Source organism: Marinomonas fungiae, assembly GCF_001418205.1.
In the GTDB taxonomy this organism is placed as follows: Bacteria; Pseudomonadota; Gammaproteobacteria; order Pseudomonadales; family Marinomonadaceae; genus Marinomonas; species Marinomonas fungiae.
Map to the genome: position 1 here is coordinate 1 of NZ_LIQF01000005.1, position 115,343 is coordinate 115,343.

Below are 115,343 nucleotides of genomic sequence, written 5' to 3' on the forward strand. Positions count from 1 at the left end.
ATAGCGGTAACACGTTTCGCTAATCGAAAAAGCCGAGCAAACCAAACGAATACTCACTTTTTTATTTGCCGCTGCATGCTGAGCCATGGTTCGCCGTTGAGACGGCTTCACCACTTTTTTGCCATGGCTTCCTGTATGATCTCGGCTTTCAAGCGTTCTTCAGCGTACATCTTTTTAAGGCGACGGTTTTCCTCTTCAAGTTCTTTCATCCGCGCCATTAAAGAAGCATCCATATCGCCATATTTGGCTCGCCATTTATAAAATGATGCCGCGCTCATGCCATGTTCACGGCACAGCTCTGGAACGGGTGTTCCGGCTTCAGCTTGTTTCAAAATCGCCATAATCTGGCTGTCGGTATAACGTGACTTTTTCATGCAGAACCTCCTGCGTTTAGATTACGAGAAAATTCTACTTTTGGCTGCTGTTAATTTTCGGGGGGATTACCACCAGACTCGACCAGCTCTTGATAACGATAAAATGTGTCTCTTGAAACGCCCATCACTTTGCAGGCTTTTGATACATTACCGAGTTCTTCTGCCAGATTGAGAAGACCAGCTTTGTGTTTAATGATTGGATTGCTAGTATGAAGCATGAGAGTTACCTCTTGTTGTCTTTGATTACGGTTTCGTCACCTTTAATCAAAGTGGGTAACTCTCTTCTTTTCAAATTGAAGTGTCAGATCTAGTCTGAACTAATACAACTAATTCTGCTCTATTGCCGAGTAGATGAGTACCGTTGAACATCCTTTTGAGCAATCCACTCATCCACTTCACTTTCAATCCAACCGACCGCTCTCGCACCCAATGAGATAGGTTTTGGAAATTCATTTTTTGAAATGAACGAATAGATTGTACTTCTTGAACAACCTGTTTTCTGACTTAATTCTCGCATTCGAATAATCTTAACTGACATCTTTTCCATTCTCCTTACAAGAAAAAACTTAGTATCAGATATATTCCGTTCTGAGGCAGTTCAATAATTCAAAGAATTATTCACCTTACTAACCGTTAAGTGTATTCAAAACAGAGAAAGATCCTAAAGAGTACCTTGTTAAATAGCTGCTCCATCGTTGCATCATTTCTCGACGCCGTTCAAGGTAATCTGTTCGGTTGTAGGCATTGCGTATTTTGTCTTTACCAATATGAGCAAGCGCTACTTCAATCAAATCAGGGTCCTCTCCCCACTCATTGAGGGTTGTGCTGGCAAGCGAACGCAATCCATGAGCAGTCGTGCGATTTTTCAATCCTATCCGTTTTAATGCCTTGTTTATTGACTCAGGGTCAACATGACGACTATTACTTCTGGTAGAAGGGAATACATAAGGACTATTAGATGTAAATGCTTTAACACCCTCAAGTATAGAAAGGGTTTCCTCAGTCAACGGTACACGATGTTCGCGTTTCATTTTCATTCTTGAATCTGGGATAACCCAAACTTTATTTTCAAAGTCGATCTCATCCCATTTTGTACCTGCAGCTTCAGCAGGGCGTGTCATCGTATGGAGCTGCCATTCAATCAAATAACGAGTCACAATATATAAATTGGCATGACCTAAAGCTCGCATAAGATCAGACACCTCATGTGGGCTTAAAGCTTTCATGTGCTCAACTACAGGCTTCTTGAACACATCTCTTATGCCTGAAAGAGGGTTGTGATCAATGAATCCACTGTTTACTGCAAAATTCATGATCTCATTAAGGAGCTGAGCTGTTCGCTTCACAGTTTCCAACTTACCAATGCTCTCGGGCTCACGAAGCACTTCTATTACAATTGGAGCACTTAAAGACTTAACAGGGATGTCACCAAGTTTATGAAACGCGTACTTTTCAAGCTTACGCCAGTTATCAAGCATCGTTTTATCTTTTACTTGGCTCACTTTTAATTCTCGCCATTGATCAGCAACGTACTTCAAAGTATACGTTTGTAACAGTTTAAGCTTGGCCTTCCTTTCAATGCGATCTATTTGCGGGTCAATTCCGTCGTGCAATAGCTTACGCATTTCAAGTGCCTTATCCCGAGCTTCTGAAAGTGACACATCAGGGAATGGACCAATGCCTATAAACGTTTTTTTTCCAGTTACTGGTCTTGTATACCTGAACTCCCAAAATTTTGAACCATTTGGTTTAACGTATATGTAAAGACCACCGCCATCTGATTTGCGAATGGATTTACCGTCAACAGACTTCAGGTTTTGGATTTGTTTGACGGTTAGTTTATTTAAACCTGCCATGATGCCTCCTGAATCAGCTAGTGTATGACTGATTTATCGAGGAAAATCACGAAAAATACCGTCATACACAAAACCAATTTTTCTATTAAATTACAATAACTTAGAAGTTATTCAACATTAAAAAGACTGATTTTAAGCTTTGAGATAGGCATGTTACGTTTAATCGAAAAGTGTATGACTCTAATTAGATGAAAGATTAGTCATACTATTTACACTACACTTTTTTCTTGGACGTAATCGTTCAATATGGACACTATTGAACATAAATTATTGATTTTATTGAATTTTAGACACAAAAAAAGACGTCCTTGGACGTCTTTTCTGAGATTATGGCGGTGAGCAAGAGATTCGAACTCTTGATGCCTTTCGACATACACGCTTTCCAGGCGTGCTCCTTCGGCCACTCGGACAGCTCACCAAAACTTTTTGTTTGCAGATATGCAAAACGTGGCGCGTATATTAATTTTGAAGTTATTGAATTGCAAGCTTTTATTTAACTAACAAACGTTAATCGCTCATCTATTCCGGTATTCTCTACTGGTGTCACTTCTGCAGACGCTGTGCCGACATAAATAAGGCCTACAACCTGCTGATTTTCAGTCAAACCAAGCTGATTTTTCGCTGCATCAGTAAACACAGCGGGCCCTGTACGCCAAATACCAGCGTAGCCTAATGCATTCAAACCAAGTAAAGCTTGCTGCGCAGAGGCTGCAACCGCCATCAATTGCTCCATCTCAGGGACTTTCGGATGCTCAATAAGATCTGCATAAACAAGTAGTATCGCTGGAGCACGGTAAGCCTTTTTAATAAACACATCGGCTTTATCGTCACTCAGCTGCTCTACTTCCGATTTTGCATGCTGCCAATAGACCTCTCCTACTTGGCTACGTGCATCGCCTTCGTAGACCTTGAAGCGCCATGGCTTTAAATTACCGTGATCCGCGGCGCGGCTTGCCGCATCGAGAATTTCTCTCCACTCAGAGTGCGTTGGCGCTGGCTCTGCTAACTGATTATTGGATACACGATCACGCATGAACTGCAAAAAATCTTTACTCATAGCACTAAAAATTCCGTTAATATCATAGATATACCTAACATAACCAATGTGTTTAGCCTTGTAAATCTAAACGACTCTCATTAATGGAGTAGGCATTATGGAAAAATGGATACTTTGGCTGTTACTTGAAGCAACTACCGTTATGGTAGTTGCTTCGCTTTGGCTTATCTGGCGCGGAGTCGTTTTGCGCAAAAAAACAGATACGCCCGAGGAAAATAACGTCCATGAAGCAGAGCAAACCGAGCGCCCCTCCTCCTCTGAGCTTTCAGATCAATCCAACGAACAATCTTATAAAGCTTTTGCTCAAGAACTGGAGACACAAGCCAATCATGCCGCAGATCATCTAGTCGCGCTACGAGAATCTAATAATCTGGATCACGTAACTCGAGTCAAGATCTGGGGCACTCTGGTTAAGGCTGAACGAGCTATTGTACTGAATGAAGAAAACCATCAGCCTCAATCCATACTAAATCGTTTTATGGCCAGCATCATTCACACCCTAGAGGCCATTAAGTCAAAGCAGCTCAATACCCATACACTCACCAAGGCCCTAAAGGACATTGATGATGAATTTATCCAAGCCAGTGAACTGCTTATTTCTAAAGAGGAGCTGATTCACAATCAGCGCGACTTGCATCTCGAGCTACATAAGAGCATTGACTATAGCGAACAGAAACTGAAAAAACTCAGTGATAAGTTCAAAGAACTTGAACGACTAAAGCTCGAACTCAAACGCCAGCAGCAACAAATCGACAAACTCGAGAAACATACGGGTAGCGACGACAAATATGTCACCTCTCAGCCACCCAAAGAGCATGAAACGCAGCCACACCATTCAACTCGCCATTTACACCAATTAGAGCGCCTATCAAAACGCCAACAAGCCATTATCGAGCACTTACAAGCGCAACTGAAAGACTCCGATCACAGTAAAAATGACCAACAGGAACAAGAAAGCCAACATATGGCACTCAACAGGATTGAACGCTTATCAGAAGAGTCGAAATCCTTAATCAGTCAGCTACAAATGGAATTGGACGATGCTAATTTGAGCATCAATTCTCTTAAGCAAGATATCTCAGTGAAAGACAAACAGCTCGAAGCAATGGATGCCCAAATAAAAGCCGCTGAAGGTGGGGTACTTGAAGAATTTCAGGCGCTCTCTAGTAATAAACGGCAAACCATTGAAGCACTGCTGGATGATTTCGAGTCCATCAAGTCCGATGCTCAAGCTGCTACCCAACCCTTTTCACAACAAGAAAAAGAAGTTCGTAATCTAGAACAAATCCTTAAGGAATCTGAAACATGCGTACAGCTTCTGGCACAAGAGTTAGAAAACGCCGAGGCCGAAAATTCAACATTACGCGAACAAATTGAGAGCAGCTTAACATTAAATCCTGTCTCTCAAACTAGTGAGAAAGCAGAACTAAACGCTTTACGGGAGGAAAACCATGAATTGGTCAAACAAGTTCATGAGATGAAGGAACAGTTGATTAATCAGGTCTCAGATTCCAGCGAGAAAGCACTGCGTAATCAATACAATAAGAAAAGTCTTGAGCTAGACCGGTTACAGTTGGCCTACTCTGATTTAGAGCGAAAGTATTTAGGAACGCTCCGCTAAACGTTAGCGGAGCGTTTGCCTGATCATTGGCGTGCGAGACGATCATTACCTAACACAATCGGTGAAGTCGAGCGATAAGGGTTTATATCCAAACCACCACGACGTACATAACGAGCGTATACCACCAAGCTTTGCGGCTTACAGCGCGTCATAATATCGATAAAAATGCGCTCCACACATTGCTCATGGAAATCCGTGTGCTCACGGAATGAGGCAATGTATTTCAATAATCCAGCATGATCAATTTGACCACCTTGATAATCAATAAAGACTGACCCCCAATCAGGCTGGTTAGTCACAGGACAATTAGATTTCAGCAAGTGACTGACCAAACGTTCTTCTACTTGCTCCGTCTCTTTTACTGTCAGCAGATCCGCATTGGGATGGTATTCATTAATCTCAACATCAAGGTCATCTATACAGTAGTCTGGCGTAAGGACCACCAATGACTCCATCGCATCCACATCTCGGATAATGACAGTGACAGGAGCTCCAGCAGCAGCAGATAAGTCTGCCTCCAAAATACCTTGCACTTCAAATTGATCTTCGTAGCGCATTTGATTCAATGAGTTTAGGTACAACTTAAACGACTTAGACTCAATAATGTTTGGCGACGAACATGGCAAGCGAAACTCCGCTGTAGCCACGATCGGCTTTCCTTTTTTGTTAAGCCAAGACAGCTCGTATGCGTTCCAAATATCCTCTCCATGGAAGGGTAAACGCTCAGATTCGATGCCCATGTCACGCCATTTATCAACCCGTGCGATAGGGAACAACAAACCAGAATCATATTCAGAAACGTAATCCGTTTTCTGTCCTAAGGGTAAAAACCCCATGCTCAACACCTCAACTTCTAATGCCTCTGCCACGATTTAGCAGAGTTAAGCCAATATAAAATAAACAAATAATGAACGCGCAGATGATAACTAATGCCCACGTCACGTCAATGTCTGATACACCTAAAATGCCATAACGGAACGCATTCACCATGTATAACACTGGGTTTAGCATGGAAATGCCCTGCCAAACGTCAGGTAATAGGCTGATTGAGTAGAAAACCCCACCCAAATACGTTAGTGGCGTCAGGATAAATGTTGGCACAATCGACACGTCATCAAAGTTACGCGCAAACAAAGCATTCACAAAACCACCTAAGGCAAACATCACCGATGTCAACAATACGATCAGAATGGTTAAAAATAGATTATGCAGATGCAAATGAGTGAAGAACAATGACAATACTGTCACCGTGGCACCAACACATAAACCACGTGCCACGCCACCCAAGACATAGCCCGTTAACACCACCCAGTTTGGCGTAGGTGAGACTAACAACTCTTGTACACTGTGTTGAAATTTCGCCGAAAAGAACGATGATGCAACGTTTGAATAGGAGTTGGTGATTACCGACATCATAATCAAACCTGGCACGATGAACTGCATGTAACTAAAGCCATCCATTTCACCAATACGACTACCGATTAAGTTACCAAAAATTGCAAAATACAGTGTCATTGTAATCGCAGGCGGCAACAAGGTTTGCGGCCAAATACGCATAAATCGTCGAATTTCTCGACGTAGGATGGTGTAAAACGCAATCCAGATTTCACTTGAGGACATGCTACTTACTTCCTTTGATTAATTTAACGAATAGCTCTTCAAGGCGGTTCGACTTATTTCGCATACTAACAACTTTGGCGTTCTGATCATTTAGATAAGCAAAAACATCATTGAGGTTTTGCCCCTTCATGACAGAAACTTCAATTGATGAACCATCCCCTACCAATCTGATCTCATAGCCATCTAACTTGACCTCACCGATGGTTTCGTCCAAGTCTAAGACAAAGGTTTCACTACTTAGTGTTTTGAGGAGCGCCTTCACACTGGTGTTTTCAACAATTTCACCACTATTAATGATGGCAATATTGCGGCACAGCTGCTCAGCTTCTTCCAAATAGTGAGTCGTCAGAATAATCGTCGTACCCTGTTCATTTAACTCTTTGATGAACTCCCACATGGAACGGCGCAGCTCAATATCCACGCCCGCTGTCGGCTCATCCAGAATTAATACTTTCGGCTCATGAATCAACGCACGCGCAATCATCAAACGGCGTTTCATACCACCAGACAACATACGTGATTGAGTGTCTTTCTTATCCCATAGATCAAGTTTCTTCAGGTATTTTTCAGCACGCTCTTCTGCGACATGAGTTGGAATACCGTAAAAACCGGCTTGAGTTACCACAACATTGAAGACCGTTTCAAACACATTGAAGTTGAACTCTTGTGGCACAACACCTAGATAGCGTTTCGCACCAGGGAAGTCCTTATCAATATCGACGCCAAAGATACTGACGCTGCCAGAGGATTTATTCACTAAAGAGCATAAAATACCAATTGTGGTCGACTTCCCAGCACCGTTTGGCCCCAACAAGGCAAAGAAGTCACCCTGCTCTACATTCAGGTTAATCCCCTTTAGCGCCTCAAAGCCATTGCCGTAACGCTTTTTTAGGTCCTTTATTTCAATAGCATATGCCATAATAACCTTCTTAATTAATACACCTTAAACCCACCAAGATAGGTTTCGTTTCTCGTGAGTTCTAGAATCCAATTTATTATTAGCCGCCTACAAGTTCTTCAGCAACGTATTCAGGAACACGACCCATTTGATCGATCTGAACTGGCAGAAGAAGAGCAAGATTTCATTAATAAGTGGGGAGAACTAATTATTGCTGGCAACCAAGCACAGCCTGAGTTTCTATTTGACGCTCAGGAGCTTTTAAGTCGCTTTATCCGCTGCTATCCAAACTTAGTACCATTGATGCATCGTGAGCTATTGTATTTTGTTGGCGGTGAATGCCTACACTTCTTGGGTGATGAAGAACTGGCTTTTTACCAACAAATTGACGAGCAATTATACGATGCGGAACAAGCAGGGAAGAGCGTAGATATCGATACGATCATAGAAGCTAACCGCCCTACTGCTCAAGGGGAAACCTTGCAATAAAATTTAAGTTTATAAAAAAAGCGGCTAATGCCGCTTTTTTTTATACTTTTCGGAACACTAAGGTACCGTTTGTGCCACCAAAGCCAAATGAGTTATTTAACACCAACTCTATTTTGCGCTTTTGTGCAGTCATTGACACATAGTTCAAATCACAACCTTCACTTGGCTCATCCAAGTTAATGGTAGGCGGCGCAAGCTGATCGCGAATCGCTAAAACCGAGAAGATCGACTCCACCGCACCGGCAGCACCCAACAAATGCCCAGTCATGGACTTAGTTGAGCTGATCGCCACATCAGATGCGTCGGCTCCCATTAGGGATTTCACCGCTTCGGTTTCCGCTAGGTCACCGATTGGTGTAGACGTACCATGAGCATTGATATAATCGATTTCATGGGCTTCTGCGCCAGCATCTTTCAAAGCAGCAGACATGGCAGACAACGCACCTTCACCATTTTCTGGTGGTGCAGTCATATGGTACGCATCATCACTCATACCAAAACCGGCAAGTTCTGCGTAAATTGTCGCGCCACGAGCAACCGCATGCTCGTATTCTTCTAAAACCAAGATACCAGCACCATCCCCCATTACAAAACCATCACGACCTTTATCCCAAGGGCGGCTAGCCGTCTTAGGATCATCGTTTCGGGTAGATAGCGCGCGCGCTGCACCAAATCCGCCTATCCCCAAAGGGGTAATGGCCATTTCAGCGCCACCAGCCACCATCACATCCGCATCACCATAGGAGATCATACGACCTGCCATACCAATATTATGCGTACCTGTTGTACAGGCGGTGACAATCGAAATATTTGGGCCTTGGAAACCAAAACGAATTGCAACATGGCCAGAAATCATGTTGATAATCGCACCAGGAACAAAGAACGGCGAAATGCGTTTTGGTCCCGATGCGTTAAGTAATTCTACGTTCTTTTCAATCATTGGCAGACCGCCAATGCCTGATCCAATAGCACACCCAATGCGTTTATAATCAACGCTATCAGGAGTTAATCCAGCATCTTCTATCGCTTGGACGGCAGCAGCAATGCCATATTGAATAAACACGTCCATTTTACGAGCTTCTTTAATGCTCATATATTGCGATGCATCGAAGTCTTTTACTTGCGCAGCAAAACGAGTTGAGAACTGAGAGGCATCAAAGTGTTCAATCGCAGATACACCACTTTTGCCTTCAATGATATTGTCCCAAGTGTCTTTTACGTTATTGCCAAGGGGGCTCACCATTCCCATACCGGTGACTACGACCCGACGACGAGACATATGATTCCTCCGAAAACTCCCTTTTACTACAGGGGTAAGAATAAGAAAAGCCGCTGTATATACAATACAAGCGGCTTTTCGGAAACTCAGTGCACCAGAGTATTACAAGTTAGCGTTGATGTAATCAATTGCAGCTTGAACAGTGGTGATTTTTTCAGCTTCTTCGTCAGGAATCTCAGTGTCGAATTCCTCTTCAAGAGCCATAACAAGCTCAACTGTGTCTAGGGAATCAGCACCTAGATCGTCTACGAAAGACGCTGCTGGTACAACTTCTTCCTCTTTAACACCTAGTTGTTCGCAAACGATTTTTTTAACGCGTTCTTCAATGCTACTCATTAGAAGTTCCTACTCTACTCGTTAATAGCTCACTTTGAGCATATTATAAAAATTAGTGACACCCACACTGGGCGTGATTCTCATCATGAACCGGAGACGTATTTTCGTTGAATTCATTACGAATTTCAACTCAAATTACGCCATGTACATGCCGCCATTGACATGCAATGTTTCACCAGTGATGTAACCTGCTGCATCTGAGGTCAAGAAAGCAACAGCTGCGGCAATTTCTTCTGGCTCACCTAGGCGCGCTGCAGGCACTTTAGAAACCAAATTCGCCTTGTGCTCTTCAGGCAGATCTTTGGTCATGTCGGTCGCGATAAAACCAGGCGCCACACAGTTTACTGTGATACCGCGCGAACCAATCTCCGCTGCCAACGAACGGCTAAAGCCTTCAAGGCCCGCTTTCGCAGCTGAATAGTTAGCTTGACCAGCATTACCCATAGAACCAACAACAGAGCTGATCGTTACGATACGACCAAACTTCGCTTTTGTCATGCCACGAAGACACGCTTTAGTCACGCGGAACACAGAAGTCAGGTTAGTGTTGATCACTGTATCCCACTCATCCATCTTCATGCGCATCATCAGGTTATCACGGGTAATCCCCGCATTGTTAACCAAAATCGTTGGCGCACCAAATTCTTCATTGATTTGCTTGATAACAGCATCTACTGACTCGTCATTAGAAACGTCCAGCACCACACCCTTACCATTATCGCCTAAGTATTCGCTAATGCTTGCAGCACCCGCCTCACTTGTTGCGGTACCCACTACAGTCATACCATTAGCGACTAGCGCTTGCGCGATGGCTTTACCAATCCCTCGCGTCGCACCAGTTACTAGCGCAATCTTGCTCATCAAGTTATCTCCAGTCTTTTTTAATTTGCTGTCGCAGCGTCAAAGCTTGCCACATCTCCAATTGCTACGGCGTCTAAACCTTTCACAATTCGCTTGTTTAGACCCGTCAAAACTTTACCCGGACCACATTCAACTGTCTTTTCTACACCAAGCTCATTCAACAAAGCAATAGATTGCGTCCATAAAACTGGCTCACTCAGTTGAGAAACAAGATTTGCCTTGATCTGAGCAGCGTCTGAAACGGCTTGAGCAGACACGTTTTGCACCAATTTAATAGCAGGCTCTTTGAACTCAATGGCATTCAAACGCTCTGCTAGTTTTTCACCGGCTGGTACCATCAATTTACAATGAGAAGGCACACTGACAGGAAGAGGAAGCGCTCGTTTAGCCCCTGCTTCTTTGGCATTCGCCATCGCAATCTCAACTGCAGCCGTTTCACCAGCAATAACGACTTGACCAGGCGAGTTAAAGTTTACTGCACTGACTACACCCTCGGTCACAGATTCACAAGCTGCAATCACTTGATCATCGTCTAGACCAATAATTGCTGCCATAGCCCCCGTACCTGCTGGCACAGATTGCTGCATATATTCGCCGCGTAGCTTTACTAGCTCAACCGCATCCGTGAATTCAATCACGCCAGCACAAACTAATGCAGAATATTCACCCAAGCTGTGGCCTGCTACATAAGCTGGCATGTCACCACCTTGTTGCTCCCATAGACGCCACAACGCCACACTACTTGTTAGTAATGCTGGTTGAGTTTTATCTGTCTGATTTAGCGATTCTGCATCATTCTGAACTAAATCCCACAGGTCATACCCTAGGACTTGAGAAGCTTCGTCAAACGTTGCTTTAATAATGTCGTATTTTTCAGCCAAGTCAGACAACATACCCAGTTGCTGCGAGCCCTGACCAGGAAATACGAATGCTAATGAAGAATTCATAACACCCCCTGTTGAGTTAATTTTGATTCAATTCGTTTGTATAAATTCGTGCGAGCAATATCAATACCGTACTCAATCGCACCGATCATCGCCTTTAAATCTGAGCGACCATGACCTTTCACTAAATTACCTTTGATCCCCACTAAACAGGCACCATGTCGACTTTCCGCCTGAATTAGCTTCTCAATCGCCGACGTATCAACCGAATGTTTAGGCAATTGGGAAAGCAGGAACACAAACAAGCCCTCCGAAGCTTTTAAGACAGCATTGCCGACCATACCATCACAGACGATCACATTCTTTTCACCGGCAAAAAGCTCAAAACCTTCTGCAAAACCGGAAAACTTCGGCCAAGATTGCTCTGATAACATCTGGTAGCACTCTTTAATCACGGAACTACCTTTACTGGTTTCAACACCTACATTAAGCAAGGCAACATTCGCCTCGCTATCACTACGGGCTTCCACATACGAAGCACCTAGCAATGCAAAGCCGTTCAACATTTCCGCCGGACAATGAACATTTGCACCCAAGTCCACCAAACAACGAAGTGGATTAGGCCGCATCTCTCGAATTAAAGCTGGATACAGTTTGGGACGAAGCAACCCCACAATATGCCGTGCAAGCGCCACCATAGCAGCCGTATTACCGAAGGTGACCACTACATCTGCTTTTGCCTCAGCCATATCCGTCAATGCACGATAAATGGTCGAATCTACTCGTTTAAATAATGAACGATCGACAGCTTCCATACTGGCAATGGAATCATGGCAAGCAACAGGAATAATTCGAGAAGAAGGCGAGTCTGCAGGAACTTCGAACTCCTGCGCATCAAAATAGAAATACGCCTCAACATCGGTAAAGGCGGCAACAATTTTTTCTGTTGCTTGGAATGCAATGCGGGGACCTAAGTCCCCGCCCATAGCGTCAATAGCTACCCTAATCATTTGGGGTATCTAATTACTCACCTTTTGGGGTGATTACTTGACGGCCACGGTAAAAACCGTCTGCAGATACGTGGTGACGACGGTGTAGTTCACCAGTAGTTTGTTCTACAGATAGAGTTGGGTTAGTTAGTGCATCGTGTGAACGGCGCTGGCCGCGACGTGAACGAGTCACTTTACTTTTTTGTACTGCCATTTTTGGAGCTCCTAATTTTTCTTAGCCTTTAATTCGGCCAATATACTAAATGGATTCGGTTTAATTTCGTCATCCGGTGCGTCATCGGTAGACGAGGCATACTTTAGAGCTACTGGGTTGCAACCACTTTCGTCGTGATAGGCAACAATAGGTAAAGCGAGAATTAATTCTTGCTCGACCATATCAGCGAGAACGACCTCACCATCGGTCATGACAACGGGATCATAGTCGCCTGGTATATTCTTGGCATGGTCTTCGTCATAAACGAAGCACACACAAAGATCAACCTCTAGCTCAACCGGAGCCGCTTCCAAGCATCGTTGACACTCAACTTGAACAGTAGCTTTAATCGAACCAGTCGCAATGTAGCGCCTATCTTCATCCACTCTAAAGTCTAGATGAACAAACGCATTCCCTTCATTTGACGCTAAAGCAGCGCTCAACTCAGGAAATTGACTAAGTGGTAAACGCCCCTCTAATGTAACTTCATGAGCTGCATGTTTACGAGGGTCAAAATATTTAGGTAATGTGTCATTCAACATGGCGGGGAATAATATTGCCAAGTCCCATTCTTGTCAAAGAATACTGAGGCTTAATTGGCATTTTTTACGTATTATTTCGAGTCTTAGGTAGAATTAGTTAATTTTTCGACAAATCAAAACGCTAGAACGCCCTTATGACACAAAAATTGATCTTAGGCTCATCCTCAAAATACCGTCAACAGTTACTCAAACGACTGGGGATACCCTTTACCACTCTATCCCCAGACATTGACGAAAGCCGATTGACTGCAGAATTGCCAGAACAATACATTGAGCGCGTAACGAAAGCAAAAGCAAACGCCCTATTAGCGCAGCTGAGCAACGACTGTATTTTAATCACTTCTGATCAGTGCGCCACTTTTGAAGACGACATCATCGGAAAACCTCATACGTCAGAAAAAGCCATCGCCCAACTCAAACGCTTTAGCGGTCAGACAGTCAACTTTTTAACCGGTTTATACCTCTATAACAGCCGCACTCAACAAAACCGTTATACGCTTTCAGAGTACAAGGTGACCTTTAGAAACCTAACCGACTATGAGATTGAGCGCTATGTGGCCATTGAGGCGCCGTTAGATTGCGCTGGTAGCTTTAAGTGCGAAGGCCTTGGAGTCGCCTTGTTTGCAAAAATGGAAGGCAGCGATCCAACCTCTCTAGAAGGCCTACCTTTAATAGAAACCTGTGAAAGTTTGCGCCTAGTGGGCTTAGACCCTCTGGCTTAGCAAGCAAACTCTGGCACAGCAACAAAAAACGGAGGCATCACAGCCTCCGTTTTAAATTAAACCTCACGAACAAGCGCTATTTAGCGCACATCAAACAGTAGCGATTTCACCCCAGCACTTAACTCAACGCCAAGCTGTTTTGCCACTTTTTCCCATGGCTCTTGATAAGGTGAGTAGTAAGCAGGAGTCAAACCAGCAAATTCAGTATTTAATAACTGTTGTGCATAACCAAACTCATCAGCCAAGCCATTACGCACCGCCTGCGCACCAGTAAATACCATACCCGTGAACATTTGCGGATCATCCTGCAAACGATCACCACGCCCTTCTTTTACCGCATTGATAAATTGCTGATGGGTCTCATCCAGCACCGCCTGCCAGCTTTGCTGGGCTTGTTCTGTCATCGGCGAGAATGGATCCAAGAAGGCTTTATTTTCACCAGCGGTAAACAATCGACGTTTTACGCCAATCTTTTCAATCAGCTCACTGGCTTCAAAGCCACCAGAAATCACACCAATGGAGCCGACCAAGCTTGCCTTATCAACTACAATCTTATCTGCAGCCGAAGCAATATAATAACCACCCGACGCTGCCATATCCTCAACCGCTACCACTACCGGAATATCAGGATATTGGGCACGGTACTGCATAATCACATCATGCAAGATACCTGAGTGCACAGGACTTCCACCTGGACTGTTCATTTCAATCAACACGGCTCTAGTGGATTGATCGGCGTAGATCTCATCAAAAAGTGGCACATACTCATTGGCATCGATTTCACTTTCAGCGCCTATCGTGCCCTGCATACGAATAATCGCAACACTATCATCCAACGATACCTCATCCACATCTGCCTTCATAAAGGCCGCCACTAAAATACCGATAAAGACAAACAAGTACACAAATCGGAAAAAGATTTTCCAGCGGCGAGCCCGACGCTTTTCAACAATTTGCGAGTTCAAGACTTCTTTTAAAGCGTCAATCACATTGTCATCCGTATTTGCGTTAGATTGTTTGGAAACCTCATTGTCTGCATGCTGCTCAATCTTAGTATTGTTCTTATCGTCTTCTTCATTCCAAGCCATGAACCACTCCATTTGGTCTAATCAGAACCATATCAAATAGACCGTAAATCAAAAATACGACGCCTTAACGCGTCAAAGCCTTAAGTAAACACCGATTGAAGTGTAACATAGCGATATTTATAGGAATAAGGACTTAATAGTGAGCTATTCATTTGAAGATTTAACCGAAGGCCTAACTGCAAGCATCGAAAAAACAGTGACAGAACAAGATGTTCAAGCATTTGCCCAGCTAACTGGCGATACCAACCCAGTTCATCTAGATGCCGAATACGCAGCAACTACCAGTTTCGAAAAGCCGATAGCGCACGGCATGCTAACCGCTGGCTTTATCTCAGCAGCGATTGGCACAAAACTACCAGGACCGGGCTGCATCTACCTAGAGCAAACACTTAAGTTTCGTGCGCCAGTTTTCATTGGCACCACTGTTACAACAACGGTAACAGTCAAAGAACTCAATGAACGCCGTCGTCGTGCTGTCATCGAAACGGTTTGCACCGTGGAAGGCAAAAAAGTAGTGACAGGTGAAGCAACCATAATGATCCCATAACTGGATTAAGGTTTCAGAATGCAAAATGCCGCGCCACTGACTAGGTGGTGCGGCATCTTTTTATCTCTCGTTGGCCCGTCGCAATTTAGTACTTACTTGGTAAAGCCTGCATCGCCTCTTTCCAAGCATCATCAATTGGCGCCTCTAAAACCAGCTTTTCACCGCCGTAGTCAATTTCCAGCATGGCCGCGTGCAAACACAAACGCTTAAAACCAAGTTGCTTAGCCTCAGCGTTCGCTTCATTCGGCGCGTACTTATCATCACCTACGATTGGATAACCTGCAAATTGAGCATGCACACGAATTTGATGTGTACGCCCAGTTACAGGCTCACACTCTATTAATGTGTAACCGTCGAAAGCTCGCAAAACTTTAAAGCGCGTTAAAGACTCCTTGCCATCTGGATGAACCCTCACCACACGCTCGCCAGATTTTAATTCGTTTTTTAATAGTGGCGCATTCACTTGCAACTTGCGCTTTGGCCAAGAACCGATCACCAAAGCATTATAGGTCTTTTGCACACCCTCTTTTTCACGCAGCGCCTCATGCAACATTTTTAACACACTGCGTTTTTTTGCAACCATAATCAGACCAGAGGTATCTCGATCCAATCGATGAACAAGCTCAATGAATTTCTCCTGTGGACGCATTTGACGCACCACCTCCACCAAGCCAAAACTCAAACCACTGCCACCATGCACTGCCAGACCAGATGGTTTGTTAATAACAATCAGTCCTTTATCCTCGTACACAATGCGACTTTCAATCTCTTGTTTAAGACCATCCGCAACCGTTGGCTTATCACTTGGCTCTGCCACTACAATCGGTGCAATACGAATTACATCTTCGCTGCTCAGACGAAAATCTGGCTTAATTCGCTTCTTATTGACACGGATCTCACCTTTTCGTAGCAAATTGTAGATTTTTCCTTTCGGCACTCCTTTTAGAAAGGTTACCAAAAAATTGTCGATACGTTGGCCATGATTGTTTTCATCAATCGTCACAAATCGCACCTGTGGGCGCTCTACTGCGCCATTATTTTCACTTGCTGCCAAAAGATTGGTTTCCTATGTAATTGAAGCACTTAGATTTTACTGTTATATTCAAAACCGCAGAGGGTAAGAGGCAACAGAAAGCCTCGAAGAATCAATTGTAACGAATGAAAAGCCATAACCAAAGCGACACTTTGGTCATTTCTTACCTCTGAGCTAAAAGTTAATTTTTATATAATAAACCGCATGAATCAGTGAATCGGTTCATGGGTGTAACAGTTTACCATTGAAGACGCTTTCAAGATCAGCACCTTTCATGTTGACCGATAGTTGAAACACGCATTACAGCAACACAGAAAAGAGCGACGCCATCCCAACAAACGGGCATTAGTGGTGAGCCTGTAAATTGTGACTGAATCGCGACAGCCCCTTCAAAAAATCGTTATAGCTCATGAGCTTAGCATTCTCTGAATCATTAAAAAGAGTCACTTAAATGATTAGAATGTTAATAAACGCAACTCAACAAGAAGAGTTGCGCGTCGCGTTAGTGGACGGGCAGCGCCTGTATGATCTAGATATCGAATCAGGATCACGCGAGCAAAAGAAAGCAAACATCTACAAAGGCAAAATCACTCGTATTGAGCCGAGCCTAGAAGCCGCTTTCGTAGACTACGGCGCAGAACGCCACGGTTTCCTACCCTTAAAAGAAATCTCCAAAACTTACTTTTCTAAGAAATCCAACTCCGACGGTCGCATCAATATCAAAGATGTGTTGACGGAAGGTCAAGAAGTCATCGTTCAAGTTGATAAAGAAGAACGTGGCAACAAAGGCGCAGCCCTAACGACATTTGTCAGCTTAGCAGGCCGCTACCTTGTTTTGATGCCGAACAATCCTCGTGCTGGTGGCATATCTCGCCGCATCGATGGTGACGATCGCACTCAACTTAAAGAAGCTATGTCAGGCCTAGAAGTGCCAGACAATGGTGGTTTAATTGTACGTACTGCTGGGGTAGGTCGATCCACCGAAGAACTTCAATGGGACTTGGATTACCTACAAACTCTATGGGATTCGATCACTAAAGCCGCGGCTGATCGCCCTGCTCCTTTCTTGATTTACCAAGAAAGCAACATCGTTATTCGTGCTATTCGTGATTACTTACGCGATGACATTGGCGAAGTTCTAATCGACGAAAAGAACGTTTACCAAGATGCCCTAAACTTTGTTATGCAGGTGATGCCACACTTCAAGAACCGCATCAAGCTGTACACTGAGCCAACCCCTTTATTCAACCGCTTTCAGATCGAAACTCAGATCGAAACGGCATTCCAACGTGAAGTGCGACTACCTTCAGGTGGCTCAATTGTTATTGACCCAACCGAGGCACTGGTTTCCATTGATATTAACTCTGCCCGCGCTACTAAGGGCGGCGACATCGAAGAAACCGCGCTACAAACTAACTTAGAAGCAGCAGACGAGATTGCTCGTCAATTGCGTCTACGTGACATCGGCGGCTTGGTGGTGATCGATTTCATCGACATGACACCTGTGCGCAACCAAAAAGAAGTTGAAAACCGCATGAAAGCGGCTCTAGAAGCTGACCGCGCCCGCGTACAAATCGGTCGCATTTCACGCTTCGGCCTTCTAGAAATGTCTCGCCAACGTCTTCGTCCATCACTTGGCGAAACGAGTGGTATTGTATGTCCACGCTGTAACGGACAAGGTTTTATCCGTGACGTGGAATCTCTAGCACTTTCCGTACTTCGCCTAATCGAGGAAGAATGTGCCAAGGAACGCACCGCACAAATCCGTGCAATCCTACCTGTTTCAGTGGCGACCTTCCTGTTAAACGAGAAGCGCACCAACATTGCCAAGATCGAAAAACGCAACCACGTTCATATCATTTTGGTACCAAACCCACACATGGAAACACCACACTTCCATGTAGAACGCATTCGTGATGACAACGAAATCATCGCACAAGACGACAGCAGCTACGCTTTGATTGAAGAGCCAGTACAACCTCCGTACGAACCTCGTCAAGCGAGCGAGAATACACGTCAACAAGCAGCAGTAACCAGCATTGCACCAGCGCAACCAGCGCCAGCACCGGCTGCTCCGGAAGTGAAAGCAACGGTTAAAAAACCTGGCTTCTTCAAGCGCCTATTTAATGCCCTGTTTGGCTCTTCCGAAGAGACAGTTGAACAAGAAACAACCTCTAAGAAAGAAGAGCAAAAGCCAGCCAATAAAGCGTCTTCTGATGAGCGTAAACCGCAACGCAATCGTCCACGTGGCGAGCGTCGCCCTTCTTCTCGCCAACAGGACAAAGAGCCAAAAGCGCGCCAGGAAAGCGAGCAAAAGCCTAAATCAACACGTCAATCACGCCGTGCTCAGGCACAAGCTCAAACAGAAGACACAACAGCCAAAGAAACGACAAATCGCAACAAGCAGCGCGAGCAGTCAAATAAAGACGAGCAGCAAACCAAAGAACCAGCAACCAAGGTAAAAGCACGTCGTCCTGAGCCTGAGGTGACTGAGCGCAAACGCGACCGTAATGACAACAAACGCCGTAATGGCAAGTTGAAAGCCGAAGTTGAGCTTGCTCAAGCCGAGGCCGAAGTAGAAGCAAAAGCCGTTGCGGAGCAGCTTGAAATCGCTAACAACGACACTCAAGACGGTAGCGAAGCCAATAGCAGTGAGCGCAAGCCACGCCGTTCGCGCCGCTCGCGTCGCAACAACAATAAGTCTGAAGACTCTACTACAAACGCCGAAAGCAACAACACAGAAGAGCAGGCACCTGCTAAAGCTCCAAGCACAGAAGTTGCTGAAGAAATAGTTGCCAACACTGAGCAGAAAGAAGCCCCTAAGGCCTCTACTCAAGCGCCAGAAGCTGAAGCTATTACTGAAGAGACGACAGTAGAAGCACAAGTTGTCGCTGAGCAACAACCAGCACAAGCTGAAAAGCCAAGCAAACCCAAAATGTCTGTTAAAGCAGGCATGAATAAGGTTGAGCCAGTAACCGAACCAGCTGAAGCAACAACAGAAGAAGCCCCAGCAAAAGCTGAGGAACCGAAAGTTGCTGAAGTTACCGAGCAAGCTGCGGAAGTTGTTAAAGCAGAAACCTCCAATGAAGAAACCCCTTCATCAGAAGTTGAAGCAGCATCTCAGACAGACACTAACACAGCTTTAGAAGCACCAGCTGTAGAAGAAAAAGCTGAGCCAACGGCAACGACAGAAACAACTGATGATGACGTTGTTGCTGCACAAAGCGCTCAAGTTGAGTCTGCTCAAACAACAGAAACAGTAGTAGAAACTGCTTCTACTACAGAGACTGAAAGCACAACGGAAGCAAGCACTGAAGATAACACTTCTGACCGTAAAATCCGTCAGCCTCGCCCTATTCGTGGTCGCAAAGCTGCGAAGCCTACAACCAGCGAAGAGAAAGCACCAGTGCAATTACCTAAAGCGCTAGTTGAACAGCAAGAAAAGGCGAAGCAAGAACTGCAAGAGAAGCGCGAGCAAGCCGCTCAACAGCGCCGCCAACGTCGCTCTGGTCGAGTCAAGAATGATCCTCGCCTAGAGCGTCAAGACAATGCAGCAACAGAAAGCACAGAAACAGAATCTGTTGCGGAATAACGCTTTCACTTTGCTCCTGCGACAAGACAAAAAGCCAGCTAAGAAATTCTTAGCTGGCTTTTTTAATACTATTTTAAATGAGCTAATAAGACTCTATCGAAGATTAAAGCTTAGAGGTCGATTACCGTCACAGCACCTAAGGCAGGCGTAGCCCAATACGCTAAAGCTGCTTTTGCCTCACCATCCATATTGGTCAATATGGATAAATTACCAATCTGAAAGACTTGTGGCGCCGTCAGATCATTGTCAGTCTCAGAAGCCAACAAACGTAACACCTGTGCGGTAACCCCCTTACTCGGCTCGACAATCACCACCTCTGACAGCACATCATCAAACATTTCTTTTATCAAAGGATAATGCGTACAGGCAAGCACTAAGGTATCGGACTGATTTTGATGAACCAGCCCCGCAATACGTTCAACTTCAACACGAACCTTATCAAGGGAATGCGGCATTGAGTCAATCAAAGATGCCAATGTCTCGCTGGCTAGGATTGAAACTTCTGTGTCAAAGCGCCACGTATCTATCAGGTCATTCAATCGGCGGCTTTTACTGGTCGCCAATGTCGCCAATACTGTCACACGCTTACGCAAACTGCGGCTACATGCTGGCTTAACAGCAGGCTCCACCCCAACAACAGGAAGTTTTGCCACAGCTCTTAAATCCGTAATCCCAGCAACCGTTGCCGTGTTGCAAGCCACCACCATTAAATGGCAGCCTTGCTCAGTAAAGTACTGAGCAATTCTAATTAATCGTTGAGTGATGAATTCATTAGATTGGGCTCCGTAAGGAGCATAGGCTTGATCTGCAAAGTAGAGCAAATCCGCATGAGGTAAGGCCGAGTGAATTGACTGAAGGATGGTCAACCCACCCGCTCCAGAATCCATAACACCAATTTTTACTGACACTGAGCGGCTCCTAGTAACACCGGCTCACGCTCTAATTCAACGCCAAATATTTCTAAAACAGAACCTTTAATCCGCCGTTCAAGATCCAACAAAGCATTCGCCTTATCGCAATCATAGTTCACCAGCACCAGCGCCTGCTTTTCATAAACACCCACACCATGATCGCGATAGCCCTTCCAGCCTGCCTGATCATTTAACCAACCAGCCGCCAATTTCCAGCCCCCATCTTGCTCAAACGCCACCAAATTGGGAAATTGAGCCTTAATGGCATGATAAGTATCAGCATCTACTACTGGGTTTTTGAAAAAACTACCCGAGTTGGCGATCTCTAAAGGATCCGGCAACTTACTACGACGCACCTCACAAACCGCCTCGAAGACCTCGCGAATACCTGCACCGTCTGGCACAACATTTTTCAAGCCGCCGTATTCAAGCATTAAGCTAGGTTGTTTTTGCAAGTGCAAGGTAACAGAAGTGATGATATAGCGATCGCGCCACTCTTGTTTAAAGCGCGATTCACGATAACCAAAGGCACACTCGCCGGGCGACAAAATCTGCTCCGTCAGATCGCTAAGGTCGAACACTTTAATGGAGCTAATCGCATCCTTAACTTCGACACCGTAAGCACCGATGTTTTGTACCGGTGCCGCACCGACAGTACCTGGGATTAAAGCGAGGTTTTCAATGCCACCTAACCCCTGCTCTACAGCCCAAACCACACTTTCGTGCCATACCTCACCTGCACCAAACTCGACTTCAACATGAGATGCCGACTCAGCCAAGCGGCTAATGCCTTTCATACGATTGATTAACACCAACCCTGACACATCACCTTGCAGCAAAAGGTTACTTCCACCACCTAAGGTGGTGATCGACAATGCCTTATACCGGGCCCAAGCAACCGCATCAACCAGCTGCTCGACGGATTCAATCAGAGCAAAATATTCAGCCTGATAATCAAAACGAAATGTGTTGTAAGGCTGTAATGAAATATGTTGCTGAATAAACTCTGGGCGGTCATCAATCATAAAGATGATCCAAAAAGTCGTTACTGATCATCATGAGCTGATTTCTCATGTCTTCAAAACCTTGATCACCGCCATAGTAGGGATCACCCACTTCACCAAAATCTACAGCATCACGATACCGTCCAAACATCACTACCTTAGCATGACATTGAGCAGGCTTAATGCGCTGTAAATTGACAAGATTCTCTGCATCCATTGCCACAACCCAATCGAAGCGGTCGAAGTCTGACAGCGTCACTTGTCGTGCACGCTGATGACTAATATCAATACCAGCGCTTTTCAGAGCTCGAATCGAACGTGCATCCGGCAATTTACCAATATGGTAAGCAGCCGTCCCCGCAGAATCGACAGAGATATCTAGACCTTTCTGTTGCGCAAAATGCTCTAAAATGCCTTGCGCAGCAGGCGAGCGGCAAATATTACCTAAACAAACCGTCAGTACTTTCATTGCTTATTTGTCGTCAAGACGCTCTTCAGCTGTCAAAGTACGAGCCTCAGTCTCTAATAACACAGGAATACCATCGCGCACTGGGTAAGCCATACCGCCCATTTTACTAATCAGCTCAGTACCATCTTCACTTAGCGTCAATGGCGCCTTGGTCACTGGACAAACTAAAATCTCTAACAATGCTTTATTCATAATCCTGATTCTTCTGTTGTATTACTGCTTTTAAACGTGCACTAAGTGCCCGTACAAATTCTTCTGGTAACTCCAGCTGGGCCGCCACGTACCACCAATCATCAGCAGCACTGGCAAAGCTTTCAACTTTTACTGCGTCTTTCTCTGTCATCACTACTGAACAGCTGGCGCTTAAATCATCACGCTTATATGCATGATGATCAGCAAAAAAACGCGTTTCCACCGGTTGTTTCAAACCACTTGCTTTAAGAGATGTCATAAAGCGATCGGGATTTCCGATCCCTGCTATCACCATCCACTGCTTCTCTGAAAGGGCATCCAGCGATAGCGTCTTAGTACTTTCGACCAGATGAACTATACTCGCCAGATGTAAGCCGCCATGGAAGCAAGGTGTACTTGTTATGACAGGTGCAGGCTTGCCAATAGCGAAAACAAAATCTGCTTCGTTAAGTCGCGCTGCCGGTTCACGTAACGGCCCGACCGGCAATAGCATTCCATTACCTAAACCACGCTCAGCATCCACCATAACAATCTCTATATCACGGCCCATTGCATAATGCTGTAATCCGTCATCACTAATGATCACATCAACACTGTTCAACAGTTCTAAAGCTTGAATGGCTTCAGCGCGTTTGATAGAGACTGCAACTGGGCACTGAGTTCGGCGATACAGCATTAGAGGCTCATCGCCGACTTCTGCCGCTAAAGAGTGCTCTGCAACAATTACAGGCTGATTGCTTTCGCGTTTATGACCACGAGTTACAATACCCGGGCGATAACCTATTTGCTTTAGCAGAGTCGCTAAGGCAATAACCATGGGGGATTTGCCTGTGCCACCAACCGTGATATTACCCACCACAATTACAGGTAACTTAGACTGATAACTTTGATGCTGACGCTTACTTAAAAACCGTTGGCGTTTACTAAAAACAATCGGCGTGGTTAGCAACAACAAAGGCGCCAAACACCAAGTCCAACCTAGCTTGCTGTACCAAGAGCGAGAGAGAGAGCGCTCTAAACTCACTGACCATCCTCTCTTTGAGCAGTATGGGCCAACTTAGAAATACCAAGCTGCGCGGCAGCGTCATAGACCTTCATTACCATATCATAGGAAGCCTGCGCGTCCGCGGTGATGATTAGCGGTCGATCATAATTATTATTAAACGTTTCTTTTAAACCTTGCACCAAGGTATCAATGCGCTCATTGATCAAAGATTGCCCATTAATCACAAACTGCCCATCTCGTGTAATTGTCACCTCAACAGGGTTCTGAGTGGTAATGGAAGGGGCACCATTAGACGCCGTAGGCAAATCAATGGTCAGATCGGTCGTCTGTTTAAAGGTTGTGCTGACCATAAAAAAGATCAGCAGCAGAAACACCACATCAATCAATGGTGTAAGATTAATGCTGATGTCTTCTAGTTTCTGTCTGCGAAATTTCAATGGGGAGCCCCGCTATTCTTTGCCATCGGCATTGAGCACATCGATCAACTTAGTTGATTGCTGCTCCATGTTCACCACGACCTCGTCGATACGACGCACAAAATAACGATGAAAAACCAGTGCTGGAATCGCCACAACCAAGCCTGCAGCTGTAGTAATCAGGGCTTCAGAAATGCCGCCAGCCAATAATTGAGTATTGCCAGCCCCCTGTTCCATCAAGACATTAAAGACTTTAATCATACCCACAACAGTCCCTAGCAAACCGATCAGAGGCGAAATCGCAGCAATCGTCCCTAAGGTGCTCATGAAACGTTCTAATTCATGAATAACATGGTTAGCCGCTTCTTGAATGCTTTCTTTCATTGCACGACGACCATGCTTTGAATTTAATAAACCAGCCGCAAAAATAAAACTTAGGCCAGATTGAGACTGCATAGTACGAATGTAGTCGAGCGTCATTCGATCTTCCCGCAGGCGAGCCAACACATCAGATAACAATGATCTTGGCGCCACTCGGTTATTACGCAATGTCCAAAAGCGTTCCAGAACAATTGCAAGCGTAAGAATAGAACAAAGCAACAGTGGCCACATAAAGAAACCACCTGATTTAAAAAGCTCTAACACCGAGACCTCCCGTATCAAATTGCGGATAATTTAACACACTCTCAAGCCATTCTGCATGCTCGCAAGCAACTGTTTTCACAAGATTTAGTATTTGATAGCAATCTGAGGATTCAACCCGCCATCGCTCAGCGTCAAGATAAAAGCTAAGCCGCTCACCTTCTCGCATTGATAACACATTGACTTGCATAGCACGAAGCAAATTCGCACGCTCTTCATTATCGACTACCGCAATATGCCAACCCTCAACCAAGGCCCGTTCGGCAAGCGCCTCTTTAGTGGGATTAAGTGCTATTTTAGCCTCCCCTAGTCGCACCACAGTTGGTGCATTAAAAGCCACTTGCCCATCCACGTCTCGATTCCATGATACCACTTGGTAACGATCCTTATACCACTGAAAAGTCCATTCTGGTGTCAGGGGCGACAAAAGAGCGGCCAAAAGTAGCAACATTAAAAATCCCAATGAGCGCCTACTTGGCAACCAATACACGCCCCAAAAGCCCAAGCCAATCATTGTTAACTTAACCCATGCCATCACTTCATGATTGGGGGTTATCGCCATGACTTGATATAGAGGTGCTTCAATCCACTCATAGGACCAAAGTAACACAGAATCCAGATAACCATATAAATAGGACGTGTTGCAGCATGATAACTCCAACAAAGAAATTAGCGATATGGGGAACCAAACAAAGGCGACGAAGGGGATCAACAGTAAATTAATTACCACGACCAAAGGGCTTAAAGAGGATTGCCAGCCCAATGTCAGCAACAACGCAAAAAAGGACATTAAACATTGCATCCAAAGCATGCGCCCCCTCCCTTTGACACGCTCCAACAACAAGGCGATTAGCAACACAAAAGAAAACGACAGCCAGAAAGAAGGATCCAATGCCCTCCCTGGCCACTGCAATAGCATCAACCAGGCACAAAACCCCAGAACGTGCAGTAATGCCACCTTGTGATACGTCGCTCTAATCGTCAGAAACACCAGCGCCATTAAGGCCGCCCGAATAGCTGGCTCACCTAAACCGCTCCAATATGCGTAAGCAAAACTTGCTGGTACAGCCATCAACCAGTCGAGCCAAGCACGATGGCAAAAGGCTTGACGCAAAGCACGACTGAAGCGCCAAAATAAACGGCTGGCCGCGAGCGCTAACATACACACAAAGCCCACATGCAAGCCCGACACAACGAACAGATGAGTAATGCCCAAATAATTAATCAGCCAACGATCTCTTTCGTCCCAGCGACTACGATCCCCTTTAATAATGGAATACGCAAAACGCCAACTGGGATATTGATCAAGTTTCAACGGAAGTGGAGTCTGTTGTGCTTGTTTTGGTAAATACAACAAGGCATCCACCCCCTTTACATAGGCCAGATGCTCCCGGTAATCACCAAATAAGCGCGCAAAATTTAATCTTACAGGGAGCAGCTCACTGCTGGCTGGGCGATCACATAAACCGGCCTCGAAAGATCGCCCCTTATCTCTAACTATGAGACTGAAGTTCTCCAACTCACCATCACTTCGCAAGCAAGCCTGCTCAACATCCCAATAAAATGGCCCTTCAACTTCATTCTTTGTCCATTCTCTCCAACTATTGCTGCTTATCAGTGCAACTAAGGAAATAGTTACAATAAATAAACCAAGCCAGTCTTTACGAAAGATTTGATAGAGACATAATAGAAGGATACAAGTAGAATACAGCCACCGGAGCGATGGGGGTGTTAACAACGCACCCACCAGCACGCAAATATTTAAAAGCAGCATTGGACCTCCTTGTCCATGTGTCGCCTAAGTAGTTATTATGCCTAAGCATTACCTAAAGAAGTTTGTCCCAAACCCTGAAAAGCTAAAGCAAAACAAAGCTCTTGGACTGCTGGGGGCACAAATTTATGAAGCCGACTTGTGGCACCTATCACGCCGCTCAGTCGCTAAGGCGTTTTGGAATGGCCTATTCTGGGCAGCAATTCCAATGCCATTTCAAATGGTCATCTCTGCCTTATTCGCTATCCCACTACGCGCCAACATTCCCTTGTCGATTGCTTTAGTATGGATCACCAACCCTCTTACTATGCCAGTTGTATTTTATGTTAACTACATCATTGGCACTTGGATTGTAGGCAACGGAATAGATTCAGAATTTCAGATGTCGGTTGAATGGATCTGGCGACAAATGGAGCACATCTGGCTGCCTCTGTATGTTGGATCTGCTGTCACGGGGTTTGTATCCGGCGGTATCGCTTACTTCTCGATCTTACTATTATGGCGACTGCACGTCATTAAGCGCTGGAAAAACCGCCGCTTACGCAACCAACAGCCAAAATAGGCACTACTCAGAGTAAAATTGAAAAGGGGCTGAATGATCAGCCCCTTCTTATATCAGCCTGTTATTAAAGCGGTATGAGCGTTTTATTACTCAGGCGATAGGCCCGATCCATCCATGACAACATTTTCTCATCATGCGTTACTATCAAAAATGCCATCTGCTTTTCGTTTTTTAGACGCACGATAAGCTCTTGAATCTCTTTAGAAGTGGTTTCGTCCAAATTGCCTGTTGGCTCATCCATCAACACACATGCCGGATCATGAGCCAGCGCTCTAGCGATAGCAACTCGTTGACGCTCACCGCCAGACAACTGTGATGGACGGTGATCCAAGCGTTCACCCAAACCCACATCGCGTAGCAAATCGCTTGCAACTTGCTTAGCCTGCGCGGTTTTTACACCAGCAATCAGTAATGGCATCATGGCATTTTCGAGTGCACTAAACTCAGGCAGTAGATGATGAAACTGATACACAAAACCAAGTTTTTCATTGCGTAGTTTGGAACGCTTTGCATCACGCAAGCTGCCCCATGCCTGCCCTTCAATCTCAACCTGCCCGCTACTCGCCTTATCAAGCCCCGCCAATAAATTCAATAATGTGGTTTTACCTGAGCCTGAACTGCCAACAATCGCCACAGCTTCTCCTTTGCACAAGGCAAATTCGATGCTTTCAAACACCTGAATGTCTGTCTTACCGTCACGATATTGCTTACTTAAACCGGTACTACTCAGTACTACATTGTTACTCATAACGAAGCGCCTCCGCAGGATCCACTTTTGATGCACGCCAAGCTGGGTACAAGGTCGCCAAAACTGTCATGATAAACGCCGCAGAAACAATGAAGCGCACATCTTGCCACTCCAACTGAGAGGGCAAGTAGTTAATGAAATACACATCTCCACTTAGAAATTGAATCCCCAAGAACCCTTCCAACCAAGCAATGAAGTCGCTGACATTCAGTGCTGCCGTAACACCTAAAGCAAGTCCAATCAAAGTGCCTAATAGGCCAATAAAAATACCCTGAACAACAAACACCCACATTACTTGAGTTGAGGTTAAGCCCATGGTTCTCAGGATTGCAATGTCGTTGCGTTTATCCGTCACCACCATCACAAGCGTTGACACAATATTGAACGCAGCAACCGCCACAATCAGCAGCAACAGTAGACCAATCATGGTTTTTTCCATTTTAATCGCCTGAAATAAGTTACCGTGAGTGCGCGTCCAATCGCTGACTTTGTTTTGTCCTGGAATAGCACGAGCAATATCCCAAATCAGGCGCGGCGCATCAAACAAATCATCAAAAGCAATGCGCAATGCTTCCACATCATTCGGGTTATAGCGCTTTAACCGTGCCGCATCCTGAATATTGATATAAGCCAAACTGGAATCTAACTCCGCACCCACTTTAAAAGTACCAACTAAAGTAAAGCGCTTTAAAGTAGGTGTAATACCTGCAATTGAGACATTCGCTTTGGGAAGTAGCGCCGTTACTTTGTCACCGATCCGAACACCTAACATACGCGCCAGTTGCTCACCCAATACAATGCCATATTCACCCGAATGCAATGCTTCAATAGATCCAGAGGTCATATGATTCGGCAAAATAGATACGCTCGATTCTAAAGCTGGGTCGATACCATTTAACAAGGCTCCATGTACACCTCGGTCGGACTGAAACATGACCTGAGCTTGAATATGCGGTGCAACGGCCTTAACCCCCGGCATGGTTGCCACCTGCTCTGACATTTTCTGCCAGTTATCCAAAGTTGGATCCCCCCAGACGGTCGCATGAGGCACCATCCCAAGAATTCGTTCGCGCAATTCACGGTCGAAGCCATTCATTACCGACAAGACGGTAATAAGCACTGCAACACCCAATGCGATACCCGCAATGGATGAGAAACTGATGAAAGAGATAAAGTGGTTGGCGCGCTTTGCACGGGCATAACGCAGACCAATTTTCACTGGCAATAAATTCATTTAACAATCGTCCATAACAAAAAAGGGGCTTAAAGCCCCCTTCTTATGATTCGCAAGTATTAGGCATCAAAATCGATACCAATACGGCGACCAACATCTTCATAGGCTTCAATCACACCGCCAAGACCTTGACGGAAACGATCTTTGTCCATTTTTTCTTTGGTTTCAGCATCCCATAGACGGCAGCCATCTGGAGAGAACTCATCACCAAGAACCACTTCACCATTGAATAGACCAAACTCAAGTTTGTAGTCTACTAGGATCATGCCGCCTTCAGCGAAAAGCGCTTTTAGCACGTCGTTTACTTTGAAAGTTAGTTCTTTTGCTTTAGCAAGATGCTCAGGTTTTGCCCAACCAAAAGACTCAACATGAGACTCATTGATCATTGGATCACCCAGTGCATCGTTCTTAAGGAACAATTCAAACGTAGGTGGGTTTAGCTCCAAACCTTCTTGAACACCAAGACGGCGGCATAGGCTACCTGCAGCAACATTACGTACAACACACTCGATTGGCATCATATCAAGACGCTTAACCAAAGATTCCGTGTCGCTTAGCAAAGCTTCAAAGTGCGTTGGGATACCAGCAGCTTCAAGTTTACCCATAATGAAGGCATTAAATTTGTTATTTACCATGCCTTTACGATCTAGCTGCTCAACTTTTTTGCCGTCGAAAGCAGACGTGTCGTTACGGAATACTAGAACCATTTTATCAGGGTCATCGGTTCGAAATACCGATTTTGCTTTGCCTGCATATAGCTCTTGTCGTTTTTCCATGTGGAGAATCTCCAATAAATACTGTGAGGGATAAATTATTTCGCTAGCAGCGAAAGGATTCGATAGGACGTCAGTGCTGGATGGTCCGTCGCTGATGCATCTACCGTTAAAAAGTAGCCTTCCCGTTGGCGAATCAATTGATAAGGATAGCTACGCTCTGTCCATTCTACATCATCGAGATTTCGACGACGCACCTTAAATAGGATCACTTCTTCATCTTTTGCCAACGCGCCTAACGGCACTTTAAAATCAATAATGTCGCCAACTCGCGCTAGCTTATCTTGTGGCACCAAGGCTAATTCTTTTGGCTCTTCACTAGTGATATGTAGGCCAGAACTGTCGCGAATGAAGCTGTCGACCGACTCTGGATCAGCATTCCTACCTAAGAACAATGCCAGTTTGCCTTCACGATTAGTCCAGATGCGTGATTCACGAACTGGCTCACGGCCTTGATTGGATAATAAAGCGGTTTCAACCGTCAGCTCTCTCGATATATGAGACCAAGCATCGACCATTTGGCTTGCAGATGCTTCATCAAGCGTCAAGTCAACTGCTTTTTTTACGCCCTCAGAATCAATTGCTACCAACTGAATTTTAGTGATAGTTTGCGTACGTGTTGGCTCAAAGTTCACTGTCAATTGGTATTGCGTAGGTTTCAGACGTGTCACACTGCTCCAAAGTTTGCCCAAGCCACTTTGGCTTTCAAACTGCAGAGGCTCACTCACCAACTCAGTTTCCGTCTTGCTTTGGAAAACCACCGCCTCACCACTAAAGCTGGAGAAATAATCCGTCATCAATTTTTTCGACTGAGCGATACTTGCTGGGATTTTCAGTGTCACATCGTACTGTCCAATCACCATTGGCACGTGAGTCATAGACTCATACAACTTAGGTGCACGGGGCGTCTCAAACTCCCCCGTCGCTTGTAACGTTGCAACACGATCTTCATTTGGAATGATCATCTTATCGGAAACATCGTGTCGCCCAGCAGGTAGCTTCAGTTCAACTTCACTGCTTCGAGCCGACTGATAATCTAATCCGTGGTCAGTAACCATGTTAGAACAGCCTGACAGCAACACCACAGAGGCCAAGCTCCCTGTCATCACCAATTTCTTGGTAAGTTTGCTCATACTTATTTGTCCTTAATACCAGAAACCACTAACGCTTCGTTTACTGCATCATGGTATGCCGCAGACAAATCTGTCAATGGCAAACGAATTGACAAATCACAAAGCCCTAACTGAGCAGCCGCCCATTTCACAGGAATTGGATTCGGCTCGACAAATAGCGCACTATGCAACGCTTTGATACTGTTATCAACCGAGTGGGCCGCCTCAGCATCACCCGCTAAAGCAAGCTCTGCCGCTTTAGCGACTGCCGCAGGTGCAACGTTAGCCGTCACGGAAATATTTCCTTTACCACCCATTAGGATTAGGTCGACGGCTGTTGGATCATCACCAGAATACACCGCAAAGCCTTCAGGTGCCTTTTCAATCAGCTCTTTACCACGCTCAAGATTACCAGTGGCATCTTTAATGCCAATGATGTTAGAAATGTTGGCAAGGCGTAAGGTGGTCTCGTTGGACATGTCAGCCACGGTACGACCCGGTACGTTGTATAAAATCTGTGGAATATCGACCGCTTCAGCGATGGCTTTAAAATGTAGATACATGCCTTCTTGAGTGGGACGATTGTAGTAAGGAACGACTAATAAACATGCGTCAGCACCTGCTTCTTTAGCACGCTGAGTTAGATCGATGGCTTCGTGAGTAGAGTTAGCTCCCGTGCCCGCAATGACTGGCACTCGACCATTCACTTTTTCAACAACCTGACGAATAACATCAGCATGTTCATCGTAAGTTAATGTGGCAGATTCACCTGTCGTACCAACAGCAACAATACCGTGAGTACCTTGAGCAATATGGTATTCAACGAGCTCATCTAGCTTTTGCTTATCGATACTACCATCCAATTTCATTGGTGTGATAAGCGCCACTAAGCTTCCAGTAATCATTCTTACATCTCCACATTGAATTAAGCGTGCATAGTCTACCGCTCACGTAACCCCTATACAACACACCAGAAAGGCAATATTTGGCCTAACTGAGATATCAAGTACACTTGGCATCCAATTTGACGACTTTCTACGTATAGAAAGCGCAAACTATTGAACAAACGGAGCAGAAAATGAGTTTAAGCATCGGACAAACCGCGCCAGATTTCACCTCAAAAGACCAAAACGGCAATCCTGTTAAACTAAGCGATTATCGCGGCAAAAAAGTAGTACTCTATTTCTACCCAAAAGACTCAACGCCGGGTTGCACCGCACAAGCCTGCAACTTACGCGATAATCACCAAGCCTTAATCGACGCAGGTTATGTCGTCCTTGGCATTAGCCCTGACAGTGAAAAGCGCCATCAAAACTTCATTTCTAAAAATGAGCTTCCATTTACTCTAATCTCGGACGAAGACAAGTCTGTTCATGAGCTATATGGCACTTGGCAGTTGAAAAAGTTCATGGGGCGCGAATACATGGGCACGGTACGCACCACCTTTATCATTGATGAAAATGGTACGATTGAAAACATTATTGAAAAAGTAAAAACCAAAGATCATACCGCTCAGATTCTATAGTGCACAGACACATGAAGCCCAGCGTATGCTGGGCTTCATTGGGTTCTTACTATTACTTATGCCTTTTTATCATCGGATATCAAACGTTGATCGTTTACGCGCGGCCATGCATTAATAATCGCTTTGACTAACGTTGCTAGGGGAATGGCAAAGAACACCCCCCAAAAGCCCCAAATTCCGCCAAAGAACAGTACGGCAATGATAATTGCCAGAGGGTGTAAGTTCACAGCTTCTGAAAACAATAGTGGCACCAGTACGTTACCATCCAACGCTTGCACCACTAAATACGCAATAAACACATACCAAAATTCATTGCTGGCGCCAAACTGATAAAAGGCAACTAACACCACTGGAACTGTCACCCCTGCCGCCCCAATGTAGGGAATCAGCACCGATAAGCCTACTAGCAGAGCTAACAAAGCTGAATACCTCAAATCAAAGAACCAAAACACCGCAAACGTCACCACTCCGACAACAATCATCTCAATCACCTTGCCACGAATATAGTTAGCAATTTGATCATTCATCTCGTGGGAAATATCACGCATCATCTGACGCTCTTTGGGCAGCCACGAGGTCATATAAGAAATAATTTTGGCTTGGTCTTTCAAGACAAAAAACATCACCAGCGGAACCAACACCAAATACAGCATCAACGAAAACAAAGAAGGGATGCTGGTTAAAGAGTAAGACAACAGCCACTGCCCTACCGTCGCCGCCTCAGAAGCCAACAAATTTACGACTTCATCAACAGCACCTTGACTCACGTATGAAGAGTGTTCTTGAGCAAGCGCCTGAATAAAGGCCTGCAAATCACCAAACATACGAGGCAAATCATTTACAAAACGCACCGCTTGCTTCCAAATGATCGGCACCATGACACCAATGAAGGTGCCGCAAACAGTGATAAAAGCGATAAATACCAGCGTGACCGAGAGGTTGTGACTTAAACCTAGCTTTTTGCAACGACTAATAATCCCCTGCAATAAAAAGGCGAACACCACAGCAATAAAGACTGGCGCAAGTATTCCGCCCCAAAATGCCATCACCAGCAGTGTCGAAATCAGTAGCAAAATAAAGATCACCACCTCTTCATTATTGAGGTAGCGGGTCATTAAGTTATCAAGTATCCGGATCATAACTAGGACTCTTGTTTGCGAGTTACAAAATGAAAAGTACCGCCCTGCTCACCTTGATCAAGTAAGGGTAGGCCCACCAACGCCAAAAAGTGAGGAATATCTTTTAGTGATCCCTCATCCCTTGCATAAACACAAATCGTCTCACCTTCCGCCATTTTTGCTAAAGCCAGTTTTAACTTAAGTAAAGGCATTGGACATCGATCTTCTTTTGCATCTAGGATTACGTCATACTGCTGTGCGTTAAGCATTTTTTATCCCGCTTCAAAACTCAGGCCACTATGAGACATTTTTTTTTACGAATCAGCAAGCTACTTCTACCAATTAGCTTGGCATCCATCATGAACCTGGCATGCGCCAACGCCAATGACTTGCCAGATCTTGCACGCTATGAAAATGAGCGCGGCCTATCCAACCCAAGCTATATTCTTGGCCAGTACTGGTTCCGTAAAATTAATGGCAGTGCAGGACTTATTGAGTTTCCGCCGGCATACAACTACCTAAGAGAGGCCGTTGCCAGCATTGTGCCAAACACAGGGCTATACGATAAGACCATTGACCTTGCCCTACTCAATAGCACTGAAACTAACGCTTTCGTTATCCCTGGCAATCACTTATTTATTTACTCTGACATTCTTAGGTTAATAAACAATGAAAGCACTTTGATGGGGCTTTTAGCACACGAAGTCTCCCATCTAGAACTGCATCACTACCAACGCTCCCTTGAGAACCAAAAAAATGAGCAAGCTAAGGCTCTTTTGCTAGTACTAGCAGGCGTTGCGGCGGCAACGGCTGGAGATGGAGAAACCACTTCCGCTCTTTGGCTTGGAGGCATGGCCAATCAAGTTGAGAATATGCTGAGCTATTCACGCGCCCATGAACAGGAAGCGGATCGTCGTGGCAGAGAATTGATGCAACTGAGTGGCTTTCCTACAAGCGGCATGAACGAACTTTTAGCTGGACTATTCAAGCAATCTTTGGGCAGCAATCGTATTGAATTTTTGTCAACCCACCCACTACCACAAAATCGCCTAAGCGATAGCCTTACAGGCCAAGAGCAAACATCAGTCCTATTTACCCCATCGTCCGATTCGTTTCGTTACTTTCGTGCGACATTACTTTCCTATAGAGCTGCACTGGAAGGCAACCGTTACAGAAATTTTCTGAGCAGTAGCTTAACCACCAGTGACGAGTACCATTACGGTTTGGCATTAGCCGAATTATTAATGCACTACAATGAAACCGCATTGGAAAATATTAACAAAGTGCAATCGCGCAACGAATTTGTCGACTACTTAAAAACCATTATTTATCTCACCGTCGACCAAGACGAACAAGCTAAGCAAGTTATCGAGGACCGCCTTGCATTGGCACCAAACGACTTAACATTTACCTATTTAGCAGGCCAAGTAAAAGAACAAAAGCCTTATCTACGCACTACTCCAGATCAACTGGGATACGAAAAACGAATGGTTTACAGACATAATATTGCGGTAGCAAGACAACGCAACAATCAACCTTACGCATTGTATAACCATGCCCTGCTGCAGTTTGAACTAGGAAAAGACAAACCTGCATTAAACCTGATCAATCGCGCTATCAAACAATCGTCTGGCAGTGATAGAAGTGAAATGGAAAGCATGAAAACTCAGTTGGAATTACTTGAGGACGCCCAGCGAAGAGAAGATCTAAATTAATCTTCAATAAGTCACCTAAAAACAAAAAAGCAGCTTAAAAGCTGCTTTTTTAAATCAGTCGAATCTTGGCTTAGGCTTTTTTGAAATCCAACATACGCTGCAAAGGTTTCAGTGCCTTGATACGTACTTCATCATCCACAAAAATCTCATCACTTCCGTCGCGCAATGCATTACGCAACAACTCAAGTGAGTTCAATGCCATCCACGGACAATGAGCACAGCTACGACAGGTCGCACCTGAGCCAGCTGTTGGCGCTTCAACAAAGCGTTTCTCAGGTGAGGCTTGCTTCATCTTGTAGAAAATACCGCGATCGGTCGCAACGATAAAAGTATCGTTGTCCATCTCTTTCGATGCTTTCAGCAACTGAGATGTTGAACCGACTACATCAGCAATTTCCACAACTGACTCCGGCGACTCAGGGTGCACCAGAACCGCTGCATCAGGGTAAATTGCCTTAAGGTCTAAAATACCTTTGGCTTTAAACTCTTCGTGAACAATACAAGCACCATCCCAAAGTAAAACGTCAGCACCAGTTTGTGACTGTACGTAGTTACCTAGATGTTGATCTGGGGCCCAGATAATCTTTTCACCGTTATCACTTAAGTGTTGCACCACATCCAAAGCAATGGCGGACGTCACAACCCAATCCGCTCGCGCTTTAACCGCCGCTGAAGTATTGGCATACACAACCACAGTACGATCAGGATGTTGATCACAGAATTTTGAAAACTCATCTTCAGGACAACCGATATCCAAAGAGCAGGTTGCCTCAAGAGTTGGCATCAGAATGGTTTTTTCTGGGCTGAGAATTTTTGCCGTCTCACCCATAAACTTAACACCAGCAACCACAAGTGTTTTCGCAGGATGCTCTGCCCCAAATCTGGCCATATCTAAGGAGTCAGCGATAATACCGCCAGTTTCTTCAGCAAGCTCTTGAATGGCATCTTCCGTATAGTAATGAGCCACTAGGACGGCATTTTTCTCTTTTAAAAGAGCTTTGATTTCATCGCGAAGCGCTTGGTTATCAACAACTGGCTTTTTAAGTGATTCTTCAGCTTCAGATAAGTATTTCTGAACTGTATCGCGTAACGCGGCTTTATCGATTAATTCAGACATTGAATAACCCCTTGGAAATGGGCGGTGTTGGAGTTATGGTGGAGTACTGGATTCGAACCAGTGACCAATTGATTAAAAGTCAACTGCTCTACCAACTGAGCTAACGACCCATTATCACTAAACAAGAAGAGTTGGTGGGTCGTACTGGATTCGAACCAGTGACCAATTGATTAAAAGTCAACTGCTCTACCAACTGAGCTAACGACCCAACGGGCGCGTATAATACAGTCGTCACTGGATATTGCAAGAAATTATTTCATATTATTCAAATAATTAGTCGCTAAGCTGGCAGCATTTGAGTCGGGATAGTTAGCAATCACACGCTGAAAATAATCTTTTGCGCTGGATTGATTTCCCAACTGATCATTGACAATACCTAATTTATAAATGGCATCGGGCACTTTTGCATGACCCGCAAAGGAGTCCTGGACTATTTGAAACTGCACCAACGCTTCCCCTTGATCGCCAAGCACTAAAGCTAATTCACCAAGCCAATAGTGACCATTACCGGTTAGCATATTATTAGGGTACTGCTTCACAAAACTCCTAAGCGCCGCTTGTGCACGATCAAAGTTTTTTGAGCGAATCAAATCGTACGCAGCATCGTAAGCAGCTTTCGCCTCAGCACTGGGTTCCACAAGTTTGACCGGACGAACTGGAGCACTAGCTACAACTGAAGTATTGACTGTTGGCGCTGCTGAAATCGCGCTATTGTTCGACGCCGTTACTTCTGGCACTGAGCTCGACACTTGACTAGTAACTGCACGAGGCGCGCTAGAAACTTTGGACGATAAATCAGACACCCGCTTATCAAGATCAATGTATCGATCTTTAGACAACGACTGTAACTTATTTAATTCATATTGCTGTTGCTCTACTTTGCCACGCAACTGAGACACTTCTTGCTGCAACATTTCCAACTGATATAGCAAATCAGCTGCAACATTCGCCGAAACACCATTCGCTGTGTTAGCCATTGCGATTGGTGCTGACAGCGTCAGCACCAATGCAAGGGAGCTTATTTTAAAACGAGTGCTCATTACTCGTAACGAACCTCTACACGGCGGTTTAGCTGCCAAGAAGAGTCGTCATGACCGAAAGCAACTGGCACTTCTTCACCGAAGCTAACCGCTTCGATTTGAGAAGCTGCAACGCCTTGGATAGTTAAGTAACGCATGATTGCTTTTGCACGACGTTCACCTAGCGCCATGTTGTACTCACGAGTACCACGCTCATCAGCATGACCTTCAAGAACGATACGCGCATCAGGGTTTTCCATTAGGAATTGAGCGTGTTTCGCCAATGCTTCACGAGCTTCTGGACGAACGATAGATTTATCGAAGTCAAAGTAAAATACTGTCGCAACACCAGCCAACAGATCCGCTGCTTTCTGTGCAGCGGTACGGTCATCAACCATTACGCTATTTAGTGAACCATCTTCACCAGCAGCGTAGGTAGAATCAGTAGAACCCGCAGTAGAACCTTCGCTTGCCATAGAAGACGCGTCAGACTCTGACCCCGTCGTGCTACAACCAGCCAACCAAGCTGCAGATAGACCGATCACTGCAAACTTACCCAATTTTGATACACTCATTACTAGCTCCTTAAAAAGTGCTTATTATTTAAAGTAGGGAGACCAAGCAGGTTCTCGCACATCTCCTTCAGCTGATGGTAGCCTATATTTAACAAGGCCATCAACTGAAACAACAGACAAGATACCTTTCCCACGATCTGACGTGGCATACATCACCATACTGCCATTTGGGGCAATACTCGGTGATTCATCCAAGTAAGTTTCTGTTAACACTTGCACACGGCCAGTGTTCATATCCTGTAACGCAACATGATAGTTACCGTTATTCTTTTGTACCGTAACTAAGTAACGACCATCTGGAGTTAAACGCGCACGAGTATTCAACTCACCTTCAAAGGTAACACGTTCAACATTTTTTGTTCGAACATCCAAGCGATAGATTTGTGGGTTACCACCGCGATCGGAGGTAAAAATAATACCCTTCCCATCAGGCTCCCAGCTCGGCTCAGTATCAATCGAATAATGGTTCGTCATACGCTCAAGACGTCGCGTTGCAATATCTAACGTGTAAATCTCAGGGTTATTATCCTTAGACAATACTAAAGCAAGTTTCTTACCATCAGGTGACCAAGCAGGGGCACCGTTCAAACCACGGAATTGTGTCAGTTGTTGTTGCTTCCCGGTAGCTAGCTCTTGAATAAAAATGCTAGGACGACGGTTTCGGAACATTACGTACGCAATTTGACGACCATCATGACTCCAAGAAGGTGACAAAATAGGCTCTTTCGAACTCACAATGACTTGTGGACGGAAACCGTCTGCATCAGCCACTTGCAATTTATACGTCGGACTTGTCTTACTTCCTTCTGCGGTAACATATAGGATGCGCGTACTGAAAGCACCTCGAATCCCAGTTAACTGCTCGTAAATTTTATCGCTAATAAAATGCGCCGCGTCTCGAAAGTTACTTGGCGCCACATCCAATGCCTCGCGATTACCTACACGAGCTTGCGTAAGTACATTCAGCAACTCATAACTAATACGGTAAGTTCCGTTACCATTATTAGCCACGCTCCCTACCAATACATAGTCAGCCTTTAATAAGCGCCAATCACGATAAAAAACATTTTCTGAAGAGCTTGGCAAACTCAACATGTTGGCACGCGGAATGGCCTCAAATACACCACTACGCTTAAGGTCTGACTCGACTATCCCCGCGACATCTTCAGGCAATGGTGAATTACCAGTATAGCCGAATGGCACAATGGCAATGGGTAACAGCTGGTCCGAACCACTGGTAATCTCAATAACAAGCTGTGCCCGAGCGGGCAAAGCCAAGGTTAAACAGGCCAAAAACAAGGCAAATACAATGTTCTTTTTCATCAGTTTCTCAAATCCTGCGGGTTAAACAACAAATCGACTTGTCTAAAATTACGCTCAAAGATATACGACTCAACCTTTGACAACTCCTCGATTCGACCAACTTTATAGACCGCGTCCATCGCGTATTTGTCAAATGTTGCATTACCACTCCCTTTCAACACTTGAACATCTGCCACTTCACCATTTGGTAAAAAGTTAATACGCAATAACGTCTTCATTCCATTACGGGCGCTTGGTGGGCGTATCCAAGCATCAGTCACACGACGATTGATCAAGCTACTAATAGACTGCACCATCTGCCCTGCTTCCGCCGCTTTTCGTCGAGCATCCTCTTCATCCATAGCTCGCTGCACAGCTTCTTCAGCACGCTTACGTCGCTCAGCTTCTTGGCGCGCTTGCTCTTCAGCTTTACGCTTACGCTCAGCTTCTTGTCTCGCTTTTTCTTCAGCGGCTTTCTTTTCTTTTGCTATACGCTCTTGGCGAGCTTTTTCTTCAGCTGCTTTCTTCTCTTTAGCTAGCTGCTCTTGCTTTGCTTTTTCTTGCGCTGCTTTCTTTTCCTTGGCAAGTCGTTCTTGACGAGCTTTTTCATCAGCCGCTTTCTGTTTTTCTATAGCCGCTTGGCGTTCTGCTTCAGCCTTCTGGCGCGCTTGCTCTTGCTGTTTACGCGTGGCTTCAGCTTCACGGCGTTGTTTTTCCAGCGCTTCGCGCTCAGCCTTGCGCCTAGCCTCATCCCGGGCTTTTTGCTTAGCTTCCTGCTGCGCCTTCACTGCTGCATCAGCAGCCCGCCTCTCTTCCGCTTCACGCTGCCCAATAATTGTGTCTGCCACATCAATAATAGTGGCATTTACAATCGGAGGACGCTTGGGCGGCTCGGGAGCCTTTTCTGAAAGCCCAGCCAATAAAGCACCACCCACAATCACGGCAACATGCAAACCAACAGCTAGCACAACCGGCAATGAGTAGCTTTCTTTATCTGTAAACTTCATTATTTATTCAGGCTCCGTCACTAGGCCTACATTAGGCGCCCCAGCACTTTGCAAAGCCACCATCAAGCCAACGACCTGACCATAAGAAACGTTCTTGTCTCCACGCACCAAGATAGGCAAGCGTGGATTTTGCGCCAACACTTTCTTGACCCGACTCTTTAGATCATCCAGGGAAATTGCGCTCTGCTTACCACCAATATCGATAAAATAATTACCATCACGGTCAACGGAGGCAATTAAGACATCAGACTCATCATTTTGAATCGGTGCCGCATTGGCATTTGGCAACTCAACATCAACACCTTGCGTCAACATCGGCGCTGTAATCATAAAAATAACCAACAACACCAACATGACATCAATGTAAGGTACAACGTTGATTTCTGATACTGGTTTACGACGTCTACTACGGCGGCTAGAAGGCATGACTAGTTTCCTTCACGAACATGCACTTTACGGTACAAAACACCACTAAACTCATTGGCAAAGTTTTCATAACTAGAAGCCAAAGAATCCGCAGTAGTCGAAAAACGGTTATAAGCCACCACAGCTGGGATCGCCGCAGCAAGACCAATTGCCGTTGCAATCAAGGCTTCCGCAATACCCGGCGCTACCGTCGCCAAAGTAGCTTGCTGCACTTCTGACAAGCCAATGAAAGCATGCATAATCCCCCAAACCGTTCCAAATAGCCCCACATATGGACTAATCGAGCCAACTGTCGCTAAGAAAGGTAAGTGCTGATCTAATTTTTCTTCTTCACGGTATAAAGCGACGCGCATGGCACGATCTACACCAGCGATGATTGCATCAGCCTCAACCGTGCCATTCTGGCGTAAACGCGTAAATTCTTTAATACCCGCAGCAAAAATATTCTCCATCCCCTCAACTTTACGACCATCAACCGTTAGCTGGCGATATAAGTTACTGAGATCGATACCGGACCAAAACTGATCCTCAAAGTGACGTCGCACTTTTAACGCTCTGCGAAGTACTCGCTTACGTTGAAAGATCACAATCCAAGAAAAAATCGATGCCAACAACAAGGTCAACATCACTAGCTGCACCACGAAACTGGCGTTAAAAATTAGGCCCCAAATGGACATAAGTTTAAATTCCTTTATTCAAAATCTTGAGGTAATTGATAGTCAAAATGCTCATAAGCACGTTTTGTCACCTGTCTTCCGCGCGGTGTTCGAATGACAAAACCTTGCTGAATTAAGAACGGCTCAATCACATCTTCAATGGTATCTTTATCTTCGCCAACTGCAGCTGCAATACTATCTAGACCCACTGGACGCCCATCAAACTTTTCTATCATGGTCAATAACATACGCCGGTCAAGATGATCAAAACCCTGACTGTCTACACTTAACATATCCAAGGCCCGTTGAGCAACAGCTTGGCCCACTAGCATATCACCACTAACCTGCGCCACATCTCGCACACGTCGTAACAGACGATTTGCAATACGCGGGGTACCGCGCGAACGCCGAGCCACCTCGAAGCAACCAGAGTCATCCAAATCTACGCCCAGCTTTCCAGCGGAACGTTTGACAATTGTAGTCAGCGATTCGACATCATAAAACTCCAAACGTTGCACAATTCCGAAACGATCGCGTAAAGGTGATGTAAGCAAGCCCGCACGGGTAGTCGCACCCACTAAAGTAAAGGGAGGGATATCAATTTTTATTGATCTCGCTGCTGGCCCTTCCCCAATCATAATGTCTATCTGGTAATCCTCCATAGCGGGATAGAGCACCTCTTCGATAGCGGGATTCAGACGGTGTATCTCATCAATAAAGAGTACATCTCCTTCTTCCAGATTGGTGAGCAAGGCAGCTAAATCTCCTGCTCGCTCAAGCACCGGCCCTGAAGTAGACTTAATTTCTGCCCCCATTTCATTGGCAATGATATTAGCTAAAGTGGTTTTGCCTAAACCTGGCGGACCAAAAATCAAAGAATGATCCAAGGGCTCACCACGCTGACGCGCTGCTTGGATAAAAATACTCATTTGCTCTTTGACCACAGGCTGACCAATGTATTCAGCTAAGCTCTGGGGACGAATAGCGCGATCCACCTGCCCCTCACTTCCTCGTACTTGAGGAGAGATAATACGGTCATGTTCAATCATAAATTATTTCAACATGCTCTTTAGAGCCGCTCTAATTAGTGTTTCACTGTTAGATTCATCTTTAGGTAACTTCGCGATAGCTCGCGCGGCTTCTTGAGGTTTATAACCTAAAGCAATCAACGCCGCTTCCGCCTCTTGTCGTGGATCCGTTTGCACTTGGACCACGACTGCGCGCTCAGTAAATAGATCCTGTTTGGCGGCATGTCCTAGCTTATCACGCAATTCCACCACAAGTCGCTCTGCGGTACGCTTCCCTACTCCAGGAATCTTCGTCAGAGAATCCACTTGAGATTCTTGCACAGCTAGAATCAATTCAGATGGCGACATACTTGAAAGTACAGACAGAGCCATTTTAGGCCCGATACCGTTCACTTTAATCAGTATTCTAAACAAAGCACGCTCATCTTTCGTTATGAAGCCATATAAGGAATGAGCGTCTTCTTTCACTTGAAAATGAGTATGTAGGATGACACTCTGCCCAATCGCAGGCAACTCATAAATTGTGCTCATGGAAGCCATAATTTCGTAACCAATACCACCAACATCAACTAACAGCTCTGGTGGTGATTTTTCCACAAGTGTGCCAACAATTCGTCCAATCATTACTTCGTCCTCAAATCTGATAATTGCCAGCGTTTTGTTGCTCGCCCCGCTCGTTTACCGACACCATATTCTAGGCCATCCGATGTCCTTGTATTGGCATGACACAAAGCAATGGCCAAAGCGTCCGCCGCATCCGCTTGCGGTGTTGTTTCTAGCTTCAATAGCAGCTGCACCATCGCCTGAACCTGACTTTTATCAGCATTACCATTCCCCACGACCGATTGCTTTACCCGACGAGCTGCGTATTCATACACTGGCAAGTCAGCCATCGCCGCCGCCACAATTGCAGAGCCTCGCGCCTGACCAAGCTTCAGTGCAGAGTTAGCATTCTTAGCTAAGAACACCTCCTCAATTGCAAATTCATTTGGCTTGAACTGTTCAATCACTTCGCTAACACATTCAAAGATACGTTTTAAGCGCACCGCCAAATTTTCATCTGGCAAGCGTATACAGCCACTGCTTACATAGTGGATTTTGCCATTAATAAAATCCACAACCCCAAAGCCCGTTAAGCGAGAACCAGGGTCAATTGCTAAAATTCGAGCCAAAACACTTCCTATTATGCAGCCAGTAAAAACACTGTATATTTCAACAGCCTGAAGCAGACATTGCAATCAATAGCCACAAAAAAGGGCCAACAAACGTGGCCCTTTTTAACATTTAAACCTTACGGTTTAAGAAATTACTCTGCAACCGGCTTACGCACACGGATGCTCAATTCTTTAAGCTGCTTCTCGCTAACTTCACCAGGCGCTTGCGTCAATAGACAGGTTGCACTTTGAGTTTTCGGGAAAGCAATAACGTCACGAATAGACGCCGAGCCAGTCATCAGCATCACTAGACGGTCAAGACCGAACGCCAAACCACCGTGTGGCGGCGCGCCGAACTTCAATGCATCTAATAGGAAGCCAAACTTCTCTTCTTGCTCTTCAGCAGAGATGTTTAGCAAACCAAATACAGTTTGCTGCATCTCAGCTTGGTGAATACGAATCGAACCACCACCCAGCTCAGTACCGTTAAGCACCATATCGTAGGCTTGGGAAAGCGCCGTTAGCGGGTTTGCTTGCAACTCTTCTGGCGAACATGAAGGCGCAGTGAATGGGTGGTGAATTGCAGTCACCCCGCCATCTGGCGTTTCTTCAAACATCGGGAAATCAACTACCCAAAGCGGCGCCCATTCACAAGTATAAAGGTCAAGATCCGCACCCAGCTTGCAACGTAGTGCACCCAGCGCTTCGTTTACGATGTTAGTTTGGTCGGCACCGAAGAAAATCAAATCGCCATCTTGTGCTTCTACTCGATCGAGCAATGCTTGACGCACTTCTGTCGGTAGGAACTTAACGATTGGCGACTGTAGACCTTCTTCAAGGTCAGATTTGTCGTTTACCTTGATGTAAGCCAAGCCTTTCGCACCGTAGATGCCAACGAATTTCGTGTATTCGTCGATCTGCTTACGAGTCAGAGCGTTACCACCAGGAACTTTCAGCGCCGCAACGCGACCTTTTGGATCTGAAGCTGGGCCAGAGAAGACTTTAAAGTCTACATCTGTCATCAAGTCAGAAACCGTTTCAATCGTTAGCGGGATACGTAAGTCAGGCTTGTCTGAACCGTATTTTTCCATCGCTTCAGAGAAAGGCATACGAGGGAAGGCACCCAAGTCGATGTCTTTAAGCTCTTTGAACAAGTTAGAGATCATTCCCTCTGTTAGAGACATGATTTCTTCTTGGCCTAGGAAAGAAGTTTCCAAGTCGATCTGAGTAAATTCTGGCTGACGGTCAGCACGTAGATCTTCGTCACGGAAACATTTAGCAATTTGGTAGTAGCGATCAAAACCAGACACCATCAGTAGCTGCTTGAACAACTGAGGAGACTGAGGCAGCGCAAAGAAGCTACCTTGGTGCGTACGGCTTGGTACCAAGTAGTCACGCGCACCTTCCGGTGTCGCACGAGTCAGAATTGGCGTTTCGATGTCTAGGAAGCCATTTTCGTCTAGGTAACGACGCAGTACAGAAGTCACTTTAGAACGGAAACGTAGCTTTTGCTGAATTTCTGGACGACGCAAATCGATGAAACGGTTTTTCAGACGAACGTCTTCACCAACAGTTTGGTGATCGTCAAGCTGGAATGGAGGCGTCGCAGCACGGTTTAGGATTTCAAGCTCGTGACCCAGTACTTCAATCTCACCCGTTGTCATGTTTGGGTTAACAGTACCTTCTGGACGAGCCCGAACAAGACCTTTAATTTGTACTACGAATTCACTACGGCAGCTGTCAGCCAAGGCAAAACTTTCTGCACGATCTGGATCGAATACAACCTGAGTCAGACCTTCGCGATCACGTAGATCCAAGAAAATAACACCACCGTGATCTCGACGACGGTGTACCCAGCCGCTAAGAGTGACTTCTTCTGAAATGTTTTTTGCTGTTAACTCGCCGCAATAATGGCTGCGCATAATTCCTATCCTATTACTGTCTCGCAAAGTTGCGAACGTACCGTTATTCACCCTGTGTTATTCATACGAAATGCTAATAAAGCAATAAAACAGGGAGGTATTAATCATTTAAGGCCCAGCATTATATGCCAAGCGCTTTGGACTCTCTAGGGCATGACTTAAATTTCTAATCCAGTTAAAGAAAAATTCTTACAATTTCCGCAACCAGCTCCACACCGCGACTCTTCATAATCACTTCATCCCCCTCTTCTTTACCGAGCAAGGATTTACCAAGAGGTGTTTGCGGCGTCACCAAAAGAATCGATTTATCCTGACTTTCAAATTCACCACCACCGCAGCATTGAGACAGAATAATAACTCTATTCCAACCATCTCGACGTTCGACTTCAAACACAGAGCCCACAGCAATCTCGTCACTGTCGGCAAAAGCCATTTTCCTAAAATAAGCCAGATCAGCCTCACACTCAGCCACACGTACCGACTGTCCATGGGCCAAGTAAGAATTCTCCAAACCGAATGTATCCCATTTGGTTTCAGCCACACTTTCAGTGCTAGTCGCCGCTTGGCGTGCCTGATCTGCAGCTTCCTTAGCTACTTTCACACGAGTCTCTGCGTATTCAATCAAACTTAGCTGCAACTGTTCTAAAAACATTTTCTTCACAAACAAAAAAGCCACTGTAAAAACAGTGGCTTTTATACACGATTTATCGGCAAATTACAGACGAACAGTCGATAATATTTGCTCTACAACATCATCATGACTGCCTTCTGACAGCTGAATGTCAGCTACAGCAGCATCCGCCACCACAACCACAACACCCGTTTGCTTAAGCAACTCCGCCTCAGCAGATGTCGCATCTAATTTAGCCAATGCCACGACTCCACGGCGTAGTAATGAACGCTCAAGCTGCTGTGCATCAACTGCAGAACCTGATGCTAGCGCAACAACAGCTGGCTTCTGACCTAAACGCGCAGCTCGCTCTTCCGCTGTTACCACCGTATCAGCATCCAGATCACCTACCGTCTCTTCAACCATACCCGCACCAACGGTTACGTTTGATAGACGATCAATAATGATTAAGGCACCGGTCAACGGACTGGTTTGGTAGCTATCGAATGCCACCGGTGCATCAAAGCTAATCACACAGTCAGCAATAACGTTTAACTCAACCTGATCCACTTGCGTTTGCTCAAGCGTGTTCACATCAATACGGTAGTTAATGTGGTGAACCTTACCCGGCACAGTTTGCGTACCAAGCTTAAAGTTGTAAAGTTTGCCTGGCACCAATGGCTGCTCAGACATCCAGACAACAGACGCACGTAGGTTGGCACTAATTTCTGGCTCATGACCAGGGTGAACAATCATGTCACCACGGCTGATGTCGATTTCATCTTCAAGCGTCAAGGTAACCGCTTGACCAACTTTCGCCACCTCCAAGTTACCATCGTAAGTCACGATTTCAGCAACTTTAGACTTCTTACCTGAAGGCAGAGCAACGATTTCATCACCAGGCTTCACTTGGCCTGCTGCGATAGTGCCTGCAAAGCCACGGAAGTCAAGGTTTGGACGGTTAACGTACTGCACAGGGAAACGGAACGAGTCACTCTTAGCATCACGATTAATCTGAACCTGCTCAAGAATCTCCATCAAAGGACCGCCTTGATACCAAGGCGTTTGCTCAGACGCATTTACAACGTTGTCACCCTTAAGGGCAGACATTGGCACAAAGTACACATCTTCAGGCTTACGGTTACCAAGCTGCTCAATAAACTCTAAGTAGCTTGCACGGATTTCGTTGAATTTCTCTTCGGAGAAGCCCACCAAATCCATTTTATTGATTGCAACAACAACGTGCTTAATACCCAACAGGGAAGCAATATAGCTGTGACGACGGGTTTGCGTCTGCACACCGTAACGAGCGTCAATCAAAATGATTGCAAGGTCACAAGACGATGCGCCTGTCGCCATGTTACGTGTGTATTGTTCGTGCCCAGGCGTATCCGCGATAATGAACTTACGCTTCTCAGTTGAGAAGTAACGGTAAGCTACATCGATTGTGATACCTTGCTCACGCTCTGCTTGTAGGCCGTCCACAAGTAGCGCCAAATCAACTTCTTCGCCTTGTGTGCCAGATTTTTTACTGTCACGCTTTACCGCATCTAAGTGGTCTTCATAGATCAACTTAGAATCATGTAGCAAGCGACCGATTAGGGTACTTTTACCATCGTCTACGTTACCGCAGGTTAGCAGGCGAAGCAGGTCTTTTTCTTCGTGCTGTTTTAGGTAGCCAAGGATATCTTGACTGATCATTTCTGATTGATGAGACATTCTTACAACTCCTAGCCTTAGAAATAACCTTGCTTCTTCTTCTCTTCCATCGAACCCGCAGAATCATGGTCGATGACACGGCCCTGACGCTCTGAACTCTTCGTCAACAGCATCTCTTGAATGATTTCAGGCAATGTATCCGCCTCAGATTCCACCGCACCCGTTAGTGGGTAACAGCCAAGCGTACGGAAACGTACTGATTTCATTTCTGGCACTTCGCCTTCTTTCAAAGGCATACGCTCATCGTCAACCATGATTTGAACACCATCGCGCTCAACCACTGGACGTTTCGCAGCGAAGTAAAGAGGAACAATTGGAATGCTCTCTAGGTAGATGTATTGCCAGATATCCAGCTCCGTCCAGTTAGATAGAGGGAACACACGAATACTTTCGCCCTTGTTCACCTTACCGTTGTAAATATTCCACAACTCTGGACGCTGGTTTTTTGGATCCCAGCGGTGTTGTTTATCACGGAAAGAGTACACGCGCTCTTTCGCACGGGATTTTTCTTCGTCACGACGCGCACCCCCAAAGGCTGCATCGAAACCGTATTTATCAAGCGCTTGTTTCAAGCCTTGAGTTTTCATAACGTCTGTGTGTACTGCACTGCCATGAGTGAACGGCCCGATACCTTGAGCAACACCCTCTGGGTTTTGATGCACTAGAAGATCAAGACCTAGCTTCGCAACCATCTCGTCACGGAACGTAATCATTTCTTTGAACTTCCAACCTGTGTCAACGTGCAATAGCGGGAACGGCGGCTTACCTGGGTAAAACGCTTTCATAGCAAGATGCAGCATGACCGCTGAATCTTTACCAATGGAATACAGCATGACCGGATTGTCAAACTCTGCAGCCACTTCACGAATAATGTGAATACTTTCAGCTTCAAGCTGTTTAAGGTGAGTCAGTCTTGCCTCTGTAACTGTCATATTATCTCGTCCAAATATTAAAAGGCTTCGGCATTTCGCTAACTATAACATGCCAGAAAGTTATAAAAACCAGCGCAACTAGATTTTCATAGCATATAGATATTAAAAAAGGCTCATAATGAGCCTTTCTATAAGAGCCAAAACAGTGCTGCAAACTTTACAAGCCATTTGGCAGATTGCGCATCACCAAACCAAGCTCTAATTGCTCAGGTTGATAAGGCAGAGGGATACGTACCTTGTGACCGGAACCAGGCGCCACCGCCATCGTTTCGCCTTTCAGGTTTTCCATTGCCTCAATGCTGTACAACATGCTGCCCTTAGGGGTAATCAACTCAATCGAATCTCCCACTTTAAAGCGGTTTTTCACATCAATCGTCAACCAGCCATTATTCCAATCCAGCATTTCACCCACAAACTGCTGGCGATCAGAGATCGAGTTGCCGTACTGATAGTTTTGATATTGATCATGAACATGACGGCGGTAGAAGCCTTCGGTATAACCACGGTTTGCCAAGCCTTCTAACTTATCCATCAATGACATATCAAACGGTTGCCCATGAATCGCATCATCAATTGCCTTACGGTACAACTGAGCAGTACGAGCAGCGTAGAAGTGTGACTTGGTACGACCCTCGATTTTCAGAGAATGCACCCCCAGCTCAATCAACTTCTCAACGTGTTGAATGGCACGCAAATCTCGGCTATTCATGATGTAGGTGCCATGCTCATCTTCAAATGCAGGCATAAACTCCCCTTCACGCCCTTGCTCACGCAGCAATACCACATCATCAAATGGCTTACCTTCACCTAGAGTTGGTGCAGTAAACTCAGATGGATCAAAGCTCTGCACACCTTTTAGATGACTGCCATCCGCTGGCACAATATCGCCATTCTCGTCTTGCACCGCAGATTTCACATCGTACTGCCAACGGCAAGAGTTAGTACAAGTCCCCTGATTAGGATCACGACGATTAAAGTAACCTGATAGCAAACAACGACCAGAGTAAGCAATACATAATGAACCGTGTACAAACGTCTCAATTTCCATTTCCGGAACCATTTGACGAATCTCACCAACCTCATCAAGCGATAGTTCACGTGATAGAATTACGCGCTCCAGCCCAAAGTTGTGCCAAAACTTCACTGTCGCCCAGTTCACCGCATTCGCTTGTACTGAAAGGTGGATCGGCATATCCGGCCACTTCTCTTTAATCAGCATCATCAAACCAGGATCAGACATAATCAGAGCATCTGGCCCCATTTCAACGACTGGCTCCATGTCTTTAATGAAGGTTTTGATCTTGGCGTTGTGTGGCGCAATATTAGTAGCAACGTAAAGCTTTTTACCTTGGCTATGCGCCTCTTCAATGCCTTGCGCAAGGTTTGCCATAGTAAAGTCATTGTTACGCACACGCAGACTGTAACGCGGCTGGCCTGCATACACTGCATCAGCACCATAGGCATAGGCATAGCGCATATTTTTTAAAGTACCAGCAGGAGAAAGCAATTCGGTCATAATGAATCTTTATCGAGGAGTGAATTTGGCGCGAATTCTAGCGAATTGCTCACCTTTTGCCTTATGCCAAAAACAAGAAAGGCTGAACAAGTCAGCCTTTCTTTGATCTATATCAAAACAGTTAACGGGTAGCTAAATTAACCACCATTAGCAATACTCAATTCCAACGACAATTGACGGACCTGAGCCTTCAAATTGTTAATTTCACGTAACACTTGCGGACGGAATTGATCAATCGATCGTATTGCCTCCTCAGTATTTGCCAAACGCGAACCTAAATTCGAAGGCACTTCTGGTGAACTAGGTTCTTTCGCCAGCTTATCCAAACCCTGACCTTGTTGACTCACCTGAGCCGCCAATCGATCCAGACCTTGCTTAAGAGACTTAAGTTGACTATCAAGTGTCGCAATGCGATCACTTTGAGCTTTAACAGTATCAGCCTGTTTAGAAGCAAGGCCAACTTCACTTTCAAGACTAGCAACCTTGGCAACTTGTTCCTTTTGATTCGCCTCTATTGTAGCTACTGTATTGACCATAGTATTGTAGCCATTTTCAATTTCATTAAACGTATCAGCTTGAACCGCGACGCGTTTACCTTGCGTCGACACCACTTCTCGCAAGTCCGCTAATTTACCTTGCAACACTTCAATTTTAGAGTCATTGGTAGCAATAGCGCTTCGGTTACGATCGTAGGCCACGGCCCACAACTTACGAATTTCACTGTCGTGATTTTTCAAAGTCTCTTCAACAGTGGAACCAAGCTCACTATTAGAAACATCAGCCGCTACTAATTGACTGTCTAAGTCCTGAATTTGACTACGAGCGCCCAACAATTCGTCACGCAGTTTTTGATTTTCCATCCATAACCAGTAGCCCCCTGCCCCCGCACCACCTATTATGAGCAATAGTAGGAAGTAAACAAACGCAAGGCTTGGCTTTTTGACCGGTGCATGCACAGCTGCAGTCGGTTTAGCTGGTGGAGGATTAAGGCGCTGTTTACCGGCCTTTTGGGTACTAGCACTTGTTGAAGTTCGGTCATTTAGCTCGTCTTGATCGAGCGTCAAGCTTGGAATTTCAACATCATCATCTTTTCGCATAAAGTATTCAGCCACTAATCTTTGTACAACTATGAAAATCTATGGGAATAAATAACCATACAAATAGAATGAATATAATATTCAAATGTTCAATGCTACTATATAAGCACCATTAACTGCTTGATCACAAGCACTTTTCATTACAATAAAGCAAGGAGAAAAGAAATGGCTTTTGAATTACCAGCTCTACCTTACGCTAAAGACGCTCTTGAGCCGCACATGTCTGTTGAGACTCTAGAGTTTCACCACGGCAAGCACCACAACACTTACGTAACTAAGCTAAACGGTCTTGTTCCTGGTTCTGAGTACGAAGGCAAATCTCTAGAAGAGATCATTACTTCTGCTCCAGCTGGCCCTGTATTCAACAACGCAGCACAAATTTGGAACCACACCTTCTTCTGGAACAGCCTAAGCCCTAACGGCGGCGGCGAGCCAACTGGCGCTCTAGCAGACGCAATCAACGCTAAATGGGGCTCTTTTGCAGCTTTCCAAGAAGCGTTCAACGACAAAGCTGTTAACAACTTTGGCTCTTGCTGGACTTGGCTAGTTAAAAATGCAGACGGTTCTCTAGAAATCGTGAACACTAGCAACGCTGGTACGCCAATGACTGCTGGTCAAACAGCGTTGATCACTGTTGACCTATGGGAACACGCTTACTACATCGACTACCGCAACGTACGTCCTGACTACCTAAAAGGTTTCTGGGCGCTTGCAAACTGGGAATTCGCTGCAGCAAACTTCGCAGCTTAATTTCAGCATTAAGTCGTTCTCTAAAAAGCGCAACTTTGGTTGCGCTTTTTTGTTTTACATATTACTGACACAATCCCATTATTAAGCAGACTAGCTAGCTGTTGCGCTGAAGCAATAGTAGCGTTATTGTCTGGGTACAAGTAATTGATTGTAAAAGGGTCTTCACGTGCTAAAACAAATACTGTTCGGATTAACAGCTTCCTTTAGCGTTATACTTTCCGCTCAAGCAGAAACGGTTTACGTTTCCGATATTCAATTCGTTGCCATCCGTGAGGGATTAAGCAATGACTCCCGAGCAACCGAACGAGGCATAAAAAGCGGCACACCTTTAACTGTGCTGGATCGTCGTGACGATCACATCAAGGTACGCACTCCCGATGGCAATGAAGGCTGGCTACCAAGCTACTTTATCAGTGAAGATCGAGTTAGTCGTGACCAAATCATTTATCTTCAAAATCAGTTAACTCAAGCCAAAGAAGCTCAAGTAAACGCCGAAGAAACACTACAGAAAACCAAAGACATCAATGAGGAACTCGTATCGTCTGTCGAAATGTTAACCTCACAAAAGCAGGCGTTAGAAAACCAACTCAAGGGCGTTTCGGAACTCGCTCAACAAGCAAAGGCCATCGTCTCAGCTAACGAAGAGTCAGATTATAAGATCCAATCACTTCAGCAACAGGTAGACACACTTAATGCGAAGAACGAAGCGTTGAATTCCTCTTTAGAGCAACGCTGGTTTTTAATTGGTGCCGGAACACTGATTATCGGAACCCTATTTGGCCTACTGTTTCCATTAACGCGCAAAAAGAAGGTATCATCTAGCTCTTGGTAATACCTTATTGAGGGCAAGATATGGATGTAAACATCGTACACTCTTTTTTTCTGATTTTTGCAGGGGCGGCCGTCGTCGCCTCCGTTGCGCTTTACACCAAACAGCCCTTAATACTCGCCTATATTGCTTTAGGCGCCCTCTTTGGCCCTTATGCCTTACAACTTGTTGACCAGCCTAAACTGCTGGATGGCATGTCGCACATCGGCATCATCTTTTTATTATTCCTGCTTGGGCTTGATATGCAGCCCAGCCACTTATTTAACATGCTCAAAAAAGCCTCTTGGATTGCCATTGCCTCCTCGTTAGCTTTTGCTGCACTGGGTTATCTCACGGCAAAAGCATTTCACTACACAGAAATGGAATCCATTATCATCGGCTTGGCAATGATGTTTTCCAGCACTATTATCTGTATCAAACTGCTTCCAACAACCGTACTACACCACAAGCATACTGGCGAAATCGTTGTTGGACTGCTGTTGCTGCAAGACATCATTGCGATTGCAGTTTTACTGGCATTAGTCGCCATCGGCAACAGCTCAAACGACAGCGACAGTCTTCAGCACTACCTTATGCCAATCATCGGTCTGCCCACACTGATTGTTGGTTCATTCCTACTGGTGAGATATATATTGCTGCCGCTAATCAGCAAGTTTGACCGTTTCCACGAATACATCTTTCTACTTTCAATTGGCTGGTGTCTAGCCATGGCTACCGCCGCTGAAATACTGGGACTGTCAGCTGAGATGGGCGCCTTCATTGCTGGCGTCGCGCTAGCGACCTCCCCCATTTCACAATACATTGCCATCAATTTAAAACCGCTGCGGGACTTCTTTCTGATCTTGTTCTTTTTCTCGATCGGAGCAAGCTTTAACCTAGATCTGTTAGGCTTGGTTATTTGGCCTGCGTTAGCCTTAGCCCTATTGTCCATGGTCGCCAAACCAACAGTGTTTCGCTATTTATTAAAAGGTTTAAAAGAAGATAAAAATACCAGCTGGGAAGTCGGCTTTCGCCTCGGGCAAGTCAGTGAGTTTTCCTTATTAATCGCTTACTTAGCGACATCATTAGGTCTAATCGGTGTGGAGGCAAGCCATGTCATTCAGGCAACCGCCATCCTAACCTTTGCCCTTTCTACTTATGTGGTTATTCTCTGCTACCCCAATCCAATCGCCATTTCCGACCGCCTGAGACGCGATTAATAGAAAATAATCCCATAAATATAGGGAGGGTTAACGGTGAGCCCCTTTTATTGCGCTAGCAAAGTAATATAGAATACGCGCGAATACCTGACTAGTTCGCTGAAAAGTCTTGTATACTATCCATGCGAAAAATTCATTCTACACTTATTAGAGTAATGTAATGGCTGACTTATCTCTTTACAGAAACATTGGTATCTTCGCCCACGTAGACGCGGGTAAAACGACCACAACTGAACGTATCTTGAAACTTACTGGTAAAATCCACAAGCTTGGTGAGACTCACGAAGGTGAATCAACAACTGACTTCATGGAACAAGAAGCTGAGCGTGGTATCACGATCCAGTCTGCTGCTGTAACTTGTGAGTGGAAAGGCCACCGCCTAAACGTTATCGACACACCTGGGCACGTTGACTTCACAGTAGAAGTATACCGTTCTTTGAAAGTACTTGACGGCGGTATCGGTGTATTCTGTGGTTCTGGTGGTGTAGAGCCACAATCAGAAACTAACTGGCGCTACGCTAACGAGTCAGAAGTTGCTCGTGTTATCTTCGTTAACAAACTAGACCGTCTAGGTGCTAACTTCTACCGCGTTGTAGACCAAGTTAAGCGCGTTCTAGCAGCTAACCCACTTGTTATGACTCTTCCAATCGGTGAAGAAGATCAATTCGTTGGTGTTGTTGACGTTCTAACTCAAAAAGCTTACATCTGGGACGAAACTGGTCTTCCGGAAAACTACGAAATCACTGATATCCCAGCTGATATGGTAGATAAAGCTGCGGAATACCGTGAGCAACTAATCGAAACTGCTCTTGAGCAAGACGAAGATCTAATGATGGCATACCTAGAAGAAGGCGAAGAGCCATCTCTAGAAGACATCAAACGTTGTATCCGTAAAGGTACTCGTGACCTAGCATTCTTCCCAACATTCTGTGGTTCTGCATTCAAGAACAAAGGTATGCAACTAGTGCTTGACGCTGTTGTTGATTACCTACCAAACCCAACAGAAGTTGACCCACAAGATCTTACTGATCCTGAAACTGGTGAACCTACTGGCAAGAAAGCAATCGTATCTGCTGATGAGCCACTAAAAGCACTTGCGTTCAAGATCATGGACGACCGTTTCGGCGCCCTAACTTTCATCCGTATCTACTCTGGTCGTATGAAGAAAGGTGACACTGTACTTAACTCTGCAACAGGTAAAACTGAGCGTATCGGCCGTATGGTTGAGATGCAAGCAAACGATCGTACAGAAATCACTGAAGCTCAAGCAGGTGACATCCTAGCTGTTATCGGTATGAAGAACGTTCAAACTGGTCACACTCTATGTGATCCTAAGCACGAATGTACTCTTGAAGCGATGATCTTCCCTGAGCCAGTAATCTCTATCGCTGTTCAGCCTAAAGACAAAGGCGGCAACGAGAAAATGGGTATCGCGATCGGTAAAATGGTTGCAGAAGATCCATCTTTCCAAGTTGAGACTGACGAAGAATCAGGTGAAACTATCCTTAAAGGTATGGGTGAGCTTCACCTTGACATCAAGGTAGACATCCTAAAACGTACTTACGGCGTAGACCTAATCGTTGGTCAACCACAAGTAGCGTACCGTGAAACAATCACTAAGTCTGTTGAAGATAGCTACACGCACAAGAAACAGTCTGGTGGTTCTGGTCAGTACGGTAAGATCGACTACCGCATCAAACCAGGTGAGCAAGGTTCTGGCTTCACGTTCACATCAACAGTTGTTGGTGGTAACGTACCTAAAGAATTCTGGCCTGCAGTTGAGAAAGGCTTCAAGTCTATGATGCAGGAAGGTGTTCTAGCTGGTTACCCAGTACTAGACGTTGAAGTTGAGCTATTCGACGGTGGTTACCACGCGGTTGACTCATCTGCTATTGCCTTCGAAATCGCTGCGAAAGGCGCGTTCCGTCAGTCTATTCCAAAAGCTGGCGCACAACTTCTTGAACCAATCATGAAAGTTGACGTGTTCACTCCAGAAGATCACGTTGGTGACGTAATCGGTGACTTGAACCGTCGTCGCGGTATGATCAAAGACCAAGAAGCTGGCGCTACTGGCGTACGCATCAAAGCTGACGTTCCTCTATCTGAAATGTTCGGCTACATCGGTCACCTACGTACAATGACATCTGGTCGTGGTCAGTTCTCTATGGAGTTCGCTCACTACTCACCATGTCCTGCTAACGTAGCAGAAGCTGTAATCGAAGCGGCTAAAGCTAAGAAAGCTGAAAAATAATCAGCCCTACAGTTAAGATACAAAAAACCCGGCTTTTGCCGGGTTTTTTTATATCTAAAACCTCAACACAATCAAATGATCAGTAAGGCATTGGGTATTGCTTGAAGATTGAAGCTATATCAGCCTGTAGAGCGTCACTTAGAATCAGATCAAAGGCCTTCATATCTTCTTCCAACTGGTCCATCTTAGTTGCACCAATAATAGTCGATGTAACACCATCTACCTGATCAACCCAAGCCAGAGCCATCTGAGAAGCCGTTAAATCATATGATTCAGCCAATTCCTTATATGCTTTAATGGCCGCATTAGAGGCCTCCGTATCGCGGAATAAACCGTTACGCTGTGCAAAACTCCAGCGACTCCCCTCTGGACGAGCACCATCAATATATTTACCTGAAAGCGCACCGGCCGCTAATGGAGACCAAGGCAAATATGCCACGTCTTCACGAACACAGTTTTCAATCAAATATGGCCAATCCTTAGCGTGCAAAAGACTAAATTCATTTTGAATCGAAGCTACGCGAGGCAGGCTATATTTATCACTTAAGCGCAGGTATTCATTAATTCCCCAAGGCGTTTCATTTGATAACCCAAAATATTTAATCTTACCAGCATTAACACATTCACCTAGCGCCTGAAGGATCTCTAGCATTTGTGCAGTTTGAGATTCCGTATCGACTGAACTCAGACCAACAGAGCCAGGCCAGTGCTTAGCAAAATGCGGAGATGTGCGATTAGGCCAATGAATCTGATACAAGTCGATGTAATCCGTTTGCAAACGTGCCAAGGATGCGTCCACAGAGGCAATAATCGCCTCTCCAGTGACATCACCACCATTTCTGATCCACGACAAGCCATTACCAGCAATTTTCGTTGCCAACACAATGTCTTCACGGCGACTACCATTACGGGAAAGCCAATTCCCTATTATGGCCTCAGTTTTGCCATACGTTTCAGGAGACGGTGGAACCGCATACATCTCTGCCGTATCAATGAAATTAACACCGCAATCCAAAGCAAATGCCATCTGCTCATCTGCATCTTTTTGATTGTTCTGCTTACCCCACGTCATGGTACCAAGACAGACTCTAGATACATCAACGCCAGTTCGACCTAACTTATTGTATTTCATGAAAAGTGTTCCCTCTTAATTTTTCTAGCACCCCACAAAATGTAATGGCTAGACAACAAACTTGTCTAGCCATTCAAAGGGAAAGAATATGAAGTCAGAGCAAGTAAGACAGCTTATTGACCATTTAACAGTGACTCATAGCGCTGATCGGTTAACGTTTTCAAAAATGCCACCAACGCATCGACTCTCCGATCATCAAGCGGCGGCGATTGCCTTAGGGTCTTCAGATCCACATTATCAGCAATCTCAGGCTGCTCCCAAAGTTCACCCGTCTCAGGGTTCACCTTTCTCATAGGGTTATTATATTGGTCATAAAAAAGCACCACCGTACGAAGATCCTGAAACACGCCATTGTGCATATAAGGCCCCGTTACAGCGACATTACGCAACGTCGGAACTTTGAACTTACCACGCTGAAGCACATCATTAATCAACGGGTTGTCATACAACCCCTCATCCAAACTGGTTAGAGATAAGTCCGGATTGCTAGGCACGCCAATATTTCTATATTCGTAATTGGTGAAGGTTTCACGCTGGTAAAATGGAGAAGCACTCAATTGGTGACAAGCATTACAATTGGTGAACTGTTGTGAAAAAAACAAAGTACGTCCAAGCTCTTCTTGCTGAGTAAACGAGGCCTCACCGCGCATCACACGATCGTATTTGGAGTCAAACGGCATAAATAACACTGTTTGCTCAAAGTGAGCAATGGCATCAGCCACAGCCTTAAACGCTTTATTCTTATCTGCGAAAATGTTTGCACCATAAAGATCTCGAAATTGCTGTGTATAGACTGGATTTTCCAACACCCTATCCACAACTGAATCTTCAGAGGGCATCTGCATCTCCACTGGATTAGTAAAAGGACCGGCCGCTTGCTGAGCTAAATCATTCGCTCGACCATCCAGAAACTGCCCACCACGAAATTCTCCAGTTTTAGTTCGATGAAACCCTGGAGTTAAAGCCGAATACGAAATAGTGGGCGCATTACGCTCACCCACCGACAGCTCGTTACTGCCTAAAGAAACCGCCCCATTAAAAGCATCGCGACGAACATCAGTAAACGCTCGAGAAATATCATGACAGCTCGCACACGACTGGTTACGACCTTGAGAAAGGTTTGGATCAAAGAATAGCTGACTACCTAGCTGTGCCTTGGGATGATCCAGCGCCACAGGTAAATCTTCTCGCGCCATCTTAGGGCTAGGCTTTATATCGGAATCCTGGATTACTGGCTGGCAACCCAAAAGCAACAGTGCGGAAATTGAAAAAAATGCAGCGATGTATTTCATAGGCCTACTACTTATCAATGACAAGCAATGATACTAGCGAAATAGCCTATATTGGAAGTGAGAATTATTGCTAATAAAAAATAACCGCCTTAATGGGAGCATTAAGGCGGCTATCTTATTAGTTCTTTTCTGGAAGGGTAACGTTCAATTCAAGCACCGAACAATCGTCGGTATTCTCTAATTGAATTTGAACATCATCACTTTCAATCTGAACATACTTACGGATTACAGCAATAATTTCCTGCTGCATCTGTTCAAGATAATCTGGCTGTGTTCGACGACTACGTTCATGAGCAACAATGATCTGCAAACGATCCTTTGCAACAGATGCCGAACTTGGTTCACTTTTACTTTTGAAGTAATCAAAAATTCCCACGTTAGCCCCCTAGTAGTCGCTTGAAGAATCCTTTCTTTTGCACATCAGTGAATCGCAAAGGACGCTGCTCACCCAACAAACGGTCAACCGCATCGGAATACGCCTGACCTGCTTCCGCTTGCGTATCAAGAATAACTGGTGTGCCTTGGTTAGACGCTTTTAAGACTGCATCTGACTCTGGAATAACTCCTAAAAGTGGAATCGCTAGAATTTCTTCCACGTCAGCTACACTCAACATTTCACCCTCGGATACGCGCTCTGGATTATAGCGGGTAACAAGCAAATGCTCTTCAATAGGAGACGAGCCTTGTTCAGCCCGACGACTCTTGCTCTGCAGAATACCCAAAATACGATCCGAGTCACGCACAGAAGATACTTCTGGATTAGTCGTTACAATTGCCACATCCGCAAAATAAAGCGCCATTTGAGCGCCTTTTTCAATCCCTGCTGGCGAATCACAGACAATGTACTCAAAGTCCTTTGACAGCTCATTTAGGACCTCTTCCACGCCTTCTTTCGTCAACGCGTCTTTATCACGCGTTTGTGACGCAGGCAAAATGAACAGATCTTTGGTACGTTTATCTTTAATCAAGGCCTGCGTTAAAGTCGCCTCTTTATTTATAACGTTTACGAAATCGTAAACCACTCGACGCTCACACCCCATGATCAAATCCAAGTTACGTAGACCCACATCAAAATCGATGATAACAGTCTTGTGACCCTTCATTGCCAAACCAGTACCAATCGCTGCACTGGACGTTGTTTTACCAACCCCACCTTTACCTGAGGTTACGACGATAATCTTAGCCAACTATATATCCCCCGAAACTTAATACTTTTAGCCGTTGCCCTAACCTATAGTGAGGCGATTTCTAATGTTTCATCCACTAAAAGCACTTGCGCGGCGTCTTTCCAAATGATTTTTTGCAGAGCATCACTCAACATAAAATTACCAGCGATAGCGACCAGCTCTGCTTCCATGTTCTTACAAAATATTCGTGCCGACGTATCACCTTTCACCCCGGCTAATGCGCGACCACGCAAAGCTCCATAAATGTGGATATTCCCCTCTGCCAACACCTCAGCACCAGCACTCACCTGAGACAACACAACAAGATCACCGGATGAATAAATTTGCTGACCTGAACGCACTGGCTTAGTGATCATCTTGGTTGGTTGAAAAACTTCACGCTCCTCAACAACGGTTTTGATCACCACATGTGGATCTTTAGCGGGTGCAGGCGTTTCACTTTTGATATTGATTTGACGGCTATTGGCATTTGGTAACAAAGGCAAATCCGAATCAAAGCGCCAAACAGGAATAGCATCTTCGACAGCACGCCAACCAATCACAGCCAAACCCAATTCTCGACAGATTTTGACTAAATCTTTGAATTGCACCAATGAAATTGATGTTGAACATTGACTGATGTCGATAATAAGAGGCGCCTGATTAAAAAACTGAGGAACTTGAGTAATCTTTTCCTTCAACCCCAATTCGATCTGCTCCAGATTCAAGGATTTGACCTCTAACAACACAGTGGTCACTACACTTCCTTTGAGGCGAAAGTCATTATCTGACATCTAAAGAATTTCCTTAATTAAATCAAAGCAGTAGCGCTTATAAACACAATACTTTACGTAATAGGGTATTTTAACAACATACAAGTAGAAATGAAGCAATTCTATGCAAACAAATCACAAATCATCGGAACATTGTGCCTCAAGAAGGCACCTGTGTGCAATTTGAACCAGGCATATAACCCACTGATTTCAGTGTACTTTTACAACTTATTTACAAGGTTTTACTACCGTTTCTGGGGAAAACTAACGCACAGCAATTGTTCAAGCTTTTTATCCACGAAAATTGCTCGCCAGTGTCGAGAGACCTAAGCCTGCATGCTTATTAACCTGTAACTGAACAGGAACACGCTCTTTCAGCGCCTCAACATGGCTAATAACACCAATCGTTTTTCCCGTACTATTTAGACGATCTAGCGCATCTAAGGCCACATCTAAGGTTTCACTGTCTAACGTACCAAATCCCTCATCTAGAAAAAGCGAATCAATGGAGGTTTTGTGCGACACCAACTCCGACAAAGCCACAGCCAATGCCAGACTCACCAAAAAAGACTCTCCACCTGACAGCGTTTTTGTATTACGCCGGATATCACCCTGCCAACGATCAATTACTTCCAAAAACAGACCCTCGCCTTTTTGACGCCCAAGTTGATAACGCCCGTGCAAGGTCAGCAAATGACGATTAGCAAGCCAAACCAAATGATCTAGGGTGACACTTTGTGCATAACGTCTAAAACGAGCACCATCAGCGGAACCAATCAAACCATTCAGATCGTCCAGCCACTCGAATTCGGCTTTTTCCTGAGCAATCTCCTGCAACATCACCTGATTCGAAGCTCGCTTATGCAACTCAGTCTCGATGCGCTCAGCGATTTGCCCCGACTCAACCAATAACGCTTGATAACGTTCTTTTAGCGCTTCTATTTTAGGCATTAATTCGGCCACACTCTCAAACAACTCAATTTCAGGTAGCTGTTCAAATGCTTGTTGATGTGCCAATTGCTCTGTTTGAATCTGAGCGATGATCGCCTGACTTTGCTGAACATTCTGTTCTGCTGTCACTTTCTGCTGCTGAAGATGTGCTTGCTCATCCTGATCAAGCAATGCAGCCTGCCACAGCTCCTGACTATCAAAGCCTGATGTTTGCAATAGCCTATCCCAATGCTGTGTTGTGTCACGCAGTTCATGCGATGCTTGTGTTAACTGCGCTCGAGTTTGTTCAAGCCGTGTAGCCAATTGCGTCACTGTCAGCTTATGCTCAGACAGTAACGCCGCCACTCTTTCTTTCTCCTGTCGAGCCGCATCCACATGTAGAGTAAGTTCAGTACGATGTTGCTGCACTGTTTTACCCATCAAACCCTCTTGGTATTGTTGACTAAGGCTTGAAAGTCGCAGTTTAAACTCATGACACCGAGCCGTTTCCTCCTGCAGCTGTCGGCTCTTTAATTGAACCTGTTGCGCCAATTGCCCTAAATGCCACTGGCACTCATCAATCTTTTGATCCAATTGCTGACATTGCTGTTGAGCCGTTTGCCAAGCCTCTAAAGAATGTTCAATAGCCGCTAAATCATAAGGCGCAGCGTCAAGCAACGAGTCGTCTGCAACCAGCTCCGAAATACTATGATAAAGCACTTGAGCTAACGCTTGCTCTTCCTGCTGCAACTGCTGAGACGAGGTGTCATTCTCAGACAATCTTTGAGAGAGCTGCTGCCACTGCTGCTTAGCTTGCTGAACGTCAATGTCTACTTGGTACTGCGTCTGAGCCAATTTAGATAGCTGTTCTGATAATTCGCGTCGCCGTTGCTCAAGGTCTTGATAGTGACGATTAGCCTGTTTGTAGTGCTCTATTTTACTAGACAAATCCACTAGGGACTGACGCAGCCCCCCAATGTCACAATCAGACTCCATAGACCAGATGAATTGCTGTGACAACTGCTCCATTTCAGACTCGGTTTCCTGAAGGCTTGAGAATATAACTTCTAGCCGACCATTAATGCGAGCAACCTCTTGTTGATCCTGTTGTAATATAGATTGTTGCTGACTTTGCTGAGCTTGATAATGACTCAAGCGCTCTGCTAAGGCCTGATCTTGCACAAGATTCTCGACTAAGCTTAGATCATGCTCTTTAGCACCACATAAAGGACAAGGGCAATCAGGCTCAAGTAATCTTCGTTCCTGTTCTAAAATCGCGACACGTTGCTGCAGATGGATGCGCTGTTGCACATCTTCAATGTGTTGAGCCAAGACGTCGAGGGACGCCTGCGCCGCGAGAGCTCTCTGTGAAAATTGTTCAAGTGCGGCTCGAAGCTCTGATTGCTGCGCCAAATTCTGTCGATTAGCTTGCTGCAATTGCAGGTATCGCTCTGCCACCTGTAGTTGCCTCTGCCCATCAGACTGCTGCTGCGACAGAACCTCTAACTCATCTAACCAAGCTTGGTAAGGTTGACCTTGTATTAAGTCTTGCAAGCTTATATTGAGCTCTTCAAGTTGCGCCGTCAGGTTATCGCTTTGCTGCGTCAAAGAGTGACTACGTTCAGCATTAGCTTCCAACTTCTCTGAGAGGCGCATCCGCTCCTGTTGAGCTTGTTGGTACGCCTGTTTCACTTCCTTTTGACGAGATTGGAAGCTACGTAAATTATCTGCCTGCAACTGCCACTTTGCTCTAGACGCCAATGCCTGCGCACCATCTTTCCAGCGCATAAGCGCCTGATTGTGGCTCTGACGTTGCGCTTCAGCTTGCCCTTTTAGCTGTTGCATACGCTGTTGATCATTTTCAAGCTGATTCAGCTGAGATTGGCTTGTTAAAACATTCTTCTCCGCCTCAGTGATGATCCGCTGCAAAGAAGACAGCTCCGCTTCTAAGGGTAACCATTCGGCAATCGCCGCTTGCTCAAATTCTTCTTGCTGTGACTTCTTCAGATGAAGAGACGCTTCAGATTGCGTTACTTGACTCTCCAGTTGCCGGCCTTGTTCAGACAATGCATCACTCTGCATGATTAAATCAGCTTCAAGGGTTTGCCAACTACGCAGTGTTTGCTCAGTTTTTTGCAGGGTGCGATAATCCGGCTCAATACGTTGTGCTTCAACCGACGCCTGCAAGCGTAAATTATCGGGCTCAATGGCAACCAAATGATCGGCTGCTTGTTCAGCTTGCTGTTGCTGCTGACTTAGCCTTTGTTGTAACCGTTCTGCTTGCTGATACCAGTCCCAGACATGCTGGAAAGCAGTGAGATTATGCTCCACATCTGTTTTGCACTGCTCCACTGCATTTTTCTGTTGTTGTAGCCCCTGCCAATCCTCTTCGTCCATAAGCTTATGACTACTTTGAACCGCTTCAAGCTGTTTGATGCGTACTTTCTGTTCTCGGTGCTTTTCAAACACGCGACGAGAAATATCTGCATAGACTTCAGTGCCTGTCAGCTCTTCCAGTAGTTCAGCCCGTTCGTCGGTCTTAGCATTTAAAAACGCAGCAAAGCCCCCCTGAGCCAACATCATGGAACGGGTAAAGCGGGCAAAATCAAGTCCAGTAATGTCTGCTATTTGAGCCTGCTTCTGGGCAATTTTATCCGCTAGCACTTCACCATCACTGACACTTAAACTGCACTGAATCGGTTGTAAGTTACCATCTGGTTTATTACGGGCACGCTTTTGCTCCCAAGAGGAGACATAACGTTTTCCTTTAACTTCGAAGACCACTTCCGCAGAGCAGTAACCAGTATGTCGGGTCATCACCTCGTTGTCAGACTGTGAGACACTCACACGAGGGGTCTGATGGTAAAGTGCCAAGCAAATCGCATCCAATAACGTGGATTTCCCTGCCCCCGTCGGCCCTGTAATAGCAAAAATCCCAGCATCCTTAAAAGGCTCTGCCTCAAAGTCAATAAACCACTTTCCCTTCAATGAATTCAGGTTTTCAAAGCGCAATGAGCAAATTTTCATGACGGTTGTTCCTGTTCATTTACGATCTTGGTGAACAGTTGTTTGAGGACATTTGCTCGACTAGGCTCTATCTCTTTTTCGAGCAACAATCGATCAAAAACCTCTGTCGGATTGATGTCCTCCAGCGTGGCAGTTTCGCCGTCACCGTCAAATAGCCCCGCTGCTTTACGGGTACGCTGAACTTTAACGATTTCCATGTTGCGCCCTTCACAAAGCTGCGCCAGTTTTTCTTGAAAAGGTCCCAAGTTGATATCTTCATTAACCGTGATGTCTAACCAAATCGCCAAATCTTGCGGTTCATCCAATTGTTCAATCTGCTTGAGAAGCTCATTACGCTCCCCTTTTAACGACTTTAATGGTCGAAAAACAGGGATAGCTAAGCGCTCTGCCACCCTCGTTGCGGTGTCATATATACAAACCGATTTCGGGCTATTAGCTTCATCAAAGCTCATCGGAATGGGGGAGCCTGAATAACGCCAATTGGAGTTCCCCGCAACCGGCATGGGCTTATGGATGTGCCCTAGAGCCAAATAATCAAACTCTGGTAGCAAGCTTGGGGATAAGGCTTCCAGTGAACCAACATAAATATCCCGTACCGACTCCGTTTTCTCACCACCGACCATGGTGAGATGCCCGGTGCCTATAATGGGCACATCTGCTGATATGGATTTAGCGTAATCAAATTGCTGCTGATAATAGCGCTTAATTTGCTCGGCCAATTGCAGCTGTTTATCGGCTCCGGACTGCCCCATTTCATAGCGAACCATGTCTCGAGCTCGCAAAAATGGGATGGCACATACCAGTGCGGCAAGAGTTCCGTCTTGATTCTTTAGTTCTAGCACGGCGTCACTAGCGTTATCCCATGCGGGCTGTGTCACAACGTAGGCTTTTAACTTGGCAAGCAGGTTTTTACTTTCATTCAACACACTGACCGAATCATGATTACCCGCCACCACAATAAATTGGCAATCTAGCTTATTCAGCTGCACCACACAGTCATGATAAAGCTCACGGGCATAGCTGGGAGGCGTTGATGTATCAAATACATCACCGGCTAGAACAACAGCCTCAATACCTTGTTCAACGACGGTTGCAGACAACCAATTTATGAAAAGCCGATGCTCATCTAATCGACTTTTCCCCATAACGCTCTGGCCTAGGTGCCAGTCAGAAGTGTGTAAGATTTTCATTAATTAGAATGTGTCATAAAAGTAAATTCTGCTACACGACAACGACTTGATGTTAACCATTGCTCTAGTGCTTCCAAGGAAGCAGGCTGATCATTCAGCACTAACGCTTTGTCAAAACGCTGGAAGGATAACGCCGAAGGTGTGCTATTCAATTCGATAGGGGCAATTGGACAGTTTTGCTCAAAGCCTGCATCTTGCATAACGCGGCTAAAGTTTTCGGCCAGCACCTGATTATCAGCGGAATATAAAATCAAATGAGAGGCCGAAATATCCAGTTGTGCACGCTGCGCACCCTGCTCAATACGAACCTCTGAAAGCTGATCTATCAAACGTGTTGGGAAGTAAAACGTCAATAAGTCACCGGTGATGCTGCAACTGACAGATCGGCCCACTTCATTCTTAAGTTGCCAGCGAAACACGGCCCCCAAAGGTAAGCTTAATGGACAATGCGCCTGCACCTTGCACCATCGATCGGACAGCTGCTCTACTTGATAAGTTGCAAGAGCTACAATAAAGCGCTCTGCAGGTTTAGTCAGTAATTCTAGCGGCTGATTCACGGTAGTTTGGCACGCGAGAAGGGGCTGCCCGTGGACTTGATATAACCTACAACTACCACATGCCCCCGCCAAACAACTGTGCGGTATGATGGCCCCAAGCTGTAACAAAGAAGCCAAAAGATTTTCGCCATTAGGCACCCGATAAGAATGCCCATCCAAACTTATCGTGCACTTCCCATTCATGCTGGATTCACTTTTGGAGTCTGCTCCAACAGGGTCACAAGAATTTGCCAAAACTCCGCTACCGAACTAATTTCCATACGTTCAGAGGGAGAATGAGCACCGCGAATATTCGGACCAAAAGATATCATTTCCATACCAGGATATTTGGCGCCAATAATACCGCACTCAAGACCAGCATGTATGACTTTTACTTGAGGGGTGAAACCCATTACTTCATTATGGACGGCGTCGAACTGCTGTAATAATGTCGACTCAGGCTCTGGTTTCCAACCTGGGTAGCCGTTCTCCAATCGGACGTCGCAGTCAATCAAAGTAAATGGCGCTTTGGCAACGCTGGCAAGAAATTGCGTTTGGCTATCCACTAACGAGCGCACTAATAAACATGCAGAGAACGACAACGAATCATTGTCCTCTTGCAGACGAACCACACCAAGATTACAAGACGTTTCCACAACATCTGCTAGGCTTGGCGACATACGATGCACGCCATTGGGCGCACTCAGCAAAGCGGACAGTAGATTCACTTGTGCCATGCTCGATAGATGAGCGCTGTTAGTAGCAGACGCCAAATTAATGGTGAGATTAGGATCAATATCAACAAACTCTGATTGAATCACTTGTGTTTGCTCTGCCAGCCATCGCTGCAACAAGGGCTGATCTGCTGAAGCAATTTGTAGAGTGGCTGTAGCATCGCGAGCAATGGCATTACGTAATGTACCACCGACCAACTCCGATAGGCCAAATTCGATTTCTGACGTGAGTTCATGTAATAAACGCACCAGCAAAACATTGGCATTAGCCAAGCCTTTATTGATATCGAGACCAGAATGCCCACCCTTTAATCCAGTAATGGTGAGACGTACAGCACTGTCAAATTTATCATTTAACTCAGAGGTGAAACGATGACTGACATTAATGTCCATCCCGCCGGCACAGCCAATGTACACATCACCACGATCTTCAGAGTCCAGATTCAACATTCGTTTACCATTTAGAATGCCTTCTTCTAATTGTGCCGCACCACGCAAACTGGTTTCTTCTTCAATCGTAAACACCGCTTCAAGTGGACCATGAGCAATATCTTGGCTTTCTAAAACTGCAAGTATGGCAGCGACACCAATACCGTTATCCGCGCCCAGGGTTGTACCTTTCGCATGCACCCAGCCGTCTTGCTCGTAGGTTTGGATTGGATCAGTTTCAAAATTATGAGTCGAATCCGCCTCTCTCTGCGCCACCATATCGAGGTGGCCTTGCAACACCACAGTTTCTCGATCTTCCATACCAGCGCTGGCAGCTTTGTAGATGATCAAATTGCCAGCGGGATCGACATAGGCTTTCATGCCGAGCTGCTCAGCCCAATTAAACAAATAGTCACGTATTGCCTTCTCATGAAAGGACGGGCGCGGGGTATCGCACAATACTCGAAACTGCCTCCAAATCGCTTGTGGCGTCAGAGACTCTAACCATTGGTTCATGTTTTATTCTCCAAAAAAATAAGCCGTTTAATAGAGTATTAAACGGCTTATAGACTGTATGATTTGCTTAACGCTTTTTCAACGATCCAGCGGAAAAGGTGACAAACTCCTCCGCACTGGTAGGATGCACCCCTACCGTTGAGTCAAAATGCGCTTTGGTCGCACCCGCTTTAATAGCGATCCCCAATCCTTGGATAATTTCACCAGCATAGTCACCGACCATGTGTGCACCCAATACCTTATCCGTTGCGCGATCCACAATTAATTTCATAAAGGTACGCTCTTGGGCGCCCGATAGGGTGTGTTTCATCGCGCGAAAGTCGGTTTGATAAACATCAATATCATAGCCACGCTTTTCAGCATCTTGCTCAGACAATCCTACTGTACCAATCGCTGGTTGTGAAAACACAGCGGTAGGAATGTTGTCGTAATCAAAGTTTGGCTCAATACCATCAAACCAATAACCAATCAACGCCATCGCTTCTTTAATCGCCACAGGGGTCAATTGCACACGATCCGTCACATCGCCGATAGCATAAACCGATTCGACACTACTTTGATAACGATTATTTACTACAATCGCACCACTTTTGGTGGTTTCAATGCCTACTTTATTTAGGTTCAACGACGTCGTATTTGGCACTCGACCAGTGGCATAAAGCACTGCATCAAACATCAATGTACGACCATCTTTCAGTGTGACTTTCTTTTGATCCCCTGCCACTTCGATTCGCTCAACATCGCTGTTTAGCTCAACGTTCACACCAATACGCGAGTATTCGTTAGAAGCAAAATCACGCACATCCTCATCGAAACCACGCAATAATTTGTCACCACGATACATAAGCGTGGTTTCAACACCCAGACCGTTACAGATACCAGCGAACTCTACGGCAATGTAGCCGCCACCAACCACCAAGATGGTTTTAGGTAGTTCCTCAAGAAAAAACATATCGTCTGAAACCAATACCAAATCATTACCAGGGAAGTCCGGTACGAATGGCTTGGCACCAACGGCAACTAAAATACGCTCAGCGGTGATTAATTCCTCACCTACTTTAACCGTATGAGCATCCACTAATTCGCCGTAGCCCTTATGAATAGTGACTCCTGGATTCTCTAAAAGGTTTTTATAAATACCATTAAGACGCTCGATCTCCTGAGTTTTATTGTCGCGCAAAGTTGCCCAATTAAAAGTAGGTTTGGCGAACTCCCAGCCATAACCTTTAGCCTGATCAACCACATGACTGTATTCTGAGCCATAAACAAACAGTTTTTTAGGAACACAACCAATATTTACACAAGTGCCGCCCAACGCTTGCGATTCTGCTACACCTACTTTGAAACCTTTTGACGCCGCAACACGGCTAGCACGAACACCGCCGGAACCTGCACCAATAACGAATAAGTCATACTGATAGTTCATAACAAGAGCCTTTTAAAATAGTTATCAAAACAATTGGGGTAAGAATGTATTTTTCAATGCAGTTTTCCTGAATAGCTATTCAAGAAAACTAAAGACAGATATTGTCAATACGACTTTAATCTGTAACTATTTGCTAAACTTCACATCAGGTCAGGAATAAAACACAGCATGAAAGTAGTCTCCTTTAACATCAACGGCTTAAGAGCTCGCCCTCATCAGATTGAGGCGCTGGTCAATACTCAGCAACCCGATGTCATTGGACTACAAGAAATCAAAGTTCATGATGATGCGTTTCCCCATGAAATACCCGAATCCATTGGTTATCACGCCTACTATTATGGTCAAAAATCTCACTATGGTGTGGCCATTTTCAGTAAAGCACCCGCAGTAAAAGTAGAATACGGCTTCCCAAATGACGACGCGGATGCTCAACGCCGTATGATTATTGCCACTTTTGAAACCGAGAACGGTCCGCTAAAGGTTATCAACGGCTACTTTCCTCAAGGTGAAAACCGTGATCATGAGACTAAATTCCCAGCAAAGCGTAAATTCTATCAAGATTTAATGGATTACCTTGAAAAAGAGCCAAAGGACGCGCAAGTTGTCGTTATGGGCGACTTTAATATTTCGCCACAAGATTTAGATATTGGTATTGGTGAGCAAAACGCTAAGCGTTGGTTGCGTACCGGAAAATGCAGCTTCTTACCCGAAGAGCGTGAGTGGTTTGAGCGTCTTTTGGCTTGGGGATTAACCGACACTTATCGATATCAACACCCAACATCTAATGAATTGTTTAGCTGGTTTGATTATCGCTCTAAAGGCTTTGACGATACGCCAAAACGTGGCTTACGCATTGACGGCATCCTAGCCAGCGCACCATTAATCGAGCGCCTAAATCAAACAGGCATTGATTACCATATACGCGGTTTGGAAAAACCATCTGACCATGCACCAGTATGGGCACAGTTTAACTTTTAGTAGATCGTTTATTGATCAATGTAAAACAATTGAGGGTAGACATCCAAGAGCGAACTTTTTACGCCTCATACCCTCAACTTTATCCACAGATGAAGTGGATTATTTATTTTTAAATGCGTATTTGATATAAACTGATACTGATTATCACTATACTAATAACTAGCAAATCGAACGACACCATGCCTAAAGAATTAACTATCTCAGAAATGTTAGAACGCGCAAACGAAGCCTCCGGCTTCCTTAAGGCGTTAAGCAATGAAAACCGACTGATCATTCTTTGCAACCTACTTCAAGGCGAACTTTCCGTAGGAGCATTGAACGAGAAAGTACTTCTTAGCCAATCTGCGCTATCGCAGCACCTAGCGGTTCTACGCAAAGATGGGTTAGTGACTACACGTAGGGATTCACAAACCATCTTTTACTCAATTGGAGATAGTCGAGTAAAAGAGCTGATCCAGAAACTTCACGACCTTTTCTGCACTTAAATTCGCTTTAATCAGAACAGTTGAAAAAGTTTGTCATTTTACTGGCAACCCATTTCGGTTGCTCAAGCGGTAACATATGGCCGCTTTGAGCAACAACATTTACGGACACATTATCAAACTGGGCCAGTTGATTTAATGACTCAGCAGTAACGAACTGATCCGCCAGTCCAGCTAAAACCAACCATTTGCAGCCACTCCGTGCAATCGCTGTCGTATTGTTTTGGCGTTCAATCGTCGCTTGTAATTGCGCAACAAATGCCTCTTGTCCAAGAGCCTTATCCATTGCCACAATTTTCTCTACAAGCCGATCATTCTGAGCATTGATGGGAGCCAACATTGCTTTCGCCTTCTTTATCGGAATCCCTCGATAACCCACCTGCGACACCCATTGTAGGGCCTGTAAACGCTGCTGTTTTTCATTTTCAGGTAACGCACCAGCACTATTTGAAAGCACTATGGCGGCATTAATCCGCTCTGGCGCAACTCGAGCGATTTCGCTTAATAAATACCCACCCAAAGAAAAGCCGAGCAAGTTCACTGGCGTAGAGGGCAACTGCTTTAGAATACCCGACACCATTTCTGCAATACTCCCTTGATCTGGAATTACCACATGCTTAATGCTCATATGATCCGGAAGATAAGACATCACATCTTGCCAAAGCACCTCATTACACATAGTGCCTGGCACACAATATACATTGGTCATTACTTTTCTGGCTCTCTAAATTCAAAAGGCCCTTTGCGAACTCTAACAAAGCTTGCAAAACGAGGCAGCCCTGATGAGGTCAGTCCTTGATAACGAAAGGTAATATACTCTCCAACTTGCGGAGGATTCGATCTTTCTAAATCCGAGAAGCCTGTCCCTATTTTAAATTGTCGGCCGTTCGCCAATTCAACTAATAAGGCGCCCATCATCCCTTTATACTTACCGCTTCCGACAGCATGACCAATCACTTTCGCTTCAGCGTCTTGGAAGGGCTTAAGCTTTAACAAGGCATCACTTCTACCATCTTTCAACAGGGCGTCCTTGCGGTGCAACATCAAACCCTCTCCGCCCGCATTCGTCACATCGTCCAATAAGCGATAAAGCGCTTCTGAGCCTTCCAATCTAAGCTGCTCTATCCCCTTGATAAAAATATTATTGGTTTGTCTTATCAGAGTCAGATAGGATGCCGCACGCTGCTCAAAAACATCCGTATAATTTGGTGCATCAAAGACCATATATTGAATTTCACGCCATTGCATTTCATTTGGCTCACTATCCAAAACAGTATTTTGAACAAAGCCAAAACGCCCTCTTCCTGCCCACAGTTCACCATCAAGCCATACTTCAGGCCAGCCATCGGTAAACCATACGGGGGCAGAAATTGGATTTCCTTGTCTGGTTGTCAGCTGTTGGCCATCCCAAATCGCTCGAATACCATCGAGTTTTTCGCTTACCAAATAGTCAGATACATTCTCGTCAGCATAGACAGTCGCGAGCTGTACCGACTGAGCTTGACTCACTAGAGATGCTATTAATAACGCTGTAGATACAGCGGTAGAAACCATAATACGCATAAGACCTCCATGTCTTTGCTTTAAAAACAAAAAAAGCCCAAGCAAAATGCTTGGGCTTCTATGATATCGCTAATTAGTTCGACATTTGAACAATCAGCTTATTCATACGCGATACAAACGTTGCAGGGTCATCCAATTGACCGCCTTCTGCTAGGGTCGCCTGTTCGTATAATAACCAAGCCATGTCTGCAAAACGTTCTTCATCAGATTCTGCATCCATCTTCTGAACGATCGGGTGATCAGGGTTCACTTCCAATGATGGCTTAGATTCAGGCAATTGTTGGCCCGCTTGTTCCAACAAACGACGCATTTGTAGACCCATATCAAACTCACCAACCACCAAACACGCTGGTGAGTTCGTTAGACGGTCGGTACTGTTAACCGAAGTCACTTTTTCCTCTAGTACAGACTTCATGCGATCCAGCAATGGTTTGATTTGCTCAGCCTTTTGCTCTTTCTCTTTCTTCTGCTCTTCCGACTCTTCGACCTCAATATCAAGCTTGCCCTTCGTTACGTCTTGGAATGACTTGCCGTCAAACTCACGTAGGGAAGACATCATCCACTCGTCAATACGATCACTTAGCAGCAACACTTCATAGCCTTTTTTACGCAATACTTCTAAATGCGGGCTGTTTTTCGCTGTATTGTGATTTTCAGCGTAGATGTAGTAGATCTTATCTTGACCTTCAGGCATACGCTCAACGTAGTCTTTTAACGACTCAGTTTGCGCAGACTTGTCAGTATGCGTAGTACTAAAACGAAGCAGCTCGGCAATCTTGTCTTTGTTACCAAAGTCATCCGCTGGACCTTCTTTTAGTACGTTACCGAATTGATCCCAGAATTTCTGGTATGTTTCAGCATCGTTTTTCGCCATTTTCGACAACATGTCCAATACACGTTTTGTCAAAGCAGAACGCATTGAGTCTACCGCGTTATCATTTTGCAGGATTTCACGAGAAACGTTCAAAGACAGATCGTTTGAATCAATGACACCTTTTACAAAGCGCATATAAGGTGGCAAAAATGCTTCCGCGTCATCCATGATGAAGACACGCTGAACGTAAAGTTTCAAGCCGCGTAGCATGTCTCGGTTCCAAAGATCCTGAGGTGCTTTCGCTGGAATGTAAAGCAAGCTAGTGTACTCAAGCTTACCCTCGACCTTGTTATGCGACCACTTCAACGGATCTTGGTAGTCATGAGACACATGCTTGTAGAACTCTTTGTACTCTTCGTCACTGACTTCACTACGAGGACGAGTCCAAAGAGCTTTAGCTGAGTTTACCGCTTCCCAAGTTGGCTCAGAATCATCAGCCTCTTTGACATTACCTTCTTCGTCGTATGAAGGCATTGGCACTTTTAGCATTTCAACCGGAATCGAAATATGATCAGAGTACTTAGAAACAAGTGAACGTAGACGCCAGTTGTCCGCGAACTCTTTACCTTCCTCTTTTAGATGAAGAGTAATACGTGTGCCACGGGTATCTTTATCGATAGCTTCGATAGTGAAATCGCCAGTACCTTCAGATTCCCAACGAACTGCTTCATCACTGCCCGCGCGACGTGTATCAACAGTAACCTTGTCAGCAACAATAAATGCTGAATAGAAGCCGACACCAAATTGACCAATCAATTGGCTGTCTTTTTTCTGGTCACCACTTAGTTGCTCTAGAAAATGAGCGGTTCCCGATTTTGCAATCGTACCTAGGTTTGAGATCGCCTCTTCACGACTCATACCAATACCATTGTCATCGATTGTGATAGTACCAGCGTTCGCATCAAAACCAATGCGTACGCGCAAGTTTGGATCGTCAGACAAAAGATCCGCGTTAGATACGGCTTCAAAACGTAGTTTATCTACGGCATCTGATGCGTTCGAGATCAACTCACGTAGAAAGATTTCTTTGTTTGAGTACAAAGAATGGATCATTAAATGAAGCAATTGCTTTACTTCAGTCTGAAATCCTAAGGTTTCTTTTTGAGTTTCAGTTGTCATGTTTCCCCATGCTCCTTCGTTTACAACACACGCGCAAACGCGCATAACTTGATGATGTTTAACGATATGGAGGCATGGAAAAATAATTCAAGGCAGAAAAATTAGCGTTTATGAATAATTGTAAAACCATCACCGATTGGTAGAAGGCTGGAATCGACTTCTGAATCTTGATGAACTCGATCATTTAACGCACGAACGATACGTGTATCTTTGTCATCAAACGCCTCATCCGCGACATTGCCCCACCACAGGGTGTTATCAATCACCATACAGCCACCTGAGCGTAGCAGTTGCTTACCCATGTCATAGTAAGCCAGCAGATTGGCTTTATCGGCATCGACAAAAATAAAATCAAAAGTACCGATCTCATCAATAAGCAGCGCTGCCATGGACGCTTTGGCATCACAACAACGCGTTTCAACTTGCTCTGCAAGTCCTGCCATTTCAATGTGCTTATTGGCGATATCAAGCCACATTTGCTTTTTATCAAACGCCAGTAGCTTAGCGTCTTTAGCAAGCTTCAACCCCATAGAAATAGTGCTGTAGCCAGTAAACACACCGATTTCTAAAACTTTTTTTGGCTTCTGTAGGGCAATCAACAAACCAAGGAATTGCCCCACTTCTGGGGAAAGCGCCATACGCGCCATATGATATTGCGCTGTCTCACGACGCAGCGCTTCAAGCACCTCATGCTCGTTGACGGAGTGCTTAATCAGATATTCGTATAAACGATCATCCACCTGTACCGTACGGTTTATAGGTGGATTGTCATCGGAGACTTGTTTCGGAAAATTAGGAAGCATGGGATTTAATTACCAGTCCACGACTTAAAGTTTTAAAGGTTTTTGAACGGAATTCGCGACGATACAAGACAGCGACTACCATCAAGCTAGCGGCCATACAAAAATAAGGATCAAGGAACCAAGCAGAAAATGCCATGGCAAAATAGTAGGCACGCAAACCGTAGTTGAACTGGTTAGCGGCCAAACTACACACTTTGGCCATATGCATAGCATACAATTCACGCTCACTTTCCTCGACACCACGCTCGGTGGCCAAGGGGGCACTGCCCACCAACACTGAGCAAAAGTTGTACTGACGTACAGACCAAGTAAAGGTAAAAAAGGCATACACAAAAATCACCACCAAAACGATGATTTTCAACTCCCATTCAGTTTGGCTCATTGGCGCCAAAAAGTAGAAGTCATTAATAATGCCCATAGCTTGCTCCGAATAGCTAAAGGCGGTAAACAGTCCGGCAATGATTAGCAAACTACTGGACGCAAAAAACAGACTGCTTCGTTCTAAATTCGCCATGACCGACGCATCAGCAATGCGGTTGTCTCGACGTAAAAGGCGCGACATCCACGCCAAGCGAAACTGATGGAGAACACTTACTAAACAGGTACGGCGCTTAGAATTATATTGGGCATAGAACGCATACCCCCACCAGCAGCCAAAAAATATCGCCAGAGTAACCACATTGACCGGATCAAAAATTTGCACGAGTGGATTGGTGTCCATATAAGTGTTAAGGCCTTTTAAAAAATAGGAAAAGAATCTTGCGCACATTATATCTAAGTTTGGTCGAATCCCCTCGTTCATTTAATCTATTTTTTCAGATTTCGTAATTAATAAGAAACGGTTTAATTAATTCATGTAGATATTGAAATAAAATCAGTTAAACAAGAAAAGAAGAAATTGACTATTGTCAATCTTCTGAGTTTCAGGCTATTCTGAAATTGTTGTTTAATCAAAGGCGCTTCATATGATTCATACGTTGCTGGTTACATTGCTGATTCCACTGATTATGCTGTTTAGCGTCAGTGTTAAGGCTGTAGATAGCACAGAGCACAGCCTGCTCAAGGGAGGCTTGCTTGAATCCGTCTACGAAGTACCGACCGCAGAAGTGGCACCTGACATTGATCATGCCATAGCGTTTACTAGTCAGAGCGCATCCTGCGAACCAAACCGCAGCAAAATAATTTGGGTCGACGAATCTCACCCTATAAACAACGTTTCTAGTTGGTTCTGTCGCGGTCCACCGAAAATATAGTTATTTCCAGTTAGCTTTTTTATTTACTGAAATAATTATTTTTGAGGTACTTCTTATGAAAACTCTTACTTACACTTCGACAAAAGACATCCATAACCTAACTTGGCCTGAAGTTGAACATGATGTTGGCCTGTACACACCAGCTCTTCGTGTTTTCACTGATTTCAAAGATGCCAGCCCACGCTTAATCGAACCCAACGTTCGTGCTGAAGTGCTGGTAGACATCATGAAGAAAGAGCATGTGCGCATGAAAATCGTGGTGGACTCTTTAAATAACTTCCTTGGCGTTGTGAGTTTAGAGGACCTATCCGAAGAAGCGTTTATCAAACACATCGCAAATGGCTATGTTCGTGATGAGTTGCTAGCCATCGACCTAATGCGACCTAAAGAAGACCTTCTTGCTGTTACTTACAAATCACTCAGCAATAGTGACATTGAGTCGCTCATCGTTAGCCAGAAAAGCAATCACCACCAGCACCTTTTAGTGGTTGATGAAGAAACCATGAGTATTCGTGGTCTAGTCTCCGCTAACGATATCGTACGTCAGCTTCAATTAAACATTGACGTTGCCACTTCTACGAGCTTCGCTAAGCTAAATGATGTGCTGGAGCATGAGTACGCTAATAGCAAACGCATCCGCGTTGCTTAACCCCAAGCCCGACAGGTTTAACTTAAAAGGTCAGCACTAGCTGACCTTTTTTTGCACCCAGTAATAGTACAAGTCGCCTTGCTGCTCTTGCTTCACTAATGGATGACCTAAAAAGTTACAGAATTTAGGTATATCGCGCTCAGTTGAAGGGTCTGTCGCAATTATTTTAACCACTTCGCCAGGTGACATCTTACGAACCACCCCATGTAGCATCATCACAGGTTCAGGACAGTAAAGCCCTTGCGTATCTAAAACTTTGTCATGGTCAGACAAACTACTACCCTCTTTCATAAAATTAATTTCAAGCCCGTTAAAAATGCCTTGATATGTCCCGATAGACATTCCATCACCTGATCTGGCGACTTATTATAACGTTTAAGCACATGAAAATCGTGATCAGCACCCTCAATCCACTGGATATCAATATTGCTTGGCAACTGCTGTTGACTCACCCAGACACGATCACCTAAGGCATCTCGTGTTCCTTGGAGAATCAGATATGGAACATTTTCACTGCTAGCCAAGTTAATTAAGCGATGTTTCTCTGGCTTCTTGGCAGGATAAAAAGGGAAACCAAGCGCTATGCAGGCCTTCACATTATGAGTTTGACAAAGCTCAGCAATGATACGACTCCCCATCGACTTACCCAGCAAAATCATCGGTTCATTCCGATCCAAAGAAGCTGCGACTTCTTCGACCAACTTAGGCAGTCTCGGTGGTGGACGTTTTGTCCCCGTATGCTCCATATCCTTCATGTATTCAAGGGTAATGGGCTCAATCTGGATGTTCAAATCCGCCTCTAGGCAGGCTTTAAATCGGGTTAGAAAATCACTCTGATGCCCAGCACCAGAACCGTGAAGTAGATAAAGTTTCATCATATCGTTTGAAAACGTTGCTCTGTGACAAGGAATATCCACAAAGCAAGCTATGTTCCTATTCTTTAAAATGTGAAAAGACTTAGAATCAATTTTGCTAGTTTACCGCTGTTGGAATTAGAAGGAAGGTCCGACTGCTCCGTTCGTTTGTTTCGAAGTATCGACACCCGCCTTTCCAATAAAAACAGCATTATCTTTAACAAGATCTATCACTCAACGTGGTTTGTGGAAGAAACTATGAGCACAGCTTTTGATCACCCAACATACAACTATCGAGTGGTGCGCGCATTCACCATTATGACGGTGGTATGGGGCGTAGTAGGCATGGCTATCGGCGTATTAATTGCGTCACAATTGGTATGGCCAGACCTACTCGCTAACATACCTTACCTTCACTTTGGACGTTTACGCCCACTTCACACTAACGCAGTCATCTTCGGTTTCGGGGGTTCTGCCTTGTTTGCAACGTCGTACTATGTTGTACAACGTACCACACAAGCAAGACTCTTTTCTGACGTTTTAGCAGGATTCACCTTCTGGGGCTGGCAAATTATCATTGTTGCCGCAGCCATCACACTACCGCTTGGTTACACTCAAACGAAAGAGTACGCCGAGTTAGAGTGGCCAATTGATATTATGATCACATTGGTTTGGGTGGCATATGCAGTGAACTTCTTTGGGACTATTGCCAAGCGTAAGATGAAACACATCTACGTGGCAAACTGGTTCTTCGGAGCGTTCATCATCACCGTTGCCGTGCTACATATCGGTAACAGTGCCGTCGTACCTGTGGGAGCATTAAAATCCTACTCCGTTTACTCAGGTGCAGCCGATGCTATGGTGCAATGGTGGTACGGTCATAATGCTGTAGGTTTCTTCCTAACGGCAGGCTTCCTAGGCATGATGTATTACTTCGTACCTAAGCAAGCTGGTCGTCCTGTGTTCTCGTACCGTCTCTCAATCGTCCACTTCTGGGCGTTGATTTCACTGTACATTTGGGCTGGCCCTCACCATCTACACTACACTGCACTGCCTAACTGGACTCAAAGCTTAGGCATGGTAATGTCGCTGATCCTTCTAGCACCATCTTGGGGCGGTATGATCAACGGTGTTATGACGCTATCAGGTGCTTGGCACAAACTTCGCCATGACCCAATCCTACGCTTCCTAGTGGTGTCATTGTCTTTCTATGGTATGTCTACCTTCGAAGGCCCAATGATGTCTATTAAGACAGTGAACGCTTTGTCTCACTATACTGACTGGACAATTGGTCACGTACACGCAGGCGCTCTAGGCTGGGTAGCGATGGTAAGTATCGGTTCTGTATACCACCTACTGCCTGCAGTTCTTGGTTTAAAACCAGGTGCCATGTACTCAACTCGCTTGATCAACGTTCACTTCTGGCTAGCAACGATTGGTACGGTACTATACATCGCATCAATGTGGGTGAACGGTATCATGCAAGGTCTAATGTGGCGTGCATTTAACAATGACGGCTCATTGACTTACAGCTTCGTAGAAGCGGTTGATGCAAGTTACCCAGGCTGGTTTGTTCGTGTTCTAGGTGGCGGCGTGTTCCTACTTGGTATGCTGCTAATGTCTTACAACACTTACATGACAGTGCGTTCGGCAAAAGGCCAAGAAACTGAAGCTTTCAACGCCGATACTCAAACAGCATAGGGGTTTAACACATGCGCCATGAAGTAATTGAAAAAAATATGGGGCTCATGATCATCCTTATCGTCGTTGCGATCAGCTTCGGCGCTTTGGTTGAGATCATCCCTCTATTCTTTATGAAACAAACCACTCAGCCAGTAGAGAATCTACAACCTCTAACAGCGCTTGAGTTAGAAGGTCGTGATATCTACCAGCGTGAAGGCTGCCTAAGCTGTCACACACAGATGATTCGTCCTTTCCGTGCAGAAACGGAGCGTTATGGACCATACAGCGTTGCTGGCGAGTCTGTTTACGATCACCCATTCCTATGGGGATCTAAACGTACTGGCCCTGACCTAGCTCGTGTTGGTCAGCGTTACAGCGACGAGTGGCACCGCGCTCACTTGTACAACCCACGCGACGTAGTACCAGAATCAAATATGCCAAGCTTCCCTTGGTTATTTGAAAACAAAATTGATGGCAATGACACTGCCAACAAGATGACGGCACTGCGTATTGTTGGCGTACCTTACACTGATGAGCAAATCGCATCAGCGAAATCAGAAGTACGTGGCAAACGTGAAATCGACGCTCTCGTTGCTTACCTGCAACAATTGGGCACAGTGATCGAACGATAGGGTCATAACATGGACATTAATACGCTAAGAGCACTTGCTACTCCGATTGCATTTATTGCTTTCATCGGAATCATTGTCTGGACATTCAGTAAAGGCCGTAAAGGTGGTTTCGATGAAGCTGCTAACCTTCCTTTCGCAGATGACGACGATGATGTAAGTGTCGCGCAGCGCGAGTCATCCGTGGAGAAGAAGACAAATGAATGAATTAAGTTCTTTTTGGAGCGGCTGGGTCATTGTGATCTCGCTGGGCTCTATTTTGGGAAGCTTCTTGTTGTTAACCATTGTTCGTAAAGGGCAACGCTTTAACTCAGAAACTACTCAAACAGTTGGCCATGAATTTGATGGCATCGAAGAGTATGACAACCCTCTACCACGTTGGTGGTACTGGATGTACGTTCTAACCGTTGTGTTTGCACTAGGTTATCTAGCGCTTTACCCAGGACTAGGCAACTTCAAGGGCATGCTGGGATGGTCTCAAGAATCTGCTTATGACCGTGAGGTTGCTAAAGCTGAGGCCGAGTTCGGTCCTATGTTTGCGCAATTCTCGCAAACGCCGATCGAGGAGCTAGCTCAAAACGATCAAGCAATGCGTATCGGTCAACGTTTGTTTGCCAACAACTGTGCTCAATGTCACGGCTCAGCGGCAACAGGTGGCTATGGCTTCCCCAACCTTACTGATAACGATTGGTTGTACGGTGGCGATGCAGCGGCCATTTCTCAAACCATTCTGAATGGCCGTATGGCCGCCATGCCTGCATGGGGTCCAATGCTGGGTGAAGATGGCGTACATAACGTAGCGCAATATGTACTGAGCCTTTCAGGTCGTGAAACAGACGCTCAAGCGGCACAGCAAGGCCAACAAGTGTATGCAACGAACTGTATCGCTTGTCATGGTGCAGAAGGTAAAGGTAACCACCTATTCGGTGCACCAAACCTAACTGACAACATCTGGTTATACGGCGGTAGCGAGCAACAAGTCATGCAAACTATTCGTAACGGTCGTAACGGTCAGATGCCAGCTTGGGAAGGCATCCTAGGCAAAGACAAAGCGCACGTCGTGGCAGGCTATGTCTACAGCCTATCAAATCAGTAATTCTCTGATGTGTATCAAAAGGGTGTGACCGAAAGGCACACCCTTTTTTTATTAAAAATTGTAATATTAGACAGTACTTAAACGAGCCTGTTGAACGTTAAGGAATGCAGCATGAGCGAGAAAATACCTGTTCAGAATGTCGAGCCAGAAACGGTTGAATTCGACCTATACGAAAAGCGCAAAAAAATTTACACCCGTGCCGTTTCAGGTTTTTTTCAGAAGATCCGAACCCGCGCTCTGTGGATATTAATGCTTGGCTACTTCTTAACGCCCTGGTTCAACTGGCACGATCGACAAGGCGTACTATTTGATTTGCCTGCTCGTCAGTTTCATATCTTTGGCATCACTTTCTTCCCGCAAGACTTTTTCTTACTGGCATGGGTGCTGATCATTTGTGCCTTTGGTCTATTCTTTGTCACCACGCTTTTTGGCCGTGTTTGGTGTGGCTACACCTGTCCGCAAACTGTTTGGACCATGGTATTTATGTGGATTGAGGAAAAAACCGAAGGTTCACGTAATGCTCGCATGAAGCTTGACAAGGAGCCCATGTCGAAAAGTAAATTCATCAAAAAATTTAACAAGCATAGCTTGTGGATTCTATTTGGCTGGCTAACAGGCTTAACTTTCGTTGGCTACTTTACCCCTGTACGTGAGCTTGTGGTCGACCTATTTACTTTCCAAGCCCACCCCTGGGCCTACTTCTGGGTAGCATTTTTTACTGGCGCCACATACCTCTTTGCAGGTTGGATGCGTGAACAAGTCTGTACTTACATGTGTCCTTATGCTCGCTTCCAAGCGGTTATGTTTGACCCTGATACAATGGTAATTTCTTACGATTATAACCGCGGAGAAAAGCGCGGCCCACGTAAACGTAGCGCCGATCCAAAAGAACAAGGGCTAGGTGACTGTATTGACTGTAACCTATGTGTACACGTTTGCCCTGCCGGAATCGATATTCGTGACGGATTACAATACCAATGCATTGGTTGTGCCTTATGTGTCGATGCTTGTGATTCAATTATGGACAAGATGGGCTATGAGCGCGGTTTAGTCAGCTACACAACTGAGCGTCGTTTGGAAGGGAAAACCTCTCACATTATGCGCCCAAAAGCCATTGGCTATGCTATGTGTATGTTAGTCGTGGTGACCGCCTTCTTGTATTTTGCTGGTGATCGCGAGGCGCTTGGCTTAGATGTTATTCGTGACCGAAACCGCTTATTCAACACCACCCCGAGCGGCATGATTGAGAACATCTACACCATCAAGGTCATTAACATGGATCAAGCAGCCCATGATTTTGAGATTTCTGTTTCAGGCCTAGACAACATGAATATGATCGGCCGTAAAAACGTTAAGGTAAATGCGGGAGAGGTACGTACCGTGCCCTTCTCCATTCAAGTACCACCTACAGCACTAAATGAACAGCGCAACACAATTTTCTTTAAGGTGGAATCACAAGACCCTAACTATCCTGTTGAAAAGATCACAGAAAGTCGATTTATTGGTCCTGTATCAAAATAATGATCTATAAGCGGTGATAATATCACCGCTTATTCGCTTTTATATTGGAGTACCTTTATGTCAACAGCAGTTGCTAACCAGCCTTGGTACAAGCAGTTTTGGCCTTGGTTTATTATCAGTGTTCCTCTCTCTTCAGTTCTAGTAGCCGTCGTTCAAGTATACGCAGCTCTTAATTCTTCCAGCGATTTAGTAAAAGATGATTACTACAAAGAAGGCTTAGCCATCAACCAAGTCATCACCCAACGTGAAGCAGCCAAGTCAATGGGTATCGAAGCGAACCTCCGCCTTGATAACCTGACAGGCGAACTGTTGCTGAACACCAAAAACGCTACGGCACCTGAACTGACTGCTCTGTTTGCTCATGCAGCCGTTTCCAGTAAAGATTTCACAGTCACTTTTATACAGACCCATCCAAGTGAATACCGCGCTCAGCTCGAAAAACCTCTATCCGGCATTTGGAACGTCTACCTTGAATCCTCTAATGGTTGGCAACTTAATGGCCGTATAAACAGTGACATCCACGACCACCTTAACTTCAATCTATGAGCAGGGTTTGTTTTCACTGCGGGGATCCCATCCCCGCAGGTTTAGACATTGCTAGCGAACTCCAGAACGAGCATCGTGAATTTTGCTGTTTTGGCTGCCAAGCTATAGCAGAGCATATTTGCGGGGCGGATCTCTCCTTTTATTACCAGCGTCGCGATAATGCTAAAGGTACTCGACTTACTGAAGACAACAGCTCAGTATTCGACCTTTTATTAGATAAAGATTTGTACAATCAATATGTTCATCAAGGCACAGACGGGCATACCATACAGCTATCTTTATCAGGTATTACCTGCTCTGCCTGCGCTTGGCTGATTGAAAAGCACTTAAGCAAACAAGCGGGTATTCTCTCAGTACACGTTAACCTAAGCAGCGCTATCGCTACCATTACTTGGGATCCTGATAGCATAAGCATTCAACAGATCGCCAAAGAACTTTTATATATCGGTTATTCATCCCAACCCTACCTACCAGGTGAACAAGACGCCCTGCAAAGCAAAGAAAAAAAGCGGGCCATCATCCGTCTAGGCATTGCTGGCGTCGGTATGATGCAGGTTATGATGAGCGCTATCGCCATGTATGCTGGAGACATGCAAGGCATGGATGACATCTATCGTCAACTTCTTCGTGGAATCAGCTTTATTTTTGCCACCCCAGTGGTGTTGTACGCAGGCCTACCCTTTTATCGCGGTGCTCTACGTGATTTAAAAAATCGCCATTTCACTATGGACTTACCTGTTTCTCTAGGGATTTTACTGGCCTACGCATCCAGTGTGATGGCGCTGTACACTGAAACTGGCCATGTGTACTTTGATTCCGTGACCATGTTTATCTTTTTCTTGCTCATGGGACGCTTTCTAGAAACCGTCGCTCGCTCCTATCACCTAGGTGGACAACAACAAGCTAGTCTAGCCGCCATCAGAGTTCTGCGCGATGACCAACTACAAACCATACCATTGCAGCAACTCATTGTTGGCGATACGGCCATCATTGAGCCGGGGCAAACTTTTCCGGTAGATGGCATTTTACTCAGTGACTTCACCAGCGTTGATGAGTCCAGCCTTACAGGTGAATATTCACCCGTAAGCAAAAAACAGGGTGCGAACATTCATGCGCAAACAGTCAACATTGACCAACAAGCTCACTTACAAGTCACCGAAGTGGGGCAAAACACGAAAGCTGCGGCTATTTCGCGCATTACTGAGAGAGCTTTAAGCGAAAAACCAAAGGTGGCGATCATTGCCGATAAGGTCGCGCACTACTTTGTTATCGCCGTCTTAATCACGGCTTCTTTAACCTATGGTTTTTGGAGTTGGATGGGGGAAGACGAAGCCTACTGGATCATGGTCAGCGTTCTGGTCGTAACATGTCCTTGTGCATTATCCCTTGCTACCCCTGTCGCCCTGACCACAGTTACCAATGCTTTAAAACGGGCCGGATTTCTAATCACTCGCGGCCATGTGATTGAAGCACTAGCGACAACACAGCATATTGTCTTTGATAAAACGGGGACACTAACGTACGGCAGTTTCTCTATTACCCAAGTCGAACTGTACGATTTTAACTACTCGAAGGAGCAAGTACTTGGCATGATCAGTGGCTTGGAGCAGCATTCTAAGCACCCTATCGCAAAAACTTTCCAGCAGTTTGCACCTGCTAAGATCATGAACATTGAAAACCTTGCCAGCCAAGGGGTGAGCGGAGAATATCAAGGAGAACGTTTTTACTTTGGAAATCTAGCCTTACTGGAGTCGATCGGCCTGCCGTTGATTAGTAGTATAAATTCTAGCAAGGCACAGTTAGATCTTTATTTAGCGACTAAGAAACAGATATTTGCAAAAGTCACACTTTGTGATGCATTACGCCCTGAAGCGCAATCAGTGATTGCTTCTTTACGAGAGCAAGGTATCCGTGTCAGTCTGCTTACCGGTGATACACGAGAATCCGCGCAAAGCATTCTTGACCCAGAGTGGTTCGATGATTTTGAAACCCGTTGCTTACCTGATCAAAAATGGAACTGGATAAAAGCTCAATCTGGCAAAAACACGCTGATGATTGGTGACGGTCTTAACGACGTCCCTGCTCTAGCGGGCGCAACAACCTCCCTTGCAATGGGAGCCAGCTCAGACTTAGCCAAACTTCATGCTGATGCAATTTTACTCAGTGAACACCTGAGCACGATTCCAACAGCTTTAAAGGCCGCAAAAAATTGTCACAAAATCATTAAACAGAATTTGATTTGGGCGGCGGGCTACAACGCTACCTTATTGCCATTGGCTATTGCTGGTATGATTCCCCCTTGGGTGGCGGCTATCGGCATGGCCCTTAGCTCATTGATTGTTGTAGTAAATGCCACCAGACTTAACAAACTATAGGAACAAACATGGAAAGCCTATTTTTACTCATCCCAATTGCCGCCATCTTTGTGGTTATCGCCGTCGTTATTTTCATTTGGGCCGTAAAAGGCGATCAATTTGATGACCTAAATCGAGAAGGCGAACGCATACTTTTTGAAGACGATGAAACGGACAATAAGTCGTGATCTCCATCTTTTTTAGTGGCTTTTTGATCGGTTTGGCAGGTGCTGGCCACTGCTTAGGCATGTGTGGTGGTTTGGCTTCTATGCTATCTGTCGGACAAAGTTCGAGCGCTTTCAATATTGTTGCTTACAACTTAGGCCGCATCCTCTCATATGGGTTGTTCACCCTATTATTAGCAAGCACATTGCAGTTTGGTTTATCTGAATATTACAGCGCATTTATGCTGCCATTACGAACTTTTGCGGGCATCTTATTAGTCTTTATGGGCTTATATCTGTGCGGACTGTCACGATTAATTCTTCGCGTTGAATCCATAGGCCGTTATCTATGGCGTTTCATACAACCCACTGCCAAGTCTTTCCTACCGATCAAAAATCCTGCTCAAGCATTAGGCGCAGGTCTAGTATGGGGATGGTTACCCTGTGGACTGGTGTACTCCACCGTACTATGGGCCACTTCGCTTGGCTCCATTTCACTATCAATGGTCGCAATATTTGGCTTTGCTATGGGAACACTGCCGACCATGTTGCTAGCAGGATTCTTTGCCAAACAGCTTAAAAACCTATGGCAACAATTTCACTTAAAGTGGCTTTTTGGTTTTCTGATCATTATTTATGGTTTGTACAGCATCCCTTATTTCAAAAACCTGCTTTCTAACATTGGATAGTACCAACATTTGATCTACATCAGCGAGTAAATCAAAGATACGAGTAAACTCCCATTAGCAATTTTAATAGGAAACGTCGTTATGCTTTGGGACTCCAAACTTATCCAGAAATATAACCTTGCTGGGCCTCGTTATACGTCTTACCCAACTGCGCCACAGTTCACTACCGAGATCAGCAAGATGGAATTGATCGGTAAGATGTTAGAGCCCTCGCGTTCACCGTTAAGCCTGTATTTTCACGTCCCCTTTTGTGCGCATCTTTGCTATTACTGCGCCTGCAATAAGATTGTTACTAAGCAATATGATAAAGGTGCGGAATATGTGGAGTTACTAGGCGAAGAAATGCGCTTGCGCGCCCTTATGATTGATCAATCACGCCCAGTAACACAATTACACTTTGGTGGTGGGACACCCACCTTCTTGAGTGAAGAAAATTTAGCAACGCTGTTCGATAATATCAAAGAGCACTTCAATCTTGTTAACGATGGCTCTCAGGACTACAGCATTGAGATTGATCCGCGTGAAGTTAATCGCTCTAAGTTAGAATTACTAAAAAGCCTCGGCTTTAATCGCGTTAGTCTCGGCATCCAAGATTTCAACGAAGATGTACAAAAAGCCATCCACCGCATACAGTCCTTAGAGCTTGTCACCGAAGTGATGTCGGACGTACGTGAGCTAGATTATCATTCAATTAACTTTGATCTGATTTACGGTTTACCGAAACAGACCCTAGAAGGCTTTAACGAAACCCTAGACAAAGTCATTGCCCTTTCACCAGATCGGATTTCGGTGTTTAACTATGCTCACCTACCACAACGTTTTGCTCCGCAACGACGTATTCTGGAAGAAGACCTGCCAACCCCAGATCAGAAACTGGCATTATTGAAACTAAGCATTGATAAGCTGACCGACGCTGGCTATGTCTACATTGGTATGGACCATTTCGCAAAACCGGATGATTCTCTGACCAAAGCGCAACAAGAAGGTCACCTGCAACGTAATTTCCAAGGCTATACGACGCATGCAGAGACCGATCTCCTAGCGTTTGGTGTATCTGCAATTAGCCAAGTAAGCAATGCTTATTTCCAAAATCATACCGACCTTTCGCTATATCAAAACAGCATCGAAAATGGCCAGCTGGCGATTATGAAAGGCTACATTAGCAGCAATGATGACCGTATTCGTCATGCCGTGATTATGCAGTTACTTTGCCATAACCAACTAAATAGCTCAGCAATTGAGGAACAGTTTGGTATTAATTTTAACGAATACTTTCATTCTGAACTGGATTCTTTAGGCAATCTGCAGGAAGATGGCGTCATAACGGTCTATTATGAAAACGCTAATATTCAAATAAACATTACAGAAGTTGGTCGTTTATTGGTTCGCTGTGTTTGCATGGTGTTTGATAAATACCTCACTTCTAATTCAAATTTCTCAAAAGTTATATAAATGACCCGATCGAGCTCAGGGAGAGTTACTATGGCAATTTCTAATTCCAACAACCGCTTCAGTAGCAAGTTGACTTCACAATGTCAGAACTGCAGCTTAAGCGCTCTTTGTTTGCCAATTGCGTTGGCGGATGAGGACGTAAACCGTTTAGATCAAATTATCGAGCGTAAACGCCCTTTGAAAAAGGGAGAAATCTTATTCCATCAAGGAGAAGAGTTTGATTCTGTTTTCGCTGTACGTACAGGCACATTGAAAACTTACAACATTACTAATTCTGGCGAAGAACAAATCACTGGTTTCTACTGCCCAAGTGAATTGGTAGGATTGAGCGGCATTGATGAAAACCACTACCCTGTTTCCGCAAAGGCACTGGAAACGACTACGGTATGTGAAATTCCATTTTCTCACCTTGAGCAACTATCATCGCAAATCCCTTCTCTTAAGCATCAACTTTTCCGATTGATGAGCCGTAAGATTTGTGACGATCAACAGATGATGGTGCTTTTAGGCAAAAAGAACGCAGATGAAAAAGTGGCGTCTTTCCTATTAAACCTTTCCCATCGATTCAAAAAGCGTGGCTACTCTGCAACGGCCTACCGTTTATCCATGTCTCGCGGAGAAATTGGTAACTACTTAGGTCTTGCCGTTGAAACCGTCAGTCGTGTAATGACTCGTTTCCAAAAGAACGGCTTGATTGATGTGGATGGTAAAGAGATTTCCATTATTAATCTTCCAGAAATGGAGAAACTCGTCGGAGCCGCTGGAGAATGTGCTACCATTGAGCATGTTTAATTAAGCTTTTATTAAGGTTTACCTATGCTATTTGACGACTTTTACTTTAAGTCTTTGATTCGTACCGTTGAAGATTGGCCAAAGCCAGGCATTAGCTTCCGTGACATCACGCCTATTTTTAGCAACCCTAAGGGGATGCGTATGGTGGTGGATGCGTATGTGCATCGTTACATTGACAGTGACATCACACACATTGCTTGTATTGATGCACGCGGTTTCTTGATTGCTTCAGTTTTGGCTTACGAATTGCGCAAACCTTTGGTATTGGTCCGTAAAAAAGGTAAATTACCAGGTAAAACCATTTCACAAGCTTATGACTTAGAATACGGTAGTGCTGAATTAGAAATCCAAGAAGACGCTTTGCACGAAGGTGCACAAGTGCTTCTGTTTGACGATCTGATTGCCACTGGTGGCACTTTAGTTGCTGCAATGAGCTTGTTAAAGCAGCAAGGCGCAACCATCAAAGAAGTGGCGGCAATTATTGATCTTCCTGATCTGGGTGGTAGTGCTAAAATCCAGGAAATGGACATTCCTGTGTTCGCATTATGTGCGTTTGAAGGTGAGTAACTCGCCTTCTCCAGCACAATAAAAAAGGTGGCCGAGGCCACCTTTTTTATTGCTTATCAGCGACACCGTCTTAGAACGTTGTGGAGATACCAATACCGATACTTTTGTTCATGTCAGGATCATCCGAGTAGCGCTCAAGATCCACATGCGTCATACCGTAACGCAAGAATACGCGAGCATTACGCAGGGTACGATATTCGCCGCGAATCTCAGCTTGGTAAACACTGTCGATGTTCTGGAACGACAATACTTTCGGAGCGTAGTACAAAGAACCTAACACGCTGAAACGGTTTGCTTTTGGGAAGGTGTAACGGTAAAAACCGCCAAGAGCCACCGCCATACCAGCATTATCAACGTCATACTCTGTATCAATCGCCAGCAAGCGCGCACCTAAGCCGATTTGGACTGGATAATCTTTCGCAGTATCGATGTCTTCGATGTGGGCACCGATGTAGCCGTATTTACCATCATCAGAATGGTACATACCACCAAGGTCTAAAAAGTATTTGCCTTGGTCCAGACTAAGATCCACTTTCACTGCATCATTGTTTAGGCTGCCTTCGATCGTATCCACCGCATGAGCAGAGAATGATACGGCCGCCCCAAGCACGACTGGTAAAATTTTCTTCATCGACATACTGCTTCCTTTAATGTTAAAGCTCGATAATATTTAAGCGTTTGAATGCGTCTTCCGATTGCTTCAAGCCTTTGAAGTCGAACAGCTCAGTATCCGCTAGATGAGACGGTACCACATTTTGAACTGCCGAGAACATAGTATCCACACGACCCGGGTATTGTTTCTCCCAGTTTTGAAGCATCTCTTTCACAACTTGACGCTGTAGATTCTCCTGAGAGCCACACAGATTGCAAGGGATGATCGGGAAAGACTTTAGTAAAGAATATTCTTCGATATCGGATTCTTTACAGTACGCTAATGGGCGAATTACTACATGCTTGCCATCATCGCTTAGTAGCTTAGGCGGCATAGCCTTCAACTTACCACCGAAAAACATGTTCAAAAACAAGGTTTCCAGAATGTCATCACGGTGGTGCCCCAATGCGATCTTAGTCGCACCAATTTCTTCCGCAAAACCGTAAAGAGAGCCACGACGCAGACGCGAACATAAACCGCACGTCGTTTTGCCCTCTGGCACCACTTCTTTTACAATGCTGTAAGTGTCTTTTTCTAGAATGTGGTAGCTCACACCTACCTGAGACAAGTACTCAGGCAAGATATGCTCAGGAAAGCCTGGTTGCTTTTGGTCAAGGTTGACCGCCACAATTTCAAAACTGATAGGCGCACTACGCTGTAGGTTCATTAAAATATCCAGCATAGTGTAAGAGTCTTTACCACCGGATAAACACACCATCACCTTGTCACCTTCTTCAATCATATTGAAGTCAGCAATCGCTTGACCAGTTAGGCGGCGTAGGCGTTTTTGAAGCTTGTTCAGCTCAAGTTTTTCTTTACGATCGATCTCAGAAGTCATTCTTTATTACCATAAAACAGATGCGCGCTATCTTACTACAACCACTTTCGCGAAGCATCCTATGAACCCGTTCGTTCAAAGGGAATTAAAGGAATTTACTTCTTTTTCAAAAATGTCAGCGGCGCTCGACAGCTACGGCAGATGTACTGAGTGCCCCGCTCTGCACGCCCATGGCGATGCGCCGTGAATTCGTGTGTTTGGCATTGGCACTGATAAAGGAAGGCGTTTCGCGCTTTTGGGACATCAAAATCATGGGTACGATGGGCTTCCACATTAAATAAATGCTCCATCACCGCAATCCATTCTTTGCCATGAGGTCGAACCTTGGCACCAAACACTTGGTGCACGACGATATGCGCCACTTCGTGAGGCACCACATTATCGATAAACTTCTGAGGGTCTTGCTGCAGCATAAAGGTATTAAAGCGCATTTCGTTGCGCTGCATGTAAGCAGTGCCCGCGGTGCGTCCACGCTGCTTAAAATTATAGCTGGGGGGCTTTAATTTAATCTTGAAGTAACGCTCAGCACTGTCTATGCTCTCTTGAATCTTGGCATCAATCTGCTGTGTATATTGACTCAGAGCTAACTTAGTCATGGGACTCCTTGGCTAAGTTTAAGGGCTGAAATAATGATTCCGCATTTAGGCTCGTTAACAGCTCTTTGCTCAACCCTGTAATACGACTTAGAGACGCTAGCGAGCTAGGCTTAGCTTCAAATACTTTATGCAATTGTACATCGGACAAATGCTCCGACACTCGATTTGCCACACTCCAATGCAGCAATTGATGCCAGCCACGCTGGCTGTATTGGCTTATATCCGTATCTTTTAGCGCTGGATAAAACCAATCCGAAGTGATAATAAGTTGCTCTTCGGCACGTAGCACGCGTCGACTTTTCTCCGCCAAGGCAACGGCAAAAGGCGACATGCTTTGTTGCAGCAAATAGCCTTTGGCCAATAACAGACGCACTACCGCTTTCCATTGCGTCTCATCTAATGCCTTTCCCTGACCAAACAACGGATGCTGCTCTAAGGCAAAATTAGTCACGCTTTTAATGGGCTTACCCAATAGGCAATTGATTAACGAAGAAAACGGCACCACCCCTTTGGTGTGATAGACCAAACTTAATAGCTTCTGCGCTGCCACGGTGACATTGTGCTGTTTTGATTGCTGCAGACAGCGATCACAATTACCACAGTTCTTTTCAGAGATCTCTGAGAACGCCGCCAGCAAAGATGTGCGTCGGCAAGCGGTGTGCTCCAAACAATCCATTAGACGCCAGAATTCATCTTCTAATTGCTCTTGTCGTACGAATTGCCACGTCTGCAAAATATCCTGCAAACCGTAAAACAACAAAGCTTGCGCCGGTCGCCCATCACGTCCAGCACGACCGATCTCCTGAGCGTAATTTTCAACCGATAATGGTAAGTCCATGTGCACCACAAAACGCACATGTTCCAAATCAACGCCCATACCGTAAGCGGTGGTGGCGACCAATACCTGCACAGCGCCATTGGCAAACTTTTGATGGGCCTGATCACGCTCCGAGGGAGATAGATTGGCATGATAACAATTGGCCAAAATACCCTGCTCATTTAGCCACTGGGTTAATTCTTCAGTTTTACTGCGAGAGCGGCAATAAATAATGCCTGGCTGCGCCATGCCATCTTTCATTAGGAACGAAAGCAACTGTTGTTTCGCTCGTCGCTTTTGTGACACTTGCAAACGGATATTGGGGCGGTTAACGCTCTCTCGCACCACTTTAGGAGCATTTAGCTGTAATGCGTCGCTGACTTGAGTTTGTTTTTCAGGCAACAAAGTACCGGTTAAAGCAATCACGGGAGCATTCGGAAAGATATCTTTCAAGCAACCTAATTGTGCGTATTCAGGGCGAAATTGACTGCCCCAACGCAATACACAGTGAGCTTCGTCTATCGCGATACAGGACACATCTATGTCTTCTAGCAAACCTATCACACTGGTCTGCAGCAGCTTCTCAGGTGACATGTAAAGAATTTCAACGTCCCCATGCCGTAAGCGCCAATAAAGATCGTTTTGCTCCGCCCCATTCTGCGTTGAGTTAAGAAATTCTGCTTTGATGCCTAGCTGCTGTAATTGCGTCACTTGCTGTTGCATGATGGCAATCAAGGGACTCACAACAAGCCCTACCCCAGGACGAGCCAGTGCCGCTACTTGGTAGATGGCGGACTTGCCTGCCCCCGTTGGCAGCAAGGCTAGCACATCGTCACCCTGTAATAAGGATTCAACACAAATCTGCTGTGATCCTATAAAGTCTTGATAACCCAAACGCTGTAAAGCATTTTGGGCCAAATCAAGCGCAACAGAATCGATTTTGATCGGCTTGCTCATGGTTTTTTAGTACTGATGTGTTTAAACTGTGTCGCGATTGAATAATAGGAAAACCTAAATGCAACACCAACCTCTTGATGACCTAGAACTAGAAGAACTAGAAAACTTTTTGGACTCTGATGCTGTTCACGAAGATTGCCAGAATTTTGTCATGGCACACGGTTTTTTAACAGCCCTAGCGATCAGCCCAGAAGCACCAGCACCGTCGCAGTGGTTGCCTGTCGTATTCGAAGAAACACCGCAGTTTACCTCTGAAAAGGAACAAAAGCACATTGAGAATCTATTGATTCGCCTTTTTGCTGACCTTCAGAAAGAACTTGAGTCCGAAGATGACTTCCTAGTGCCTTGTGATATCGAAGTCAGCCAGAACCCAGAAGAGCTAAGCGAGCTGGAAGAATGGGCATCAGGCTTTATGGAAGGCGTGTTCTTCACTGAGCGTTACTGGTTTGAGTCTGAAAAAGAAGAGGAAGTTGCCGAGTGCCTACTCCCCTTTATGGTGGCATCTGGCCTATTTGAAGACGAAGAAGTACAGCAAATCCGCGAAAGTGAGAAGCTAACTCAATCTTGTATTGACCAGATCCCACAATTAGTAACGGATCTATTCTTGATCTTGCGTACTGAACCTGAGAAAAAAGCCTTTAAACCTAAGCCACAAAGCAAGGGCAAAGGAAATGGAAAAGGCGCTAAAAAACGCTAATTCGGCTGTTCAAATAAAAAGAAGCCGCATTCAAACGAATGCGGCTTTTTAATACTTCCTAAGAAGGGGAAACCGATCCTACTTAGGTGGCCACTGGCTTAATGGTTACCACCTAACGACTCTAGTTGCTGAATCTGTTCATCACTAAGTAATTCATAGAACTTATGTCGAACTTCAGCCTGTTGGACATCCAACTTCACCATCAGTTCACTGCGCTGTTCGGCCAGATCTTCGATTTGATCTACGTAATCATCGTCTTTTGGATTCAACGCAATCATTGGCTGACTTAACTTTTGCATATCCTTCACCACATTCTGGCGATCTTCGCGAGCTTCCGCAAACAACTTGCTAGCTTCCGCTTTGCTCTTCGCATCCATTTGTAACGACAAGGCCATGCGATCAAGCATCTGTTCAGAATAAGGGTCCACCATTCGTGGCGCATGTTGTGCTTGGGCCTTTGCTTGTGGAGCCGAGCTTTCCGCTAGAGAAGTAGTCGCAACTGAAGCAGTCATGACGGCGGCTATTCCCATTGCAGCCAATTTGAACGTTTTTCCATTGAACTTAGTCATAATTGCACCTCTTTGGTGTTTGCTTGTGATGGTTTCATTATGAACAGATCAGTGTCAGTGTGTGTCAAACTCACGAAATGCAAAGTAAAGAATAACCACCAAACCAGTCATATTTACTCAATCTGTCACGCAGAAAGTGAAACATGCACCAGGATGCGTATTGCAAACAAATTCCAAAACATTCAGTTAAACAAACAGATCGTCATTACATTAAATAGGTATAGCAAGTAGCTATGTGAGTTATGCAAAAACATAAGTAGAAGATAAAAATGCATAAATCCCACTGAATGCGATCAATGTCATCCTTCTACCTGTATTTATGACAGAGAATCCCCTTACAGTTAATAAAAGCTTTCGGCGTCATCGCCTGCGGAGTGACGCCTCACTTAAATATAAAAGGAGTTTTCTATGTCTGTTAGTGAACGCACAGTTACATCACCGAAGAAATTCATGATCGGTTCTGGCTTACTAGCCAACATGGCTGATTACGTTGCGGCGTTTGGCGATAATGTTCTAATCCTAAGCGATGAGTTCATCCTAGATCGAGCAGCGACTCACGCGACGCCAGCCTTAGAAAAGGCAGGCATTCAAAGTAAAGTAGAGAAATTTCAATACGAATGTACAGATAAAGAGATAAGCCGCGTGGCGGATATTGCCAAAACACAAGGTGCGAATGTGATCGTTGGTATCGGTGGCGGCAAAACCCTCGACTGTGCTAAAGCAGTCGCTTTCAACAATAAAATCTCGGTTGTATTGTATCCAACGATCGCCTCAACAGATGCACCGTGTACCGCTCTCTCAGTCATCTATAAAGAAGACGGTGAATTCGACCGCTACCTATTCTTACCCCAGAACCCAGATGCAGTGATCGCTGATACAGACATCTTAGCCGCTGCACCAGCACGCTTCTTTGCCGCAGGTGTGGGTGATGCCCTAGCCACTTACTTCGAGGCACGCGCTTGTTACGCTTCTGACGGTGTGAACCTAGTCTTGAAAAAGCCGTCACGTACTGGTCTTGGCCTAGCTCAGCTATGTTTTGAATTACTCAGTGAAAACGTGGAAGCAGCGATGGATGCCGTGCGCAATAAAATCTGCACACCTGCACTTGAGCAAACCATCGAAGCGACTATTTATCTAAGTGGTGTTGGCGCTGAAGCCGGCGGCCTTGCTGCAGCACACGCAGTAAACAATGGCATGTCTGCTGTGCCTTCCTTACATCATGTACAACACGGTGAAAAAGTGACATTTGGTTTGCTCACTCAACTCGTGCTAGAAAACGCGCCAAAAGAAGAAATCGATGAAGTAGTTCGTATCATCAAGGTAGTGGGCTTACCACTGACTCTAGCGGATATGGGTCTAACTGAGTTCATCGAATCAGAATGGCGTACTGTAGCAAGCATTGCCTGTGCCGAAGGCGACACTATGGGCAATATGTTAAAACCTGTGACTGAAAACGATGTCTACAACGCTATGGTGGCAGCCAATGCCATGGCTGAGCGTTACAAAGCTCAGGGGTAATCGCTTAAATAGTCTATATAAAGGTGGCGCACTGACAATGCACCACCTTTTTTAATCGTCCTATTAATGAATTAAATTAATAAATGGTAGAAATTTAGCGTTATTGTTATGAGGCTGTCACATAAGTATCTTACACCTATAGCAACAACACATGGCGACACATCAACGCCAACGATGACAAAGTTTTTTAGGAGTTTTTATGACTGATACAACACTGAACCTAACTCAAGAATGAGACAAAACCTTCGCTAAAAGCGATCTAGTGGAGCACAAAAAAGTCACTTTCAAAAACCGTTACGGCCTAACTCTAGCAGCTGACCTTTACACACCTAAGAACGCATCTGGTAAACTAGCTGCGATCGCAGTCAGCGGCCCTTACGGTGCAGTCAAAGAGCAAGCATCTGGTTTGTACGCTCAAACCATGGCGGAGAAAGGCTTCGTTACGCTAGCCTTTGACCCATCTTACACAGGCGAAAGCAGCGGCGAACCACGCCACGTGTCTTCTCCAGACATCAACACAGAAGACTTCAGTGCAGCCGTGGATTTCCTAGGTCTACAAGACAATGTTGATCGCGCATGTATTGGTGTGATCGGTATCTGTGGTTGGGGAGGTATGGCGCTTAACGCAGCAGCAGTAGACACTCGCATCAAAGCCGTTGCAACAGCGACTATGTACGACATGAGCCGCGTGATGTCAAAAGGCTACAACGACAGCACCACAGACGAAGATCGTATCAACGGCCTACAGTTCCTAAACGAACAGCGTTGGAAAGATGCTGAAGCGGGTGAACCGGCGGTTGGTCCAGTATCCCTTGAGCTTCAAGGTGGCGAGCCACAATTCGTAGTGGAATATGCAGGCTACTACAAATCAACGGATCGTGGTTTCCACCCACGTGCGATCAACTCAAACGCGTCATGGACACTAACGAATCCACTGTCATTTATGAACATGCCTTTGCTGTCATACATCGACAAGATTTCACCACGTCCAGCGCTATTGATTCACGGTGAAAACGCACACTCTCGCTACTTCAGCGAAACAGCGTTTGAAAAACTGCAAGAACCAAAAGAACTAGTGATCGTTGAAGATGCCAACCACGTGGATCTATACGACAACTTCGACAAGATCCCACTAGACAAGCTAGTTGACTTCTTCGCCACTAACTTGAAATAAGCGTTAGCAAGCGAAAACCAAAAAGGCAGATCACTCGTGATCTGCCTTTTTTAATGCCTTGCTATAAGTTGTTTATTAAGCGTGCTCTCGTGGCATAAACACCATATCGGTAATGCCTACATCCACACCAAGCTGTGACAACAAAGTCGTCACCTGCCCACGATGATGGGTTTGGTGGTTAAAGAAATGCGCCACCGCAAACCACAGCTCAAATTCTCTTGGCTCAGGATTGACAACACTGGTGTAACGCAATGTACCGGCTAATTGCTCCTCAGTCAGTCCAGCAACATAAGCGGTAATGGCTGCATCCGTCGCAATACGATCCTGCTCCAGCGCCGCAAAGTCACTGTGTAACTCCTGATCCAAACCAGTCAATGCAAATGACTCCCCAGTCATACGGCCTAACCAAAGCTTATCCGCCAGCAACAAATGATTCAAAGTGCCGTGAATAGACTTAAAAAACGCCCCGCGATCTTTCTTACGCTCAGCATCACTTAGAGAGCGTACTGCATAGTAGATCTTCTTATTCATCCATGAATTGTAATGGGCAAGTTCTTTGGCTAAGGCTGGTGTCATGGTGGGTTCTCTGGTTAGGTCGATAAGGAATCTATTTATAACATGATAGGTTTCTGTTTGAGCAGATACAGCTCACATATTAATAAGTCGAAACAACAATCTATTCCCTTAAATGCCCCCGCACAAAGGGAGTTCTGGAAATAAAAATGCAGCTAGGAGACATGTTTAGTTTTGTGTTTGAAACGTGTCCAGCATTTTGCCATATGGAAATTTGTTGCCGTAAATGTCTTTGTAGATACAGTTTATTTTTATTAATTTAAAGATTTTCTTTGTTTGCTCGTCAACAGCAAAATCCTGCCTTATCGGAAACTCAATTATGTTTATCCCTTCTCCTGCCGCTAATCCTGTTCCACTAGCAAGGGCATTCAAAGTAACAGGCCATTTATTGATTGGCACATAAAAGCCTCGCTCTTTTGACTTTGTATCTCCTACGACTTCCTGAATCTTAGCTTTTATGAAGTCTGGCGCACCATCACGAATTCTATTGCTCTCAATCACAGGTTGACCATCTATATGAATGTCTAGGCGATCAATTATTAACGGGCCACTGCCAATATTTTTGATGCTAATAATGATATTTTGCCAATAGTCACTAGAAAGCAGATATTCAGGGCTAACGTCCTTAATCACTATCATGTACGGCATTTGCAGACTTTCGCTATGCTTTCTATTTGCTTCTGCCTCTGACTTGCTAAGTCTATTTGCATTCCATGCTGCGTAACCTGCAAACAAAGTAGCAAAAGCGCTTAAAATCGAAATTGCTAAGGTTAGTTTTTCAGTGTTGCCCAGTTTAGCTATTTCGCCGCTACTTAGAACGCCGTAAATCAGAAATAAAGCGTATCCAGTGACTAAACCAATAAATATAAGAGCCAGCAACTGAGCAGTTGTTTTAAATATTTGAATCAATGCGCCCTATCCTTAGCCACCTTACACAACCGATCCTGCAACGCTTCAATCTGCGCCGCAATGACATGTTCTTCGTGTGGTATTTCTGAAATATCTTGAAATGTGATGCGCTCTAGATCCTTGAGCAGTTGGGTGAGTTGTTCCATGTCGTTCTTCCTGAACTGAATGCTGAGTTATAAGTGTAACCAGCTGATGACTGCCAGTCTAGGTGGGTCTTTATGATGTTAGTAGCATTAGATTGCAGTCATTCTTTAAGCAAACCTTGAGATATAAAAATGAATTGGGCAACCAGAAGCGGTAGCCCGCCAATTTTGTACCGTTTAATGTCTGTAGACAGTTAGCAACCTTGTAACTTTATGACATAATGGCGTCTATTCAGAGAACAAAAACTGATGTTCAGCGCTCTCTTTAACCCAATTTTGTAGCAAATTTTCAAAACGATTTGCTGTATCAAGATGGCCTCAATTCGCTGCATCAACCTACTATTACGAAATAAATGACAAAAAAATTAGATATTCAAAACGCTACCCCTCCAATTAAATCAGGGACTAAGCTTGATCGCCGCTTTTCCATCGCGCCCATGATGGAGTGGACGACGAGCGACTACAGGGTCTTCGCACGTTGCATTACCAAGAATACCTTGCTGTACACAGAGATGGTGACAACGGGTGCTCTTTTGCAAGGCAACAATCCTGAACGCTTTTTAAAGTACGATGAGTGCGAGCATCCGATTGCCTTGCAGTTAGGAGGCTCCGATGCTTCTGCATTGGCTAAGTGTGCCAAGATGGCGGAAGAATTCGGCTACGATGAAGTCAACCTAAATGCTGGCTGTCCAAGTGATCGCGTGCAAAACAGCCTGATTGGTGCGATCTTAATGTCTTACCCAGACAAGGTGATCGATGCCATGAAGGCCATGCAAGACGCGACGTCGTTGCCTGTGACCTTAAAGCACCGTATCGGTTTGGACGATCAGCAGGAATACAGCATCGTGCGTGATTTTATCGGTACGGTCGCTGAAAAGTCTGCTACTGAGACGTTTATCGTGCATGCCCGCAATGCGATTTTGCAAGGCTTAAGCCCGAAAGAGAACCGCGAGATTCCGCCGCTTAAGTACGATTATGTGTATCAATTAAAGAAAGATTTCCCGCACCTTGAAATCTTGATCAATGGTGGCATTAAAACTATTGAAGAGACACAAGAACATCTACGTCATGTAGATGGCGTGATGATGGGCCGCGAGGCCTACAATAACCCTTGGGTTCTAAGCCAAGTCGATCAGGCCGTTTTTGGCCAACCATCGCTGGTCAGCGACCGTTTTGAAGCGTTAGCACGCTTTATTCCTTACGCTGAACGTCAACTGGCGAATGGTGAGCGCTTGATGCATTTAACGCGTCATTTGCTTGGTATTTTCCAAGGTTTACCCGGCGGTAAACAATTTAGACGCTACCTTTCAGAAAATGGTCATCGAAGTGACGCTACAATCAATGTGTTACTGGACGCCATCGAATTGGTTAAACAACAGCTAGACAAAAGCAAAGGATAAGAGCAATGAGCAATAAGTTATCGCAACTAAAAGAGTTCACCACGATTGTTGCTGACACAGGTGATATCACTGCAATCAAAGATTTCCTACCAGAAGACGCGACCACCAACCCGTCTTTGATGCTCAAAGCTGCCCAAATCCCAGAGTATGCGCCCTTTATCGATCAAGCCATTGCTTGGGCGAAAGAGCAAAGCAACGATAAAGCGCAACAAGTGATCGATGCGAGCGACAAGCTAGCAGTGATTGTTGGTACAGAAATCCTAAAATACATTCCTGGACGTATTTCTACTGAAGTAGACGCACGCCTTTCTTACGATAAAGAAGCGACCATCGAAAAAGCACGTCGTCTAATCAAGCTGTACGAAGAGGCTGGCATTTCAAAAGATCGCGTATTGATCAAAGCCGCATCAACTTGGGAAGGCATCAAAGCCGCAGAAGAGCTAGAAAAAGAAGGCATCAACTGTAACCTTACGCTTCTATTTTCCTTTGCACAGGCGCAAGCATGTGCTGAAGCGAGTGTGTTCCTGATTTCTCCTTTCGTTGGCCGCATCCTTGATTGGTACAAGAATTCTACCGGTGAAGAATACACAGCAGAGACGGATCCAGGCGTCGTGTCTGTGACGGAAATCTACAACTACTACAAACAGCACGGCTACAAAACGATCGTCATGGGCGCGAGCTTCCGTAACATCGGTGAGATCGAACAGCTTGCTGGTTGTGACCGTCTAACCATCAGCCCTAACCTTCTTGAAGAACTGAAAAAAGACGAAGGCACACTAGAGCGTAAACTGGTTCCTGCTACCGAAGTGACGCCAGCGGGTGAGCCAGTAACCGAACAGTCTTTCCGTTGGGCACTGAACGAAGATGCGATGGCGACAGAGAAACTAGCAGAAGGTATTCGTAACTTCGCCGTAGACCAGCGTAAACTTGAAAAAATGATCGAAGATAAGCTATAAGCCCAACTTCCTAGATTTTCCACTTAAAAACGCGACTTTATGTCGCGTTTTGTTTCTGTGCTTGCTGGATATCTAATCAGTGGGCAAGCTTTCCGCAATGATTATGAAACCCATCCGTTAATCCTATTTCTTCTGCTTTTCCTATCTATACTCAGGATTCTTGAATGAACTAGGTAAATTTATGCTTCAACGTATTCAACAATTTAGTATTGGTCTACTGATGGCTATCAGTACACTGGGCTATGCAGCGGAAGCAGAACCACAATTTCACATCAAACAAGTCGCGCAATTGGATGGCGTACCTTGGGGGATGGCCCAACTCAATGACAACACCCTCTTGGCGACGATCCAAGATGGAGGGCTGCTTCGTGTAAATACTGACACTGGCATGACTCAGCGCATAACAGGGCTTCCTGAGATCGCACGATTGGGGCAAGGCGGTCTATTAGATGTAGCGCTTTCGCCAGACTTTGATACCACTTCATGGGTTTACTTCACTTATTCTCACCCAACGAAAGAAGGTGCAACCACAGCTCTTGCGCGAGCAAAGCTTAAGGATGAAACGCTAGAGGATTGGCAAGACTTACTGATTTCCGACGCCTCATCATCTAAAGGCCAACATTTTGGTAGTCGCATCGCTTTTGATGCTGATGGGCATGTATTTTTCTCAGTCGGTGATCGTGGTGAACGAGCCAATGCACAAGATTTGTCTAATCATGCAGGCAGTATTTTGCGCCTTAACTTAGATGGTTCTGTGCCAGCAGACAACCCATACGTACGTCATGGCAATATTCGCCCTGAAATTTGGAGCTTTGGTCATCGTAATCCGCAGGGATTATTTTATGACAAAGAGACCAAATTACTTTGGTCAAACGAACACGGTCCTCGCGGCGGTGATGAAATTAATCTGATTCGTGCTGGTGCCAATTATGGCTGGCCAATAGTGTCCTATGGCAAAGAGTATTGGGCTCCCATTCAGGTTGGCGAGGCTAGCAGCAAAGAAGGCATAGAAGATCCCAAGAAAGTCTTTATCCCTTCTATCGCTCCAAGCTCCCTGCTTATCTACCGTGGCGAGCTTTTCCAAGATTGGGATGGTGATTTTTTATCAACCGCGTTGGCTTTACGTCATCTAAACAACGTTCGCTTGAAGTCTGGCAAAGTGTTTGAAACACGCTTTTTAGAAGACCTGAACGAGCGAATGCGTGATGTCATCGAGATTAATGATGGCTCCATTATGATTAGTACGGATTCTGGAAAGTTATTACAGGTTACGCCGAGCAGGTAATTTTAGAGCTCTGATCCCGAAGCCCAAAGGAGGCCGCGACCTCTTTTGGGCTTGATTAGATTTGCTAACCAACCTTATTGGTCTTTGCCGAGGTACTCGATATGCCACTTGCGTAATTCGCTAAGAGTCATGGGTTGGGCGATTGCGTAACCTTGGAAGTAATCACAACCTGCTGATTTCAACAAAGAAAACTTCTCTTCGTTCTCGACACCTTCGGCAGTGACCTTAATACTTTGGATATGGCAAAGCTCAACGGTCGGCTGCATTAACGGATGATAGTTATCACTAGTTAAGCGATCCACCAGTTCCTTATCAAATTTCACCTTATCGACAGGGTAATCAATCATCTGTAACAACGGAGTGTAACCAATACCAAAGTCATCAATAGAGATACTAAAGCCCGCATCTCGTAAGTCACGTAAAACCGACAACACCTGATCAACCGCAAAGTATCCAAATGTTTCGGTAATCTCCAACTCCACAGATCGATCAGGGACATTAAATTCTTGCTTTAGCTTAATGATGCGGTCCGCAAACGCTGCTTGGCCCAGTTCTCCTGCGGAAATGTTAATGGCGATGATGACATTTTCGCCCAGAAACTGTTGCAGCGTACTTAATTGAGAAAAGGCATTTCGAAACACCCAATCATCAATTTTGGGATAGGAGCCCGTTTGCTCTGCAATCGGCACGAATTCATCAGGGGTAATCTGTCCAAGCTCTGGCGAATACCAACGCAGTAGGACTTCTAAACCTTTAATCTTATGATCGGCGTCCACAAACGGCATAAACATGAGCGAGAACTCTTCATCGCTGTTGACGAACTTCAATGCGTCTTCGATTAATTTTACTCGACGAGCCTCTCTAGCAATGGTGTGCGAATAGGCCGCAAAGCGATTTTTACCTGTACGCTTAGCGTGATACATCGCCATGTCCGCGTTCGCAATCAGTTCCCGCAAATCTTCACCATCGTTTGGATAGCTGGCTACCCCAACACTAGCAGAAACGGGCGTTAAGTATCGCTCAGTCTTAAGCCCTCCTTTAAACAATGCGACCAAATTAGATGCCAATGTGACACGCTCATCTAAGTTTTCATGAGCTAAAACAATAGCAAATTCGTCGCCAGCTAAACGAGACACTAGCGAACTATTATTACGATGTTGATCACTTTGTAATAAGTCTTGAAATAATCGCGCGGCATGCTTCAGAAGCTCATCTCCTGCTTCATGCCCTAGTCGGTCGTTAACAAATTTAAAGTTATCGAGATCAATATAAATTAACGAGACGTGACTATGACGATTCCAAGCTCGAATAAGAGCTCGTTTAGCAAAGTCTTGAAAACGTGTTCGATTCGGTAATTTCGTCAGGGCATCGGTCACCGCTAGGTTATGAGATTCGCGTAAATTCTCCTGTAACTGTTCATAGAGTTGATAGAATTTACTGCCTAAACGACTAACTTCATCAGCCCCTACCGGTTTCTTGATGTTGGACTGCTGTTCTTCCATTACCAAAGTCAGCTGGTGATCCAGGTTCTCAATTGGTGAAATAATATAGCGCTTAATTAGTAGCAAGAGTAACACCGTGATACCTGCCCCCAATACCACAGCCACAGCAATCATCCAATCGATCAAATAGGTGCGCTCTTGACGAAGGTACTGCGGCGTCAGCTCCATTTCTAGATCAAATCCAGGAAACAGATTCACCTTTCTCAATAAGGGTGAGTCATTAAAAGATACTTCAGCCGTTCTATTAACGATCAAGGGAGACTTACCGTAATCCATTTTAAGATCGCTAAACATTTGGTCAAAAGACTCCATATAGACAGTAGCGACAATCGCTATCGAATCCTTCATGGATGGGCGAACAGGTGAAATGAAAGTGTTTCTATCAACGGCTTTACCGAATAGGTAGGCATGTCGGCCATCTTTTAGGAACATTAGTTTTTGCGACTCAGCCACTTCTTTTAACATGAGTGATCGAGCAAAACCCGGTAAGTAGCTCGGAATGCTAGAAAATGGATTATTACTGCGCTCATAATGATAAATCGGTTCGCCATCCCCATCAAAGACGGTTAACAGAACTCGAATTTTTTGGTCACCTAAGACATCATTAATCAGAAAATCTAAACGCTGCGTCACCAAATACTCGCGTATGTCTTGACCAACATATCGAGTAAAATTGACTAACGTTTCACCTTCAAGCAGTAGCGAAATAATATCTGAGCTGATTTTTGCTTCTCGCTCAAATTCTACCTTGGTTTGCAGAAGTTTTAAGTCCAACCGATTTTGCTCAACTTCCGTTAGCGTATCAGTTTGAATTCGGTAAACACCCATTGTGGCCACCCACACTCCGATTAGAAGAATGGGCAAAACGAGGATGACTAAGCGCTTAGTTAGAGTCATGGTAACGAATTAAGGCGTCCTTGATACGCGTCCTTTGTAACATATCTGAGCCTTTAAGTGACTTAAAAAGTGTCGCTTTATCAAGCATCTTAGAGTTCAAATACACAGTTGGGTCGTTCAAAACTTCTTCATCAACAAGGGCTTTGGTATCCAAGTACGGACTAGCTACCCACAATGTTTCTGAACTGCGGGCACTATTCTCTTTACTGGTCAAAAAATCAATAAATGCTTGGGCTTCTTCTTTATTTCTAGAATTAGCCGAAATGGCAAGGCAATCAACCCATACTATGGTCCCTTCCTCAGGAAGAATATAGTGCCATAAACCATCACCCTGTATCTGATTTAAACCATCTTGGTCTCCAGAATAAGCCGGTGCGATCCAAACATCTTGTTGTTCTGGATGTGAAACAACATAAGTATAAATATATTCATAAGTACGAACATGTTGCGCCTGCACTTTCAAAAGCTCAAATGCTTCTCTTAATTCTTTCTCACCCGTTTCATTACTAGAATAACCTAAGGACAACAATGCCGGAATGATTAACTCATCTGCCAGACCTAACATACCTAGATGCCCGCTTAACTCTGGCGATGGGTTGAACAGAGACTTCCATCCCGTTGGAACTTCACTCAGCATATCTTTGCGATAGACCAAACCAAAGGATCCCCATAAATACTGTCTACCATAAGCACCACAGGCAGAAGGCCAATAGGTTTCACGATCTGCCTGTTTCTTAATCGGATACAGATGTCCCGCGCCGCTTAAAATCTTAACCGATGGGTTATCCACCACCACAACGTCCATCTGGTTATTGGCATTGCCTGATAGCACTAAATTACGTTCGGCTTCATCATCGTAAAAAACTTGCTGTATTTTAATGCCAGTTGTCGCTTCCCATTCATCAATTAACGACTGATCAACAAAGTCTTCCCAGTTGTAAAATGTCAGTGTAAGTGGCTTAGACTGAGCTAATAGTTCGCCACTAAGTAGCGTGCTGACTAGCATAACGCCCGAAACAAACAATTTATCAAACATTTATTTCCTCAACACTTCCACTGTAAATATAGTAAGAGCTATAGCTCTTCACCCCAAGAGTCGGTCTCACCCCACGAATCACCTTCTGAACCCCATGAATCTTGCATACCTTCACTTGCGGCAGGCATTGGCGTAGTAAGAGCTGAAGAATCTCGTGTACTAGAGATATCTTTTACCTCACCTTCACGGGTTTGAATGTAGACATCTCGTAAAAAAGAGTAACGATCCCCAAAAATCATACGCTCAGCAGATAAATACTTTGCTCGTGTTTGGATGGCATTTAGGCCTCGGCCAATCCATTTTTCATCGCTGTTAAAGTCATACAGATCCATGCCATCGTATATAGAGTAGTCGACTACCATACCGCTGGCATCTCGTGCCGTAGAGGGCCCAAAGAACGGCAATACCAAATAGGGTCCTGAGCCAACCCCCCAGTATCCAAGAGTTTGACCAAAGTCCTCGTTGTATTGCTCAATCCCCATCGCCGACGCCACATCAAATAAGCCCAGAAGACCTATCGTAGTGTTAATTAAAAAGCGAGAGGTCGATGAGGCCGTTTCATCCCATTTACCTTGCAGTAAATTGTTAAACGTATTGGGTATTTCACCAAGATTTGAGAAGAAATTACTCACCCCTTTTTGCATGAAGTTCGGTGTGATTGCGTCATAGCCTTGAGCCAGTGGTTTTAAACCATATTCGTCTACTGTTTCATTGAAACTAAAAATCGATCGATTAAAACCTTCCCAAGGATCTTCCGGTGTCATGGTTTCAGCCACCGCTAAAAAAGACGTTATCAGCAACGCAAAGCTTGCAATCAAATGTTTCATAAACTATCTCTCCATATATCAAACAAGCTTTTTCACTTCTTGCCATTGTTTCGCTAAACGCTTGTCGGAAATAGGCTCCAGCGTGCCTACCGTTTGGGCGAATAATGAAATTCTGTATTCTTCCAGCAACCAGCGATAACGAGTCAGATTGGGATCGTAAATACCTTTGTCATCGTGCGCTTTCTTTTGACGCAAGTACTGATCCCAAAGGTGCTCCAATTCACCGACACCTGCGTTTTCCTTATTCAAATGGTTTTGAAAGCGCTCTAAACGCACTTCCACTCCTTTAAAATATCGCGGCAATTGTCCTAGCCAAAACAAAGGAGTTGCACCAATAAAGCCTGGATAGACCAAATTCTCCAACTGCTTCTTAATGTCGCCATAAACCCGAGTCCAAGGCAAAGGGATCGAGCCTTTCATTCGTTTGGCTACTTGCTGATACGCAGACAGTACTGAATGTAATTGTAGTGCCATTTCGTTGGCAATGGTCACCAATTTATTACGATGGTCAGCTAAACATTGCTCAAATTCTGTTTTAGTACGCGGCAGCGGACGCTCATCCAAAAAGACTTTTTCAACAATCGCATCCAACAAATCATCCAGCAGAATTTCTTTTTTCCCGATTGGAGCAAACAACAGCATAGACTCACGTAGCTTAGGCAGATTTTTCTCAAGGTATTTCATGTCCTTGTGAAGAGCGAGCTTGAGTAACGCAATGACCCCTTTTCGATGTTCTTCTAATGCCGTATTTGGATCATCAAACATCTTCAGCGAAACAGTGCCTTGGCTTGCAACCAAAGCAGGGAATGCCGTGACCTTGATACCAGCTTGTTTCAATTCCTGACGCTCAGGAACATCCTGATCAGGCCACTCAGTCAACTCTGCTTGTTCATGCTTTTTAGTGCCGAACTTGGCAAAGCTCTTCTCTACCATTTCGGCAAAGCGAGTTTGCAACTCAGAAAGGTCTTTACCACTGCCAAGCACTTTACCCCGTTCATCGATAACATCAATGTTTAAGGTTAAATGCCCTTCCAGACGCTCTGCGTTCCATTCAGACAAAGGAATATCAATCAGCGTTTCACGCTTAATTTGTAGCGACAGCTGCTCTAAAAGGTCGCCTTTATCTTTTGATAAATTCGGATAAATGCGCTCAACAAATTGTGGAATCGGCACAAAACGACGGCGCAAGGCTTTGGGCAAAGCACGGATCAATGATTCGCAACGCTCTTTTACATAGCCAGGTACCGCCCAGCCCAGCTCATCTAAGGTAAGCTGACGCAGTAAGCCAACCGGCACTTTCAGTGTTGCACCATCTTTTTGCTGGCCTGGGGCAAATTCGTAATCAATCGGTAACGCCACGCCATTCAGCGAGTAATTATCCGGAAAAGCGTATTCATCAACGTTGATATCCTGATTGATCAGATCCTCACGGGTCATCAGCAAGACATCAGGATTTTGCTTGGCAAAATACTCTATGCTTTTCTGATTACGCACATCGGCTGGTAAACGCTCGTTATAAAAGCTAAACACAGCTTCATCATCGACCAAAATGTCGCGGGTCCGTAACTTGGCCTCTTGAGTCTCAACGTCTTTCATCAGCTCCTGATTGTGCTGATAAAACTTAGCTTTTGATTTTAGACCTTGCTCCACCAGTGCTTGGCGAATAAACACTTCGCGGGCATCCTCCGGATTTACGTGGCCATAATCAATGCGACGTTTCGCCACCAAAATCAAACCGTATAAAGACATCTGCTCAAAGGCAACGACTTTACCTTGGTTCCGTTCAAAGTGCGGGTCGAAGTACTGACGCTTCACAAACGGCGCCGCGTATTCTTCTACCCACACCGGATCAATTTTTGCCACGATACGGGCATACAGTTTACTGGTCTCCACGAGCTCCGCGGCCATGACCCACTGCGGCGGGCGCTTGAACAACATAGAGCCTGGGAAGATCGACAGCTTGCGAGAACGACAGCCCAACATGTCCTTGCTGTCGTCCATTTTGTTCGCCACCTGGGTGAATAAGCCCGCCAACAAGGCTCGATGAATCGAATCGTACTGACGCTCTTGATGTTCAACTTCTTTAAAGCCAAGTTGCTTACACGCAATCACGATCTGACGGTGAATGTCACGCCATTCTCTCATGCGCATAAAGTTCAAAAACTGCTTACGACAGTACTGACGCAGTTGGTTCTGTGACAATTCCTGACGTTGAGTTTCAAAGCGCTGCCACAAATTCAGTAGCACCATAAAGTCAGAATTTTCGTCTTTGTCGACCGCATGACACTGGTCAGACTGAGTTTTCTTATCCTGCGGACGCTCTCGTGGATCTTGTACCGATAAAGCACTGACAATGATAGCGACTTCTTTGAGCACATCGTGGTCATTCGCCGCAATCAGCATGCGGCCTAATTTCGGATCGATCGGAAGTTTCGCTAATTGACGGCCAATGGTGGTTAAGCGATCCCCTTTCAGTGCCCCTAACTCAGTCAACGCACGGTAACCATCATTGATCATGCGTTTTTCAGGCATTTCAACAAATGGGAATTTCTCAACCGCACCCAGACGCAAGTTAGCCATCTGTAGAATTACCGAGGCCAAGTTGGTACGGAAGATTTCCGGATCAGTGAATTCTGGGCGAGCATTAAAGTCGTCTTCATCATACAGACGAATACAAATACCCTCCGCTACACGACCACATCGACCGGCACGCTGGTTCGCACTGGCTTGACTGATTTTTTCGATCGGCAGTTGTTGTACTTTTGAGCGCACACTATAGCGACTGATGCGCGCCAAACCTGGGTCGATTACATAGCGAATCCCCGGGACAGTCAGTGATGTCTCGGCAACGTTGGTTGACAACACAATTCGCCGACCACCATGGGGCTTAAAGATGCGCAGCTGCTCGGCACTGCTAAGACGAGCGTATAAGGGTAATACTTCAACACCCCGAAGCTCTTCTCGGCGCAGCAATTCAGCGGTTTCACGAATTTCGCGCTCACCGGGCAAGAACACTAAGATGTCACCCGCCCCGTGATAACCGGAACCGCGTTCTTCAGCAATCAGCAAAGACACCGCATCGACAATACCTTGTTCCATGGACTGATCTTCATCGAGCTCTTCAACGTCCGACTTACTCAACAAAGGCTGGTAACGAATTTCTACTGGGTAGGTACGACCGGAGACTTCAATAATGGGGGCGTTGTTAAAGTGACGCGAAAAACGCTCTACATCAATGGTTGCAGATGTGACAATAACTTTCAGATCAGGACGCTGCACCATGACACGCTTTAGGTAACCCAACAAGAAGTCGATGTTTAGACTGCGCTCGTGGGCTTCATCGATAATGATGGTGTCGTATTTTTGCAGGTATTTGTCCTGCTGAATTTCCGCCAGCAAGATACCATCGGTCATCAACTTGATCAGGGTGTCTTCTTGACTTTCATCGGTGAAACGAACTTGGAAACCAACCGCTTCACCTAGCTTAACTTCGAGCTCATCGCTAATTCGCTCTGCCACACTGCGAGCGGCAATACGACGGGGTTGAGTATGGCCGATTTGACCATTGATACCACGACCCGCATCCAAACACATTTTGGGAAGCTGAGTGGTTTTACCCGACCCGGTTTCACCGGCGATGATCACCACTTGGTTTTCTTGAATAGCCTTGATAATTTCATCACGACGGGCCGACACTGGCAGCGACTCATCGTATTTCACTGTCGGCATACGCTCTAAGCGTGCTTGGTATAATGCTTTAGAAGTTTCGACCAATTGCGCCAATTCGGCTTCCAACTTAGAGGTCGGTAGACCTTCACTACGACGCTTTTCTAGCATTTCCAGTTTTCGAGTGATGGCATGGCGATCTTTCACCATTAATGCAGCTTGCTGAATGTCGTGCAAAACTGTTTCCTGTTTATCTCGCATGAAGTACAACGGACCTTACAATGACGCCACCAGCAAGCTGGTGGGTGATAACTGTTTAATATAAATGGGATTCTACCATTAAATACTGAAATTGGCGTTGACTGTATCAACCACAGTTTTAGGATGCACATATCTAACCTTATAGTTCTAAATTCTTACATCCTTTGCTTGGAAGCGTTTATAGTTGAGCTCTACAATGTAGCGACGTTACAACTTATAAACTTAACCATAAGGATGGCCCATGTCAGATAAAGTGTATAACGATAACTCCTTAACCATCGGTAACACACCACTAGTACGTCTTAACCGCATTGGTAATGGTAATATCTGGGCAAAAATTGAAGCTCGTAACCCGGCCTTTTCAGTTAAATGCCGTATCGGCGCAAACATGGTCTGGGATGCAGAAAAACGCGGCGTGTTAAGCGAAGGCAAATCCATCGTTGAACCATCAAGTGGCAATACTGGTATCGCTCTGTGTTTCGTAGCCGCTGCACGTGGCTACCCTATCACCATCACGATGCCATCCAGTATGAGCCTTGAACGCCGTCAAGTAATGAAAGCATTGGGCGCGAACATCGTGCTAACTGAACCAGCAAAAGGCATGAAAGGCGCGATCGAAAAAGCCCAAGAAATCGCCCAAGATCCAAACTTTGTCTTACTACAACAGTTTGAAAACCCAGCCAATCCTGAAATTCACGAGAAAACGACCGGCCCAGAAATCTGGAACGACACCAACGGTGAAGTAGACGTATTCGTAGCAGGCGTCGGTACTGGTGGAACCATCACGGGTGTCAGCCGTTACATCAAAAACACGCAAGGTAAAGCCATCACCAGCGTTGCTGTTGAGCCAACTTCTTCGCCAGTGATCACACAAACCATCAACGGTGAAACGCCAACGCCAGCGCCACACAAGATCCAAGGTATCGGTGCGGGCTTTGTTCCTAAGAACCTAGATCTATCTGTGATTGACCGTGTTGAGCAAGTCTCAAACGAAGATGCGATTGCCATGGCGAAACGCCTAATGCGTGAAGAAGGTATTCTATGCGGTATTTCTTGTGGTGCCGCAGTCGTAGCAGCTGAACGTCTAAGCCAAGAGTCAGAATTTGCAGACAAGAAAATCGTTGTGGTACTACCTGATTCAGGTGAGCGTTACCTATCAACAGCATTATTTGAAGGTGAATTCAGCGAGAACGAAACCGTTCAATAATTCGCTGACGCCTTACTGAAATGTAAAAGCCGATTGCGATGGATCGCAGTCGGCTTTTTATTGTTTCGCGATTAAGGCTCACGCGTCTTTGCTTGCTTCGGGCTTAACCTGTGAGACTAACTCGCCCGCTTCAAACACGCACATCTCACCTGTTTGCATCTGTTGCCAAGCTTCATTTTCTGTTAGAGGTTGGGTAGCAATCACCGTTACTACATCTTTATCGGTGGTCACTTCTTTAAAGTCTACCGTCATATCTTCATCTGCCAAGGTCGCAGGCTTGAATGGTGCTCGGCGGGTAATCCAATGCAGTTTCGTGGTGCAGTAGCAGAATAGGTACTGACCATTCGATAGCATCATGTTGAACACCCCTTTGTCACGCAAGCGATCACAAAGCTCAGCCAAGGTTTTCGTCAGCGTTTGCACATCAGGCATGGTATCGCCAAATTTCGCCAACAACTGCTCAATAATCCAACAAAAAGCACGCTCTGAATCCGTGGTACCTAGCGGGAAATGAGTCAGCAGGCTAAGACTCTGTGGCGTGTCTAACTGCCCATTATGAGCATAGCTCCACGTGGTGTCCCATAACAAACGACTGAAAGGATGCGTATTCGGTAAACAAACATGCCCCACGTTTGCTTGGCGAATATGACTGATGACAACATCGCATTTCAATGAGGTTTTACTCATCACGTCCGCCATATCGGAATCGGCACTTGGACGTGGATCATGGATCGCCCACACCTGATTGTCGCGATACATGGCCATACCCCAGCCATCTTTATGAGGTCCCGTACGACCACCTCGGGCGCGTAGGCCAGAGAAACTGAAGCAAATGTCCGTCGGGACATTGGCACTCATTCCAAGCAACTCACACATCTAATTCATCTTCTATTTTTTGTTTACGTTTTTTTCTCATGCGACGGAACACGGCATATCCGCCAACCAACACAAGAAGTGCCGCGCCATTCAGAACGCCATATAAAATCCAATCAGAGGAGGTTAACTCGGCAGGAGCCGAATCAGATTCTGTAATATCCTCTGGTAAAGCAGAGCTGTCTGTATCAGAAGCATCCGATGCATTGTCGACGACCTCTTCAGGCGGCGACTCTGGAATTGTCACGACAGCAACTTGCGGAGTTACCACCAGTGGAACTAAATCACGATTAGAGGCACCCATAGCTGCAATCATACTGCCGCCACCATCACCAGAGGAGCGACTTACATTAACGTCGCCAGCGCCATCACGAGAAAGATACCAAGACGGTGTTGAATACTCAAAACGAACACCTGTTTGAGTAATACCAATTAAACGAACATGGGCACTTACAGTACTATTCGGCGAGACTGGATAAATCTTTTGCCAAAAGCCCTCCCCGATCAAGGGCATTTCTATTGAATCTTCCGCACCGTCACCTGTCGTTATAATTAGACGCGCATTACTTCGCAGCATATTGAGCCGTAAGTTAGTTGGTTTGACCGAGAACGCCACAAAATTCTCGCTCTGGCGCTCCGCCTCTAAGGTAATCGGGGCCGTGACCGAGAAAAACTGACTTAACTTTCGAACAAAAGTCTTACCATCCACCTCAGATATCAGCTCATAGTTGCCTTCGTCAGTAATTTTTTCAATTTTGTTTTTAAACTGACGATTAGCCTGAGCCAAGGGCACATTTAGCAATTGTTTGGTACTTTCACCACTCAAAAGATTCAAGCGTTGATTAACATTGATCAGATTGAGTATCTCTGGATCATCAATCAACCGATTATCCTGGAATAGTCCTACGGTTGAGTAAATAGGCTCATTAACAAAAAGGACAGGAGCCACCTTAGTCACTTGAGCACTGAGTTTTGTAATGACTCGAATATTACTGCGCTCCACATCGACGTTTTCCACTTGCCATGTACCGACATCAGGCTTAGCAATAGTAGCTAACAAATAATGGGGGGCTGTGACTGCAGAAACATTCTCCGCAGATAGATTTAAACGTTCACCATTAGGCTTGTAAATGGTGGGAGTCTGACCCGCTTTGTTAAAGACTAATAAGGTTGCTTCTTCTATAGCCTCATCAATAAAAAAAGTGTTTCCTTCAAATGGCACTTCTTCAGAAGGGGCCGCTTGAGAGAAAATCCTATCGAAGGTGCCAAGCATTTCTTCTGGTGTCGCAACTTCGGTATAAAGTGCATCGGTTAATGTCGACATCGACTTTAGCATCTCTTTATCGGCATAACTGGTCATTGATACTGTATGCAGATGAACTCCACGCTTAGCAAGGTCTGCTGCCAATTCGTTCATTAAGCGCGAGCGTGACGCATCATTAACCGCTTTGTCTAGACTGACATCGACCATTCCATCTGTTACAAGAATCCAGTGACGCTCAAAACCGGGCGCCAAATCACCAGCGTCAGGTGTCTGCAATAACATCCGTACAATAGACTCTAAGTCTGTTTTTAAATCACCTGGCGTATAACTGCTTACAGCCTGATTTAATCGTAACTTCGAAGCTGGATTAATGGTCGTCTCGGGCAACAACACGCGAGCACGCTCACCGAACAGCCACACACCTAAGGTAGCCTTTTCTTCGGGAGCAAGATCTGAAATCAATTTGAGGGATTCTGCTGTCAGCTTGTCCGGATCACTGATCAACATACTGCCGGAAGCATCGATGATTAATCGAAATTGAGTGTCGGCGGATGCCCAGGAGGACATCATAAGAAGCGTTACCAGCAAACATGTTTGAACGTGCTTTCGTATAACCATCTTCTTACTCCTGAGCAACTGCTTAAAATGGTAAATCGAAGATTCAGCCCTGAGTCGGATCGAAGGACTCAGGCATTCCATGAACCCATCTAATTATATGTTCTTGCCAGCGGTCTTCGTCAACGCTGTTTTCGTTTACCGCGTAATGACTCACATTTAGCCCTTGACTGAGCATTTCTCGATGACTGCCCACTACTAACGGATGCCAATTAGGCAAATCACCTGTTTCATGAAGCACTCGGTAACTGCAGGTATCAGGCAACCAATCAAACGACTCAACATCTTGAGGTGTTAGAGACAAACAGCCCTCTACTTTCTCAAGTCGTTGATCGTATACTTTACAGCGACAAGCCTTGATGTCTAGTTGATGACAAGAAAGATTGGTGTAGTAAACCTCCTCCGTTTCATCATCAACGAGTTTCTGCAGACAGCATTTTGCACAGCCGTCACAGATAGACTCCCACTCCGCTGGAGACATTTGCGCCAACGGAGTCGTTTTCCAAAATGGCTCATAACGTTTCGCGATCATTAGTAACGAGCTTCCGTAGGCGCTTTGTAAAGGTCTAATAAATACTCATCA

General features: G+C 45.2%; 114 protein-coding genes, 3 tRNA genes and 2 pseudogenes (1 of these 119 running past the window's edge). 35 read left to right on the top strand and 84 right to left on the bottom strand.

Features of this window, described 5'->3' with window-relative positions:
- From ASC49_RS08760 to ASC49_RS08785, 6 genes and pseudogenes are all read right to left on the bottom strand, one after another.
- Positions 1 to 374, bottom strand: a pseudogene (locus tag ASC49_RS08760) (transposase); the annotation flags it as partial.
- A 68-nt stretch (positions 375 to 442) separates the two neighbouring features.
- A pseudogene (locus ASC49_RS08765) lies at positions 443 to 592 on the bottom strand (helix-turn-helix domain-containing protein); the annotation flags it as partial.
- 119 nt (positions 593 to 711) lie between these two features.
- On the bottom strand, positions 712 to 921 hold the full coding sequence (locus ASC49_RS08770) for an AlpA family phage regulatory protein (RefSeq protein WP_055462875.1): 210 nt from the start codon (positions 919 to 921) through the stop codon (positions 712 to 714).
- A 79-nt stretch (positions 922 to 1,000) separates the two neighbouring features.
- A complete protein-coding gene (locus ASC49_RS08775; RefSeq protein WP_055462876.1) occupies positions 1,001 to 2,230 on the bottom strand; it encodes a tyrosine-type recombinase/integrase in 1,230 nt (409 codons plus the stop codon).
- A 330-nt stretch (positions 2,231 to 2,560) separates the two neighbouring features.
- Positions 2,561 to 2,648 (bottom strand) — tRNA-Ser (locus ASC49_RS08780).
- Between the two features lie 75 nt (positions 2,649 to 2,723).
- Entirely contained in the window at positions 2,724 to 3,287 is a 564-nt protein-coding gene (locus ASC49_RS08785; protein ID WP_055462877.1) for a nitroreductase family protein, read from the bottom strand.
- A 97-nt stretch (positions 3,288 to 3,384) separates the two neighbouring features.
- Between ASC49_RS08785 and ASC49_RS08790 the strand changes: the two genes are divergently transcribed.
- Positions 3,385 to 4,908, top strand: coding sequence for a coiled-coil domain-containing protein (locus ASC49_RS08790; protein WP_055462878.1), 1,524 nt, complete (start codon positions 3,385 to 3,387; stop codon positions 4,906 to 4,908).
- 23 nt (positions 4,909 to 4,931) lie between these two features.
- On the opposite strand, the gene queF is transcribed toward ASC49_RS08790, so the two are convergent.
- From queF to ASC49_RS08805, 3 genes are read right to left on the bottom strand one after another with little or no spacing between them, the layout of a single operon-like run.
- The gene (queF, locus tag ASC49_RS08795) at positions 4,932 to 5,744 is read right to left on the bottom strand and encodes an NADPH-dependent 7-cyano-7-deazaguanine reductase QueF (RefSeq protein WP_055462879.1); all 813 of its coding nucleotides are present in this window, start codon (positions 5,742 to 5,744) and stop codon (positions 4,932 to 4,934) included.
- A gap of 10 nt (positions 5,745 to 5,754) precedes the next feature.
- A complete protein-coding gene (locus ASC49_RS08800) occupies positions 5,755 to 6,528 on the bottom strand; it encodes an ABC transporter permease (protein WP_055462880.1) in 774 nt (257 codons plus the stop codon).
- A 1-nt stretch (position 6,529) separates the two neighbouring features.
- Positions 6,530 to 7,447 (bottom strand): ABC transporter ATP-binding protein, encoded by a 918-nt coding sequence (locus tag ASC49_RS08805; protein ID WP_055462881.1) that lies wholly within the window; start codon positions 7,445 to 7,447, stop codon positions 6,530 to 6,532.
- 54 nt (positions 7,448 to 7,501) lie between these two features.
- On the opposite strand from ASC49_RS08805, the gene ASC49_RS08810 reads away from it, so the two are divergent.
- Entirely contained in the window at positions 7,502 to 7,915 is a 414-nt protein-coding gene (locus ASC49_RS08810) for a PA2817 family protein (RefSeq protein WP_055462882.1), read from the top strand.
- 40 nt (positions 7,916 to 7,955) lie between these two features.
- Here ASC49_RS08810 and fabF read toward each other — a convergent pair whose 3' ends face one another.
- The 7 genes from fabF to ASC49_RS08845 form a co-directional block, all read right to left on the bottom strand.
- Positions 7,956 to 9,194, bottom strand: a complete 1,239-nt coding sequence (gene fabF / locus ASC49_RS08815; protein ID WP_055462883.1) for a beta-ketoacyl-ACP synthase II — start codon at positions 9,192 to 9,194, stop codon at positions 7,956 to 7,958.
- A 102-nt stretch (positions 9,195 to 9,296) separates the two neighbouring features.
- Positions 9,297 to 9,530 carry an acyl carrier protein gene (acpP, locus tag ASC49_RS08820; protein ID WP_055462884.1) on the bottom strand — a complete coding sequence of 78 codons (234 nt, stop codon included), beginning with the start codon at positions 9,528 to 9,530 and terminating at the stop codon, positions 9,297 to 9,299.
- Between the two features lie 135 nt (positions 9,531 to 9,665).
- Positions 9,666 to 10,391, bottom strand: coding sequence for a 3-oxoacyl-ACP reductase FabG (fabG, locus tag ASC49_RS08825; RefSeq protein WP_055462885.1), 726 nt, complete (start codon positions 10,389 to 10,391; stop codon positions 9,666 to 9,668).
- Positions 10,392 to 10,411: 20 nt separating this feature from the next.
- The gene (gene fabD, locus ASC49_RS08830) at positions 10,412 to 11,338 is read right to left on the bottom strand and encodes an ACP S-malonyltransferase (protein ID WP_055462886.1); all 927 of its coding nucleotides are present in this window, start codon (positions 11,336 to 11,338) and stop codon (positions 10,412 to 10,414) included.
- Positions 11,335 to 12,285, bottom strand: a complete 951-nt coding sequence (locus ASC49_RS08835) for a fatty acid synthesis protein (RefSeq protein WP_055462887.1) — start codon at positions 12,283 to 12,285, stop codon at positions 11,335 to 11,337. The genes fabD and ASC49_RS08835 overlap by 4 nt, the downstream gene beginning before the upstream one ends.
- A gap of 13 nt (positions 12,286 to 12,298) precedes the next feature.
- Positions 12,299 to 12,478, bottom strand: coding sequence for a 50S ribosomal protein L32 (gene rpmF / locus ASC49_RS08840; protein ID WP_055462888.1), 180 nt, complete (start codon positions 12,476 to 12,478; stop codon positions 12,299 to 12,301).
- Positions 12,479 to 12,489: 11 nt separating this feature from the next.
- A complete protein-coding gene (locus ASC49_RS08845; RefSeq protein ID WP_245624675.1) occupies positions 12,490 to 13,041 on the bottom strand; it encodes a YceD family protein in 552 nt (183 codons plus the stop codon).
- A gap of 113 nt (positions 13,042 to 13,154) precedes the next feature.
- Here ASC49_RS08845 and ASC49_RS08850 point away from each other — a divergent pair, with 113 nt between their 5' ends.
- Positions 13,155 to 13,742 carry a Maf family protein gene (locus ASC49_RS08850; protein ID WP_055462889.1) on the top strand — a complete coding sequence of 196 codons (588 nt, stop codon included), beginning with the start codon at positions 13,155 to 13,157 and terminating at the stop codon, positions 13,740 to 13,742.
- Positions 13,743 to 13,822: 80 nt separating this feature from the next.
- Here the strand turns inward: ASC49_RS08850 and ASC49_RS08855 are convergent, their stop codons facing one another.
- On the bottom strand, positions 13,823 to 14,830 hold the full coding sequence (locus ASC49_RS08855; RefSeq protein WP_055462890.1) for a S49 family peptidase: 1,008 nt from the start codon (positions 14,828 to 14,830) through the stop codon (positions 13,823 to 13,825).
- Positions 14,831 to 14,969: 139 nt separating this feature from the next.
- On the opposite strand from ASC49_RS08855, the gene ASC49_RS08860 reads away from it, so the two are divergent.
- Positions 14,970 to 15,377: a MaoC family dehydratase gene (locus ASC49_RS08860; RefSeq protein WP_082443773.1), complete on the top strand. Its 408-nt coding sequence runs from the start codon at positions 14,970 to 14,972 to the stop codon at positions 15,375 to 15,377.
- An 85-nt stretch (positions 15,378 to 15,462) separates the two neighbouring features.
- On the opposite strand, the gene rluC is transcribed toward ASC49_RS08860, so the two are convergent.
- Positions 15,463 to 16,431 (bottom strand): 23S rRNA pseudouridine(955/2504/2580) synthase RluC, encoded by a 969-nt coding sequence (gene rluC, locus ASC49_RS08865; protein WP_055462892.1) that lies wholly within the window; start codon positions 16,429 to 16,431, stop codon positions 15,463 to 15,465.
- 430 nt (positions 16,432 to 16,861) lie between these two features.
- Here rluC and rne point away from each other — a divergent pair, with 430 nt between their 5' ends.
- Entirely contained in the window at positions 16,862 to 20,002 is a 3,141-nt protein-coding gene (gene rne / locus ASC49_RS08870; protein ID WP_055462893.1) for a ribonuclease E, read from the top strand.
- Between the two features lie 110 nt (positions 20,003 to 20,112).
- Here rne and murI read toward each other — a convergent pair whose 3' ends face one another.
- The 8 genes from murI to ASC49_RS08910 are packed head-to-tail and all read right to left on the bottom strand — an operon-like array spanning position 20,113 to position 26,416.
- Entirely contained in the window at positions 20,113 to 20,910 is a 798-nt protein-coding gene (gene murI / locus ASC49_RS08875; protein WP_055462894.1) for a glutamate racemase, read from the bottom strand.
- Positions 20,901 to 21,938, bottom strand: coding sequence for a UDP-N-acetylmuramate dehydrogenase (murB, locus tag ASC49_RS08880; protein WP_055462895.1), 1,038 nt, complete (start codon positions 21,936 to 21,938; stop codon positions 20,901 to 20,903). The genes murI and murB overlap by 10 nt, the downstream gene beginning before the upstream one ends.
- Positions 21,931 to 22,386 carry a low molecular weight protein-tyrosine-phosphatase gene (locus tag ASC49_RS08885; RefSeq protein WP_055462896.1) on the bottom strand — a complete coding sequence of 152 codons (456 nt, stop codon included), beginning with the start codon at positions 22,384 to 22,386 and terminating at the stop codon, positions 21,931 to 21,933. The genes murB and ASC49_RS08885 overlap by 8 nt, the downstream gene beginning before the upstream one ends.
- Positions 22,387 to 22,389: 3 nt before the next feature.
- Positions 22,390 to 22,578 (bottom strand): Trm112 family protein, encoded by a 189-nt coding sequence (locus ASC49_RS08890; protein WP_055462897.1) that lies wholly within the window; start codon positions 22,576 to 22,578, stop codon positions 22,390 to 22,392.
- Complete coding sequence (gene lpxK / locus ASC49_RS08895) at positions 22,571 to 23,602, bottom strand: tetraacyldisaccharide 4'-kinase (RefSeq protein WP_055462898.1); 1,032 nt, start codon at positions 23,600 to 23,602, stop codon at positions 22,571 to 22,573. The genes ASC49_RS08890 and lpxK overlap by 8 nt, the downstream gene beginning before the upstream one ends.
- Positions 23,599 to 24,021 carry an ExbD/TolR family protein gene (locus ASC49_RS08900; RefSeq protein ID WP_055462899.1) on the bottom strand — a complete coding sequence of 141 codons (423 nt, stop codon included), beginning with the start codon at positions 24,019 to 24,021 and terminating at the stop codon, positions 23,599 to 23,601. The genes lpxK and ASC49_RS08900 overlap by 4 nt, the downstream gene beginning before the upstream one ends.
- Before the next feature lie 12 nt (positions 24,022 to 24,033).
- Complete coding sequence (locus tag ASC49_RS08905) at positions 24,034 to 24,645, bottom strand: MotA/TolQ/ExbB proton channel family protein (protein ID WP_055462900.1); 612 nt, start codon at positions 24,643 to 24,645, stop codon at positions 24,034 to 24,036.
- Positions 24,629 to 26,416 carry a ComEC/Rec2 family competence protein gene (locus ASC49_RS08910; RefSeq protein WP_055462901.1) on the bottom strand — a complete coding sequence of 596 codons (1,788 nt, stop codon included), beginning with the start codon at positions 26,414 to 26,416 and terminating at the stop codon, positions 24,629 to 24,631. Before ASC49_RS08910 ends, ASC49_RS08905 begins: the two co-directional genes overlap by 17 nt.
- A gap of 37 nt (positions 26,417 to 26,453) precedes the next feature.
- On the opposite strand from ASC49_RS08910, the gene ASC49_RS08915 reads away from it, so the two are divergent.
- Positions 26,454 to 26,975, top strand: coding sequence for a DUF2062 domain-containing protein (locus ASC49_RS08915; protein ID WP_055462902.1), 522 nt, complete (start codon positions 26,454 to 26,456; stop codon positions 26,973 to 26,975).
- 64 nt (positions 26,976 to 27,039) lie between these two features.
- On the opposite strand, the gene ASC49_RS08920 is transcribed toward ASC49_RS08915, so the two are convergent.
- The 5 genes from ASC49_RS08920 to dapA are packed head-to-tail and all read right to left on the bottom strand — an operon-like array spanning position 27,040 to position 31,747.
- Positions 27,040 to 27,723 carry an ABC transporter ATP-binding protein gene (locus ASC49_RS08920; RefSeq protein ID WP_055462903.1) on the bottom strand — a complete coding sequence of 228 codons (684 nt, stop codon included), beginning with the start codon at positions 27,721 to 27,723 and terminating at the stop codon, positions 27,040 to 27,042.
- Entirely contained in the window at positions 27,716 to 28,957 is a 1,242-nt protein-coding gene (locus ASC49_RS08925) for a lipoprotein-releasing ABC transporter permease subunit (RefSeq protein ID WP_055462904.1), read from the bottom strand. The genes ASC49_RS08920 and ASC49_RS08925 overlap by 8 nt, the downstream gene beginning before the upstream one ends.
- Before the next feature lie 59 nt (positions 28,958 to 29,016).
- Positions 29,017 to 29,733: a phosphoribosylaminoimidazolesuccinocarboxamide synthase gene (gene purC, locus ASC49_RS08930; RefSeq protein ID WP_055462905.1), complete on the bottom strand. Its 717-nt coding sequence runs from the start codon at positions 29,731 to 29,733 to the stop codon at positions 29,017 to 29,019.
- Between the two features lie 35 nt (positions 29,734 to 29,768).
- Positions 29,769 to 30,863 (bottom strand): hypothetical protein, encoded by a 1,095-nt coding sequence (locus ASC49_RS08935; protein ID WP_055462906.1) that lies wholly within the window; start codon positions 30,861 to 30,863, stop codon positions 29,769 to 29,771.
- Positions 30,864 to 30,865: 2 nt separating this feature from the next.
- Complete coding sequence (dapA, locus tag ASC49_RS08940; protein WP_055462907.1) at positions 30,866 to 31,747, bottom strand: 4-hydroxy-tetrahydrodipicolinate synthase; 882 nt, start codon at positions 31,745 to 31,747, stop codon at positions 30,866 to 30,868.
- 173 nt (positions 31,748 to 31,920) lie between these two features.
- Between dapA and bcp the strand changes: the two genes are divergently transcribed.
- A complete protein-coding gene (gene bcp, locus ASC49_RS08945; RefSeq protein ID WP_055462908.1) occupies positions 31,921 to 32,367 on the top strand; it encodes a thioredoxin-dependent thiol peroxidase in 447 nt (148 codons plus the stop codon).
- A gap of 56 nt (positions 32,368 to 32,423) precedes the next feature.
- Here bcp and ASC49_RS08950 read toward each other — a convergent pair whose 3' ends face one another.
- Both ASC49_RS08950 and ASC49_RS08955 read right to left on the bottom strand, forming a co-directional pair.
- Complete coding sequence (locus ASC49_RS08950; protein ID WP_055462909.1) at positions 32,424 to 33,506, bottom strand: AI-2E family transporter; 1,083 nt, start codon at positions 33,504 to 33,506, stop codon at positions 32,424 to 32,426.
- 2 nt (positions 33,507 to 33,508) lie between these two features.
- Positions 33,509 to 33,754: a sulfurtransferase TusA family protein gene (locus ASC49_RS08955; RefSeq protein WP_055462910.1), complete on the bottom strand. Its 246-nt coding sequence runs from the start codon at positions 33,752 to 33,754 to the stop codon at positions 33,509 to 33,511.
- A 90-nt stretch (positions 33,755 to 33,844) separates the two neighbouring features.
- Here ASC49_RS08955 and ASC49_RS08960 point away from each other — a divergent pair, with 90 nt between their 5' ends.
- Positions 33,845 to 35,200: a M48 family metallopeptidase gene (locus tag ASC49_RS08960; RefSeq protein WP_055462911.1), complete on the top strand. Its 1,356-nt coding sequence runs from the start codon at positions 33,845 to 33,847 to the stop codon at positions 35,198 to 35,200.
- Positions 35,201 to 35,270: 70 nt separating this feature from the next.
- Here the strand turns inward: ASC49_RS08960 and nadA are convergent, their stop codons facing one another.
- The 18 genes from nadA to ASC49_RS09050 form a co-directional block, all read right to left on the bottom strand.
- Complete coding sequence (nadA, locus tag ASC49_RS08965) at positions 35,271 to 36,317, bottom strand: quinolinate synthase NadA (RefSeq protein WP_055462912.1); 1,047 nt, start codon at positions 36,315 to 36,317, stop codon at positions 35,271 to 35,273.
- 36 nt (positions 36,318 to 36,353) lie between these two features.
- Positions 36,354 to 36,427: transfer RNA gene (locus ASC49_RS08970), tRNA-Lys, on the bottom strand.
- 22 nt (positions 36,428 to 36,449) lie between these two features.
- Positions 36,450 to 36,525: transfer RNA gene (locus tag ASC49_RS08975), tRNA-Lys, on the bottom strand.
- Between the two features lie 43 nt (positions 36,526 to 36,568).
- Positions 36,569 to 37,357: a tol-pal system protein YbgF gene (ybgF, locus tag ASC49_RS08980; RefSeq protein WP_055462913.1), complete on the bottom strand. Its 789-nt coding sequence runs from the start codon at positions 37,355 to 37,357 to the stop codon at positions 36,569 to 36,571.
- Positions 37,357 to 37,911 (bottom strand): peptidoglycan-associated lipoprotein Pal, encoded by a 555-nt coding sequence (pal, locus tag ASC49_RS08985; protein ID WP_055462914.1) that lies wholly within the window; start codon positions 37,909 to 37,911, stop codon positions 37,357 to 37,359. Before pal ends, ybgF begins: the two co-directional genes overlap by 1 nt.
- Positions 37,912 to 37,935: 24 nt before the next feature.
- Entirely contained in the window at positions 37,936 to 39,234 is a 1,299-nt protein-coding gene (gene tolB / locus ASC49_RS08990) for a Tol-Pal system beta propeller repeat protein TolB (RefSeq protein WP_055462915.1), read from the bottom strand.
- A complete protein-coding gene (tolA, locus tag ASC49_RS08995) occupies positions 39,234 to 40,220 on the bottom strand; it encodes a cell envelope integrity protein TolA (protein WP_055462916.1) in 987 nt (328 codons plus the stop codon). The genes tolB and tolA overlap by 1 nt, the downstream gene beginning before the upstream one ends.
- A 3-nt stretch (positions 40,221 to 40,223) precedes the next feature.
- The gene (tolR, locus tag ASC49_RS09000; protein WP_055462917.1) at positions 40,224 to 40,646 is read right to left on the bottom strand and encodes a protein TolR; all 423 of its coding nucleotides are present in this window, start codon (positions 40,644 to 40,646) and stop codon (positions 40,224 to 40,226) included.
- 2 nt (positions 40,647 to 40,648) lie between these two features.
- On the bottom strand, positions 40,649 to 41,323 hold the full coding sequence (tolQ, locus tag ASC49_RS09005; RefSeq protein ID WP_055462918.1) for a protein TolQ: 675 nt from the start codon (positions 41,321 to 41,323) through the stop codon (positions 40,649 to 40,651).
- Positions 41,324 to 41,337: 14 nt separating this feature from the next.
- On the bottom strand, positions 41,338 to 42,351 hold the full coding sequence (gene ruvB, locus ASC49_RS09010) for a Holliday junction branch migration DNA helicase RuvB (protein WP_055462919.1): 1,014 nt from the start codon (positions 42,349 to 42,351) through the stop codon (positions 41,338 to 41,340).
- A gap of 3 nt (positions 42,352 to 42,354) precedes the next feature.
- Complete coding sequence (gene ruvA, locus ASC49_RS09015; protein ID WP_055462920.1) at positions 42,355 to 42,954, bottom strand: Holliday junction branch migration protein RuvA; 600 nt, start codon at positions 42,952 to 42,954, stop codon at positions 42,355 to 42,357.
- Entirely contained in the window at positions 42,954 to 43,502 is a 549-nt protein-coding gene (gene ruvC / locus ASC49_RS09020) for a crossover junction endodeoxyribonuclease RuvC (RefSeq protein ID WP_055462921.1), read from the bottom strand. Before ruvC ends, ruvA begins: the two co-directional genes overlap by 1 nt.
- 134 nt (positions 43,503 to 43,636) lie before the next feature.
- The gene (gene aspS, locus ASC49_RS09025) at positions 43,637 to 45,406 is read right to left on the bottom strand and encodes an aspartate--tRNA ligase (protein ID WP_055462922.1); all 1,770 of its coding nucleotides are present in this window, start codon (positions 45,404 to 45,406) and stop codon (positions 43,637 to 43,639) included.
- A gap of 175 nt (positions 45,407 to 45,581) precedes the next feature.
- A complete protein-coding gene (locus ASC49_RS09030) occupies positions 45,582 to 46,067 on the bottom strand; it encodes a GreA/GreB family elongation factor (protein ID WP_141656820.1) in 486 nt (161 codons plus the stop codon).
- A gap of 54 nt (positions 46,068 to 46,121) precedes the next feature.
- Positions 46,122 to 47,735 (bottom strand): sulfate adenylyltransferase subunit CysN, encoded by a 1,614-nt coding sequence (gene cysN, locus ASC49_RS09035; protein ID WP_055462924.1) that lies wholly within the window; start codon positions 47,733 to 47,735, stop codon positions 46,122 to 46,124.
- 17 nt (positions 47,736 to 47,752) lie between these two features.
- Entirely contained in the window at positions 47,753 to 48,667 is a 915-nt protein-coding gene (gene cysD / locus ASC49_RS09040; RefSeq protein WP_055462925.1) for a sulfate adenylyltransferase subunit CysD, read from the bottom strand.
- Positions 48,668 to 48,824: 157 nt separating this feature from the next.
- Positions 48,825 to 50,183, bottom strand: coding sequence for a prephenate-dependent tRNA uridine(34) hydroxylase TrhP (gene trhP / locus ASC49_RS09045; RefSeq protein WP_055462926.1), 1,359 nt, complete (start codon positions 50,181 to 50,183; stop codon positions 48,825 to 48,827).
- A gap of 137 nt (positions 50,184 to 50,320) precedes the next feature.
- Positions 50,321 to 51,280: a GumC domain-containing protein gene (locus tag ASC49_RS09050; protein WP_055462927.1), complete on the bottom strand. Its 960-nt coding sequence runs from the start codon at positions 51,278 to 51,280 to the stop codon at positions 50,321 to 50,323.
- 165 nt (positions 51,281 to 51,445) lie between these two features.
- Between ASC49_RS09050 and ASC49_RS09055 the strand changes: the two genes are divergently transcribed.
- From ASC49_RS09055 to fusA, 4 genes are all read left to right on the top strand, one after another.
- Positions 51,446 to 52,030, top strand: coding sequence for a superoxide dismutase (locus ASC49_RS09055; protein WP_055462928.1), 585 nt, complete (start codon positions 51,446 to 51,448; stop codon positions 52,028 to 52,030).
- Between the two features lie 166 nt (positions 52,031 to 52,196).
- A complete protein-coding gene (locus tag ASC49_RS09060) occupies positions 52,197 to 52,862 on the top strand; it encodes a TIGR04211 family SH3 domain-containing protein (RefSeq protein WP_055462929.1) in 666 nt (221 codons plus the stop codon).
- 20 nt (positions 52,863 to 52,882) lie between these two features.
- On the top strand, positions 52,883 to 54,058 hold the full coding sequence (locus tag ASC49_RS09065) for a cation:proton antiporter domain-containing protein (RefSeq protein WP_055462930.1): 1,176 nt from the start codon (positions 52,883 to 52,885) through the stop codon (positions 54,056 to 54,058).
- A 160-nt stretch (positions 54,059 to 54,218) separates the two neighbouring features.
- The gene (gene fusA, locus ASC49_RS09070) at positions 54,219 to 56,309 is read left to right on the top strand and encodes an elongation factor G (RefSeq protein WP_055462931.1); all 2,091 of its coding nucleotides are present in this window, start codon (positions 54,219 to 54,221) and stop codon (positions 56,307 to 56,309) included.
- A gap of 79 nt (positions 56,310 to 56,388) precedes the next feature.
- Here the strand turns inward: fusA and ASC49_RS09075 are convergent, their stop codons facing one another.
- From ASC49_RS09075 to gorA, 10 genes are all read right to left on the bottom strand, one after another.
- Complete coding sequence (locus ASC49_RS09075; RefSeq protein ID WP_055462932.1) at positions 56,389 to 57,441, bottom strand: aldo/keto reductase; 1,053 nt, start codon at positions 57,439 to 57,441, stop codon at positions 56,389 to 56,391.
- A gap of 113 nt (positions 57,442 to 57,554) precedes the next feature.
- Positions 57,555 to 58,733 carry a cytochrome-c peroxidase gene (locus ASC49_RS09080; protein ID WP_055462933.1) on the bottom strand — a complete coding sequence of 393 codons (1,179 nt, stop codon included), beginning with the start codon at positions 58,731 to 58,733 and terminating at the stop codon, positions 57,555 to 57,557.
- A gap of 118 nt (positions 58,734 to 58,851) precedes the next feature.
- Entirely contained in the window at positions 58,852 to 59,109 is a 258-nt protein-coding gene (gene minE / locus ASC49_RS09085; protein WP_055462934.1) for a cell division topological specificity factor MinE, read from the bottom strand.
- 1 nt (position 59,110) lies between these two features.
- Positions 59,111 to 59,920, bottom strand: a complete 810-nt coding sequence (gene minD / locus ASC49_RS09090; protein WP_055462935.1) for a septum site-determining protein MinD — start codon at positions 59,918 to 59,920, stop codon at positions 59,111 to 59,113.
- Between the two features lie 44 nt (positions 59,921 to 59,964).
- The gene (gene minC, locus ASC49_RS09095) at positions 59,965 to 60,693 is read right to left on the bottom strand and encodes a septum site-determining protein MinC (protein ID WP_055462936.1); all 729 of its coding nucleotides are present in this window, start codon (positions 60,691 to 60,693) and stop codon (positions 59,965 to 59,967) included.
- A gap of 270 nt (positions 60,694 to 60,963) precedes the next feature.
- Positions 60,964 to 64,629, bottom strand: coding sequence for an SbcC/MukB-like Walker B domain-containing protein (locus ASC49_RS09100; RefSeq protein ID WP_055462937.1), 3,666 nt, complete (start codon positions 64,627 to 64,629; stop codon positions 60,964 to 60,966).
- Positions 64,626 to 65,819 carry an exonuclease SbcCD subunit D C-terminal domain-containing protein gene (locus tag ASC49_RS09105; protein WP_055462938.1) on the bottom strand — a complete coding sequence of 398 codons (1,194 nt, stop codon included), beginning with the start codon at positions 65,817 to 65,819 and terminating at the stop codon, positions 64,626 to 64,628. The genes ASC49_RS09100 and ASC49_RS09105 overlap by 4 nt, the downstream gene beginning before the upstream one ends.
- A complete protein-coding gene (locus tag ASC49_RS09110) occupies positions 65,819 to 66,559 on the bottom strand; it encodes a 2Fe-2S iron-sulfur cluster-binding protein (protein WP_055462939.1) in 741 nt (246 codons plus the stop codon). The genes ASC49_RS09105 and ASC49_RS09110 overlap by 1 nt, the downstream gene beginning before the upstream one ends.
- Complete coding sequence (locus ASC49_RS09115) at positions 66,556 to 68,034, bottom strand: aminoacyl-histidine dipeptidase (RefSeq protein ID WP_055462940.1); 1,479 nt, start codon at positions 68,032 to 68,034, stop codon at positions 66,556 to 66,558. Before ASC49_RS09115 ends, ASC49_RS09110 begins: the two co-directional genes overlap by 4 nt.
- A 67-nt stretch (positions 68,035 to 68,101) precedes the next feature.
- A complete protein-coding gene (gene gorA / locus ASC49_RS09120) occupies positions 68,102 to 69,460 on the bottom strand; it encodes a glutathione-disulfide reductase (RefSeq protein WP_055462941.1) in 1,359 nt (452 codons plus the stop codon).
- Between the two features lie 168 nt (positions 69,461 to 69,628).
- Here gorA and xthA point away from each other — a divergent pair, with 168 nt between their 5' ends.
- Together xthA and ASC49_RS09130 are read left to right on the top strand one after the other, a co-directional pair.
- Complete coding sequence (xthA, locus tag ASC49_RS09125) at positions 69,629 to 70,438, top strand: exodeoxyribonuclease III (RefSeq protein ID WP_055462942.1); 810 nt, start codon at positions 69,629 to 69,631, stop codon at positions 70,436 to 70,438.
- Between the two features lie 179 nt (positions 70,439 to 70,617).
- On the top strand, positions 70,618 to 70,923 hold the full coding sequence (locus tag ASC49_RS09130) for an ArsR/SmtB family transcription factor (protein WP_055462943.1): 306 nt from the start codon (positions 70,618 to 70,620) through the stop codon (positions 70,921 to 70,923).
- A gap of 7 nt (positions 70,924 to 70,930) precedes the next feature.
- Here the strand turns inward: ASC49_RS09130 and ASC49_RS09135 are convergent, their stop codons facing one another.
- The 5 genes from ASC49_RS09135 to ASC49_RS09155 all read right to left on the bottom strand — a co-directional run bounded on the left by ASC49_RS09135 (position 70,931) and on the right by ASC49_RS09155 (position 76,000).
- Positions 70,931 to 71,629 (bottom strand): alpha/beta fold hydrolase, encoded by a 699-nt coding sequence (locus tag ASC49_RS09135; protein ID WP_055462944.1) that lies wholly within the window; start codon positions 71,627 to 71,629, stop codon positions 70,931 to 70,933.
- Entirely contained in the window at positions 71,629 to 72,483 is an 855-nt protein-coding gene (locus ASC49_RS09140; protein ID WP_055462945.1) for a DNA ligase, read from the bottom strand. The genes ASC49_RS09135 and ASC49_RS09140 overlap by 1 nt, the downstream gene beginning before the upstream one ends.
- Before the next feature lie 73 nt (positions 72,484 to 72,556).
- Entirely contained in the window at positions 72,557 to 74,476 is a 1,920-nt protein-coding gene (gene htpG, locus ASC49_RS09145; protein ID WP_055462946.1) for a molecular chaperone HtpG, read from the bottom strand.
- A gap of 101 nt (positions 74,477 to 74,577) precedes the next feature.
- Complete coding sequence (locus tag ASC49_RS09150; protein WP_055462947.1) at positions 74,578 to 75,279, bottom strand: O-methyltransferase; 702 nt, start codon at positions 75,277 to 75,279, stop codon at positions 74,578 to 74,580.
- Complete coding sequence (locus tag ASC49_RS09155; protein ID WP_055462948.1) at positions 75,269 to 76,000, bottom strand: DUF599 domain-containing protein; 732 nt, start codon at positions 75,998 to 76,000, stop codon at positions 75,269 to 75,271. The genes ASC49_RS09150 and ASC49_RS09155 overlap by 11 nt, the downstream gene beginning before the upstream one ends.
- A 244-nt stretch (positions 76,001 to 76,244) precedes the next feature.
- On the opposite strand from ASC49_RS09155, the gene ASC49_RS09160 reads away from it, so the two are divergent.
- A complete protein-coding gene (locus tag ASC49_RS09160; protein WP_055462949.1) occupies positions 76,245 to 76,532 on the top strand; it encodes a hypothetical protein in 288 nt (95 codons plus the stop codon).
- Between the two features lie 55 nt (positions 76,533 to 76,587).
- Positions 76,588 to 77,181, top strand: a complete 594-nt coding sequence (locus ASC49_RS09165; protein WP_055462950.1) for a CBS domain-containing protein — start codon at positions 76,588 to 76,590, stop codon at positions 77,179 to 77,181.
- 36 nt (positions 77,182 to 77,217) lie between these two features.
- Here ASC49_RS09165 and tusA read toward each other — a convergent pair whose 3' ends face one another.
- Positions 77,218 to 77,472, bottom strand: coding sequence for a sulfurtransferase TusA (gene tusA, locus ASC49_RS09170; RefSeq protein WP_055462951.1), 255 nt, complete (start codon positions 77,470 to 77,472; stop codon positions 77,218 to 77,220).
- Positions 77,469 to 78,059: an alpha/beta family hydrolase gene (locus ASC49_RS09175; protein WP_055462952.1), complete on the bottom strand. Its 591-nt coding sequence runs from the start codon at positions 78,057 to 78,059 to the stop codon at positions 77,469 to 77,471. Before ASC49_RS09175 ends, tusA begins: the two co-directional genes overlap by 4 nt.
- Positions 78,060 to 78,293: 234 nt before the next feature.
- Between ASC49_RS09175 and ccoN the strand changes: the two genes are divergently transcribed.
- From ccoN to ASC49_RS09235, 12 genes are all read left to right on the top strand, one after another.
- A complete protein-coding gene (ccoN, locus tag ASC49_RS09180) occupies positions 78,294 to 79,736 on the top strand; it encodes a cytochrome-c oxidase, cbb3-type subunit I (protein ID WP_055462953.1) in 1,443 nt (480 codons plus the stop codon).
- Positions 79,737 to 79,747: 11 nt separating this feature from the next.
- Complete coding sequence (gene ccoO / locus ASC49_RS09185) at positions 79,748 to 80,350, top strand: cytochrome-c oxidase, cbb3-type subunit II (RefSeq protein WP_055462954.1); 603 nt, start codon at positions 79,748 to 79,750, stop codon at positions 80,348 to 80,350.
- 9 nt (positions 80,351 to 80,359) lie between these two features.
- Positions 80,360 to 80,554: a cbb3-type cytochrome oxidase subunit 3 gene (locus ASC49_RS09190; RefSeq protein ID WP_055462955.1), complete on the top strand. Its 195-nt coding sequence runs from the start codon at positions 80,360 to 80,362 to the stop codon at positions 80,552 to 80,554.
- A complete protein-coding gene (gene ccoP, locus ASC49_RS09195) occupies positions 80,547 to 81,443 on the top strand; it encodes a cytochrome-c oxidase, cbb3-type subunit III (protein WP_055462956.1) in 897 nt (298 codons plus the stop codon). The genes ASC49_RS09190 and ccoP overlap by 8 nt, the downstream gene beginning before the upstream one ends.
- 111 nt (positions 81,444 to 81,554) lie before the next feature.
- Positions 81,555 to 82,964 (top strand): cytochrome c oxidase accessory protein CcoG, encoded by a 1,410-nt coding sequence (gene ccoG, locus ASC49_RS09200; protein ID WP_055462957.1) that lies wholly within the window; start codon positions 81,555 to 81,557, stop codon positions 82,962 to 82,964.
- A gap of 57 nt (positions 82,965 to 83,021) precedes the next feature.
- Positions 83,022 to 83,510 (top strand): FixH family protein, encoded by a 489-nt coding sequence (locus ASC49_RS09205; protein WP_055462958.1) that lies wholly within the window; start codon positions 83,022 to 83,024, stop codon positions 83,508 to 83,510.
- Complete coding sequence (locus ASC49_RS09210; protein ID WP_055462959.1) at positions 83,507 to 85,885, top strand: heavy metal translocating P-type ATPase; 2,379 nt, start codon at positions 83,507 to 83,509, stop codon at positions 85,883 to 85,885. The genes ASC49_RS09205 and ASC49_RS09210 overlap by 4 nt, the downstream gene beginning before the upstream one ends.
- A gap of 8 nt (positions 85,886 to 85,893) precedes the next feature.
- A complete protein-coding gene (gene ccoS, locus ASC49_RS09215) occupies positions 85,894 to 86,052 on the top strand; it encodes a cbb3-type cytochrome oxidase assembly protein CcoS (RefSeq protein ID WP_055462960.1) in 159 nt (52 codons plus the stop codon).
- The gene (locus ASC49_RS09220; RefSeq protein ID WP_055462961.1) at positions 86,049 to 86,717 is read left to right on the top strand and encodes a sulfite exporter TauE/SafE family protein; all 669 of its coding nucleotides are present in this window, start codon (positions 86,049 to 86,051) and stop codon (positions 86,715 to 86,717) included. Before ccoS ends, ASC49_RS09220 begins: the two co-directional genes overlap by 4 nt.
- Before the next feature lie 81 nt (positions 86,718 to 86,798).
- Complete coding sequence (gene hemN / locus ASC49_RS09225; RefSeq protein WP_055462962.1) at positions 86,799 to 88,169, top strand: oxygen-independent coproporphyrinogen III oxidase; 1,371 nt, start codon at positions 86,799 to 86,801, stop codon at positions 88,167 to 88,169.
- A 30-nt stretch (positions 88,170 to 88,199) separates the two neighbouring features.
- Positions 88,200 to 88,961: a fumarate/nitrate reduction transcriptional regulator Fnr gene (fnr, locus tag ASC49_RS09230; RefSeq protein ID WP_055462963.1), complete on the top strand. Its 762-nt coding sequence runs from the start codon at positions 88,200 to 88,202 to the stop codon at positions 88,959 to 88,961.
- A 24-nt stretch (positions 88,962 to 88,985) separates the two neighbouring features.
- Positions 88,986 to 89,528: an adenine phosphoribosyltransferase gene (locus ASC49_RS09235; RefSeq protein ID WP_055462964.1), complete on the top strand. Its 543-nt coding sequence runs from the start codon at positions 88,986 to 88,988 to the stop codon at positions 89,526 to 89,528.
- Between the two features lie 70 nt (positions 89,529 to 89,598).
- On the opposite strand, the gene ASC49_RS09240 is transcribed toward ASC49_RS09235, so the two are convergent.
- The 4 genes from ASC49_RS09240 to ASC49_RS09255 form a co-directional block, all read right to left on the bottom strand.
- On the bottom strand, positions 89,599 to 90,165 hold the full coding sequence (locus tag ASC49_RS09240; protein ID WP_055462965.1) for a YfaZ family outer membrane protein: 567 nt from the start codon (positions 90,163 to 90,165) through the stop codon (positions 89,599 to 89,601).
- 16 nt (positions 90,166 to 90,181) lie between these two features.
- Positions 90,182 to 91,018, bottom strand: coding sequence for a tRNA 2-thiocytidine(32) synthetase TtcA (gene ttcA, locus ASC49_RS09245; RefSeq protein ID WP_055462966.1), 837 nt, complete (start codon positions 91,016 to 91,018; stop codon positions 90,182 to 90,184).
- Between the two features lie 95 nt (positions 91,019 to 91,113).
- Entirely contained in the window at positions 91,114 to 91,614 is a 501-nt protein-coding gene (locus ASC49_RS09250) for a SprT family zinc-dependent metalloprotease (protein WP_055462967.1), read from the bottom strand.
- Positions 91,607 to 93,388 carry a RecQ family ATP-dependent DNA helicase gene (locus tag ASC49_RS09255; protein ID WP_055462968.1) on the bottom strand — a complete coding sequence of 594 codons (1,782 nt, stop codon included), beginning with the start codon at positions 93,386 to 93,388 and terminating at the stop codon, positions 91,607 to 91,609. The genes ASC49_RS09250 and ASC49_RS09255 overlap by 8 nt, the downstream gene beginning before the upstream one ends.
- 58 nt (positions 93,389 to 93,446) lie before the next feature.
- Between ASC49_RS09255 and ASC49_RS09260 the strand changes: the two genes are divergently transcribed.
- Positions 93,447 to 94,085, top strand: coding sequence for a YecA/YgfB family protein (locus tag ASC49_RS09260; RefSeq protein WP_055462969.1), 639 nt, complete (start codon positions 93,447 to 93,449; stop codon positions 94,083 to 94,085).
- Positions 94,086 to 94,183: 98 nt separating this feature from the next.
- Here the strand turns inward: ASC49_RS09260 and ASC49_RS09265 are convergent, their stop codons facing one another.
- On the bottom strand, positions 94,184 to 94,654 hold the full coding sequence (locus ASC49_RS09265; RefSeq protein ID WP_055462970.1) for a Spy/CpxP family protein refolding chaperone: 471 nt from the start codon (positions 94,652 to 94,654) through the stop codon (positions 94,184 to 94,186).
- Between the two features lie 408 nt (positions 94,655 to 95,062).
- Between ASC49_RS09265 and ASC49_RS09270 the strand changes: the two genes are divergently transcribed.
- Both ASC49_RS09270 and ASC49_RS09275 read left to right on the top strand, forming a co-directional pair.
- Entirely contained in the window at positions 95,063 to 96,172 is a 1,110-nt protein-coding gene (locus ASC49_RS09270) for a glycerol dehydrogenase (RefSeq protein ID WP_055462971.1), read from the top strand.
- 262 nt (positions 96,173 to 96,434) lie between these two features.
- The gene (locus tag ASC49_RS09275) at positions 96,435 to 97,346 is read left to right on the top strand and encodes an alpha/beta hydrolase (RefSeq protein WP_141656821.1); all 912 of its coding nucleotides are present in this window, start codon (positions 96,435 to 96,437) and stop codon (positions 97,344 to 97,346) included.
- Between the two features lie 75 nt (positions 97,347 to 97,421).
- Here ASC49_RS09275 and ASC49_RS09280 read toward each other — a convergent pair whose 3' ends face one another.
- The 3 genes from ASC49_RS09280 to ASC49_RS19780 form a co-directional block, all read right to left on the bottom strand.
- The gene (locus tag ASC49_RS09280; RefSeq protein ID WP_055462972.1) at positions 97,422 to 97,922 is read right to left on the bottom strand and encodes a DinB family protein; all 501 of its coding nucleotides are present in this window, start codon (positions 97,920 to 97,922) and stop codon (positions 97,422 to 97,424) included.
- 165 nt (positions 97,923 to 98,087) lie between these two features.
- Complete coding sequence (locus tag ASC49_RS09285; protein ID WP_055462973.1) at positions 98,088 to 98,828, bottom strand: hypothetical protein; 741 nt, start codon at positions 98,826 to 98,828, stop codon at positions 98,088 to 98,090.
- On the bottom strand, positions 98,825 to 98,974 hold the full coding sequence (locus ASC49_RS19780) for a hypothetical protein (RefSeq protein WP_156085539.1): 150 nt from the start codon (positions 98,972 to 98,974) through the stop codon (positions 98,825 to 98,827). The genes ASC49_RS09285 and ASC49_RS19780 overlap by 4 nt, the downstream gene beginning before the upstream one ends.
- Before the next feature lie 350 nt (positions 98,975 to 99,324).
- Here ASC49_RS19780 and dusA point away from each other — a divergent pair, with 350 nt between their 5' ends.
- The 3 genes from dusA (at position 99,325) to ASC49_RS09300 (ending at position 102,612) form a co-directional block, all read left to right on the top strand.
- Positions 99,325 to 100,371, top strand: a complete 1,047-nt coding sequence (gene dusA, locus ASC49_RS09290; protein ID WP_082443775.1) for a tRNA dihydrouridine(20/20a) synthase DusA — start codon at positions 99,325 to 99,327, stop codon at positions 100,369 to 100,371.
- Between the two features lie 5 nt (positions 100,372 to 100,376).
- Entirely contained in the window at positions 100,377 to 101,327 is a 951-nt protein-coding gene (gene tal, locus ASC49_RS09295; RefSeq protein WP_055462974.1) for a transaldolase, read from the top strand.
- Positions 101,328 to 101,508: 181 nt separating this feature from the next.
- A complete protein-coding gene (locus ASC49_RS09300) occupies positions 101,509 to 102,612 on the top strand; it encodes a PQQ-dependent sugar dehydrogenase (RefSeq protein WP_072242080.1) in 1,104 nt (367 codons plus the stop codon).
- Between the two features lie 74 nt (positions 102,613 to 102,686).
- Here ASC49_RS09300 and ASC49_RS09305 read toward each other — a convergent pair whose 3' ends face one another.
- The 4 genes from ASC49_RS09305 to hrpA are packed head-to-tail and all read right to left on the bottom strand — an operon-like array spanning position 102,687 to position 110,801.
- A complete protein-coding gene (locus ASC49_RS09305) occupies positions 102,687 to 104,942 on the bottom strand; it encodes a putative bifunctional diguanylate cyclase/phosphodiesterase (protein WP_162265208.1) in 2,256 nt (751 codons plus the stop codon).
- 55 nt (positions 104,943 to 104,997) lie between these two features.
- Positions 104,998 to 106,047, bottom strand: coding sequence for an ABC transporter substrate-binding protein (locus ASC49_RS09310; RefSeq protein WP_055462976.1), 1,050 nt, complete (start codon positions 106,045 to 106,047; stop codon positions 104,998 to 105,000).
- A 38-nt stretch (positions 106,048 to 106,085) separates the two neighbouring features.
- Positions 106,086 to 106,874, bottom strand: coding sequence for an MlaA family lipoprotein (locus ASC49_RS09315; protein ID WP_082443777.1), 789 nt, complete (start codon positions 106,872 to 106,874; stop codon positions 106,086 to 106,088).
- A gap of 18 nt (positions 106,875 to 106,892) precedes the next feature.
- Positions 106,893 to 110,801 carry an ATP-dependent RNA helicase HrpA gene (gene hrpA, locus ASC49_RS09320; RefSeq protein WP_055462977.1) on the bottom strand — a complete coding sequence of 1,303 codons (3,909 nt, stop codon included), beginning with the start codon at positions 110,799 to 110,801 and terminating at the stop codon, positions 106,893 to 106,895.
- Positions 110,802 to 111,042: 241 nt separating this feature from the next.
- On the opposite strand from hrpA, the gene cysK reads away from it, so the two are divergent.
- Positions 111,043 to 112,008, top strand: coding sequence for a cysteine synthase A (gene cysK / locus ASC49_RS09325; RefSeq protein WP_055462978.1), 966 nt, complete (start codon positions 111,043 to 111,045; stop codon positions 112,006 to 112,008).
- Between the two features lie 78 nt (positions 112,009 to 112,086).
- Here cysK and ASC49_RS09330 read toward each other — a convergent pair whose 3' ends face one another.
- From ASC49_RS09330 to ASC49_RS09345, 4 genes are all read right to left on the bottom strand, one after another.
- Entirely contained in the window at positions 112,087 to 112,884 is a 798-nt protein-coding gene (locus ASC49_RS09330; RefSeq protein ID WP_055462979.1) for a class II glutamine amidotransferase, read from the bottom strand.
- Positions 112,877 to 114,715 carry a VWA domain-containing protein gene (locus ASC49_RS09335; RefSeq protein ID WP_245624677.1) on the bottom strand — a complete coding sequence of 613 codons (1,839 nt, stop codon included), beginning with the start codon at positions 114,713 to 114,715 and terminating at the stop codon, positions 112,877 to 112,879. Before ASC49_RS09335 ends, ASC49_RS09330 begins: the two co-directional genes overlap by 8 nt.
- Positions 114,716 to 114,806: 91 nt before the next feature.
- Positions 114,807 to 115,292 (bottom strand): YcgN family cysteine cluster protein, encoded by a 486-nt coding sequence (locus ASC49_RS09340; protein WP_055462981.1) that lies wholly within the window; start codon positions 115,290 to 115,292, stop codon positions 114,807 to 114,809.
- Positions 115,292 to 115,343: the end of a YcgL domain-containing protein gene (locus ASC49_RS09345; protein ID WP_055462982.1), read on the bottom strand. The gene runs 239 nt beyond the window's last position; 52 of the gene's 291 nt are visible here — the last part of the coding sequence; its start codon lies off the right edge, out of view; its stop codon occupies positions 115,292 to 115,294. Before ASC49_RS09345 ends, ASC49_RS09340 begins: the two co-directional genes overlap by 1 nt.

Excerpts from the sequence above, each read along its gene's own strand:
- ASC49_RS08770 (WP_055462875.1), bottom strand. The coding sequence starts at position 921 with ATGGAAAAGATGTCAGTTAAGATTATTCGAATGCGAGAATTAAGTCAG.
- ASC49_RS08775 (WP_055462876.1), bottom strand. The coding sequence starts at position 2,230 with ATGGCAGGTTTAAATAAACTAACCGTCAAACAAATCCAAAACCTGAAG.
- ASC49_RS08785 (WP_055462877.1), bottom strand. The coding sequence starts at position 3,287 with ATGAGTAAAGATTTTTTGCAGTTCATGCGTGATCGTGTATCCAATAAT.
- ASC49_RS08790 (WP_055462878.1), top strand. The coding sequence starts at position 3,385 with ATGGAAAAATGGATACTTTGGCTGTTACTTGAAGCAACTACCGTTATG.
- queF (WP_055462879.1), bottom strand. The coding sequence starts at position 5,744 with ATGGGGTTTTTACCCTTAGGACAGAAAACGGATTACGTTTCTGAATAT.
- ASC49_RS08800 (WP_055462880.1), bottom strand. The coding sequence starts at position 6,528 with ATGTCCTCAAGTGAAATCTGGATTGCGTTTTACACCATCCTACGTCGA.
- ASC49_RS08805 (WP_055462881.1), bottom strand. The coding sequence starts at position 7,447 with ATGGCATATGCTATTGAAATAAAGGACCTAAAAAAGCGTTACGGCAAT.
- fabF (WP_055462883.1), bottom strand. The coding sequence starts at position 9,194 with ATGTCTCGTCGTCGGGTCGTAGTCACCGGTATGGGAATGGTGAGCCCC.
- acpP (WP_055462884.1), bottom strand. The coding sequence starts at position 9,530 with ATGAGTAGCATTGAAGAACGCGTTAAAAAAATCGTTTGCGAACAACTA.
- fabG (WP_055462885.1), bottom strand. The coding sequence starts at position 10,391 with ATGAGCAAGATTGCGCTAGTAACTGGTGCGACGCGAGGGATTGGTAAA.
- fabD (WP_055462886.1), bottom strand. The coding sequence starts at position 11,338 with ATGAATTCTTCATTAGCATTCGTATTTCCTGGTCAGGGCTCGCAGCAA.
- ASC49_RS08835 (WP_055462887.1), bottom strand. The coding sequence starts at position 12,285 with ATGATTAGGGTAGCTATTGACGCTATGGGCGGGGACTTAGGTCCCCGC.
- rpmF (WP_055462888.1), bottom strand. The coding sequence starts at position 12,478 with ATGGCAGTACAAAAAAGTAAAGTGACTCGTTCACGTCGCGGCCAGCGC.
- ASC49_RS08850 (WP_055462889.1), top strand. The coding sequence starts at position 13,155 with ATGACACAAAAATTGATCTTAGGCTCATCCTCAAAATACCGTCAACAG.
- ASC49_RS08855 (WP_055462890.1), bottom strand. The coding sequence starts at position 14,830 with ATGGCTTGGAATGAAGAAGACGATAAGAACAATACTAAGATTGAGCAG.
- rne (WP_055462893.1), top strand. The coding sequence starts at position 16,862 with ATGATTAGAATGTTAATAAACGCAACTCAACAAGAAGAGTTGCGCGTC.
- murB (WP_055462895.1), bottom strand. The coding sequence starts at position 21,938 with ATGATTGATGACCGCCCAGAGTTTATTCAGCAACATATTTCATTACAG.
- ASC49_RS08885 (WP_055462896.1), bottom strand. The coding sequence starts at position 22,386 with ATGAAAGTACTGACGGTTTGTTTAGGTAATATTTGCCGCTCGCCTGCT.
- ASC49_RS08890 (WP_055462897.1), bottom strand. The coding sequence starts at position 22,578 with ATGAATAAAGCATTGTTAGAGATTTTAGTTTGTCCAGTGACCAAGGCG.
- ASC49_RS08910 (WP_055462901.1), bottom strand. The coding sequence starts at position 26,416 with ATGCTGCTTTTAAATATTTGCGTGCTGGTGGGTGCGTTGTTAACACCC.
- ASC49_RS08915 (WP_055462902.1), top strand. The coding sequence starts at position 26,454 with ATGCCTAAGCATTACCTAAAGAAGTTTGTCCCAAACCCTGAAAAGCTA.
- ASC49_RS08920 (WP_055462903.1), bottom strand. The coding sequence starts at position 27,723 with ATGAGTAACAATGTAGTACTGAGTAGTACCGGTTTAAGTAAGCAATAT.
- ASC49_RS08925 (WP_055462904.1), bottom strand. The coding sequence starts at position 28,957 with ATGAATTTATTGCCAGTGAAAATTGGTCTGCGTTATGCCCGTGCAAAG.
- purC (WP_055462905.1), bottom strand. The coding sequence starts at position 29,733 with ATGGAAAAACGACAAGAGCTATATGCAGGCAAAGCAAAATCGGTATTT.
- ASC49_RS08935 (WP_055462906.1), bottom strand. The coding sequence starts at position 30,863 with ATGAGCAAACTTACCAAGAAATTGGTGATGACAGGGAGCTTGGCCTCT.
- dapA (WP_055462907.1), bottom strand. The coding sequence starts at position 31,747 with ATGATTACTGGAAGCTTAGTGGCGCTTATCACACCAATGAAATTGGAT.
- bcp (WP_055462908.1), top strand. The coding sequence starts at position 31,921 with ATGAGTTTAAGCATCGGACAAACCGCGCCAGATTTCACCTCAAAAGAC.
- ASC49_RS08950 (WP_055462909.1), bottom strand. The coding sequence starts at position 33,506 with ATGATCCGGATACTTGATAACTTAATGACCCGCTACCTCAATAATGAA.
- ASC49_RS08955 (WP_055462910.1), bottom strand. The coding sequence starts at position 33,754 with ATGCTTAACGCACAGCAGTATGACGTAATCCTAGATGCAAAAGAAGAT.
- ASC49_RS08960 (WP_055462911.1), top strand. The coding sequence starts at position 33,845 with ATGAACCTGGCATGCGCCAACGCCAATGACTTGCCAGATCTTGCACGC.
- nadA (WP_055462912.1), bottom strand. The coding sequence starts at position 36,317 with ATGTCTGAATTAATCGATAAAGCCGCGTTACGCGATACAGTTCAGAAA.
- ybgF (WP_055462913.1), bottom strand. The coding sequence starts at position 37,357 with ATGAGCACTCGTTTTAAAATAAGCTCCCTTGCATTGGTGCTGACGCTG.
- pal (WP_055462914.1), bottom strand. The coding sequence starts at position 37,911 with ATGAGTGTATCAAAATTGGGTAAGTTTGCAGTGATCGGTCTATCTGCA.
- tolB (WP_055462915.1), bottom strand. The coding sequence starts at position 39,234 with ATGAAAAAGAACATTGTATTTGCCTTGTTTTTGGCCTGTTTAACCTTG.
- tolA (WP_055462916.1), bottom strand. The coding sequence starts at position 40,220 with ATGAAGTTTACAGATAAAGAAAGCTACTCATTGCCGGTTGTGCTAGCT.
- tolR (WP_055462917.1), bottom strand. The coding sequence starts at position 40,646 with ATGCCTTCTAGCCGCCGTAGTAGACGTCGTAAACCAGTATCAGAAATC.
- tolQ (WP_055462918.1), bottom strand. The coding sequence starts at position 41,323 with ATGTCCATTTGGGGCCTAATTTTTAACGCCAGTTTCGTGGTGCAGCTA.
- ruvB (WP_055462919.1), bottom strand. The coding sequence starts at position 42,351 with ATGATTGAACATGACCGTATTATCTCTCCTCAAGTACGAGGAAGTGAG.
- ruvA (WP_055462920.1), bottom strand. The coding sequence starts at position 42,954 with ATGATTGGACGAATTGTTGGCACACTTGTGGAAAAATCACCACCAGAG.
- aspS (WP_055462922.1), bottom strand. The coding sequence starts at position 45,406 with ATGCGCAGCCATTATTGCGGCGAGTTAACAGCAAAAAACATTTCAGAA.
- cysN (WP_055462924.1), bottom strand. The coding sequence starts at position 47,735 with ATGTCTCATCAATCAGAAATGATCAGTCAAGATATCCTTGGCTACCTA.
- cysD (WP_055462925.1), bottom strand. The coding sequence starts at position 48,667 with ATGACAGTTACAGAGGCAAGACTGACTCACCTTAAACAGCTTGAAGCT.
- trhP (WP_055462926.1), bottom strand. The coding sequence starts at position 50,183 with ATGACCGAATTGCTTTCTCCTGCTGGTACTTTAAAAAATATGCGCTAT.
- ASC49_RS09050 (WP_055462927.1), bottom strand. The coding sequence starts at position 51,280 with ATGCGAAAAGATGATGATGTTGAAATTCCAAGCTTGACGCTCGATCAA.
- ASC49_RS09055 (WP_055462928.1), top strand. The coding sequence starts at position 51,446 with ATGGCTTTTGAATTACCAGCTCTACCTTACGCTAAAGACGCTCTTGAG.
- ASC49_RS09065 (WP_055462930.1), top strand. The coding sequence starts at position 52,883 with ATGGATGTAAACATCGTACACTCTTTTTTTCTGATTTTTGCAGGGGCG.
- fusA (WP_055462931.1), top strand. The coding sequence starts at position 54,219 with ATGGCTGACTTATCTCTTTACAGAAACATTGGTATCTTCGCCCACGTA.
- ASC49_RS09075 (WP_055462932.1), bottom strand. The coding sequence starts at position 57,441 with ATGAAATACAATAAGTTAGGTCGAACTGGCGTTGATGTATCTAGAGTC.
- ASC49_RS09080 (WP_055462933.1), bottom strand. The coding sequence starts at position 58,733 with ATGAAATACATCGCTGCATTTTTTTCAATTTCCGCACTGTTGCTTTTG.
- minC (WP_055462936.1), bottom strand. The coding sequence starts at position 60,693 with ATGTCAGATAATGACTTTCGCCTCAAAGGAAGTGTAGTGACCACTGTG.
- ASC49_RS09100 (WP_055462937.1), bottom strand. The coding sequence starts at position 64,629 with ATGAAAATTTGCTCATTGCGCTTTGAAAACCTGAATTCATTGAAGGGA.
- ASC49_RS09105 (WP_055462938.1), bottom strand. The coding sequence starts at position 65,819 with ATGAAAATCTTACACACTTCTGACTGGCACCTAGGCCAGAGCGTTATG.
- ASC49_RS09110 (WP_055462939.1), bottom strand. The coding sequence starts at position 66,559 with ATGAATGGGAAGTGCACGATAAGTTTGGATGGGCATTCTTATCGGGTG.
- ASC49_RS09115 (WP_055462940.1), bottom strand. The coding sequence starts at position 68,034 with ATGAACCAATGGTTAGAGTCTCTGACGCCACAAGCGATTTGGAGGCAG.
- gorA (WP_055462941.1), bottom strand. The coding sequence starts at position 69,460 with ATGAACTATCAGTATGACTTATTCGTTATTGGTGCAGGTTCCGGCGGT.
- xthA (WP_055462942.1), top strand. The coding sequence starts at position 69,629 with ATGAAAGTAGTCTCCTTTAACATCAACGGCTTAAGAGCTCGCCCTCAT.
- ASC49_RS09130 (WP_055462943.1), top strand. The coding sequence starts at position 70,618 with ATGCCTAAAGAATTAACTATCTCAGAAATGTTAGAACGCGCAAACGAA.
- ASC49_RS09135 (WP_055462944.1), bottom strand. The coding sequence starts at position 71,629 with ATGACCAATGTATATTGTGTGCCAGGCACTATGTGTAATGAGGTGCTT.
- ASC49_RS09140 (WP_055462945.1), bottom strand. The coding sequence starts at position 72,483 with ATGCGTATTATGGTTTCTACCGCTGTATCTACAGCGTTATTAATAGCA.
- htpG (WP_055462946.1), bottom strand. The coding sequence starts at position 74,476 with ATGACAACTGAAACTCAAAAAGAAACCTTAGGATTTCAGACTGAAGTA.
- ASC49_RS09150 (WP_055462947.1), bottom strand. The coding sequence starts at position 75,279 with ATGCTTCCTAATTTTCCGAAACAAGTCTCCGATGACAATCCACCTATA.
- ASC49_RS09155 (WP_055462948.1), bottom strand. The coding sequence starts at position 76,000 with ATGGACACCAATCCACTCGTGCAAATTTTTGATCCGGTCAATGTGGTT.
- ASC49_RS09160 (WP_055462949.1), top strand. The coding sequence starts at position 76,245 with ATGATTCATACGTTGCTGGTTACATTGCTGATTCCACTGATTATGCTG.
- ASC49_RS09165 (WP_055462950.1), top strand. The coding sequence starts at position 76,588 with ATGAAAACTCTTACTTACACTTCGACAAAAGACATCCATAACCTAACT.
- tusA (WP_055462951.1), bottom strand. The coding sequence starts at position 77,472 with ATGAAAGAGGGTAGTAGTTTGTCTGACCATGACAAAGTTTTAGATACG.
- ASC49_RS09175 (WP_055462952.1), bottom strand. The coding sequence starts at position 78,059 with ATGATGAAACTTTATCTACTTCACGGTTCTGGTGCTGGGCATCAGAGT.
- ccoN (WP_055462953.1), top strand. The coding sequence starts at position 78,294 with ATGAGCACAGCTTTTGATCACCCAACATACAACTATCGAGTGGTGCGC.
- ccoO (WP_055462954.1), top strand. The coding sequence starts at position 79,748 with ATGCGCCATGAAGTAATTGAAAAAAATATGGGGCTCATGATCATCCTT.
- ASC49_RS09190 (WP_055462955.1), top strand. The coding sequence starts at position 80,360 with ATGGACATTAATACGCTAAGAGCACTTGCTACTCCGATTGCATTTATT.
- ccoP (WP_055462956.1), top strand. The coding sequence starts at position 80,547 with ATGAATGAATTAAGTTCTTTTTGGAGCGGCTGGGTCATTGTGATCTCG.
- ccoG (WP_055462957.1), top strand. The coding sequence starts at position 81,555 with ATGAGCGAGAAAATACCTGTTCAGAATGTCGAGCCAGAAACGGTTGAA.
- ASC49_RS09205 (WP_055462958.1), top strand. The coding sequence starts at position 83,022 with ATGTCAACAGCAGTTGCTAACCAGCCTTGGTACAAGCAGTTTTGGCCT.
- ASC49_RS09210 (WP_055462959.1), top strand. The coding sequence starts at position 83,507 with ATGAGCAGGGTTTGTTTTCACTGCGGGGATCCCATCCCCGCAGGTTTA.
- ccoS (WP_055462960.1), top strand. The coding sequence starts at position 85,894 with ATGGAAAGCCTATTTTTACTCATCCCAATTGCCGCCATCTTTGTGGTT.
- hemN (WP_055462962.1), top strand. The coding sequence starts at position 86,799 with ATGCTTTGGGACTCCAAACTTATCCAGAAATATAACCTTGCTGGGCCT.
- fnr (WP_055462963.1), top strand. The coding sequence starts at position 88,200 with ATGGCAATTTCTAATTCCAACAACCGCTTCAGTAGCAAGTTGACTTCA.
- ASC49_RS09235 (WP_055462964.1), top strand. The coding sequence starts at position 88,986 with ATGCTATTTGACGACTTTTACTTTAAGTCTTTGATTCGTACCGTTGAA.
- ASC49_RS09240 (WP_055462965.1), bottom strand. The coding sequence starts at position 90,165 with ATGTCGATGAAGAAAATTTTACCAGTCGTGCTTGGGGCGGCCGTATCA.
- ttcA (WP_055462966.1), bottom strand. The coding sequence starts at position 91,018 with ATGACTTCTGAGATCGATCGTAAAGAAAAACTTGAGCTGAACAAGCTT.
- ASC49_RS09250 (WP_055462967.1), bottom strand. The coding sequence starts at position 91,614 with ATGACTAAGTTAGCTCTGAGTCAATATACACAGCAGATTGATGCCAAG.
- ASC49_RS09255 (WP_055462968.1), bottom strand. The coding sequence starts at position 93,388 with ATGAGCAAGCCGATCAAAATCGATTCTGTTGCGCTTGATTTGGCCCAA.
- ASC49_RS09260 (WP_055462969.1), top strand. The coding sequence starts at position 93,447 with ATGCAACACCAACCTCTTGATGACCTAGAACTAGAAGAACTAGAAAAC.
- ASC49_RS09265 (WP_055462970.1), bottom strand. The coding sequence starts at position 94,654 with ATGACTAAGTTCAATGGAAAAACGTTCAAATTGGCTGCAATGGGAATA.
- ASC49_RS09270 (WP_055462971.1), top strand. The coding sequence starts at position 95,063 with ATGTCTGTTAGTGAACGCACAGTTACATCACCGAAGAAATTCATGATC.
- ASC49_RS09280 (WP_055462972.1), bottom strand. The coding sequence starts at position 97,922 with ATGACACCAGCCTTAGCCAAAGAACTTGCCCATTACAATTCATGGATG.
- ASC49_RS19780 (WP_156085539.1), bottom strand. The coding sequence starts at position 98,974 with ATGGAACAACTCACCCAACTGCTCAAGGATCTAGAGCGCATCACATTT.
- dusA (WP_082443775.1), top strand. The coding sequence starts at position 99,325 with ATGACAAAAAAATTAGATATTCAAAACGCTACCCCTCCAATTAAATCA.
- tal (WP_055462974.1), top strand. The coding sequence starts at position 100,377 with ATGAGCAATAAGTTATCGCAACTAAAAGAGTTCACCACGATTGTTGCT.
- ASC49_RS09300 (WP_072242080.1), top strand. The coding sequence starts at position 101,509 with ATGCTTCAACGTATTCAACAATTTAGTATTGGTCTACTGATGGCTATC.
- ASC49_RS09305 (WP_162265208.1), bottom strand. The coding sequence starts at position 104,942 with ATGGGTGTTTACCGAATTCAAACTGATACGCTAACGGAAGTTGAGCAA.
- ASC49_RS09310 (WP_055462976.1), bottom strand. The coding sequence starts at position 106,047 with ATGTTTGATAAATTGTTTGTTTCGGGCGTTATGCTAGTCAGCACGCTA.
- ASC49_RS09315 (WP_082443777.1), bottom strand. The coding sequence starts at position 106,874 with ATGAAACATTTGATTGCAAGCTTTGCGTTGCTGATAACGTCTTTTTTA.
- hrpA (WP_055462977.1), bottom strand. The coding sequence starts at position 110,801 with ATGCGAGATAAACAGGAAACAGTTTTGCACGACATTCAGCAAGCTGCA.
- cysK (WP_055462978.1), top strand. The coding sequence starts at position 111,043 with ATGTCAGATAAAGTGTATAACGATAACTCCTTAACCATCGGTAACACA.
- ASC49_RS09330 (WP_055462979.1), bottom strand. The coding sequence starts at position 112,884 with ATGTGTGAGTTGCTTGGAATGAGTGCCAATGTCCCGACGGACATTTGC.
- ASC49_RS09335 (WP_245624677.1), bottom strand. The coding sequence starts at position 114,715 with ATGATGTCCTCCTGGGCATCCGCCGACACTCAATTTCGATTAATCATC.
- ASC49_RS09340 (WP_055462981.1), bottom strand. The coding sequence starts at position 115,292 with ATGATCGCGAAACGTTATGAGCCATTTTGGAAAACGACTCCGTTGGCG.